115 protein-coding genes, 2 tRNA genes, 1 other RNA gene and 1 other annotated feature (2 of these 119 running past the window's edge) are annotated in these 111,427 nt (G+C 56.1%); of the genes, 54 read left to right on the top strand and 64 right to left on the bottom strand.

Features of this window, described 5'->3' with window-relative positions; translation table 11 throughout:
* The 4 genes from tyrS to anmK all read right to left on the bottom strand — a co-directional run.
* Nucleotides 1–687, bottom strand: partial view of a tyrosine--tRNA ligase gene (gene tyrS / locus LLF79_RS13870; protein WP_008500574.1) — the 5' portion only. The gene continues 588 nt to the left of window position 1, outside the view; 687 of the gene's 1,275 nt are visible here — the first part of the coding sequence; it begins with the start codon at nt 685–687; its stop codon lies beyond the left edge, outside the window.
* Between the two features lie 125 nt (nt 688–812).
* Nucleotides 813–1,469 carry a pyridoxamine 5'-phosphate oxidase gene (gene pdxH / locus LLF79_RS13865; protein ID WP_008500575.1) on the bottom strand — a complete coding sequence of 219 codons (657 nt, stop codon included), beginning with the start codon at nt 1,467–1,469 and terminating at the stop codon, nt 813–815.
* A 57-nt stretch (nt 1,470–1,526) separates the two neighbouring features.
* Nucleotides 1,527–1,856 (bottom strand): C-type lysozyme inhibitor, encoded by a 330-nt coding sequence (mliC, locus tag LLF79_RS13860; protein ID WP_085930290.1) that lies wholly within the window; start codon nt 1,854–1,856, stop codon nt 1,527–1,529.
* Nucleotides 1,857–1,943: 87 nt separating this feature from the next.
* Nucleotides 1,944–3,068 (bottom strand): anhydro-N-acetylmuramic acid kinase, encoded by a 1,125-nt coding sequence (anmK, locus tag LLF79_RS13855; protein ID WP_023343975.1) that lies wholly within the window; start codon nt 3,066–3,068, stop codon nt 1,944–1,946.
* Between the two features lie 255 nt (nt 3,069–3,323).
* Here anmK and slyB point away from each other — a divergent pair, with 255 nt between their 5' ends.
* Both slyB and LLF79_RS13845 read left to right on the top strand, forming a co-directional pair.
* Complete coding sequence (gene slyB, locus LLF79_RS13850; protein ID WP_008500578.1) at nt 3,324–3,791, top strand: outer membrane lipoprotein SlyB; 468 nt, start codon at nt 3,324–3,326, stop codon at nt 3,789–3,791.
* A gap of 199 nt (nt 3,792–3,990) precedes the next feature.
* Nucleotides 3,991–5,352, top strand: coding sequence for a GGDEF domain-containing protein (locus LLF79_RS13845; protein ID WP_227879661.1), 1,362 nt, complete (start codon nt 3,991–3,993; stop codon nt 5,350–5,352).
* 35 nt (nt 5,353–5,387) lie between these two features.
* Here the strand turns inward: LLF79_RS13845 and slyA are convergent, their stop codons facing one another.
* Nucleotides 5,388–5,828: a transcriptional regulator SlyA gene (gene slyA / locus LLF79_RS13840; protein WP_021241135.1), complete on the bottom strand. Its 441-nt coding sequence runs from the start codon at nt 5,826–5,828 to the stop codon at nt 5,388–5,390.
* Nucleotides 5,829–6,014: 186 nt separating this feature from the next.
* Between slyA and LLF79_RS13835 the strand changes: the two genes are divergently transcribed.
* Genes LLF79_RS13835 through LLF79_RS13825 form a run of 3 tightly spaced genes read left to right on the top strand, consistent with a single transcriptional unit; the run spans nt 6,015 to nt 9,147 of the window.
* Entirely contained in the window at nt 6,015–6,251 is a 237-nt protein-coding gene (locus LLF79_RS13835; RefSeq protein ID WP_008500581.1) for a DUF1656 domain-containing protein, read from the top strand.
* A gap of 2 nt (nt 6,252–6,253) precedes the next feature.
* A complete protein-coding gene (locus LLF79_RS13830; RefSeq protein ID WP_023292627.1) occupies nt 6,254–7,114 on the top strand; it encodes an HlyD family secretion protein in 861 nt (286 codons plus the stop codon).
* Nucleotides 7,114–9,147, top strand: a complete 2,034-nt coding sequence (locus LLF79_RS13825) for an FUSC family protein (RefSeq protein ID WP_070532616.1) — start codon at nt 7,114–7,116, stop codon at nt 9,145–9,147. The genes LLF79_RS13830 and LLF79_RS13825 overlap by 1 nt, the downstream gene beginning before the upstream one ends.
* Here the strand turns inward: LLF79_RS13825 and sodC are convergent.
* From sodC to LLF79_RS13810, 3 genes are all read right to left on the bottom strand, one after another.
* Nucleotides 9,126–9,644, bottom strand: a complete 519-nt coding sequence (sodC, locus tag LLF79_RS13820; protein ID WP_023343972.1) for a superoxide dismutase [Cu-Zn] SodC — start codon at nt 9,642–9,644, stop codon at nt 9,126–9,128. The genes LLF79_RS13825 and sodC overlap by 22 nt on opposite strands.
* An 80-nt stretch (nt 9,645–9,724) precedes the next feature.
* Complete coding sequence (locus tag LLF79_RS13815) at nt 9,725–10,621, bottom strand: aldo/keto reductase family oxidoreductase (RefSeq protein ID WP_021241132.1); 897 nt, start codon at nt 10,619–10,621, stop codon at nt 9,725–9,727.
* 48 nt (nt 10,622–10,669) lie between these two features.
* Entirely contained in the window at nt 10,670–10,909 is a 240-nt protein-coding gene (locus tag LLF79_RS13810) for a DUF1289 domain-containing protein (RefSeq protein ID WP_008500587.1), read from the bottom strand.
* 149 nt (nt 10,910–11,058) lie between these two features.
* On the opposite strand from LLF79_RS13810, the gene eptA reads away from it, so the two are divergent.
* The 5 genes from eptA to rnt all read left to right on the top strand — a co-directional run bounded on the left by eptA (nt 11,059) and on the right by rnt (nt 15,740).
* Nucleotides 11,059–12,684: a phosphoethanolamine transferase EptA gene (gene eptA / locus LLF79_RS13805; protein WP_227879657.1), complete on the top strand. Its 1,626-nt coding sequence runs from the start codon at nt 11,059–11,061 to the stop codon at nt 12,682–12,684.
* Nucleotides 12,685–12,725: 41 nt separating this feature from the next.
* A complete protein-coding gene (locus tag LLF79_RS13800; protein WP_227879654.1) occupies nt 12,726–13,325 on the top strand; it encodes a TetR/AcrR family transcriptional regulator in 600 nt (199 codons plus the stop codon).
* A 54-nt stretch (nt 13,326–13,379) separates the two neighbouring features.
* Nucleotides 13,380–14,477 (top strand): alkene reductase, encoded by a 1,098-nt coding sequence (locus LLF79_RS13795; RefSeq protein WP_063418023.1) that lies wholly within the window; start codon nt 13,380–13,382, stop codon nt 14,475–14,477.
* A 100-nt stretch (nt 14,478–14,577) separates the two neighbouring features.
* Nucleotides 14,578–14,985, top strand: coding sequence for a lactoylglutathione lyase (gene gloA / locus LLF79_RS13790; protein WP_008500591.1), 408 nt, complete (start codon nt 14,578–14,580; stop codon nt 14,983–14,985).
* A gap of 95 nt (nt 14,986–15,080) precedes the next feature.
* Nucleotides 15,081–15,740: a ribonuclease T gene (gene rnt, locus LLF79_RS13785; protein WP_008500592.1), complete on the top strand. Its 660-nt coding sequence runs from the start codon at nt 15,081–15,083 to the stop codon at nt 15,738–15,740.
* 74 nt (nt 15,741–15,814) lie between these two features.
* Here rnt and grxD read toward each other — a convergent pair whose 3' ends face one another.
* On the bottom strand, nt 15,815–16,162 hold the full coding sequence (gene grxD / locus LLF79_RS13780; protein WP_003832760.1) for a monothiol glutaredoxin 4: 348 nt from the start codon (nt 16,160–16,162) through the stop codon (nt 15,815–15,817).
* 338 nt (nt 16,163–16,500) lie between these two features.
* On the opposite strand from grxD, the gene LLF79_RS13775 reads away from it, so the two are divergent.
* Nucleotides 16,501–17,274 carry a C40 family peptidase gene (locus LLF79_RS13775; RefSeq protein WP_021241128.1) on the top strand — a complete coding sequence of 258 codons (774 nt, stop codon included), beginning with the start codon at nt 16,501–16,503 and terminating at the stop codon, nt 17,272–17,274.
* A 122-nt stretch (nt 17,275–17,396) separates the two neighbouring features.
* The gene (gene sodB, locus LLF79_RS13770) at nt 17,397–17,978 is read left to right on the top strand and encodes a superoxide dismutase [Fe] (RefSeq protein WP_023292633.1); all 582 of its coding nucleotides are present in this window, start codon (nt 17,397–17,399) and stop codon (nt 17,976–17,978) included.
* A gap of 38 nt (nt 17,979–18,016) precedes the next feature.
* On the opposite strand, the gene LLF79_RS13765 is transcribed toward sodB, so the two are convergent.
* Both LLF79_RS13765 and LLF79_RS13760 read right to left on the bottom strand, forming a co-directional pair.
* A complete protein-coding gene (locus LLF79_RS13765; protein ID WP_227879652.1) occupies nt 18,017–19,183 on the bottom strand; it encodes an MFS transporter in 1,167 nt (388 codons plus the stop codon).
* A gap of 163 nt (nt 19,184–19,346) precedes the next feature.
* Nucleotides 19,347–19,436 carry a YnhF family membrane protein gene (locus tag LLF79_RS13760; protein WP_008500596.1) on the bottom strand — a complete coding sequence of 30 codons (90 nt, stop codon included), beginning with the start codon at nt 19,434–19,436 and terminating at the stop codon, nt 19,347–19,349.
* Between the two features lie 297 nt (nt 19,437–19,733).
* On the opposite strand from LLF79_RS13760, the gene purR reads away from it, so the two are divergent.
* The gene (gene purR / locus LLF79_RS13755) at nt 19,734–20,759 is read left to right on the top strand and encodes an HTH-type transcriptional repressor PurR (protein WP_014883552.1); all 1,026 of its coding nucleotides are present in this window, start codon (nt 19,734–19,736) and stop codon (nt 20,757–20,759) included.
* 17 nt (nt 20,760–20,776) lie between these two features.
* Here purR and punR read toward each other — a convergent pair whose 3' ends face one another.
* Nucleotides 20,777–21,688 (bottom strand): DNA-binding transcriptional activator PunR, encoded by a 912-nt coding sequence (gene punR, locus LLF79_RS13750; RefSeq protein ID WP_008500598.1) that lies wholly within the window; start codon nt 21,686–21,688, stop codon nt 20,777–20,779.
* Between the two features lie 114 nt (nt 21,689–21,802).
* Between punR and punC the strand changes: the two genes are divergently transcribed.
* Both punC and cfa read left to right on the top strand, forming a co-directional pair.
* Complete coding sequence (gene punC, locus LLF79_RS13745; RefSeq protein WP_047745173.1) at nt 21,803–23,002, top strand: purine nucleoside transporter PunC; 1,200 nt, start codon at nt 21,803–21,805, stop codon at nt 23,000–23,002.
* Between the two features lie 298 nt (nt 23,003–23,300).
* The gene (gene cfa / locus LLF79_RS13740) at nt 23,301–24,449 is read left to right on the top strand and encodes a cyclopropane fatty acyl phospholipid synthase (RefSeq protein WP_008500601.1); all 1,149 of its coding nucleotides are present in this window, start codon (nt 23,301–23,303) and stop codon (nt 24,447–24,449) included.
* A 31-nt stretch (nt 24,450–24,480) separates the two neighbouring features.
* Here cfa and LLF79_RS13735 read toward each other — a convergent pair whose 3' ends face one another.
* Nucleotides 24,481–25,122, bottom strand: a complete 642-nt coding sequence (locus tag LLF79_RS13735; RefSeq protein ID WP_008500602.1) for a riboflavin synthase — start codon at nt 25,120–25,122, stop codon at nt 24,481–24,483.
* Nucleotides 25,123–25,347: 225 nt separating this feature from the next.
* Here LLF79_RS13735 and mdtK point away from each other — a divergent pair, with 225 nt between their 5' ends.
* From mdtK to LLF79_RS13715, 4 genes are all read left to right on the top strand, one after another.
* Nucleotides 25,348–26,721 (top strand): MdtK family multidrug efflux MATE transporter, encoded by a 1,374-nt coding sequence (gene mdtK, locus LLF79_RS13730; protein ID WP_021241123.1) that lies wholly within the window; start codon nt 25,348–25,350, stop codon nt 26,719–26,721.
* Nucleotides 26,722–26,874: 153 nt separating this feature from the next.
* Nucleotides 26,875–26,951: transfer RNA gene (locus tag LLF79_RS13725), tRNA-Val, on the top strand.
* Nucleotides 26,952–26,955: 4 nt separating this feature from the next.
* Nucleotides 26,956–27,032, top strand: a tRNA-Val gene (locus LLF79_RS13720).
* 119 nt (nt 27,033–27,151) lie between these two features.
* Nucleotides 27,152–28,747 carry an FAD-NAD(P)-binding protein gene (locus LLF79_RS13715; RefSeq protein ID WP_227879649.1) on the top strand — a complete coding sequence of 532 codons (1,596 nt, stop codon included), beginning with the start codon at nt 27,152–27,154 and terminating at the stop codon, nt 28,745–28,747.
* A 28-nt stretch (nt 28,748–28,775) separates the two neighbouring features.
* Here LLF79_RS13715 and LLF79_RS13710 read toward each other — a convergent pair whose 3' ends face one another.
* A complete protein-coding gene (locus tag LLF79_RS13710; protein ID WP_008500605.1) occupies nt 28,776–29,411 on the bottom strand; it encodes a carbonic anhydrase in 636 nt (211 codons plus the stop codon).
* Between the two features lie 72 nt (nt 29,412–29,483).
* Nucleotides 29,484–30,266, bottom strand: a complete 783-nt coding sequence (locus tag LLF79_RS13705) for an MBL fold metallo-hydrolase (protein WP_227879648.1) — start codon at nt 30,264–30,266, stop codon at nt 29,484–29,486.
* A 125-nt stretch (nt 30,267–30,391) separates the two neighbouring features.
* Between LLF79_RS13705 and LLF79_RS13700 the strand changes: the two genes are divergently transcribed.
* Entirely contained in the window at nt 30,392–30,532 is a 141-nt protein-coding gene (locus LLF79_RS13700; protein ID WP_008500607.1) for a hypothetical protein, read from the top strand.
* A 45-nt stretch (nt 30,533–30,577) separates the two neighbouring features.
* On the opposite strand, the gene LLF79_RS13695 is transcribed toward LLF79_RS13700, so the two are convergent.
* Both LLF79_RS13695 and LLF79_RS13690 read right to left on the bottom strand, forming a co-directional pair.
* Nucleotides 30,578–31,984: a DUF1996 domain-containing protein gene (locus tag LLF79_RS13695; RefSeq protein WP_227879727.1), complete on the bottom strand. Its 1,407-nt coding sequence runs from the start codon at nt 31,982–31,984 to the stop codon at nt 30,578–30,580.
* Nucleotides 31,985–32,128: 144 nt separating this feature from the next.
* Nucleotides 32,129–32,296 carry a hypothetical protein gene (locus LLF79_RS13690; protein WP_008500610.1) on the bottom strand — a complete coding sequence of 56 codons (168 nt, stop codon included), beginning with the start codon at nt 32,294–32,296 and terminating at the stop codon, nt 32,129–32,131.
* A gap of 245 nt (nt 32,297–32,541) precedes the next feature.
* Here LLF79_RS13690 and LLF79_RS13685 point away from each other — a divergent pair, with 245 nt between their 5' ends.
* From LLF79_RS13685 to LLF79_RS13670, 4 genes are read left to right on the top strand one after another with little or no spacing between them, the layout of a single operon-like run.
* Nucleotides 32,542–33,372: an ABC transporter substrate-binding protein gene (locus LLF79_RS13685; protein WP_072253605.1), complete on the top strand. Its 831-nt coding sequence runs from the start codon at nt 32,542–32,544 to the stop codon at nt 33,370–33,372.
* 2 nt (nt 33,373–33,374) lie between these two features.
* Nucleotides 33,375–34,190: an amino acid ABC transporter ATP-binding protein gene (locus tag LLF79_RS13680; RefSeq protein ID WP_023327195.1), complete on the top strand. Its 816-nt coding sequence runs from the start codon at nt 33,375–33,377 to the stop codon at nt 34,188–34,190.
* Nucleotides 34,190–34,966 carry an amino acid ABC transporter permease gene (locus LLF79_RS13675; protein WP_181367611.1) on the top strand — a complete coding sequence of 259 codons (777 nt, stop codon included), beginning with the start codon at nt 34,190–34,192 and terminating at the stop codon, nt 34,964–34,966. Before LLF79_RS13680 ends, LLF79_RS13675 begins: the two co-directional genes overlap by 1 nt.
* A complete protein-coding gene (locus tag LLF79_RS13670; protein ID WP_181367612.1) occupies nt 34,950–35,636 on the top strand; it encodes an amino acid ABC transporter permease in 687 nt (228 codons plus the stop codon). The genes LLF79_RS13675 and LLF79_RS13670 overlap by 17 nt, the downstream gene beginning before the upstream one ends.
* Here the strand turns inward: LLF79_RS13670 and fumD are convergent.
* The 4 genes from fumD to LLF79_RS13650 form a co-directional block, all read right to left on the bottom strand.
* Complete coding sequence (gene fumD / locus LLF79_RS13665; RefSeq protein ID WP_008500615.1) at nt 35,617–35,826, bottom strand: fumarate hydratase FumD; 210 nt, start codon at nt 35,824–35,826, stop codon at nt 35,617–35,619. The genes LLF79_RS13670 and fumD overlap by 20 nt on opposite strands.
* A gap of 110 nt (nt 35,827–35,936) precedes the next feature.
* On the bottom strand, nt 35,937–36,749 hold the full coding sequence (locus tag LLF79_RS13660) for a MetQ/NlpA family ABC transporter substrate-binding protein (protein ID WP_008500616.1): 813 nt from the start codon (nt 36,747–36,749) through the stop codon (nt 35,937–35,939).
* A 148-nt stretch (nt 36,750–36,897) separates the two neighbouring features.
* A complete protein-coding gene (locus tag LLF79_RS13655) occupies nt 36,898–37,566 on the bottom strand; it encodes a methionine ABC transporter permease (RefSeq protein WP_008500617.1) in 669 nt (222 codons plus the stop codon).
* Nucleotides 37,559–38,581 carry a methionine ABC transporter ATP-binding protein gene (locus LLF79_RS13650; protein WP_227879645.1) on the bottom strand — a complete coding sequence of 341 codons (1,023 nt, stop codon included), beginning with the start codon at nt 38,579–38,581 and terminating at the stop codon, nt 37,559–37,561. Before LLF79_RS13650 ends, LLF79_RS13655 begins: the two co-directional genes overlap by 8 nt.
* 400 nt (nt 38,582–38,981) lie before the next feature.
* Here LLF79_RS13650 and LLF79_RS13645 point away from each other — a divergent pair, with 400 nt between their 5' ends.
* The 4 genes from LLF79_RS13645 to lpp all read left to right on the top strand — a co-directional run bounded on the left by LLF79_RS13645 (nt 38,982) and on the right by lpp (nt 43,845).
* The gene (locus tag LLF79_RS13645) at nt 38,982–40,352 is read left to right on the top strand and encodes a cystathionine beta-synthase (RefSeq protein ID WP_039266185.1); all 1,371 of its coding nucleotides are present in this window, start codon (nt 38,982–38,984) and stop codon (nt 40,350–40,352) included.
* An 11-nt stretch (nt 40,353–40,363) separates the two neighbouring features.
* Entirely contained in the window at nt 40,364–41,509 is a 1,146-nt protein-coding gene (locus tag LLF79_RS13640) for a PLP-dependent aspartate aminotransferase family protein (RefSeq protein WP_021241113.1), read from the top strand.
* Nucleotides 41,510–41,886: 377 nt separating this feature from the next.
* Nucleotides 41,887–43,299: a pyruvate kinase PykF gene (gene pykF / locus LLF79_RS13635; protein WP_008500621.1), complete on the top strand. Its 1,413-nt coding sequence runs from the start codon at nt 41,887–41,889 to the stop codon at nt 43,297–43,299.
* Between the two features lie 309 nt (nt 43,300–43,608).
* The gene (lpp, locus tag LLF79_RS13630; protein WP_001082307.1) at nt 43,609–43,845 is read left to right on the top strand and encodes a murein lipoprotein Lpp; all 237 of its coding nucleotides are present in this window, start codon (nt 43,609–43,611) and stop codon (nt 43,843–43,845) included.
* A 60-nt stretch (nt 43,846–43,905) separates the two neighbouring features.
* Here the strand turns inward: lpp and LLF79_RS13625 are convergent, their stop codons facing one another.
* From LLF79_RS13625 to LLF79_RS13585, 9 genes are all read right to left on the bottom strand, one after another.
* Complete coding sequence (locus tag LLF79_RS13625) at nt 43,906–44,919, bottom strand: L,D-transpeptidase family protein (RefSeq protein WP_045336088.1); 1,014 nt, start codon at nt 44,917–44,919, stop codon at nt 43,906–43,908.
* A gap of 97 nt (nt 44,920–45,016) precedes the next feature.
* Nucleotides 45,017–45,433 (bottom strand): cysteine desulfuration protein SufE, encoded by a 417-nt coding sequence (sufE, locus tag LLF79_RS13620; protein WP_129344137.1) that lies wholly within the window; start codon nt 45,431–45,433, stop codon nt 45,017–45,019.
* 14 nt (nt 45,434–45,447) lie between these two features.
* A complete protein-coding gene (sufS, locus tag LLF79_RS13615; protein WP_219983553.1) occupies nt 45,448–46,668 on the bottom strand; it encodes a cysteine desulfurase SufS in 1,221 nt (406 codons plus the stop codon).
* Nucleotides 46,665–47,936: a Fe-S cluster assembly protein SufD gene (gene sufD / locus LLF79_RS13610; protein ID WP_069598164.1), complete on the bottom strand. Its 1,272-nt coding sequence runs from the start codon at nt 47,934–47,936 to the stop codon at nt 46,665–46,667. Before sufD ends, sufS begins: the two co-directional genes overlap by 4 nt.
* Entirely contained in the window at nt 47,911–48,657 is a 747-nt protein-coding gene (gene sufC, locus LLF79_RS13605; RefSeq protein WP_227879644.1) for a Fe-S cluster assembly ATPase SufC, read from the bottom strand. Before sufC ends, sufD begins: the two co-directional genes overlap by 26 nt.
* A gap of 9 nt (nt 48,658–48,666) precedes the next feature.
* Nucleotides 48,667–50,157: a Fe-S cluster assembly protein SufB gene (gene sufB / locus LLF79_RS13600; protein WP_227879640.1), complete on the bottom strand. Its 1,491-nt coding sequence runs from the start codon at nt 50,155–50,157 to the stop codon at nt 48,667–48,669.
* Nucleotides 50,158–50,165: 8 nt separating this feature from the next.
* On the bottom strand, nt 50,166–50,534 hold the full coding sequence (gene sufA, locus LLF79_RS13595) for a Fe-S cluster assembly scaffold SufA (RefSeq protein WP_008500631.1): 369 nt from the start codon (nt 50,532–50,534) through the stop codon (nt 50,166–50,168).
* A 313-nt stretch (nt 50,535–50,847) separates the two neighbouring features.
* Nucleotides 50,848–51,576: a MerR family transcriptional regulator gene (locus tag LLF79_RS13590; RefSeq protein ID WP_008500632.1), complete on the bottom strand. Its 729-nt coding sequence runs from the start codon at nt 51,574–51,576 to the stop codon at nt 50,848–50,850.
* A 188-nt stretch (nt 51,577–51,764) separates the two neighbouring features.
* The gene (locus LLF79_RS13585) at nt 51,765–52,985 is read right to left on the bottom strand and encodes a diguanylate phosphodiesterase (protein ID WP_025911631.1); all 1,221 of its coding nucleotides are present in this window, start codon (nt 52,983–52,985) and stop codon (nt 51,765–51,767) included.
* Between the two features lie 339 nt (nt 52,986–53,324).
* Between LLF79_RS13585 and ycgZ the strand changes: the two genes are divergently transcribed.
* From ycgZ to LLF79_RS13560, 5 genes are all read left to right on the top strand, one after another.
* Nucleotides 53,325–53,564 carry a regulatory protein YcgZ gene (gene ycgZ, locus LLF79_RS13580; protein ID WP_008500634.1) on the top strand — a complete coding sequence of 80 codons (240 nt, stop codon included), beginning with the start codon at nt 53,325–53,327 and terminating at the stop codon, nt 53,562–53,564.
* A gap of 4 nt (nt 53,565–53,568) precedes the next feature.
* Entirely contained in the window at nt 53,569–53,889 is a 321-nt protein-coding gene (locus LLF79_RS13575; protein ID WP_021241105.1) for a hypothetical protein, read from the top strand.
* A gap of 29 nt (nt 53,890–53,918) precedes the next feature.
* A complete protein-coding gene (locus LLF79_RS13570) occupies nt 53,919–54,197 on the top strand; it encodes a biofilm/acid-resistance regulator YmgB/AriR (RefSeq protein WP_008500635.1) in 279 nt (92 codons plus the stop codon).
* Between the two features lie 190 nt (nt 54,198–54,387).
* Nucleotides 54,388–56,538, top strand: coding sequence for a formate dehydrogenase subunit alpha (gene fdhF / locus LLF79_RS13565; protein ID WP_227879638.1), 2,151 nt, complete (start codon nt 54,388–54,390; stop codon nt 56,536–56,538).
* 131 nt (nt 56,539–56,669) lie between these two features.
* Nucleotides 56,670–57,299: a helix-turn-helix domain-containing protein gene (locus LLF79_RS13560; RefSeq protein WP_023327183.1), complete on the top strand. Its 630-nt coding sequence runs from the start codon at nt 56,670–56,672 to the stop codon at nt 57,297–57,299.
* 50 nt (nt 57,300–57,349) lie between these two features.
* On the opposite strand, the gene LLF79_RS13555 is transcribed toward LLF79_RS13560, so the two are convergent.
* The 3 genes from LLF79_RS13555 to LLF79_RS13545 form a co-directional block, all read right to left on the bottom strand.
* Nucleotides 57,350–57,544, bottom strand: coding sequence for a YdiH family protein (locus LLF79_RS13555; protein WP_003857766.1), 195 nt, complete (start codon nt 57,542–57,544; stop codon nt 57,350–57,352).
* Nucleotides 57,545–57,629: 85 nt separating this feature from the next.
* Nucleotides 57,630–58,040, bottom strand: a complete 411-nt coding sequence (gene menI / locus LLF79_RS13550; protein WP_008500638.1) for a 1,4-dihydroxy-2-naphthoyl-CoA hydrolase — start codon at nt 58,038–58,040, stop codon at nt 57,630–57,632.
* Complete coding sequence (locus LLF79_RS13545; protein ID WP_227879636.1) at nt 58,037–61,093, bottom strand: FAD-binding and (Fe-S)-binding domain-containing protein; 3,057 nt, start codon at nt 61,091–61,093, stop codon at nt 58,037–58,039. The genes menI and LLF79_RS13545 overlap by 4 nt, the downstream gene beginning before the upstream one ends.
* Before the next feature lie 200 nt (nt 61,094–61,293).
* Here LLF79_RS13545 and ydiK point away from each other — a divergent pair, with 200 nt between their 5' ends.
* A complete protein-coding gene (gene ydiK / locus LLF79_RS13540; RefSeq protein ID WP_021241100.1) occupies nt 61,294–62,409 on the top strand; it encodes an AI-2E family transporter YdiK in 1,116 nt (371 codons plus the stop codon).
* Nucleotides 62,410–62,616: 207 nt separating this feature from the next.
* An RNA gene (gene rprA, locus LLF79_RS13535) (antisense sRNA RprA) lies at nt 62,617–62,724 on the top strand.
* Nucleotides 62,725–62,729: 5 nt separating this feature from the next.
* On the opposite strand, the gene LLF79_RS13530 is transcribed toward rprA, so the two are convergent.
* The 3 genes from LLF79_RS13530 to ppsA form a co-directional block, all read right to left on the bottom strand.
* On the bottom strand, nt 62,730–65,105 hold the full coding sequence (locus tag LLF79_RS13530; protein ID WP_227879635.1) for a glycoside hydrolase family 3 N-terminal domain-containing protein: 2,376 nt from the start codon (nt 65,103–65,105) through the stop codon (nt 62,730–62,732).
* A gap of 3 nt (nt 65,106–65,108) precedes the next feature.
* Nucleotides 65,109–66,509, bottom strand: a complete 1,401-nt coding sequence (locus LLF79_RS13525; RefSeq protein WP_021241098.1) for an MFS transporter — start codon at nt 66,507–66,509, stop codon at nt 65,109–65,111.
* A gap of 234 nt (nt 66,510–66,743) precedes the next feature.
* Nucleotides 66,744–69,122 (bottom strand): phosphoenolpyruvate synthase, encoded by a 2,379-nt coding sequence (gene ppsA / locus LLF79_RS13520; RefSeq protein WP_045415087.1) that lies wholly within the window; start codon nt 69,120–69,122, stop codon nt 66,744–66,746.
* A gap of 335 nt (nt 69,123–69,457) precedes the next feature.
* Between ppsA and ppsR the strand changes: the two genes are divergently transcribed.
* From ppsR to LLF79_RS13480, 8 genes are all read left to right on the top strand, one after another.
* Nucleotides 69,458–70,291: a posphoenolpyruvate synthetase regulatory kinase/phosphorylase PpsR gene (ppsR, locus tag LLF79_RS13515; RefSeq protein WP_008500644.1), complete on the top strand. Its 834-nt coding sequence runs from the start codon at nt 69,458–69,460 to the stop codon at nt 70,289–70,291.
* Between the two features lie 152 nt (nt 70,292–70,443).
* Nucleotides 70,444–71,490, top strand: a complete 1,047-nt coding sequence (gene aroH, locus LLF79_RS13510; protein ID WP_227879634.1) for a 3-deoxy-7-phosphoheptulonate synthase AroH — start codon at nt 70,444–70,446, stop codon at nt 71,488–71,490.
* Between the two features lie 198 nt (nt 71,491–71,688).
* Nucleotides 71,689–71,871 carry a hemin uptake protein HemP gene (hemP, locus tag LLF79_RS13505; protein ID WP_021241095.1) on the top strand — a complete coding sequence of 61 codons (183 nt, stop codon included), beginning with the start codon at nt 71,689–71,691 and terminating at the stop codon, nt 71,869–71,871.
* A gap of 72 nt (nt 71,872–71,943) precedes the next feature.
* Nucleotides 71,944–73,926, top strand: a complete 1,983-nt coding sequence (locus LLF79_RS13500; protein ID WP_227879633.1) for a TonB-dependent hemoglobin/transferrin/lactoferrin family receptor — start codon at nt 71,944–71,946, stop codon at nt 73,924–73,926.
* Between the two features lie 35 nt (nt 73,927–73,961).
* Nucleotides 73,962–74,990 (top strand): hemin-degrading factor, encoded by a 1,029-nt coding sequence (locus LLF79_RS13495; RefSeq protein ID WP_227879632.1) that lies wholly within the window; start codon nt 73,962–73,964, stop codon nt 74,988–74,990.
* The gene (locus LLF79_RS13490; RefSeq protein WP_227879630.1) at nt 74,987–75,808 is read left to right on the top strand and encodes a hemin ABC transporter substrate-binding protein; all 822 of its coding nucleotides are present in this window, start codon (nt 74,987–74,989) and stop codon (nt 75,806–75,808) included. The genes LLF79_RS13495 and LLF79_RS13490 overlap by 4 nt, the downstream gene beginning before the upstream one ends.
* Complete coding sequence (locus LLF79_RS13485) at nt 75,808–76,800, top strand: iron ABC transporter permease (protein WP_227879629.1); 993 nt, start codon at nt 75,808–75,810, stop codon at nt 76,798–76,800. The genes LLF79_RS13490 and LLF79_RS13485 overlap by 1 nt, the downstream gene beginning before the upstream one ends.
* Entirely contained in the window at nt 76,793–77,572 is a 780-nt protein-coding gene (locus LLF79_RS13480) for a heme ABC transporter ATP-binding protein (protein WP_023343942.1), read from the top strand. The genes LLF79_RS13485 and LLF79_RS13480 overlap by 8 nt, the downstream gene beginning before the upstream one ends.
* A gap of 38 nt (nt 77,573–77,610) precedes the next feature.
* On the opposite strand, the gene selO is transcribed toward LLF79_RS13480, so the two are convergent.
* From selO to thrS, 14 genes are all read right to left on the bottom strand, one after another.
* Nucleotides 77,611–79,053: a protein adenylyltransferase SelO gene (gene selO, locus LLF79_RS13475; protein WP_070532553.1), complete on the bottom strand. Its 1,443-nt coding sequence runs from the start codon at nt 79,051–79,053 to the stop codon at nt 77,611–77,613.
* A 61-nt stretch (nt 79,054–79,114) separates the two neighbouring features.
* Nucleotides 79,115–79,831 carry an EAL domain-containing protein gene (locus LLF79_RS13470; protein ID WP_008500649.1) on the bottom strand — a complete coding sequence of 239 codons (717 nt, stop codon included), beginning with the start codon at nt 79,829–79,831 and terminating at the stop codon, nt 79,115–79,117.
* A 292-nt stretch (nt 79,832–80,123) separates the two neighbouring features.
* Nucleotides 80,124–80,588: an NlpC/P60 family protein gene (locus tag LLF79_RS13465; RefSeq protein ID WP_008500650.1), complete on the bottom strand. Its 465-nt coding sequence runs from the start codon at nt 80,586–80,588 to the stop codon at nt 80,124–80,126.
* A 74-nt stretch (nt 80,589–80,662) separates the two neighbouring features.
* Nucleotides 80,663–81,418 (bottom strand): vitamin B12 ABC transporter ATP-binding protein BtuD, encoded by a 756-nt coding sequence (btuD, locus tag LLF79_RS13460; RefSeq protein ID WP_008500651.1) that lies wholly within the window; start codon nt 81,416–81,418, stop codon nt 80,663–80,665.
* Nucleotides 81,418–81,969 carry a glutathione peroxidase gene (locus LLF79_RS13455; protein WP_021241087.1) on the bottom strand — a complete coding sequence of 184 codons (552 nt, stop codon included), beginning with the start codon at nt 81,967–81,969 and terminating at the stop codon, nt 81,418–81,420. The genes btuD and LLF79_RS13455 overlap by 1 nt, the downstream gene beginning before the upstream one ends.
* 22 nt (nt 81,970–81,991) lie before the next feature.
* Nucleotides 81,992–82,972, bottom strand: coding sequence for a vitamin B12 ABC transporter permease BtuC (gene btuC, locus LLF79_RS13450; protein ID WP_227879628.1), 981 nt, complete (start codon nt 82,970–82,972; stop codon nt 81,992–81,994).
* A 103-nt stretch (nt 82,973–83,075) separates the two neighbouring features.
* Nucleotides 83,076–83,375 (bottom strand): integration host factor subunit alpha, encoded by a 300-nt coding sequence (ihfA, locus tag LLF79_RS13445; RefSeq protein WP_003857805.1) that lies wholly within the window; start codon nt 83,373–83,375, stop codon nt 83,076–83,078.
* Between the two features lie 4 nt (nt 83,376–83,379).
* Entirely contained in the window at nt 83,380–85,767 is a 2,388-nt protein-coding gene (pheT, locus tag LLF79_RS13440; protein WP_227879627.1) for a phenylalanine--tRNA ligase subunit beta, read from the bottom strand.
* A gap of 15 nt (nt 85,768–85,782) precedes the next feature.
* On the bottom strand, nt 85,783–86,766 hold the full coding sequence (gene pheS, locus LLF79_RS13435; RefSeq protein ID WP_021241084.1) for a phenylalanine--tRNA ligase subunit alpha: 984 nt from the start codon (nt 86,764–86,766) through the stop codon (nt 85,783–85,785).
* A 62-nt stretch (nt 86,767–86,828) separates the two neighbouring features.
* Nucleotides 86,829–86,953, bottom strand: a sequence feature (Phe leader region).
* On the bottom strand, nt 86,904–86,948 hold the full coding sequence (gene pheM, locus LLF79_RS13430; protein ID WP_001386830.1) for a pheST operon leader peptide PheM: 45 nt from the start codon (nt 86,946–86,948) through the stop codon (nt 86,904–86,906). Its footprint overlaps the feature before it by 45 nt.
* A 117-nt stretch (nt 86,954–87,070) precedes the next feature.
* Nucleotides 87,071–87,427, bottom strand: coding sequence for a 50S ribosomal protein L20 (gene rplT, locus LLF79_RS13425; protein WP_000124850.1), 357 nt, complete (start codon nt 87,425–87,427; stop codon nt 87,071–87,073).
* Between the two features lie 49 nt (nt 87,428–87,476).
* Complete coding sequence (gene rpmI, locus LLF79_RS13420; protein ID WP_001124225.1) at nt 87,477–87,674, bottom strand: 50S ribosomal protein L35; 198 nt, start codon at nt 87,672–87,674, stop codon at nt 87,477–87,479.
* Between the two features lie 97 nt (nt 87,675–87,771).
* A complete protein-coding gene (gene infC / locus LLF79_RS13415) occupies nt 87,772–88,314 on the bottom strand; it encodes a translation initiation factor IF-3 (protein ID WP_023616141.1) in 543 nt (180 codons plus the stop codon).
* A 3-nt stretch (nt 88,315–88,317) separates the two neighbouring features.
* The gene (gene thrS / locus LLF79_RS13410; protein ID WP_227879626.1) at nt 88,318–90,246 is read right to left on the bottom strand and encodes a threonine--tRNA ligase; all 1,929 of its coding nucleotides are present in this window, start codon (nt 90,244–90,246) and stop codon (nt 88,318–88,320) included.
* Nucleotides 90,247–90,462: 216 nt separating this feature from the next.
* Here thrS and yncL point away from each other — a divergent pair, with 216 nt between their 5' ends.
* Entirely contained in the window at nt 90,463–90,663 is a 201-nt protein-coding gene (gene yncL / locus LLF79_RS26975; RefSeq protein ID WP_309240697.1) for a stress response membrane protein YncL, read from the top strand.
* Between the two features lie 98 nt (nt 90,664–90,761).
* Nucleotides 90,762–90,869 (top strand): small membrane protein YniD, encoded by a 108-nt coding sequence (yniD, locus tag LLF79_RS13400; protein ID WP_008500658.1) that lies wholly within the window; start codon nt 90,762–90,764, stop codon nt 90,867–90,869.
* 80 nt (nt 90,870–90,949) lie between these two features.
* Here the strand turns inward: yniD and LLF79_RS13395 are convergent, their stop codons facing one another.
* Nucleotides 90,950–91,708: a YdiY family protein gene (locus LLF79_RS13395; RefSeq protein WP_021241081.1), complete on the bottom strand. Its 759-nt coding sequence runs from the start codon at nt 91,706–91,708 to the stop codon at nt 90,950–90,952.
* 295 nt (nt 91,709–92,003) lie between these two features.
* Here LLF79_RS13395 and pfkB point away from each other — a divergent pair, with 295 nt between their 5' ends.
* The 3 genes from pfkB to LLF79_RS13380 all read left to right on the top strand — a co-directional run bounded on the left by pfkB (nt 92,004) and on the right by LLF79_RS13380 (nt 94,299).
* Nucleotides 92,004–92,936, top strand: coding sequence for a 6-phosphofructokinase II (gene pfkB, locus LLF79_RS13390; protein ID WP_045336121.1), 933 nt, complete (start codon nt 92,004–92,006; stop codon nt 92,934–92,936).
* Nucleotides 92,937–93,042: 106 nt separating this feature from the next.
* The gene (gene ghoS / locus LLF79_RS13385) at nt 93,043–93,333 is read left to right on the top strand and encodes a type V toxin-antitoxin system endoribonuclease antitoxin GhoS (RefSeq protein WP_008500661.1); all 291 of its coding nucleotides are present in this window, start codon (nt 93,043–93,045) and stop codon (nt 93,331–93,333) included.
* 105 nt (nt 93,334–93,438) lie between these two features.
* A complete protein-coding gene (locus LLF79_RS13380; protein WP_008500662.1) occupies nt 93,439–94,299 on the top strand; it encodes a fructosamine kinase family protein in 861 nt (286 codons plus the stop codon).
* 36 nt (nt 94,300–94,335) lie between these two features.
* On the opposite strand, the gene LLF79_RS13375 is transcribed toward LLF79_RS13380, so the two are convergent.
* Nucleotides 94,336–94,872, bottom strand: coding sequence for a YniB family protein (locus LLF79_RS13375; RefSeq protein ID WP_227879625.1), 537 nt, complete (start codon nt 94,870–94,872; stop codon nt 94,336–94,338).
* A gap of 148 nt (nt 94,873–95,020) precedes the next feature.
* On the opposite strand from LLF79_RS13375, the gene hxpB reads away from it, so the two are divergent.
* The 3 genes from hxpB (at nt 95,021) to tcyP (ending at nt 97,903) form a co-directional block, all read left to right on the top strand.
* Nucleotides 95,021–95,692, top strand: a complete 672-nt coding sequence (gene hxpB / locus LLF79_RS13370; RefSeq protein ID WP_227879624.1) for a hexitol phosphatase HxpB — start codon at nt 95,021–95,023, stop codon at nt 95,690–95,692.
* 101 nt (nt 95,693–95,793) lie between these two features.
* Nucleotides 95,794–96,384 carry a metal-dependent hydrolase gene (locus LLF79_RS13365; protein WP_014883483.1) on the top strand — a complete coding sequence of 197 codons (591 nt, stop codon included), beginning with the start codon at nt 95,794–95,796 and terminating at the stop codon, nt 96,382–96,384.
* 127 nt (nt 96,385–96,511) lie between these two features.
* Nucleotides 96,512–97,903 (top strand): cystine/sulfocysteine:cation symporter, encoded by a 1,392-nt coding sequence (gene tcyP / locus LLF79_RS13360; protein WP_227879623.1) that lies wholly within the window; start codon nt 96,512–96,514, stop codon nt 97,901–97,903.
* A gap of 48 nt (nt 97,904–97,951) precedes the next feature.
* Here the strand turns inward: tcyP and cedA are convergent, their stop codons facing one another.
* Nucleotides 97,952–98,227, bottom strand: a complete 276-nt coding sequence (cedA, locus tag LLF79_RS13355) for a cell division activator CedA (protein ID WP_191091794.1) — start codon at nt 98,225–98,227, stop codon at nt 97,952–97,954.
* Nucleotides 98,228–98,394: 167 nt separating this feature from the next.
* Here cedA and katE point away from each other — a divergent pair, with 167 nt between their 5' ends.
* Nucleotides 98,395–100,644: a catalase HPII gene (gene katE, locus LLF79_RS13350; RefSeq protein WP_227879622.1), complete on the top strand. Its 2,250-nt coding sequence runs from the start codon at nt 98,395–98,397 to the stop codon at nt 100,642–100,644.
* 94 nt (nt 100,645–100,738) lie between these two features.
* Here the strand turns inward: katE and chbG are convergent, their stop codons facing one another.
* The 7 genes from chbG to osmE all read right to left on the bottom strand — a co-directional run bounded on the left by chbG (nt 100,739) and on the right by osmE (nt 106,588).
* A complete protein-coding gene (gene chbG / locus LLF79_RS13345) occupies nt 100,739–101,488 on the bottom strand; it encodes a chitin disaccharide deacetylase (protein WP_021241074.1) in 750 nt (249 codons plus the stop codon).
* An 11-nt stretch (nt 101,489–101,499) separates the two neighbouring features.
* Entirely contained in the window at nt 101,500–102,855 is a 1,356-nt protein-coding gene (locus tag LLF79_RS13340; protein WP_227879621.1) for a 6-phospho-beta-glucosidase, read from the bottom strand.
* Nucleotides 102,856–102,964: 109 nt separating this feature from the next.
* Nucleotides 102,965–103,783 (bottom strand): transcriptional regulator ChbR, encoded by an 819-nt coding sequence (gene chbR, locus LLF79_RS13335; protein WP_008500673.1) that lies wholly within the window; start codon nt 103,781–103,783, stop codon nt 102,965–102,967.
* Between the two features lie 29 nt (nt 103,784–103,812).
* Nucleotides 103,813–104,160: a PTS N,N'-diacetylchitobiose transporter subunit IIA gene (gene chbA / locus LLF79_RS13330; protein ID WP_021241072.1), complete on the bottom strand. Its 348-nt coding sequence runs from the start codon at nt 104,158–104,160 to the stop codon at nt 103,813–103,815.
* Nucleotides 104,161–104,206: 46 nt separating this feature from the next.
* The gene (gene chbC / locus LLF79_RS13325; protein ID WP_008500675.1) at nt 104,207–105,565 is read right to left on the bottom strand and encodes a PTS N,N'-diacetylchitobiose transporter subunit IIC; all 1,359 of its coding nucleotides are present in this window, start codon (nt 105,563–105,565) and stop codon (nt 104,207–104,209) included.
* A gap of 79 nt (nt 105,566–105,644) precedes the next feature.
* The gene (chbB, locus tag LLF79_RS13320) at nt 105,645–105,962 is read right to left on the bottom strand and encodes a PTS N,N'-diacetylchitobiose transporter subunit IIB (RefSeq protein WP_227879620.1); all 318 of its coding nucleotides are present in this window, start codon (nt 105,960–105,962) and stop codon (nt 105,645–105,647) included.
* Between the two features lie 284 nt (nt 105,963–106,246).
* Nucleotides 106,247–106,588 carry an osmotically-inducible lipoprotein OsmE gene (gene osmE / locus LLF79_RS13315; RefSeq protein WP_008500677.1) on the bottom strand — a complete coding sequence of 114 codons (342 nt, stop codon included), beginning with the start codon at nt 106,586–106,588 and terminating at the stop codon, nt 106,247–106,249.
* Between the two features lie 221 nt (nt 106,589–106,809).
* On the opposite strand from osmE, the gene nadE reads away from it, so the two are divergent.
* Together nadE and cho are read left to right on the top strand one after the other, a co-directional pair.
* The gene (gene nadE / locus LLF79_RS13310; protein WP_106106095.1) at nt 106,810–107,634 is read left to right on the top strand and encodes an ammonia-dependent NAD(+) synthetase; all 825 of its coding nucleotides are present in this window, start codon (nt 106,810–106,812) and stop codon (nt 107,632–107,634) included.
* 115 nt (nt 107,635–107,749) lie between these two features.
* A complete protein-coding gene (gene cho / locus LLF79_RS13305; protein ID WP_025911692.1) occupies nt 107,750–108,628 on the top strand; it encodes an excinuclease Cho in 879 nt (292 codons plus the stop codon).
* Here cho and ves read toward each other — a convergent pair.
* From ves to astB, 4 genes are all read right to left on the bottom strand, one after another.
* The gene (gene ves, locus LLF79_RS13300; protein ID WP_021241069.1) at nt 108,606–109,163 is read right to left on the bottom strand and encodes an environmental stress-induced protein Ves; all 558 of its coding nucleotides are present in this window, start codon (nt 109,161–109,163) and stop codon (nt 108,606–108,608) included. The two genes, cho and ves, sit on opposite strands and share 23 nt — an antisense overlap.
* Before the next feature lie 296 nt (nt 109,164–109,459).
* Entirely contained in the window at nt 109,460–109,954 is a 495-nt protein-coding gene (spy, locus tag LLF79_RS13295) for an ATP-independent periplasmic protein-refolding chaperone Spy (protein WP_106106097.1), read from the bottom strand.
* 338 nt (nt 109,955–110,292) lie between these two features.
* Complete coding sequence (gene astE / locus LLF79_RS13290; RefSeq protein WP_227879619.1) at nt 110,293–111,258, bottom strand: succinylglutamate desuccinylase; 966 nt, start codon at nt 111,256–111,258, stop codon at nt 110,293–110,295.
* Between the two features lie 10 nt (nt 111,259–111,268).
* Nucleotides 111,269–111,427 carry the final stretch of an N-succinylarginine dihydrolase gene (astB, locus tag LLF79_RS13285; protein ID WP_021241067.1) on the bottom strand. The gene runs 1,167 nt beyond the window's last position, so only the last 159 of its 1,326 coding nucleotides appear in the window; its start codon lies off the right edge, out of view — the gene reads right to left on this strand; it ends in the stop codon at nt 111,269–111,271.

The following is a 111,427-nucleotide window of genomic DNA, read 5'->3' as shown; positions in this document are numbered from 1 at the left end:
GGTAATCAGCGGAACGGTCAGACCAAAGACCTGATTCTGGTGCAGGCGACGGGTCAGGTCGATACCGGAGGTGATATTACCCCACTGGTCAGAACCGCCAATCTGCAGGGAAACACCGTGCAGCTTGTTCAGGCAGGCAAAGTCATACCCCTGCAGCAGGTTGTAGGAGAACTCGGTAAAGGAGATACCCTGGTCGTCACGGTTCAGACGCTGCTTCACGGCCTCTTTGTTAATCATCTGGTTAACAGAGAAGTGCTTGCCGATGTCGCGCAGGAAGGTCAGCACGTTCATGCTGCCAAACCAGTCGTAGTTGTTCGCGGCAATCGCGGCGTTATCGCCACAGTTGAAGTCGAGGAACGGTGCAACCTGTTTGCGGATCTTATCGACCCACTCCTGCACGGTATCTTCGGTGTTCAGTTTACGCTCAGCGGCTTTAAAGCTTGGGTCACCAATCAGACCGGTCGCGCCGCCCACCAGGGCAACAGGCTTATGGCCCGCCATCTGGAAGCGTTTCAGGCATAACAATGGAACAAGATGCCCCAAATGCAAGCTGTCAGCGGTGGGATCGAAGCCGCAATAGAGCGCGATCGGGCCTTGCGCCAGTCGCTCTGCTAACGCTTCCTCGTCCGTCACCTGGGCCACGAGGCCCCGCTCTTGCAATTGTTTAATCAAGTTACTGCTTGCCATCAAATTCTCCATGTATAAACGACTGCACCTTTGCCGGTACACGACTTTTCGCCTGATGCGAAAGGACCATAGAATAAAGCGCAAGCGCGGTGTGCGCTAGCGCTTAAATCAACAAATTTCGGGGATTACGGCGCCAGTCTGTCGATTTTCCAGCCGCCATTCTCGCGCTGGTATAAAAAGCGGTCGTGCAGGCGATGTTCGCCCCCCTGCCAGAATTCGATTTGCTCAATCGGGATGCGGAAACCACCCCAGAAGCTCGGCAGCGGGATTTCACCCTGCTGGAACTTCTGCTTCAGCTCGAGGAATTTACTTTCCAGCACGCCGCGGGCGGAAATGCGGCTGGACTGTTTTGATACCCAGGCGCCAATCTGGCTGTCACGCGGACGACTGTGGAAATACTTCACCACTTCCAGCGTCGAGAGACGTTCCGCTTTGCCGGTCACCATGACCTGACGTTCCAGCATGTGCCACGGGAACAGCAGGCTGATACGCGGATTGTTTTCCAGATGGTGCGCTTTGCGGCTGCCAAGGTTGGTATAGAACACCAGCCCTTTCTCGTCATAATGCTTGAGCAATACGATACGCTGATACGGTTGACCGTTTTCATCTACCGTTGCGACAACCATCGCCGTTGGGTCGGCAAGTTTCGCTTCGCAGGCCTGTTTCAGCCAGCGTTCAAAAAGCACGAGGGGTTCAGCAGGAAGATCCTGGCGACGCAGGCCGCCTTTGGTGTATTCACGGCGCAGATGCGCAATTTGCTGCAGTTCGTCGTTATCTGACATGGCGTTAGCTGACATTGAGAGTGGGTGGCGCTATTGTGCGCCGCCCCTGTAAAAATCTCAACGCTTCGGATTTTCGAGCTGGCAATTGTTCAGCACAATACGGTCGCGTTTGTAGACCGTGGCGCTGTCGCCTTTCGACCAGAAGACATAGATACCGTCGGTGTAGCGTGCGCCCGAGGCCGAAATGCCCTGCTTCAGCGTCAGCAATTTATTGTCGTAAACAAAACTGGCTTCCTGGCGCGGATTGTTCAGCTTCACGGTCAACGGTTTTTCGTCGCAGCGATACTCCAGGGTATCGGTCTGCATGCGCTCAACGAGCTGGTTGTAGACGCTGCATCCTGACAGCAGCAAAGGGGCGGCAATAAGAAGAAGTTTTTTCATGGGCATATTCCGAAGACTATCCTGGTCCTGGAGGGCATGGCTGCCCCCCTGTTTCGTTCCATTCTAACGGCGACGCACCGCTCTGAATTTCAGTTAACTCTGATTATGACGCGGATTTGCCGGGAAAATCGCCCCTAGCACGCTCGCCTCGCGCGCGCCGGTGACCGAGGGTAAATTGCCCGGCAGCCCGGCAACGGTGCGCCAGGCAAGCCAGGCGAAGGCCAGCGCCTCCATATCATCCCCGCTGATGCCGGCCTCATCGGTCGTCGACACCTCGGTACCCGGCAGCAGCCCGGCAAGACGCGCCATCACCAGCGGGTTACGGCTTCCCCCGCCGCACACCAGCAGGCGTTCACATCCGCCGCTAAGCAGCACCTGTTCAGAAATCGACACGGCCGTAAGCTCGGCAAGCGTCGCCTGAACATCCTGCGGCGCGAGCGCCGGGAAAGACGCCAGCTGGCGCTCAAGCCAGCCAAAGTTGAAATATTCACGCCCCGTGCTTTTCGGTGCCGGTAAGGCAAAATAAGGATCGCTCAGCATGGACTGCAGCAGCGGGAGAATTACCTTACCCTCACTCGCCCACTCCGCGTTTTTATCATACGGTTGACCGCACTGACGCCAGATCCAGGCATCCATTAACATATTGCCCGGGCCGGTATCGTAGCCCCGGACCGGCTGCCCCGGAATAAGCATCGACAGATTGGCGATCCCACCAATGTTGAGCACCATACGCCGTTCTGAAGGGTGTGCCAGCAGCGCCTGATGAAACGCGGGCACCAGCGGTGCGCCCTGTCCGCCAAGGGCAATATCGCGACGACGGAAATCGCCGACCACCGTGACGCCCGTTTTCGCCACAATCTGGTTGTTATCGCCGATTTGCAGGGTGTGCGGGGCATCGCCGATGGGTTCATGCCAGACCGTTTGTCCGTGACACCCGATGGCCACCACATCCTGCGGACGAAGATGTTCTTTTTGCATCAAAGCCTGCACCGCATCCGCAAACAGCGCCCCCAGGCGAACATCCAGCTGTCCAAGCTGCGAAAGGGTCAGCTGCTGCCCCTGACAGATACTGAGAATATCCTCTTTCAATGAAATGGGGATTGGCCAGGTCAGGCTCGCCTGCTGTGCCACCATGTTTTCATCAATGGCGGCCAGAACGACATCTACCCCATCCAGACTGGTGCCTGACATCACACCAATGTAGCGACCCGATTTCATGCGCTTTCCTTACGTTGCGTGGGCTAAGGATATCCACTCAACCATAAACAGCGTCGCTTTGCCATCCGGCAATAATATTTTTTAACAATGTCAGACGGGTAGCGTGGGCGGATCCTGTTTATGTCTCGTTAAGTCAAATTCAAGTACAATTTTCCTATTGTTAGTGCAAAGATATGAACGATGGCCCCTTATGCCATATAATTTAGCCATAACGGATGCCCCCCATCGGGCGTTTTTGGTGAACAGGAGATTCAAATGATTTTACGTGTACTGGGCGTTTCGCTGATTGGTTTAACTCTGGCTGGCTGTGTGAATGACAGTTCACTTTCTGGCGACGTTTATAGCGCTTCTGAAGCGAAACAGGTTCAGAACGTGACTTACGGTACCGTTGTTAACGCACGCCCTGTACAGATTCAGGGTGGTGATGAAAACAACGTGATGGGCGCCATCGGCGGTGCCGTTCTGGGTGGTTTCCTGGGTAATACCGTCGGCGGCGGTACGGGCCGTTCTCTGGCAACAGCCGCAGGCGCAGTAGCCGGTGGTGTAGCAGGCCAGGGTGTTCAGGGTGCGATGAACAAAACCCAGGGCGTCGAGCTGGAAATTCGTAAAGACGACGGCAGCACCATTATGGTTGTTCAGAAACAAGGCAGCACCCGCTTCTCCGCAGGTCAGCGCGTTGTGCTGGCAAGCAACGGAAGCCAGGTGACCGTTTCTCCACGTTAATTAAAAATGGATGTGGCCATTGGGCCACATCCATTTACAATATACATCACTTATACGAATATTTTTACAAAATATATTCGCCCCACAAATATTTAATCTCATCGTATATTGTCTCCGCGCAAAGTATTTATTGCATTACTTGCTTAGACTCTTCGCAATTACCTCTTCATAATTTATTTCTCATTTTGTAAAAACTTATATGCTTGCGAATAGTCGTTGTCTAAAAGGTCGTTATATCTCGTTCTGTTTCGGTTGCCTTGTCGTCATCGGAATATTACAAGCTCTCTTTTCAAAAGTGGTTGAATGGGTTCCCTCCTTCTCGCCTCTTTTGTTCCCTACGCTCACCATTTTTTTACTCGTGTTTCACCTGTTTATTGCCTGCTTTATGGCAATGAAATACTGGTGTGATAAGCGGCGGCTCTATCTGGTTGCGATCGCCTTTGCCTTTGCCGGTTCGGCATTGTTGATGGTCGGAACGCTGTCCAGCTTTCCAGCATGGCTGAACCTCTATCAGTTCAACGTCGTGAACTACAACGATGCGATGATCTACTTTATGTTCCGCCACTTTTTAATGGCGGTGTTGTTCATCGTTGCGGCAATACTCTATCCTACGCGCGATTACCCTTTTTCACGGTTGGCGCATATCTCAATTGTGAGCGGGGCGTTTCTCTTTACCGCCTGCGTTGTGGGACTGGCCTGGATATATTCCAGTCACTCGCCCTTGTTATCCATTGACCTGGTTGATAACGAAACCCGTCAGTTTATGGTGCTCTGGAGCCAATGCATAAATATTTCTTTAATTGTCTTCTGGGTGGTTTCATTAGTAACGCTGATGTTTGTCACGCGCGTGCGCAATTTATTCTGGGTAGGCGGAAATTTCCTGTGCGTTTGCTATATCGTCACGCTCGCCATGCTGTTAGTAGGCGGACATGCTGAAGATATATCGTGGTATCGCGCCCGGCTATTTGAAACCGTCGCTACGCTGATGATTATTTTTGTACTGCTCTACGACGTCTTCATGCTGTACCGTGATTCCCATTTAAAATATCAGCAGTCATATCAAAATTCGATTCGCGATCCGCTTACGCGATTGTATAACCGCAGCTATTTTTATGAATCGTTAAACCAGGCGCTGGACATGGCGAAACCCAGCCGCCCAGTTTCGGTTATCGTCAGCGATCTCGACCGCTTCAAGCGTATCAACGATAACTATGGCCACCTTCAGGGAGACAAAGTCTTACAGTTTGTCGCCAATCTGCTGATGGATTCCGTACGCCCGCAGGACATCGCGGCTCGAATCGGCGGTGAGGAGTTTGTGCTGATGCTGGCCAACACCTCTTCAGATGCAGCCCACCAGGTGGCGGAACGTATTCGGTTGAAGCTAAGCAGCTTTGATAAAACCAGCAGCGGAGGGCAGCTACCTGAGCCGATTACCATCAGCATGGGAGTATTTACGGCGACGTCATCGTCCGTGACCGCAGAAGCGTGCGTGGAGAGTGCCGACAAGGCGATGTATAAAGCGAAGGAGACAGGCCGTAATCGAGTGGTGGTCTTTAAGTAAAAAAAGGCCTTGCTGCTGCAAGGCCTTAGTGTTTATCAGTCGCGAGACTGTAGCTCATGGATGTTTTGCTCAAGGCGAGCAATGAGGCTAATGAGCATTTCCAGCTCCGCCGGTGAAACGCCTGAAAGGATTTCACCGCGCGTTTTGGTAATCACAGCTTCCATTTCAGTAATGATAGGCGCCGCTTTCTCAGTGAGTTTTATCCGCTTGGCGCGACGATCGCTGGCGCAGGTTTGTCGGGAGATCAGCCCCTTCTCTTCCAGCTGGTCAAGCGTGCGCACCAGTGACGGTTGCTCAATGCCTATCGCTTTTGCCAGTTGAATTTGCGACTGGTCGGGCGGCAGCTGATGAATGTTGTGCAGCGTGACCCAATGCGTCTGCGTCAATTCCAGAGGTTTCAGGCGATGGTCAATCAGAGCACGCCAGACGCGTACCAACCTTGCCAGATCAGAACCTAATGGCGATTCCAATTTCATCTCCTTATAATTAGCTTGCTAAGTTATTATACTGATTTTAGAATAGTGTGCAGCATTTGTAATGGCAAAACAAATGCAATACTGCATTCATCTAACTCAAAAGTATGACTTACACTGAATTGTGATGCTTCTTCATACTCAGACAAGCCAACACGGCATTCTGTTCACTGCAAAGGATCTCTGCTCGTGACCTTTTTTCATCGCTCAGAGGGTTTACCCCTCCAGGACCTGATCTTCGGTGCGTCAGTCTACTTTCCCCCTCTGTTTAAGGCCGTGCTGGTGGGCTTTATTCTCTGGCTCATCGCGCATCGCCTGCTTCGCGACTGGATGTATTCCGGCGAAATCTGGCATCCCATGCTGATGGATCTTTCCCTGTTTGCCCTCTGTGTATGCCTGGGCCTTGCTGTTCTGATCGTGTGGTGACTATGCCCCTGAAAACGCTGAAGTACTTTTCCACCCTGTTTGTTCTGGTCCTTGCGCTGGTCGCCGGATGGTGGCTCTGGAACTATTACATGCAGTCACCCTGGACGCGTGACGGTAAGATTCGCGCTGAGCAGGTCAGCATTACCCCGCAGGTATCGGGAAGCATTACGTCGCTGCTGGTTAAGGATAACCAGTACGTTAAAAAGGGAGAGGTTTTATTCCGAATCGACGACACGCCGTACCATATCGCGATTCTGAATGCCCAGGCGCAGCTGGCAAAAGCCCAGTCTGATCTGGCAAAGGCCAACAACGAGGCCAACCGCCGCCGTCACCTGTCGCAAAACTACATCTCCGCGGAGGATTTAGACACCGCCAACCTCAACGTTAAGGCGATGCAGGCGAGCGTCAACGTGGCTGAGGCGACGCTGAAGCAGGCGCAGTGGGAGCTGACCCAAACCGTGATTACCGCCCCTGTCGATGGATGGGTGACCAACCTTTCCGCCCGCGTGGGTAACTATGCCACCACGGGACAGCCCGTTTTCGCCCTGGTCGACAGCCACTCCTTCTACGTAGTGGGCTACTTCGAAGAGACCAAGCTTCGACATATTCGCGAGGGATCGCCAGCAGCGATTACGCTGTACAGCGGCTCGCAAAGGTTACAGGGTCACGTCTCCAGCATTGGTCGCGCCATTTACGATCAAAGCGTTGAAACAGATTCCGGCCTGGTGCCGGATATCAAGCCGAACGTCCCCTGGGTGCGTCTCGCTCAACGCGTGCCTGTTCGCGTGGAGTTTGACCATTTACCGCAGGGCATCACGCTGGTATCCGGCACCACCTGCACTGTCTCCATCGGAACCCCTTAATGAAGCTGCAGGCGCTCTCCTGGCAAAACTCGCCGTGGATGAAAGCGACGCGTCCTCAGTGGCGCTACGCGCTGCGTAACGGCATTGCCATGTGTCTGGCGCTGACCGTCGCCTATTACCTGAACCTGGATGAGCCGTACTGGGCGATGACCTCTGCCGCAGTGGTGAGTTTTCCCACCGTTGGTGGGGTGATCAGTAAAAGCCTTGGGCGTATCGCCGGCAGCCTGCTGGGTGCCACGGCGGCGTTAATTATCGCCGGCCACACTCTGAACGACCCATGGCTGTTCCTGCTGAGCATGGCGGCATGGCTGGGATGCTGTACCTGGGCCTGCGCCCATTTCACCAACAACGTCGCCTACGCTTTCCAGCTGGCGGGCTATACCGCCGCCATTATTGCCTTCCCGGTGGTGAATGTGCTCGATACCACCGAGCTGTGGGATATTGCACAGGCGCGCGTCTGCGAAGTGATTGTCGGGATCCTCTGCGGCGGATTTATGATGATGATCCTCCCCAGCACTTCCGACGGCACCGCACTCATCACCGCCCTTAAAACCATGCACACCCGGTTGCTTGAACACGCGAGCCTGCTGTGGCAACCGGATACCAGCGATGAGATCCGTCTCGCCCATGAAAAGGTGATAGGACAGATCCTGACAATGAATCTGCTGCGTATTCAGGCGTTCTGGAGCCACTACCGCTTTCGCCGTCAGAACACCCTGCTTAACTATTTGCTGCACCAGCAGCTGCGCATGACCAGCGCCATCTCCAGCCTGCGCCGGATGCTGCTCAACTGGCCGACGCCGCCGGAAAACACGCGCGCGGTGATAGAAACGCTGCTCGTGGCCCTTGCGCGCCCGGATGCAGACATCTACACGGTCGCGCGAATAATCGCCCCGCTCGCCCCGGTGGATGAATATGATTATCGCCATCGCGCCTTCTGGCAGCGGTTGAATTACTTTTGCCGCCTCTACCTGCGCAGCAGCCGCTGGATTAACGCGGTAGAGAACGCCACCCCGGTTACGGAGTTCAACGTTCCCGGGAGCCCGGCTCTCGCCCGCCATACTGACTACCTGGAGGCGCTGTGGAGCGGTTTTCGCACCTTTTGCGCGCTGATGCTGGTGGGCGCGTGGAGTATCACCACGCAGTGGGAGTCCGGTACGGCGGCCCTGACGCTCGCCGCCATCAGCTGCGTGCTTTACTCCGTCGCGGCCTCGCCGTTTAACTCGCTGACGCTCCTGCTGCGCACCCTGGTGCTGCTGTCGCTGTTCAGTTTCGTGGTGAAGTTTGGCCTGATGGTGCAGATAAGCGATCTCTGGCAGTTCCTGCTGTTCCTCTTTCCGCTGTTGACCACCATGCAGCTACTCAAGCTGCAGATGCCGAAGCTGGCGGGCCTTTGGGGACAGCTGATTGTCTTTATGGGCTCGTTTATCTCCGTGACGAATCCACCGGTGTACGATTACGCCGATTTTCTCAATGACAACCTCGCAAAGATCCTCGGCGTGGGGCTGGCGTGGCTGGCCTTCGCGGTGCTGCGTCCCGGCTCCGATGCCCGCAAAAGCCGCAGGCATATCCGGGAGTTACGCCGGGGGTTTGTCGACCAGCTCAGCCGCAAGCCGCATCTTCGTGAGAGTGAGTATGAATCGCTGGTTTATCATCACGTCAGCCAGCTCAATAACAGCCAGGACGCGCTTTCCCGGCGCTGGCTGCTGCGCTGGGGCGTGGTGCTGCTGAACTGCTCGCACGTGGTCTGGCAGCTTCGCGGGTGGGAAACGCGTTCCGACCCGCTGTCGCAGGTGCGTGACGTTTGCATCTCCCTGCTGCGCGATGTCATGAGCGAACGCGGGGTCCAGCAGCGGCCGCTGGAAGCCACGCTGAATGAACTGCAGCGGATCTGCGATACGCTTGCACGACATCATCTCCCCGCCGCCCGCGATTTGGCCTCGATAATCTGGCGGCTGCACTGCTCGCTGTCGCAGCTGGAACAGGCACCACCGCCGGGTACGATTGGGGATCAGATCACGCCGCAGGCATAACGCGCCCCGCCGCCGCCAAGCGGTTTAGGCTGATCGGACATATTGTCGCCGCCGACGTGGATCATCAGCGCTTTGCCTTTCACCTCATCCAGCTTTTTCAGCCGCGGCGCGACAACGGGATCGGTGGCTTTACCGTCGTTATTGACCACCAGCACGGGCAGATCGCCCAGATGTCCCATGCCTTCGGGGCCCTCATGCTTGCCGGAGTGCTGCGGGTCAAGGTGACCGCCTGCCGCTTCCGCAGCCGACGCTTTCCCCTCTTTTAACGCGGGCTGACAGCTTCCTTTGGCGTGAACATGAAAACCATGCTCACCGGGAGGGAGTGCTTTGAGGTTGGGAGCGAACTCCAGTCCTTTATCGGTTTCCGTGATTTTCACCGTACCGATGGACTGACCCACACCCTGAGAGGTGACGAGATTCATTTCCACTTCGTCGCTGGCTGCCTGCGCCCCTGCGCAAACAACCAGCGCGACCATTGCCAGAGCAAAACGCTTCATATGACCTCCGCTGGTTATTTTTTGCCCCTTAAGTGTATACCAGGGGCAAAGATTTCACCGGAAAGTCATCTTCTGGCGGTTTATGGCACGTCGTAACCCAGCGCAGCCTTGCGGATGCGGAACCACTGCTGGCGGGTCATCTGCAGCTCTTCAGCGGCCAGTGCAGAACGCACGCGTTCAATTTTGCCAGAACCAATAATCGGCAGCGGTTTTGACGGCAGGCGCAGGATCCAGGCGTAAACCACCTGTTCGATGCTCTCCGCGTTCAGCTCGCGGGCGATGGTGTCCAGCTCGTTGCGCAGCGGCTGGAATTCATCATCATTGAACAGGCGTCCGCCTCCCAGGCACGACCAGGCCATCGGGCGAATACGCAGCTGTTGCAGCTGGTCGAGGGTACCGTCCAGCAGCAGCGGCTGGTGTACCGGGGAGATCTCCACCTGGTTGGTGGCGAGGGTAAACGGCAGACGAGACTGAAGCAGCGCAAACTGCGCCGGGGTAAAGTTGGAAACGCCAAAGTGACGCACTTTGCCGCTCTGATGCAGGTTCAGGAAGGCTTCTGCCACCTCATCGGCATCCATGAGCGGGTCCGGACGATGGATTAACAGCAGGTCGATACGGTCGGTCGCCAGATTGACCAGCGACTGCTCAGCGCTCTTGATGATATGCGCGCTGTCGGTGATGTAATGCCCAAGGGCGTGTTCCGGTTTTGCCGTGGTGGCAATCCCGCACTTCGTGACGATCTCCATGCGGTCGCGGAGTGCCGGAACCAGCTTGAGCGCCTCGCCGAATGCGGCTTCACACTGATAGCCACCGTAAATATCCGCATGGTCGACCGTGGTAACGCCCAGATCGATATGCTCTTCAATAAAGCTCGCCAGCTGGAGGGGGGACATATTCCAGTCCATCAGGCGCCAGTAGCCCATCACAAAACGGGAGAATTCTGGCCCCTGGGGGGCAAGGGTAATTCGCTGAACCATAACATTTTCCTCAAGGACGTGATGTCATGAGTATACGCAATTACCGTGTTAAAAAAGTGAAGGTTGCTGGGGTTCTTCGGTCTCACCGGCTTTGTTTGCGCGTATTTTGCGCAGAAGACGCTGACGGCAGAGGCGTAACACCTCCTGCTTTTGCGTGTCGCTAAAGTTTTGCCAGTTAAAACGCTCGTCGCGGGTACGCATGCACCCGCGGCAATATCCGCGTTCATCCACCTGACAAATCCCACGGCACGGGCTCTGGATGGGGAAAAACTCCAGCTGCTCTGCCACACTCACCTCCGGATAACCACTCTCACCTACAGTGAAGACGCTAAACGCGCCACGTGCAAGGCCTATACCACAGATTTGTGGCATTAAGGTTTCACTAATCTTCCTTCTTTATACTCGGCCCATCATGACAATGACAGGTTTACCGATCGATGTGGTTAATCAAAAAGTTACAATGTAACGACATTAAATTTACTCTGGGCTGTGCACTCTTTTTTACGTTGATTAATGGGCTGTTTATCCAGCGCAGTTGGGCCATTATTGCCCCTGCGCACCTGCACGACATCTTCTTTGCCGCGTCCGTACCGCTGGTGCTGTTTTGCGGCTGGGTGATTGTCTTTAGCCTGCTGAATATCCCCTATATCCGTAAGCCGCTGCTGATCGTCTTAACGGTCGGATGCGCCGCGGCCACCTACTTTATGTACACCTACGGCGCGGTGATCGATCAGAACATGATTGTGAACGTGTTCGAAACCAACTCTCAGGAAGCGACAGCCCTGGTGACCCCGCAGATGATTCTGTGGATTGTTATCGCAGGCCTCGTTCCCTCCGTGGTGCTGGCGTTGACCCGTATTCGTACCGGGAAATGGTGGTATGCCCTGCTGACGCGCGTCGCCGCGATGCTCGGTGCCCTGCTGGTGATTATCCTGATTGCGGCGCTGTTTTATAAAGATTACGCGTCGCTGTTTCGCAACAACAAAAGCATCGTCAAAATGGTGACCCCGGCCAACTATGTCAGCGCGGTGGTGAAGTACAGCAAAATGCGCTGGTTTGCCGGCGATCAAACGCTGGTGCGGATTGGCGAAGATGCCCATAAAGGACCGTTGATTACCGGCCAGCAAAAGAAAACCGTTCTGGTGCTGGTCGTTGGGGAAGCCTCTCGCGCGGCGAACTACTCCCTGAATGGTTACGATCGTGAAACGAACCCGGAGCTGAAAAAGCAGGATGTGATTAACTTCCCGCAGGCCTCCTCATGCGGCACCGAAACCGCCGTTTCCGTTCCGTGCATGTTCTCGGGCATGACGCGTAGCAAATACGATGCCGACCTGGCTCACCATCAGGAAGGTCTGCTCGATGTGCTCAAGCATGCGGGGATCAACCTGCTGTGGCGCGACAACGACGGCGGCTGTAAAGGTGCCTGCGATCGCGTGCCGCATACCGATATGACGCAGTGGAATCTGGATCAGTTCTGCAAAGACAAATCCTGTATTGATGATGTGAATTTCTACCGTCTGGACAACGTGCTGGATGGTCTGAAGCAGGACACGGTGCTGGTTATCCACCTGATGGGGAGCCACGGTCCGGCGTACTATCGCCGTTACCCGGACAATTTCCGAAAATTCACCCCAACCTGCGACACCAATGAAATTCAGGATTGCGATCATCAGGCGCTGATGAATACCTATGACAACACCATCCTGTATACCGACAGCATGGTCAGCAAAACCATTGATGCGCTGAAAGCGCGCCAGGCAAGCATGAACACCGCCCTGATTTATCTCTCGGATCACGGTGAGTCACTGGGTGAAAGCGGCATTTATCTGCACGGTACGCCGTACATGCTGGCACCGGAGCAGCAAACGCACATTCCGTTTATGTTCTGGCTGTCACCGGACTACGCGAAAAACTTTGGCATCAATGAACAGTGTTTACGCGACCACGCTGCAAAAAATGCGGTTTCCCAGGACAATTTGTTCTCGACCGTACTGGGTATGATGGACGTGAAATCAACGGTTTATCAACAGCAGCTGGATATTCTGAACGCATGTCGGCAATAAACTCGCTTGCATTAGACCGAACGGTCTATTAGAGTTCGGCCATGAGCAGAAATACTGAACACGATACCCGCGAACATCTCCTGGCAACCGGCGAGCGTCTTTGCATGCATCGCGGGTTTACCGGTATGGGGTTGAGCGAGTTATTAAAAACCGCTGAGGTACCGAAGGGGTCGTTTTATCACTACTTCCGGTCCAAAGAGGCCTTTGGCGTGGCAATGCTGGAGCGTCATTACGCGGGCTACCACCAGCGTCTGGCGACCCACTTTGCGTCGGGTGAAGGAAACTATCGGGATCGTGTTCTGAACTACTATCAGGAAACGCTGAACCAGTTCTGTCAGCAGGGCATTATCAGCGGATGCCTGACGGTCAAGCTGTCTGCCGAGGTGTGCGATCTTTCCGAAGATATGCGCTCGGCGATGGATAAGGGTGCCCGCGGCGTGATCGCCCTGCTGGCCCAGGCGCTGGAAAAAGGCCGCGACGAAAAAACGCTGGCCTTTACCGGCGACCCCTTAATGCAGTCTCAGGTGCTCTATTCCCTGTGGTTAGGGGCCAATCTGCAGGCAAAAATTTCGCGCAGTGCCGTGCCGCTGGAAAGCGCGCTGGCACATGTGAAAAACAGCGTTACTGCGCCTGACGTATAACGGGCGCTTTTTATTTACCTTATTACTAGTCGACTGGTCTACTCAGGAGTCTTTATGTCAGCTGAAAAACTGTTTACCCCATTGAAAGTGGGTGCCGTCACGGCGCCAAACCGCGTGTTCATGGCTCCGCTGACCCGTCTGCGCAGCATTGAGCCGGGTGACATCCCCACCCCGCTGATGGGCGAATACTACCGTCAACGCGCAAGCTCTGGCCTGATCATTACGGAAGCCACGCAGATCTCTGCTCAGGCGAAGGGTTACGCCGGTGCGCCGGGCCTCCATAGCCCGGAGCAGATCGCGGCATGGCAGAAAATCACCGCGGGCGTTCACGCTGAAGAGGGCCGCATTGCGGTTCAGCTGTGGCACACCGGTCGTATCTCTCACAGCAGCATCCAGCCTGGCGGTCAGGCACCGGTCTCCGCGTCGGCCCTGAGCGCCAATACCCGTACGTCCCTGCGCGATGAAAACGGCAATGCGATCCGCGTGGATACCTCTATGCCGCGCGCGCTGGAGCTTGACGAAATCCCGGGGATTGTTAACGACTTCCGTCAGGCCGTGGCCAACGCCCGTGAAGCCGGCTTTGACCTGATTGAGCTGCACTCCGCGCATGGCTATCTGCTGCACCAGTTCCTGTCACCGTCGTCAAACCACCGCACCGACCAGTACGGCGGCAGCGTCGAAAACCGCGCCCGTCTGGTGCTGGAAGTGGTGGATGCGGTATGCAAGGAGTGGAGCCCGGACCGTATCGGCATTCGCGTTTCCCCAATCGGGTCTTTCCAGAACGTCGACAACGGCCCGAACGAGGAAGCGGACGCGCTCTATCTGATTGACGAGCTGGCCAAACGCGGTATTGCCTATCTGCACATGTCCGAGCCTGACTGGGCCGGCGGTAAGCCTTACACTGAAGCCTTCCGCCAGAAAGTGCGCGAGCGCTTCCACGGCGTGATCATCGGTGCAGGCGCCTATACCCCAGAGAAAGCCGAAGACCTGATCGGCAAAGGGCTGATTGATGCCGTCGCGTTTGGCCGCGACTACATCGCCAACCCGGATCTGGTTGCCCGTCTGCAGAAAAAAGCGGCGCTGAACCCGCAGCGTCCGGAAAGCTTCTACGGCGGCGGCGCGGAAGGCTACACCGACTACCCTTCTCTGTAATCTCGCCATTGTTCATTGATAGCGGCGACACTTCGCCGCTATACTAAAACATCGTTTCTGTTCAAAAAGCTTTTTTATTCCATTGGTTAATGAGGAAATTATGCGCCTACTTCACACCATGCTGCGCGTTGGCGACCTGCAACGTTCAATCGATTTCTACACTAACGTCCTGGGCATGAAGCTGCTGCGCACCAGCGAAAACCCGGAATACAAATACTCGCTGGCGTTCGTGGGTTACGGCCCGGAAACGGATGAAGCGGTGATCGAGCTGACCTACAACTGGGGCGTTGACAGCTATGAGCTGGGCACGGCCTACGGCCATATCGCGCTGGAAGTGGACAACGCGGCCGACGCGTGCGAACGCATTCGCAAAAATGGCGGTAACGTTACGCGCGAAGCGGGACCGGTAAAAGGCGGCACCACCGTGATTGCGTTTGTGGAAGATCCGGACGGTTACAAAATCGAGCTGATTGAAGCCAAAGACGCCGGTCGCGGTCTGGGCAACTGATCCCTCAGGGCGCAACGTGCGCCCGTAGTTTTACTGCATCACCCCGCAAAATTTGCCATAATGCGCTCTGCTTTTTCCCCATGTAAGAGACCCTGATGTCCGATAACGCTCAATTTAGCGGTCTGTGCGACCGTTTTCGTGGTTTTTATCCCGTTGTCATTGATGTAGAAACAGCCGGATTTAACGCTAAAACCGATGCGCTGCTCGAAATTGCCGCCATCACGCTGAAGATGGATGAACAGGGCTGGCTTACACCGGACACCACGCTGCATTTCCACGTTGAACCTTTCGAAGGGGCAAACTTACAGCCGGAAGCGCTGGCGTTTAACGGTATCGATCCGCATAACCCGCTGCGCGGTGCCGTCAGTGAATATGATGCGCTGCACGCCATTTTTAAAATGGTGCGCAAAGGCATGAAGGAGAGCAACTGCAGCCGCGCCATTATGGTGGCTCATAACGCCACCTTCGATCACAGCTTTACCATGGCCGCCGCCGAGCGGGCCGCGCTCAAGCGCAACCCCTTCCACCCGTTTGTGACCTTCGATACCGCCGCGCTGAGCGGCCTGGCGCTGGGACAAACGGTGTTATCAAAGGCCTGTATTACGGCTGGCATTCCGTTCGATGGCACGCAGGCGCACTCCGCGCTGTATGACACGGAGCGTACCGCAGAGCTGTTCTGTGAGATCGTCAACCGCTGGAAGCGTCTGGGCGGCTGGCCGCTGCCGATGGATGATGAGGCCGAGCGCCAATCGTAGGTCGGGTAAGCACAGCGCCACCCGACAAAAAAAAGCGACCACATAGCAGGTCGCTTTTTTATTTCCGCAGAAAGTTACTCTGCGTCCGGCTCTTCCGTTTTGTACTTCGCCGCGGTTTCTTTGATCAGCTGCTGCAGTTCGCCGCGCTGATACATTTCAATCAGGATATCGCAGCCGCCAACCAGTTCACCGTCTACCCACAGCTGTGGGAAGGTCGGCCAGTTCGCGTACTTAGGCAGCTCAGCGCGGATGTCCGGGTTCTGCAGGATATCAACGTAAGCAAAACGCTCACCACAGGCAGACAGCGCCTGAACCGCTTGCGCGGAGAAGCCGCAGCTTGGCAGCTTTGGAGAACCTTTCATATACAGCAGAATCGGGTTTTCAGCGATCTGGCGCTGGATTTTTTCAATAGTGGTGCTCATGTCTTGCTTCCTTTAACTTCTGTTACGGCATTCGTCTGACATTGTAGCGGTTCAGACTGGCATCGGAAAATAACATTTTTGTCACGTATAGACATTCTACTCCGAGTGATGAAAAGTTGCATTGCAAATGGTGTTTACCCCTGCGTCAGCCAGGGTTTTGCTTAGGGAATGGGCAAATGTACGACAGAACGATGAATTTTTTTGCACTTGCTAACGAAACAGGATCGTAGATTGAAAAATGCTATTAACTTTCTGGCTTTTTATGGATTAGAATCGACGGGCTTTGTAAATCACACGCGGGTATTATTGATGACCTGCATTTATCAGGGGACTGCCCAGTGGCGCGGATAAATAAAATCTCGATCACGCTCTGTGCTTTACTGTTTACTTCACTCACCTTCACGCCAGTGGCAAACGCCTCTCAGCAGGCGCGGCATTCTGCTGTACAAAAAAACCATCTGGTGAAAGCCACAGAACGTAAGAAAAAAACCACCGCTAAGAACGACAAGAAAAAGACAACCACACAGACTAAAAAAACCGCTTCCAGCAAGACGAAAACCACCTCTTCCCGCACTGCCCACACCGCCAAAAGTAAAGCTTCGCAAACCGCCGCTAACCTCGTGACTGAAAAATGCATCGCGCGTAAAGGCCATAAGGCGAAATGCACCAAGGTCACCAAAATAGCGGAAGTGCATAAAGTGCGCGTCCAGAAAGCGCAAAAAACCGCAATGAACAAGCTGATGGGACAGATTGGCAAACCGTATCACTGGGGCGGGACTTCGCCACGTACCGGTTTTGACTGCAGCGGCCTCGTCTATTACGCCTATAAAGATCTGGTCAAGTTCCGCATTCCGCGCACCGCCAACGAGATGTACCACCTGCGCGATGCTTCCCCGGTCAACCGAGGAGAGCTGGAGAACGGCGATCTGGTCTTCTTCCGCACGCAGGGTCGCGGGACGGCTGACCACGTTGGCGTCTATGTCGGCAACGGAAAATTCATCCAGTCACCGCGTAGCGGCCAGGATATTCAGATCACATCGCTCAGTGAAGACTACTGGGTGCGCCATTACGTCGGCGCGCGTCGCGTGATGACGCCGAAAACCATTCGCTAACCCTTACCCTGCCACACCCGTGGCAGGGTAAGTTCCTCTTTTGCATACCCTTTCAATTTGCTATCCTGCCCTTGTTGTCTGTGTGGTTATTGGCAACACAAAATACAATAAGGAGAGAAGCAATGTCGTTCGAATTACCTGCACTACCGTATGCAAAAGACGCCCTGGCCCCGCACATTTCTGCGGAAACCCTGGAATATCACTACGGCAAGCATCACCAGACGTACGTCACCAACCTGAATAACCTGATCAAGGGCACCGATTTTGAAGGCAAAACGCTGGAAGAGATCGTGCGCAGTTCTGAGGGTGGCGTATTCAACAACGCCGCTCAGGTGTGGAACCACACCTTCTACTGGCACTGCCTGGCGCCAAACGCCGGTGGCGAACCTGTCGGTGAACTGGCTACCGCCATCAACGCCGCCTTTGGCAGCTTCGCGGAATTCAAAGCGAAGTTCACCGATGCCGCCATCAAGAACTTCGGTTCAGGCTGGACGTGGCTGGTCAAAGAGGCGGATGGCAAACTGGCTATCGTGTCTACCTCTAACGCAGGCACCCCGCTGACCACCAGCGCGAAGCCGCTGATGACCGTGGACGTATGGGAACACGCTTACTACATCGATTACCGCAACGCGCGCCCTAACTACCTGGAGCACTTCTGGGCACTGGTTAACTGGGACTTTGTGGCGAAGAACTTCGCCGCGTAAGAGACACGCAGAAGGGTTCGCCCTTCTGCGTTTTTGGTTTATTCCGCAGCGCAGGCTGCTTCTGGCTGTTTACGACCCGACATCATCACCAGCAGCAGACCGAGCGCGGCAATAATCGCCCCCATCACCGGCACAAAACTGTACCCCAGCCCACCGGAAATCACGGCCCCACCGGCCGCCGCACCGAGCGCATTGCCCAGGTTGAAAGCACCAATATTGACCGAGGATGAGAGGCCCGGCGCTTCATGCGCGACGCGCATCACGCGCATCTGCAGCGGTGGCACCACCGCGAACGTTGCAGCCCCCCAGACGACCATTGCGATCGCGGCACCAAACTCGTTACGCGCCAGCCACGGAATGGCGATCATGATAACAATCAGCAGGGTTAAGAAGCCCTTCAGCGTTCCGCTCACGGAACGGTCGGCAAATTTCCCGCCGAGATAGTTACCAATCGAGAAGCCCACGCCAATCAGCACCAGCATCGCGGTAACGAAGAGAGGCGTTGCATGGGTGATATCGTGCAACACCGGTGAAATATAGGTGTAGAGGGTAAACATCGCCCCTGCCCCCAGCACGGTGGTCAGCAGCGCGGAGAGCACCTGCGGGCGCATCAGCACCGCCAGCTCCTTACGCACTTCCGGACGTTCTCCGGCGCTGCCCTTTGGCAGGGAGAAGAACAAGGCCACCATCGCGACCACGCCCAGTCCGGCCGTCGCCAGGAAGGACATCCGCCAGCCAATGACCTCGCCCAGCCAGGTTGTCGCAGGAACGCCGCCGATGTTAGCGATGGTCAGGCCCATAAACATGGTGGCTACGGCGCTGGCCTGCTTGTGTTTCGGCACAACGCTTGCCGCCACAACCGACCCCAGCCCAAAGAACGCGCCGTGGTTAAGGCTGGTCAGAATACGCGACAGCATCAACGTGGTGTAGTCCGGCGAAATGGCCGAAAGCACGTTGCCGAGGGTGAAAATCGCCATCAGGAAAATCAGCGCATTGCGGCGCGCGCGGTGTGAAAGAAGAAGCGTCATCAGCGGCGCCCCCACCATCACGCCAATGGCGTAGGCGCTGATTAACATGCCGGCCGCAGGGATCGAGACGTCCACGCCGCGGGCGATAACGGGCAGTAACCCCATCGGGGAAAATTCAGTGGTGCCAATCCCAAAAGCGCCAATCGCCAGGGCCAGCAGGGGAAAATTGATTTTCATGCGTCAACTCCGGATGCCGTGTCATGTGGTGACACAGAACAAAGAAGCGGAAAGCATGACATCAATCACAAAAAATGAGAAGTTAACAAAATGGCAAAAGATTTTTGCCTTAGGAGTAACAATCGGGGATAGCGGGAGGGAGAAGGCTCTCCCTCCGCGTAAATCAGTGCAGCGCGGCCGTCAGACCCGCCGCGACAATCAGAGCCAGCACAACCACGGTGGTGAACAGCGAAAACTTCAGATCGGAACTCATCAATTTTTCTCCTTTTAATCCCCCCACGAAAAGTGAGCCTGCTCATTTTTGCATAATTTACGTCAAAAATCTTCCTGGATTTAGGCTGATAAACACTTTACCTCTTCCCCTTTTCATCAAGATAGGACAAAATTCCACGCTAAATTTATTAGCGTACCGGCCATTGACCCCCTCCTGACGTCCCGTGTCGTTTTCCCGGCGTGCCGCAATTCAAGATTGCGTGATAAGGGTGAGAGAAGGCAAACGTTTACCTTCAAGTTTTTCAGGAGTTTAGGATATGGTCTGGAGTGACATTTAATGGCAACAATTAAAGACGTAGCAAAACGCGCAAACGTTTCCACTACAACCGTATCACATGTAATTAACAAAACCCGCTTCGTGGCGGAAGAGACGCGCAACGCCGTCTGGGCTGCGATCAAAGAGCTGCACTATTCGCCAAGTGCGGTTGCGCGCAGCCTCAAGGTTAATCACACCAAATCCATTGGATTGCTGGCGACCAGCAGTGAAGCGGCCTATTTTGCCGAGATCATTGAAGCGGTAGAGAAGAACTGCTTTCAGAAAGGCTATACCCTGATTCTGGGCAACGCGTGGAACAGCATAGAAAAACAGCGCGCCTACCTGTCGATGATGGCGCAAAAGCGCGTCGATGGCCTGCTGGTCATGTGTTCCGAGTACCCGGAATCCGTGCTGTCGATGCTGGAAGAGTATCGCCATATCCCCATGGTGGTCATGGACTGGGGTGAAGCGCGCGCGGACTTCACCGACTCCGTTATCGACAACGCCTTCGAAGGCGGTTACATGGCGGGTCGTTACCTGATCGAACGCGGTCACCGCGAGATTGGCGTGATCCCCGGTCCGCTGGAGCGTAACACCGGCGCGGGCCGTCTGGCCGGTTTTATGAAAGCAATGGAAGAAGCGCTGATCACCGTGCCGGAAAACTGGATCGTGCAGGGCGACTTTGAGCCGGAATCAGGCTACCGCGCGATGCAGCAGATCGTTTCCCAGCAGCACCGCCCGACCGCCGTTTTCTGCGGCGGTGACATCATGGCCATGGGCGCACTCTGCGCCGCCGATGAGCTGGGTCTGCGCGTACCGCAGGATATTTCCGTGATCGGGTATGACAACGTGCGTAACGCGCGCTTCTTCACCCCGGCGCTGACAACCATTCACCAGCCAAAAGATTCGCTGGGCGAAACGGCCTTCAATATGCTGTTGGACAGGATCGTCAACAAACGCGAAGAGTCGCAGTCCATTGAAGTTCACCCGCGCCTGATTGAACGCCGTTCCGTTGCGGACGGTCCGTTCCGCGACTACCGTCGTTAATCCCTTGACGGGGCCAGCTACGCTGGCTCCCGTAACCATTCCCGGTTTAGGGTTTCGCTGTCTCCCAGATAATCCAGCAGCCAGGCCATGGCGGGCGAGACATCATTTTGTTGCCAGGTCAGGCAGCAGGCTGCGTCCGGGAACGGATTCTCCAGCGTCAGTTCAACCCATTCTCCGGTATCGATGCGTGGACGCGCAAAATGAGCGGGCACCATCGCGACGCACAGCCCGGCGCTGAGGCACGTCGCCGATGATTCCCAGTCAGGAGCCACCACCCGCCGCTGGTTATCCAGAAGCCAGGTGATACGCTTGGGCAATGAACGGGACGTATCCTCCAGCACCAGCGACGGCCAGTTGCGCAGCGTATCGTCGCTCAGCGGACCTTCCATCGCTGCCAGAGGATGATCGCTGGCCACCACGCATTTCCAGCTCAGCATACCCATGTCGCGAAAGGCGTAACGTCCCCCGACCGGGATCGCCTGCGTCGCGCCAATCGCCATCTCCGCCCTGCCGTCCGCCAGCGCATCCCAGACGCCGTTGAACACCTCCTGCGAGACCCGTAGCTCGACGTCAGAGAAATGACGATAGAAATCCACGATCATTTGTCGCGTGCGTTCCGGCTTCACGATGTTATCTACCGCGATGGCGAGATGCCCCCGCCAGCCGTTGGCGATCTGCTGACACTGTTCGCGGGTGATCTGCATTTTTTTGATAACAGAACGCCCTTCTTTCAAAAACCATGCTCCGGCGGGCGTTAATTCCACGTCGCGATGCCGCCGTTCAAACAGCGGAACCGCCAGCCACTCCTCAAGCTGACGCACCGTGTAGCTGATGGCCGAAGGGACGCGGTGCAGCTCCTGCGCTGCACCGCTAAAGCTGCCGTTACGCGCAACAGCATCGACCACTTCAAGAGAATAATCTGACCACATTTTCTGCCTGCAAAAAATTTGAATGCACCCGCCAAATATTAGCGTTTCACAAGCCGCTTTGCACTCCCTACACTCTGCGCCAACGTACACCTGCCTCCTCAGGAGAATAAAAGAATGCAACCCAGGAAAGGATTTTTAGTCTGGCTCGGCGGCTTAAGCGTGCTGGGCTTTTTGGCCACCGACATGTACCTGCCCGCGTTTGCCGCGATGCAGGAAGACCTGCAAACCCCTGCCGCGGCCATCAGCGCCAGCCTGAGCCTGTTCCTTGCCGGTTTTGCTTTCGCCCAGCTGCTCTGGGGACCGCTCTCGGATCGCTTCGGCCGTAAACCGGTACTGCTGCTGGGTCTGGCCATTTTTGCCGTGGGCTGCCTGGGGATGCTGTGGGTGCGCGATGCCACCTGGCTGCTGGTGCTGCGCTTCGTTCAGGCCGTGGGCGTCTGTGCCGCGGCGGTGACCTGGCAGGCGCTGGTGACCGACTACTACCCGGCTAACCGCACAAACCGTATTTTCGCCACCATTATGCCGCTGGTGGGCCTCTCCCCTGCCCTGGCTCCGCTGCTGGGCAGCTGGATCCTCGCGCACTTTGACTGGCAGGCCATTTTTGCCACGCTGTTTGCCATCACGCTGGTGCTGATGCTGCCGGCGTTTGTCCTTAAGCCCGCGCATAAAAAAGAGGCGCATGCCGACGCGACGCCGATTACCTTCACCTCCCTGCTGAGCGCCAAAGCGTATCGCGGGAATGTCCTGATTTATGCCGCCTGTTCGGCCAGCTTCTTCGCGTGGCTCACCGGCTCGCCGTTTATTCTGCACGATATGGGCTACAGCCCGGCGGCCATCGGTCTGAGCTATGTTCCGCAGACCATCGCGTTCCTGGTGGGCGGGTACGGCTGCCGCGCGGCGCTGCAAAAATGGGAAGGTCAGCAGATGCTGCCATGGCTGCTGGTGCTCTATGCGCTGAGCGTCATCGGTACCTGGGCCGTCGGGTTTATTCCGGGCGCGGGTCTGGCTGAAATTTTGGTCCCCTTCTGCGTGATGGCCGTGGCAAACGGAGCGATCTACCCGATCGTGGTGGCACAGGCATTACGTCCATTCCCGCAGGCGACAGGCCGCGCCGCCGCGCTGCAAAATACCCTGCAGCTGGGTCTGTGCTTCCTCGCAAGTCTGGTGGTCTCAGCACTGATTGCCACGCCGCTGTTGACCACCACCAGCGTGATGCTGTTCACCGTAGCGCTGGCGGTATTGGGTTACCGCATGCAGGCGTCCGCGCAGCGCGAGCAGGATAACGGCGCGCAGGTGGAAACTTCGCATGCCTGATTGCGCCAGAAATCATGTTACATTTCAGTGATTAGGTTGCTAACAATTTTCTATTGAATCACCAAATTTTGAGGCCTATACTAAATTTGGTTCGATTAAATACGATAAATATTAAGTGTTAACGGGAGCCGGAGTGCTCCCGTTTTACCATGGAAGGCATTTCGGCAAGGGTTATCTCCCTTCCTCTGTTCTACGTCGGATACTAGCCTCGCGGTATTTACCGTGAGATTTCTCACAAACCAAAAAAAGCGTCTACGCTGTTTGAAGGTTCTGATCACATCAGGGTGATGGAGAAGCTATGAGTTCATCGTGTATAGAAGAAGTCAGCGTTCCGGACGACAACTGGTCCCGGATCGTCAGTGAACTGTTAGGTCGAGCAGGCATCACTATCAACGGATCTTCGCCATCCGATCCCCAGGTAAAACATCCCGACTTTTTTAAACGCGTGTTGCGGGAAGGATCGTTAGGCCTGGGAGAAAGTTATATGGACGGCTGGTGGGAGTGCGAACGTCTGGATATCTTTTTTGCCAGCGTGTTGCGTGCCGGTCTGGAAAATCAACTCCCCCGCAATCTGAAAGACACCCTGCGTGTCGCCTCTGCCCGACTGTTTAACTTGCAAAGTAAAAAACGCGCATGGATCGTCGGCAAAGAACATTACGATCTCGGCAACGACCTGTTCAGCCGCATGCTGGACCCTTTCATGCAATACTCCTGCGCCTACTGGAAAGACGCGTCGACGCTTGAGGAAGCACAGCAGGCCAAGCTGCGCCTGATCAGCGAGAAGCTGCAGCTACAGCCCGGCATGCGCGTGCTGGATATCGGCTGCGGCTGGGGCGGGCTGGCGTATTTTATGGCGAAGCACTACGGCGTCAGCGTGGTCGGCGTGACGATCTCAGCGGAACAGCAAAAAATGGCGCGGGAGCGCTGTCAGGGTCTTGACGTGGATATCCGGCTGCAGGACTACCGTGACCTGAACGAGCAGTTCGACCGGATCGTTTCCGTCGGCATGTTCGAGCACGTGGGGCCAAAAAACTACGACACCTACTTTGAGGTGGTGGATCGTAATTTGAAACCGGACGGCCTCTTCCTGCTGCACACCATCGGCTCTAAGCGGACCGATAACAACGTTGACCCGTGGATCAATAAATACATCTTTCCGAATGGCTGTTTACCGTCCGTTCGCCAGATTGCCAACGCCAGTGAATCCCATTTCGTGATGGAAGACTGGCATAACTTTGGCGCGGACTACGACACCACCTTAATGGCATGGCATGAACGTTTCCAGAAAGCCTGGCCCGAGATTGCGGACAACTATTCAGAACGATTTAAACGGATGTTTAGCTATTATCTGAATGCCTGCGCGGGGGCGTTTCGCGCACGGGATATTCAGCTCTGGCAGGTGGTATTCAGCCGGGGGATTGAACACGGACTGCGTGTCGCACGCTAAAAATATAACCCCGGATAGCCGGGGTTATTTTTTATTCTTCTTCTGCGGTCTTTATTATTGCGGCTTCTTTTGCTGCCAGCACGCGCTCCACCGTATCAACCACAGCCTGGGTTTGCGGATCGATTTCGATATTCACGCGATGCCCCAATTTTTTCGCGCCCAGCGTGGTGCGCTGCAGCGTTTCAGGAATTAAATGCACGCAAAAACGCGTTGGCGTCACTTCTCCCACCGTCAGGCTAATCCCGTCAATGCCAATAAATCCTTTATAGAGGATGTATTTCATTAATGACGGGTCCTGCATTTTAAACCAGATTTGACGGTTATTTTCCGAGGTCACGATTTTCGCCACTTCGGCAGTGGTCATGATGTGCCCGGACATCAAATGGCCGCCAATCTCATCGCTGAACTTCGCCGCGCGCTCAACGTTGACGGTATCGCCTACCACCAGCTCGCCCAGGTTAGTGATCCGCAGCGTCTCTTTCATTAAATCAAAGCTAATCTGGTTGCCGTTAATTTCGGTCACGGTCAGGCAGCAGCCGTTATGGGCAATCGAGGCGCCGGTTTCGATGCCCTCAAGCATATATTCCGGCAGCTCAACAACATGAGTACGGAAATTAGGTTTTTCATCAATGGACACCACTTTGGCAGTGCCCTGCACAATACCAGTAAACATGCTTACAACTCCTGTTTTTTCCGAACGGTGATGACACCGTTTAATCCCTCCACAATAACAGTTGGAAAAACAGGTTGCCAGCGGAGCGCATTTTCTGGCGATTTTTTCACTAGATAAATAGCTAAAGCCCGCTACAATAGCTGGCACCCCCCTGCATTTTCTTCTTGCTGCCCGTTTCGGCGGCTTTTTTAGTCTCTCATATAACTACAAAATAAAGGTGTTCACGTGCAGAAGTACATGAATGAAGCGCGCCAGCTATTGGCACTGGCTATACCCGTGATCGTCGCGCAGGTGGCCCAGACCGCAATGGGATTTGTGGATACGGTAATGGCAGGTGGCTACAGCGCCACCGACATGGCGGCCGTTGCTATCGGCACGTCAATCTGGCTTCCGGCCATCCTGTTCGGCCACGGTCTGCTGCTCGCGCTCACGCCTGTTATCGCTCAGCTCAATGGCTCGGGGCGCCGCGAGCGCATTGCCCATCAGGTCCGCCAGGGTTTCTGGCTGGCCGGGTTTGTCTCTGTGCTGATCATGGTCGTGCTCTGGAACGCGGGCCATATCATTCGCGCTATGCATAACATTGACCCGGCCCTGGCGGACAAAGCCGTGGGCTATCTGCGCGCCCTGCTCTGGGGGGCGCCTGGATATCTCTTCTTCCAGGTGGCGCGTAACCAGTGTGAAGGTCTGGCGAAAACCAAGCCCGGGATGGTGATGGGCTTTATCGGGTTGCTGGTCAACATTCCCGTTAACTATGTTTTTATTTACGGTCATTTCGGGATGCCGGAGCTGGGCGGTGTCGGCTGCGGCGTGGCGACGGCCGCCGTTTACTGGGTCATGTTCTTCTCAATGCTTACCTTCGTGAAGCGCGCCCGCTCCATGCGTGATATTCGTAACGAGAACAGATTCAGCACGCCGGACTGGAACATCATGACGCGCCTGGTGCAGCTAGGGTTGCCGATTGCCCTTGCGCTGTTCTTTGAGGTGACCCTGTTTGCCGTGGTCGCCCTGCTGGTCTCCCCGCTGGGCATTGTGAACGTCGCCGGGCATCAGATTGCGCTCAACTTCAGCTCCCTGATGTTTGTCCTGCCGATGTCGCTGGCCGCAGCAGTGACGATTCGCGTGGGCTTCCGCCTGGGGCAAGGCTCGACGCTCGATGCGCAAACCGCCGCGCGCACCGGACTGGGCGTCGGCGTCTGCATGGCCATTTGCACGGCGCTTTTTACCGTGGCGCTGCGCGAGCAGATTGCCCTGCTCTACAACGACAATCCGGAAGTCGTCGCGCTGGCCTCGCACCTGATGCTGCTGGCCGCGATTTACCAGATTTCGGACTCCATCCAGGTGATTGGCAGCGGGGTGCTGCGCGGCTATAAAGACACGCGTTCCATTTTCTTTATCACCTTCATCGCCTACTGGGTGCTGGGTCTGCCGTGTGGGTATATTCTGGCCCTGACCGACCTGGTGGTTGACCGCATGGGACCGGCGGGGTTCTGGATGGGCTTTATCATCGGCCTGACGTCGGCGGCAATTATGATGATGTTGCGCATGCGCTTCCTGCAGCGCCAGCCATCAACGATCATTTTGCAACGCGCTGCACGTTAAATACGCAGTAGCCGCCGCCCGGCGGCTACTTTCTCTTCACTTTGCGCGGTAATACAGCAATCGCGTGAAATCAGAGAGAAAATTGCATTTTCCCTCTTGCCACCTCGGTGCTGTGCCGCTAATATTCGTCCCCGTTGTCACCGACAACACGTTGCGTTCATAGCTCAGTTGGTTAGAGCACCACCTTGACATGGTGGGGGTCGTTGGTTCGAGTCCAATTGAACGCACCATTCTGCGTCCGTAGCTCAGTTGGTTAGAGCACCACCTTGACATGGTGGGGGTCGGTGGTTCGAGTCCACTCGGACGCACCATTTCAGTCCTGAAATGGTGCAAATTCTCCTCAGTTACCCTGAATTTTCTTAATCCCTTATTTTCATCATTATTCTCCTGCTACGCTTTTCCTATGGAAAAAAACACAGGAAACGTGTTGATGAAGAAGATCGCGATTATCGGCTCCGGCCCCACGGGAATTTACACCTTTTATCATCTGCTTAATAACAATACCCCACTCTCCGTTTCCGTCTTTGAACAGGCCGATGAAGCTGGCGTGGGCATGCCCTATAACGATGACGAGAATTCCCGGCTGATGCTGGCGAACATTGCGAGCATTGAAATCCCGCCCATTTTTATGACCTACCTCGACTGGCTTAAGGAGCAAAGCGACGACCATCTGGCGCGCTTTAAAGTTGATAAAGCCAGCCTGCACGATCGGCAGTTCCTGCCCAGGCTCCTGTTGGGAGAGTATTTTCGCGACAGCTTTCGTTCAATCGTAAAAGAGGCGAAAAAGCTGGGGTTCCAGGTTGAGGTTCATGAATCTGCGAAGGTCACCGACATCAACCCTTCGACAACCGGCGTGACGATTTCGGTCAATGACCGCACATTAGCGGATAAATTCGACCTAGCGGTTATTGCCACCGGCCACGTCTGGCCAGAGGAGGATGAAGCCACGCGCACGTTCTTCCCAAGCCCGTGGTCCGGCCTGATGGACGCCCGCATTCCCCCTTGCCGCGTGGGCATTATGGGCACCTCGTTGAGTGGCCTGGACGCGGCTATGGCGGTGGTGATGCAGCACGGCGAGTTTCGTGACGGTAAATTCATCCTCGACAGCGGCAGCGAAGGGTTAAACATTACGCTGATGTCACGGACGGGCATTCTCCCGGAAGCCGATTTTTACTGCCCCATCCCTTATGAACCGCTGTCGGTATTGACCGAATTCGTAGTGGAAAGCGAGATAGCCAAAGGACCGGATGGCCTGCTTGAGCGAGTCTTTGCCCTGATGGTGAAAGAGCTTGAACTCGCCGACCCGGCGTGGTGCGAGAAAATGTCTCTGCGTACGCTTAATGCGGACACCATTCGTGAGGCCTGGTTTGAGGATCGTAAGCGCCACGGGCCCTTTACCTGGGCGGAAGAGAATCTCAACGAGGTTGAACGCAATAAACGCGAGCGCCGTACCGTGGCGTGGCGCTACACCGTGCTTCGGCTGCATGAGGTCGTTCAGGAGATCGTTCCCCATCTTAGCGAGCAGGACAGAAAACGCTTTAAGCAGGGCCTGGCTCGCGTGTTTATCGACAATTATGCTGCCATCCCGCCGCAGTCTATTCGCAGGCTGCTTGCGCTTCGCGAGGCCGGCATCATTAGCGTGGCGGCGCTCGGCGATGATTACACGCTTGATGCCGGCAGCGATCGGACAGTCATCACCACACAAGAGACCGTTTATCGTTTCGACGTCTTTATTGATGCGCGCGGGCAAAAGCCGCTTAAAACAAACGATCTGCCTTTCCCATCGCTGCGCAGACAGCTTGAGGAGACGGGCGATGAGATCCCCGACATCGGCGAGGATTACACGTTAAAAGCGCCAGAAACGGTTCGTGGGCGCATCGCCTTCGGCGCAATACCGTGGCTGATGCACGATCGTCCCTTCGTTCAGGGGCTGGCAGAGTGTGCGGAGATTGCAGAAGCGATGGCGAAGGCGGCTGAAAAACCGGCCTCAGGTATACGGCGTCGGTTACCGTACGTGGAGAACTGACAGGGCTTCCATGCCCTGCAACGCGAGATTATTCGAAGAACACTTCCGGGTTTTCAGACAGCGAGACGAAGCTTTTCGTCGCTTTATCCAGGGCGAGAATTTTGCCGCTTTCAATGTCGTATACCCAGCCGTGCAGGCGAAGCGAGTTATTACGCAGGCCCACCGCGACGGACGGGTGGGTCTTGATGTTGCTGAGCTGCGCAAAGACGTTTTCCTGCACCATCGCATTCACTTTATCGATCGGCTTATCCCAGCTTTTTTTCTCTACCACGGCTTTTGCCGCGTCGGAATAGCGCAGCCAGTGCGATACAGCAGGCATCGGCTCCAGGTTCGCGTTATCGGCAATCGCCTTCATCGCGCCGCAGTTGGAGTGGCCGCAGATCACGATGTCGGTCACGCCCAGCGCCACTACCGCGTACTCGATAGTTGCAGAGACGCCGCCTGGCTCCGGCCCGAACGGTGGAACAATGTTGCCAGCATTACGAATAACAAAGAGTTGTCCCGGCTCTTGCTGGGTGACCAGTTCAGGGACCAGACGGCTGTCGGAGCAGGAGATAAACAGCGCTTTGGGATTCTGGCTGGACGCTAAACTGCGAAAGAGCTCTTTACGTTGCGGGAAAATCTCTTTTTGAAAGCTGAGAAAACCTTCAATGATATGTTGCATAGCAATTTCTCTTTTATCTGTTTTCGTTTAGGCATGATCGAGATCACACTCGCAAAGTTTACCCACCGTGCTTCACTTGAGACAAGCAATATATTTCTGGCCCGACCGCTGCACGATGTCATCGGCGTTTGCCGGAATGTTCTGCCCTTCGAACGCGCCGTAAAGACGGGCGAACGATTTTCCCGACAGGCGCCAGGTAACGTCCTCAACCGTACGGGCAGGCAGCGGAAGCATATTCGGGTAGCTCCACATGAACGACACGGCCTCTTTCCCTGGGGTCACCTGCAAAATGTCTCCCGCCAGTAAAACGCCCTCGCCCTCCTGCCAGTGCAGTACCGTTCCGCCCGCAAAATGCCCGCCGAGACGCAGCAGCGTAACCGACGGGACTATCTCCAGCGCATCGCCATCCCAGAAATGAATCGCCGGGCTGTCGCGCATCACCCATTCGCTATCGCTCACGTGCAGATAGACCGGCGCGTCGAAAGCCGCGGCCCACTCCTGCATCGTGGTGTAATAGTGCGGATGCGAAATCGCAATGGCGCGAAGGCCGCCGAGTGCGGCGATGAGCGTTTGGGTTGCAGGATCAAGGTTGGCGATGCAGTCCCAGAGAATGTTACCGTGGGGAGTACGCAGGAGGAGTGCCCGCTGGTTAATGGCAAAAGCGGGTACCGTCTTGATACTGAATAACTGCGGCTCCAGCTGCTGCCATTTGTTGGCGTGTGTCGCCGTTACCGTCGCGTAATCGATCCACGCCTGGCCGCTGGCCGGAACATACTGACGTTCATCCTCGCAAATGGCACATCTCTCCGGCGTTCCCTCATAAGAAGTACCGCAGGTTCTACAGAGTGTAATCATGAGCGCTCCTCAGTGATAAAGCACTGAGTATGGCAGGGATTATCCTTATGTGCTGCGAGGTACATTGCTGGCGTTTTTTACCCTATACTGTGCCAGTATCAAAAACCGAACAGAGCAGGTGCAAGATGGAAATTGATCTCGATAACTTAGTTTTTAACGGTCTGGATGAAGCGGAAGAGCGTAACGCAGAACGTCTGGACGATGCGGATAAAAAAGCGCAGGCGATTATTGCCGACGACGACTGCGGCGACGCCTGCAAGATCTGATAAAAAAGCACCGGAAAACCGGTGCTTTTTTCATTGCGGGGAAGATTACAGCTCAGGCGTCTTTTTAAACCCCGTTAGCATCAGAACCAGGCTTTCTGATGAAGACGCCGGTTCGAACTGGTAATGATTCCCCTGGCGGTCACCGCCGATATACCACGAGATTTCGGTTTTTCCTTCCGCCAGCGCCTTGCGCACGGCTTTGTCCACGTTCACCATCCGGTATTCACGAGAATGGTTCAGATAGAGCACTGCGTCGGAGCGATAGTTACAGGCCGGACGCGAGGCCCATCTTACGGTAGCAGGATCCCAGTCATTGCTGGCCGGATAGAAGAAGATCTGATCGGCACCGTTAGTTTCCACTTTGCCGCCATAAATCCGCACGCGGTATGTAAACTGCGAAGGATCTTGCCCGGCAGGCAGAGGGGGAATGTGGAACTTCACCAGCGACAGCGTTTCGCTGTTTTTCGTGCGCCCCCCGTTCTGCCAGTTATCCTGCACCAGTAAAACCTGCGGTTCGGGCTGGGAGAGGTCTGGCTCCAGGCTGCTGAGCCAGACGTTGGCCTTCGCTCTGGAATAACCATACGGGACGGTGGTGCCACAATCTAACCCGCGGTTCATGCACAGGTCCGTCATAAAGCGCGCGGCGTCTTCCGTCCAGCCGTTCATAAAATCTGCATGCGCCGTATACAGGCTACCCCACCGCTCTTCTCGCTCATCGCCGTGCATGATGGGGTCCATGGAGAGCTGCACTTTGCTGGTATCAAGCGAGCTAATCGTCGGGAGTACGTAAGCAATGTTCATGTTCACGGTGGGAATTTTCACCGGGAAGGTGGACGGGCACTGCCCCTTGACGTCGTAGGTGGCGTTAATCAGACCATGGGCAGGCTTCAGGTTCACTCCATCCCAGCAGTTAGGAAACTGAATGCCGATATTAAACTGCACGGCATCGTTCGCCTTGCGCAAGCCGCAGACCTCACCGGTTTTGGTGGTGTAACCCTTGCCGTTGGCACATAAAAAGGTGATATGTGGATTCGGCGCACTACCGTGATGGTCGCCCGCCAGCAGCGACAGCCCCGCCGGGAAAGGGTGTAGCGGCCAGGCGTCCACGTTCGATGCCTGATAATAGGTTTTTTGATACGCCGGTTTGACGACCGTGCCGTCAGGCAGGCGAAGCGAAGGTGCCCAGTAGGCAGAGCTGTCGGCTTTGTTATCGCAGGTGGTCTTTTCATCCCGGCGCAGGGATTCACGGCTGGAGTCAGCATCCGTTTGCACGTTGCCGAAGAAGTCGTGCTGCATGGCCTCGTTGGGCATGCCGTACATCATAATGGCGTCATCGCCAAGGGTATGGGAATAGCCGCAAACAACATGCGCCTGCGGTGCGGCGTGTGCCGCATGAATTGTGAAAAGTAGCGCAGGGACAGAAAGCGCGCGTGTTAACGTGGTCCGTTTCATCATTTTCTCCATGACTGAAAGGACACATTGGTAACAAAAGCGGGCTAATTAACCGAATGATTCAGAGCGTACTTTTCCGTCTTTTGAGGCTTTACAGACGTCACGCACACCTCATTCCAGTACGTTTCGCGCGTGCGGCGCAGTTCAGCGTGGCGTTTTATCATGGAACCACTCCGGGTCAATGTTGGCAACGTCTACGCCATACAGGCTGGCGACAGGCAGTATCGACTCAAGAACACGTTGCGCGCTGTTCTCCGCATTCGCTGGTCGGGTCGCAAAAAACCGCCGTAACGTGCTGATCCATTTTTTCATCGTCTTACCCTCTCTCGCCGTATCTGCCTTCAGTTAAGCACCCCAATCCCGTGCAGGGGAAATACCAAAATCCACTGTCGATGTGCAGGATCTGCAAATAGCGCCCCGTCCTTTTCACGCTTCATTAACACCTTGTTCACTAATGCTTTTTTGCTCATAGCAAAGAACGATTTCTTATTTGGCGATAGCTTTCCCTTATGGGAGCGTAACGGGGTAAAACAAAAACAACGGGATGGCGTATGACTATGGCAGCAAAAATGAAAGGGTTTAAAAAACGGACGCTGGTTCTGGGCGTAGTGGCAGCCTGGGGCCTGTTTTCAGCGCAGGCGCAGGCCGATCAGCTGGCGGATATCAAGGCAGCAGGGGTGGTGAAAGTCGCCACGTTTGATGCCAACCCGCCGTTTGGCTCGATTGATGCCAAAACGCATGAGATCGTGGGTTACGACGTAGACTTCGCCAAAGCGCTGGCAACATCGCTCGGCGTGAAGCTTGAACTGGTTGCCACCAATCCGGCCAACCGCATTCCGCTGCTGCAGTCCGGCAAAGCGGACCTGATCGTGGCGGATATCACCATCACGCCGGAACGCGCGCAGGTGATTGACTTCTCGACGCCTTACTTTGTCACCGGCCAGCAGTTCCTGGTTCCGGCGAAATCTCCGGACAAGCTCGATGACTACAGCCGGGCGCGCATTGGCGCGGTCAAAGGCACGACGGGCGAGCAGGCGCTGCACCAGCGCTTCCCGCAGTCCCGCGTCCTCTCTTATGACGACATTCCCCTGGCGCTGACCGCACTGCGCAACGGCAACGTGCAGGCCATTACCCAGGACAGCACCATTCTGGCCGGTCTGCTGGCGCAGGCGCCGGACAAAGCCAACTTCAAAATTCTGCCCGACCTGCTGAGCAAAGAAGAGATTGGCGTGGGGGTGAAAAAAGGTGAAACGGCGCTGCTGAAAGCCGTCAACGACGAGCTGGTCAATCTCGAGAAGACCGGTCAGGCGGCTAAAATCTACGACGTCTGGTTTGGTCCTGGCACCCCTGCTCCACAGCCCCGCGCCTTTAAAATAGAAGCCAGATAATGATGCTCTCAGGTTTATTTTCCCACTCCGCGGCCGGTGCCGCGGATTTTTCACATCTGGAACAGGCCAGCGTCGAGTTTCGCCACGTGGACAAACGCTACGGTGACCATCAGGTTTTGAACGACATTAACCTCACTATCACGCCCGGTGAAGTGGTTGCCATCCTCGGCCCGTCGGGTTCCGGTAAATCCACCCTGATTCGTCTTATCAACCAGCTTGAACCCCTGAGCGGCGGGGAGATCCTGGTCGACAACAAGCCTACCGGCAGGCTCTCCGGTAGCGGGCTGCGCCAGCTGCGAAGCCGCGTGGGGTTTGTGTTTCAGCAGTTCAATCTTTATGCCCACCTCACCGCCAGCCAGAACATCACCCTGGCGCTTGAGCACGTCCACGGCTGGAAGCCGCTCCCCGCTCAGGCGCGCGCGCTGGCCCTGCTGGAGAAAGTCGGGATGCTGGAAAAAGCCCACCATTACCCGGCTGAGCTTTCCGGTGGACAGCAGCAGCGGGTCGCGATTGCCCGCGCCCTGGCCTCGTCACCGCAAATCATTCTCTTTGACGAGCCGACGTCGGCACTCGATCCCGAGATGATTGGTGAAGTGCTGTTTGTGATGAAAGCCCTCGCCCACAGCGGGATCACGATGATCGTGGTGACCCATGAGATGCAGTTTGCCCGGGAAATTGCCGACCGGATTGTCTTTATCGACGGCGGGCAAATTCTGGAAACCGCGCCGCCGGCACAGTTTTTCAGCCAGCCAGCGCATCCGCGCGCGCAGCGGTTCCTGCAAAAGGTGCTGGACCCGCTGCATCAGGAGCATCTGTAATGCCCGCGCTCGACTGGCAGGGAGTACTGACCGGACAGCCTCTGCAGTGGATACTTTCCGGATTTCTCACCACCCTGTGGGTGACGCTGGCGGGGATCGCGCTGGCCAGCCTGCTCGCACTGCTCTTTATGCTCCTGCGCCTGTCCGGTGGACGCGTCGGGAAAGCGATCGTCAGCGGCTGGGTATCGATGTTTCGCAATACCCCGCTGCTGGTGCAGCTGCTGTTCTGGTATTTTGCCGCCTGGAACGGGCTGCCGCAGGCGTTTCGCGACGCGGTCAACGCCGATCACAGCTGGTCCATTCTGCCCGGCGACGTCTGGTGGTTTACGCCCGAATTTTTATGTTCTGCCTGGGGGCTGGGCGTATTTACCTCGGCGTTTTTAATCGAAGAAGTGGAATCAGGCTTGCGGTCTGTGCCAGCCGGGCAACGGGAGGCGGCGCTCGCCCAGGGTTTCTCCACGTGGCGCGTGTTTCGCTACATCCTGCTGCCGCAGGGGCTGGCTAACGCCTGGCAGCCCGTTGTGGGCCAGTATCTCAACCTGATGAAGCTCTCCTCGCTCGCCAGCGGGATTGGCTTCGCCGAGCTCACCTACCAGGTCAGGCAGATCGAAAGCTATAACGCGCACGCGCTGGAGGCATTTACCCTCGGTACCGCACTCTATCTCCTGACCGGTCTGGTCATGGGAATGGTGCTGGTTCGCCTTGGGCCGCAGGCGAAACGTAAACGTCCGATCGTCGCTACCGCAGGGAGTGAAAAACATGATTGCCGGACTTAATGTCATCACCGATAACCTCGATTATCTGCTGTGGGGACGCGCGGCAGCCGGTGAACCGGGGGGCGTGTTGCTCTCGCTGATGATGGCGACTGGAGCAGCCGTTATCGCCCTGCCCGCTGGGATTGCGCTCGCGTGCCTGGCCTGGCGCTTTACCGGGCTCGTGCGCAAAGCCCTCTTTTTATGGGCAGAGCTGATTCGCGGGATCCCGCTCATCTTCGTGATTTTCTGGATGTGGTATCTCCTGCCGCTCATGACCGGGGGCGATCTGCCCGGGGCGCTGACCGTCACGCTGGCGCTGGCCTGGTTTACGGCGGCCACCGTGATGCACTCGGTCCTGGCCGGGCTGAGCGCGCTGCCGACCGGGCAGTACGAAGCCGCGCTGTCACAGGGATTCAGCACGCAGCAAACCCTGTGGCGCGTGCTGCTGCCGCAGGCGCTGGGGAATATTCTGCCGTCGCTGGTGGGGATTTTTATCAGCCTGCTGAAGGATACGTCGCTGGCGTTTATCGTGAACGTCCCGGAGCTGACCACGGTGGCGGGACAGGTCAACAACCGGGTGCAAATCTACCCGGCGGCCATTTTTATTTTTACGGGCGTGGTCTACTACCTGCTCTGCTGCTCGCTTGAGCAGCTTGCGAAGCGCTGGCGCCTTACCCGGCCAGCGCTTTAACCACCGTTTCCATCGCTTCGGTTGTCAATTCACTGCGTTTCACGCGCTGGTTCGCCAGCGCGGTACGCAGAACACCGGCAATGACAATATGCTTTGGCTCCTGCCCTAAATCACGCATCTCAAGCACCACCTTTCCGACCACCCGGCACATCTCCTGGTACAGCGCTTCATCTTTGGTCACGTTACCCATCGTCATCACTCCATTGCCTGTTAAACGTTGAGCTTAAATGATTCTCCTGCCGGATACAAAAAAGAAGCCCGGCGAGAGACTCGCCGGGCTTCATCTGTAAAATCAGTCAATTAGTTGTTTACTGGAATGACCGCGCCTTTGTACTTGGTGCGGATCCAGTCCTGAATCTCTTTCGAGTGCAGCACGTTCACCAGCGCGACGATGTCTTTCTTCTTCTCGTCACCGCGATGCACGGTGATAATGTTGGCATACGGGTTGTTTTCACCGCTCTCAACCGCAATCGGGTCGTGAACCGGATCCAGACCGGCGTCAATCGCGTAGTTGGCGTTAATCACCACCGCGTCGCCTTCGTTGTTGTTGTACATCTGCGGCAGCAGAGACGCTTCCACGTTAGGCGTGAACTTCAGCTTTTTCGGGTTCTCGACGATGTCGCTGATGCGCGCGGTCACTTTATCGATGCCCGGCTTCAGCTTGATCACGCCCTCTTTCTCGAAGATGGAAAGAATACGCCCCTCTTCAGAAACCGCGTCACGCATGATGATCTTGCCACCTTCCGGCAGGTCTTTCAGCGACTTGTATTTTTTGGAGTAGATGCCGATTGGCTCAATGTGGATCGCGCCCGCACTGACAAAATCGTAGTCCTTATCGCCCGCATGATCTTTCAGCACGCTGTTCAGGTAAGGAATGTGCTGGAAATAGTTCGCATCGATGTCATGACCCGCCAGCGCGGTGTTCGGCAGAATGTAGTCCTGGAACGGTTTAATCTCCAGGTCGATCCCCTGCTTCGCCAGAATCGGCTTTGCCTGCTCCAGAATTTCCGCATGCGGCGTGTTGGACGCGCCCACGGTCAGGGTGTCGGCCCAGGAGGCAAAGCTCAGGGCGCTCAGGGTTGCAGCGGCGATCAGCGTCAGTGTCTTTTTCATGATGTGGTTCCTGTGTGTTGTTGTTACCCTAAATAGTTCGAGTCACAGGAAGGCGGCAAGTGAGTGAATCCCCAGGAGCTTACATACAGTAAGTGACTGGGGTGAACGAATGCAGCCAACGCGCCTGAGGCTCGAAATATGACGGGTATTAGCGTTTATCTAACAGTGAAGTAATGACATCGCCGCAGAACTGGATAATGAAAACGATGATCAGAATGGTCACCGTTGCCACCAGCGTGACGTCACCATGGTTGCGCTGGAATCCTTCCAGATAAGCCAGATTTCCCAAACCACCGGCGCCAATCACCCCCGCCATGGCGCTGTAGCTCACCAGCGCAATCAGCGTCACCGTAATACCCGATACCAGTGCAGGTGATGATTCCGGCAGTAAAACCCGAAATACGAGCGTGCTCAGTCGTGCGCCCATCGAGCGCGTCGCTTCAATCACGCCTTTATCCACTTCACGCAGGGCGATCTCCACCAGGCGTGCGTAGAACGGTGCGGCCCCCACAATCAGGGCCGGCAGCGCCGCGTTGGCGCCAAGAATGGTGCCGACAACGGTCTTGGTGAACGGGATCAGCAGCACAATCAAAATGATGAACGGAATCGAGCGGAACACGTTCACCACAATCGAAATGACGCTATATACCGTGCGGTTGTGGAACAATCCGCCGCGCGCGGTTAAAAACAGCGCCAGACCCAGCACGATGCCTAATACAAAGGTCGCCACACCGGAAAGCGCGGTCATGTACAGCGTCTCCAGCGTCGCCGCCCAAAGCTGATCCCACTTGAGATGCGGAAAGAGATTCTCAGCCATGTTTAATCACCTCGCCTTCAATATCGCTGTGCTGCAGGTCGGCGAGGATATTGTTCAGTTGTTCATCAGATGCCACGACGTGCACCCAGAGCTGACCAAACACGCCGTGAGCGGTTTGGGTCATTTTTCCGTGCAGAATGTTAAACGGCAGGCCGTAGCGCAGCGTGAGCTCACCCACAATCGGTTTATGCGTGCTGTGCCCGGTAAAGGTCAGCCTGATGACCGTCCCTTCCAGATCGTTTGCCAGTTCGGTATTGAAGGTTTCTTCTTCAGCGTACTGGCTCACCTGACGGACAAACTGCTGCGTAATCGGCTGCTGCGGATGGGTAAAGACGCTCAGCACGTCTCCCTCTTCCACCACTTTACCGTTCTCCATCACCGCCACGCGGTCGCAGATTTTGCGCACCACGTGCATCTCGTGCGTGATCAGCACGATGGTCAGCCTGAAACGACGGTTAATATCCAGCAGCAGATCGAGGATCTGATCGGTGGTCTGCGGGTCAAGCGCGGAGGTGGCTTCATCGCAGAGCAGCACATCCGGGCGATTAGCCAGCGCACGCACAATGCCCACGCGCTGCTTTTGCCCACCGCTCAGCTGTGATGGATAGGCATGCTCGCGACCTTTCAGGCCAACGAGTTCAATAAGCTCGGCCACGCGGGCCTTAATGTCGGCTTTTGGTACGCCGGCAATTTGCATCGAGAACGCAATATTCTCGCTGACCGTGCGCGACCACAGCAGGTTGAAGTGCTGAAACACCATGCTGATCTTCAGACGCGCCTGGCGCAGGGCTTCACCTTTTGCGGCAGAAATGTTCTGCCCGTTGATGGTTACGCTGCCGCTGCTCGGTTTTTCCAGACCATTCAGCAAGCGAATAAGCGTACTTTTACCTGCGCCGCTGTAACCGATGATCCCGTATATCTGTCCCTGTGCTATCGTCAAATTGACATTATCAACGGCCGTGAGCGCCACCTTTCCGTTGTCAAAAACCTTCGAAATATTGCTGAGAACTATCATTCTTATTCGTTATCCGTGCCGCCCTCGGCGGTTTAGCAGTATGGATGTCCAAACGATAGTAAACAGGCGTTATCAGCTTTTAAATGAACAAAAAAGAATGTGTTATAACTTTCGGAAATAAACAGCGGATTTACCGGGTGGGAAGCATTTAGATAAATTTCAGCAATGATTATCTGCCTGATGTATATCTGCTGGCTGACACCCTGCAAAAACGCTCATTTTTGCAGCATTTTATGCGTATATAGCCATCCTCACATCCAGACAACTTTACGTCTTGCTGTCCTGACATCCAAAAACATCATTTATATTCCTTTCTGTTCTAAAAAGCAGTGAATGGTTCTTTATTGAGAAAATTTCACCGCCCTATCATCCCGTCATGACATCCAGAAAGGAAAACATCATGACGATTTATCACTCCGTCACCGAACTGATTGGTCGTACCCCGCTGATCCAGCTGCATAAGCTTGATACCGGTCCCTGCTCGCTCTTTCTGAAGCTGGAAAACCAGAATCCCGGCGGCTCCATTAAGGATCGCGTTGCGCTGTCGATGATTAACGAAGCGGAACGTACCGGCCAGCTGCAGCCAGGCGGCACGATAATTGAAGCCACTGCGGGCAATACCGGTCTCGGCCTGGCCCTGATCGCCGCCCAGAAAGGCTACTCGCTGATCCTGGTAGTGCCGGACAAAATGAGCCGCGAGAAGATTTTCCACCTGCGCGCGCTGGGTGCCCAGGTGGTGCTGACCCGCTCCGACGTCAACAAAGGCCATCCTGCCTATTACCAGGATTACGCCCAGCGTCTGGCGAACGAACTGCCGGGCGCGTTTTACATCGACCAGTTCAACAACGAAGCCAACCCGCTGGCGCACCGCACCACCACGGCGCCTGAGCTGTATGAACAGCTTGACGGCAAAATCGACGCCATCGTGGTGGGCGTCGGCTCAGGCGGCACGCTGGGCGGCCTGCAGGCGTGGTTCGCCGAGCACTCTCCGCACACGGAATTTGTCCTGGCTGACCCGGCCGGATCCGTTCTCGCCGACCAGGTGGAAACCGGACGCTACCACGACGCGGGCTCCTGGCTGGTTGAGGGAATTGGCGAAGACTTTATTCCTCCGCTGGCCCACATTGAAGGGGTGAATCGCGCCTGGCGCATCACCGACCGCGAGGCCTTCACCACCGCGCGCGAGCTGCTGAAAACGGAGGGCATTCTGGCGGGCTCCTCCAGCGGTACGCTGCTGGCGGCCGCGCTGAAGTATTGCCAGGCGCAAACCACGCCGAAGCGGGTGGTGACCTTCGCCTGCGACAGCGGCAATAAATATCTCTCGAAGATGTTCAACGACGACTGGATGCGACAGCAGGGGCTCATCACGCGTCCTCAGGCCGGCGATCTCTCTGATTACATCGCCCTGCGCCACGATGAAGGTGCCACCGTCACCGCGGCCCCGGACGACACGCTCTCCACCGTCCTGGCGCGCATGCGTCTGTATGACATCTCCCAGCTGCCGGTGCTGGAGAACGGCAAGGTGGTGGGCATTATCGACGAGTGGGATCTCCTGCGACATATCGGCGGCGACGGCGATCGCTTCGCGCTGCCGGTGACGGCAGCCATGACGCGTCAGGTCGAGTTCCTTGACAAGCACGCGCCGGAAAGCGCCCTGCACGCCATCTTCGACCGCGGCCTTGTGGCCGTCATTAATGACAACGACCGTTTTCTCGGTCTGATTACGCGCAGCGACGTTCTGACCGCCTGGCGCAACCGTCTACAGCAATAAAGGAATCAATGATGAAAAATCTGGCCACCCTCAGCGTTCACAGCGGCGAATTTAACGACCAGCACGGCGCCGTTATGCCGCCAATTTACGCCACCTCGACGTTTGCGCAACCCGCGCCCGGGGAGCATACCGGCTACGAGTACTCCCGCAGCGGCAACCCCACCCGCCATGCGCTGGAAACCGCCATCGCCGAACTGGAAGGCGGCACGCGCGGCTACGCCTTCGCTTCCGGTCTGGCGGCCATCTCCACGGTGCTCGAACTGCTGGATAAAGACAGCCATATTGTCGCCATTGATGACGTATACGGCGGGACGTACCGCCTGATTGAAAACGTGCGCAAGCGCAGCACCGGGCTGCAGGTCAGCTGGGTCAAACCGGACGACCTGGCCGGGCTCGAGGCCGCCATTCGCCCGGAAACGCGTATGGTCTGGGTCGAAACGCCAACCAACCCGCTGCTGAAGCTGGCCGATCTGGCGGCCATCGCGGCGATCGCCCGTCGTCATAACGTCATCAGCGTGGCGGATAACACCTTCGCGTCGCCGGTGATCCACCGTCCGCTGGAGTCCGGGTTCGATATCGTGGTGCACTCGGCCACTAAATACCTTAACGGCCACTCTGACGTCGTCGCCGGGCTGGCGGTGGTGGGCGATAACAAGGCGCTGGCGGACAAGCTCGGCTATCTGCAGAACGCGGTGGGCGGCGTTCTGGATCCTTTCAGCAGCTTCCTGACGCTGCGCGGTATTCGCACGCTCGCGCTGAGGGTCGAAAAGCACAGCACCAACGCGCTGGCCATTGCGCAATGGCTGGAGCAGCATCCGCTGGTCGAAAACGTGTACTATCCAGGACTGGAATCGCATCCGCAGTACCAGCTTGCCCGCACGCAGATGGCGCTGCCCGGTGGCATGATTTCCGTCGTGGTAAAAGGCGATGCGCAACGCGCCACCGAGGTGATTCGCAACCTGAAGTTGTTCACCCTTGCGGAAAGCCTGGGCGGCGTGGAAAGTCTGGTGAGCCAGCCTTACAGCATGACCCACGCCTCAATTCCGCTTGAGCAACGCCTCGCAAACGGCATTGTGCCGCAGCTGATCCGCCTGTCGGTGGGGATTGAAGATCCTAAAGACCTGATTGCCGACCTCAGCCAGGCGCTGCAAAAATAAGCAAAGTGCGGCAGGTCCCTCACCTGCCGCGATAAGTTGTCATCATGGCTTAACGCCTTGATAACAATATTATGTGAAACAGCACAGATTATTTCTGAAACACCGTTTCCATTTTCCTTTTATCTTAGAATCAGCGTATAATGCGCACCTAATCCCTGGTGAATGGTTTCAGCGCTTGGAATACAAAAAACAACGTACAACTTCTCCTCTCCTTCGTTGGGCTGTCACTCAGGCACACTTTCTTCTGCACGCTCATTTGATGTCTCCTATCCTTAGTGCGTGTCATATACTCTTTTGCAACACAGGTTTGACTCCGCGGCGGTGCGCCCCCGGAGCGAGATTTCCATATCCTTCCCAACTTAAAGACTAAGACTGTCATGAAAAAGACGAAAATTGTTTGTACTATCGGCCCGAAAACCGAATCTGAAGAGATGCTGAGCAAAATGCTGGATGCCGGCATGAACGTGATGCGTCTGAACTTCTCCCACGGCGACTACGCAGAACACGGCCAGCGCATCCAGAACTTGCGCAACGTGATGAGCAAGACCGGTAAAAAAGCGGCCATCCTGCTGGATACCAAAGGTCCAGAAATCCGTACCATCAAGCTGGAAGGCGGTAACGACGTCTCTCTGAAAGCGGGCCAGACCTTCACCTTCACCACCGACAAATCCGTTATCGGCAACAGCGAAATCGTTGCAGTGACCTACGAAGGCTTCACCAGCGATCTGTCCGTTGGTAACACCGTGCTGGTCGACGATGGCCTGATCGGTATGGAAGTCACCGCTATCGAAGGCAACAAAGTTATCTGTAAAGTGCTGAACAACGGCGACCTGGGCGAAAACAAAGGCGTTAACCTGCCGGGCGTCTCCATCGCGCTGCCAGCCCTGGCTGAAAAAGACAAACAGGACCTGATCTTCGGCTGCGAGCAAGGCGTTGACTTCGTCGCGGCCTCCTTCATCCGTAAGCGTTCCGACGTGGTTGAAATCCGTGAGCACCTGAAAGCGCACGGCGGCGAGAAGATCCAGATCATCTCCAAAATCGAAAACCAGGAAGGCCTGAACAACTTCGACGAAATCCTCGAAGCGTCTGACGGCATCATGGTTGCACGTGGCGACCTGGGCGTTGAAATCCCTGTTGAAGAAGTGATCTTCGCGCAGAAGATGATGATCGAGAAGTGTGTGCGCGCGCGTAAAGTGGTTATCACCGCCACGCAGATGCTGGACTCCATGATCAAAAACCCACGCCCAACCCGCGCTGAAGCAGGCGACGTGGCAAACGCCATTCTCGACGGTACTGACGCAGTAATGCTGTCCGGTGAATCCGCGAAAGGTAAATACCCGCTGGAAGCGGTCGGCATCATGGCGACCATCTGTGAACGTACTGACCGCGTGATGACCAGCCGTCTGGACTTCAACAACGACAGCCGCAAGCTGCGTATCACCGAAGCAGTATGCCGCGGTGCGGTAGAAACTGCTGAGAAACTGGAAGCACCACTGATTGTGGTTGCTACTCAGGGCGGTAAATCTGCGCGCGCCGTGCGTAAATACTTCCCGGATGCGACCATCCTGGCCCTGACCACCAACGAAACCACTGCTCGTCAGCTGGTGCTGAGCAAAGGCGTCGTTGCGCACCTGGTTAAAGAGATCGCCTCTACTGACGATTTCTACATTCAGGGTAAAGCACTGGCTCTGGAAAGCGGTCTGGCACAGAAAGGCGACGTTGTGGTAATGGTTTCTGGCGCCCTGGTACCAAGCGGCACCACCAATACCGCATCTGTTCACGTGCTGTAATAATTCCCGAACGAATTAATTTGGATAAAAAGCGCCCATTGGGCGCTTTTTTTATTCCCGGCATTAGCCAAACGCATTCAAAATGCAAATCGGGTTTTTCTATTTAATTGCGAATTATCTAAGATGAATCCGATGATAAATGCCTTTTTTTCCTTAGATTTTTGCCTGAAAAGGGCTGATTCGGTGCTTCTTTGAGCGAACGATCAAAAATAGGTGTATTCCCATCAAAAAAATATTCTCAACCCAAAAAACTTTGTGTAATACTTGTAACGCTACATGGAGATTAACTCAATCTAGAGGGTATTAATAATGAATCGTACTAAACTGGTACTGGGCGCGGTAATCCTGGGTTCTACTCTGCTGGCTGGTTGCTCCAGCAACGCTAAAATCGATCAGCTGTCTTCTGACGTTCAGACTCTGAACGCTAAAGTTGACCAGCTGAGCAACGACGTGAACGCAATGCGTTCCGACGTTCAGGCTGCTAAAGACGACGCAGCTCGCGCTAACCAGCGTCTGGACAACCAGGCTACTAAATACCGTAAGTAATAGTACCTGTTAATAAAATGGCGCACATTGTGCGCCATTTTTTTTGCCTGCGTCAAACGCCTACTGCGTCACCCTCTCCCCTTCATCTTCCGCCACCGCAGCAGACACCCGGCTGTTCTGCACCGACAACACGCTATTGCTGGCTGACGGGCCGCTACCGGACGACACGATAACCGGGATCCCGGCACGACGTGACAGCGCTTTATCAATCAGCGCCTTATCGCTTCCTGCCTGAGAAACAAAGGCCGCAAAGTCGGCGGAATGGGTAATGGGCGAGACCTGCGGATTTTCCCCTTCTACCTGCGCCAGCGGACGGTGGACCTCAATATAGCGTTTACCATCCGGCTCCACGGAAAACTTCACGGGTTCATTAATAATCTGCACCCGCGTGCCCACCCGCACCTGTTCGAACAGCGCCTTAATGTCCGGGGCGTTCATCCGCATACAGCCAGAGCTGACACGCAGGCCAACGCTGTCCGGCGCGCTGGTGCCATGAATGAGATATTCCCCATTCCCCACGCCTAAACGCAGTGCGAAGCGTCCTAGCGGGTTATTTGGCCCGGCAGGGACCACCGGAGGCAGTTTAATGCCCTGCTCCAGAGAACGTGCTCGTATGCCCGGCGTGGGTGTCCAGGTGGGATTAGGGATCTTCTGGCTCACCCGCGTGGTCGTCACCGGCGTTTCCAGCCCCAGTTGCCCAATACCCAGAGGATAAACCTGAACAATATTTTGCCCCGGCGGGAAGTAGTAGAGCCGAAGCTCAGCAAGATTCACCACAATCCCCTCGCGGGGCGTATCCGGCAACAGCATTTGCGACGGAATGGTTATCACGGTGCCCGGCGCAGGGTTTACCGGCGCAATGGTATTGTTGGTTTCCAGGAGCACCTGCGCCGCCGTATTAAACCGGCGGGCGATGGTCTGCAGCTTATTATCTCCTTCCTGTATCGTGTAGGTTTGATTTTGCCCAATCAGACGACTGCCTGCGGGCGGCAACGGATAGTCCATCGCGCGGGCCGAATGAAGGGCTCCGAGCGAACTGAGGAGTAATAGAGTAATGAGAGACGCGCGCTTCATGCTGAGATTCCTTATTCACTGACAGAACGCCAGAAAGCTGAAAAACCAGCGAGGCGGGAACCACCTCGCGAAACAGAATGAATGCTGTTCTGTAAGTCTAGCTAAGGATTGCAGCTTTGGCGCGAATGGCGCGAATCATCGCTTCCAGTCCCTGAGAGCGGGACGGGGTGAGGTGTTGGGTTAAGGCCATTTTTTCAAACCACGGACGAACATCGAACGCGACGATATCCTGCGCCGACATCTGCTGGTAAAGGCTAAAGACGACCGCAATAAGCCCTTTTACAATGGCGGCATCGCTGTCGCCGCGCAATGCGATCGTGCCGTCATCCGACTGCGCCATCACAATCCACACCTGGCTCTGGCAGCCCTGAATACTGTTCTCCGGGCTGTGCGCCTCTTCACCGAGCGGCGGCAAACGCTGTCCCAGCTCGATGATATAGAGATACTTCTCTTCCCAGTTTGCGCAACGCGAGAAGTTGCGCAGTAATTTATCTTTGTCCGGCAGCTCTGCCATCTTTCGTCTCTCCGTTAGCCCAGCAGCTGATGAATGCGCTTCAGCCCCGCCACCAGCCTGTCGACCTCTTCCGTCGTGTTGTACATCACCAGCGATGCGCGGCACATTGCCGGTACCTGGTAAAACGCCATCAGCGGCATGGCGCAGTGGTGCCCGGTGCGGACCGCCACGCCGTAGTTATCGAGGAAACTGCCCACGTCATAGGCGTGGTGTTTCCCAAGATTAAACGCGATTACCCCTTGCCGATCGGCAGGCCCGTAGAGGGTTAAATCCGGCACGCTGGCAAGCTCTGCAAGCGCGTAGTGCATCAGCAGCTGTTCATACTCCTGAATGGCATCAAGACCGATGGCAGAGACGTAAGAGACCGCCGCCCCCAGCCCGATAATGCCCCCGGTGTTGGGCGTGCCCGCCTCAAAACGCCACGGGGCGCGCGCGTAGGTTGTGCCTTCCGTCAGGCTGACGGTGGCGATCATCGACCCGCCCCCTTCCCACGGCGGCATCGCCTGCAGGATCTCTTCTTTCACATACAGCACGCCAATCCCGGTCGGCCCGTAGAGCTTGTGGCCTGAAAAGACGTAGAAATCACAGTCCAGCGCCTGGACGTCAACCGCGTGGTGCATCACCGCCTGCGCGCCGTCAATCAGGACCTTTGCGCCCGCCTGATGGGCCTTGTCGACGATCTCCGCCACCGGGTTTTCGGTCCCCAGCACGTTGGAGACCTGGGTAACCGCCACCAGCCGCGTGCGGTCGTCCAGCAAGAGGTCAAGCTGCTCAAGCTGAAGCGTCCCGTCAGCGTTTAGCGAGATCACCCGCAGCTGCGCCCCTACGCGCTCGCAGAGCATCTGCCACGGCACGATATTGGCGTGGTGCTCCATCTGGGTGATGATGATGTTATCCCCCGCGTGGACCTGCGCGTTGCCCCAGCTGTTAGCAACAAGGTTGATCCCTTCGGTGGTCCCGCGAACAAAGACCAGTTCTTCCGGCGAGCGGGCGTTAAGAAAAGCGGCAAGCTGCGTGCGCACGTTTTCCATCCGCTGGGTCGCCTCGGCGCTCAGGGTGTGAATACCGCGATGCACGGCGGCATAGCCGTGGCGATAGAACTCAGCTTCCGCATCCACCACCTGATTCGGCTTCTGCGCGCTGGCCGCGCTGTCCAGATAGGCCAGCGGCAGACCGTTTACTTCACGGGTCAGAACCGGGAAATCTGCCCGTACTTTTTCGACGGGAAAACTCATGCTTCGCCTCCAGGCAGGCGCTGACCGATCCGATCCAGCACCTGCAGTTTTAACTGACCATCGTGCAGCGCTTCCGTCAGTTCGGCGGCAAACGCGTAGATAATCATTTTCTGCGCCGCCTGCTGGTCGATGCCGCGCGAGCGCAGGTAGAACATCTGCTCGTCGTCGATTCGCCCGACCGTCGCACCGTGGCTGCATTTCACGTCGTCGGCGTAGATCTCCAGCTGCGGCTTGGTGTCCACCTCCGCCAGGCGACCTAACAGCAGATTGTTGTTGGTCATCTGCCCGTCGGTTTTAATGGCGTGCTGCGCCACGTTAATCAGGCCGTTAAACACCGCGCGCCCTTTATCACTGACGATGGTTTTGTGCAGCTGGCGGCTGTTGCAGTAGCCTTTGTTGTGCTCCAGCCAGGTGCGCGTGTCACACACTTCTGATTTAACCGGCATCGCCAGGCTGTTGATGCGCAGCGTGGTGTTTTCACCGTTAAGCTGCGTGCTGGTGTTATGGCGCAGCACCGCCCCGCCGAGCAGGAAGCTGTGGCTGTACGCGGCGGCATCCTGTCCCAGGACAATGTCGTTATGGGCAAAGTGGTGGCTCTGCGCATTCTCAAACGCCAGCTTGATGTGGTGTAGCTGGGCATTCGCCGCCACGTTCATCGTCAGTCGCGACCCGGTAAAGTGACGCGTCTCATTGAGGCTGACGTAATGTTCGATGACCGTGGCCTCCGCCCCCTCCGCCAGCTCAAGATGGTGGCGATAGTGCGCGGTGTTGATTTCGTCGCCGTCCAGCCCCTGAGTGATGTGCATCAGCAGCAGCGGTTTGGCCGGACGCTGGTTACGCTTCACGCGGATATGCGTCACGCTGCGGGCCAGGCTTTCGGTCAGGTGCAGAAAGACCTCAGGCTGAACCGGGGCGCTCAGGCGCTGGCGATCGTCGTTTATCTCAATCTCAAATCCGCTCTCCTGGAGCGTGTCGCTCAGCTCAGGGCGGAACTGACCGTCGACAAACACCAGGCGCACGGCATCCACGCCCACTGCCAGCGCGTCACGCTGCGCAGGCGTGAGATCCGCCAGACGGGTCACAAACTCGGCGTTCAGCAAGCCATCAAGCGGGGTGTACTTCCAGTTCTCATGCTTACGCGTCGGCAGGCCAAGACGCAGCATCTGCTGCAGATGCTGTTGCGCCTGCTCAGAGCGCGTGCCGCCCTGGGCTTCAAACAGCCGGTGCCACTGCTGGAGCGCATTACTGCTGTTCGGTAAGCCAGCCATAGCCCTGCTCCTCCAGTTGTTTAACCAGCGTGAAATCACCGGATTTCACAATGCGCCCCTGGTAAAGCACGTGGACGTAATCCGGCTTGATGTAGTCCAGAATGCGCTGGTAGTGGGTGACGATAATGAACGAACGCCTGCCGTCGCGCAGGGAGTTCACCCCGTCAGCGACAATCTTCAGGGCGTCAATATCCAGACCGGAGTCGGTCTCATCCAGAATGCACAGCTCGGGCTCCAGCACCGCCATCTGCAGAATGTCGTTACGCTTTTTCTCACCGCCGGAAAAACCGACGTTCACCGAGCGGGTCAGCAGATCTTCCGGCATTTTCAGCAGCTTGATTTTCTCTTCCATTAAATCCTGGAAGTCGAAGCGGTCGAGCGCCTCCAGCCCCCGGTATTTCCGCACCGCGTTGAGCGCGGTTTGCAGGAAGAACTGGTTGCTGACGCCGGGGATTTCTACCGGATACTGGAAGGCCATAAAGATGCCCTCGCCCGCGCGGTCTTCCGGCGACATCTCCAGCAGATCTTTGCCGTTAAATTCGACCGAGCCGTGGGTCACCTCATAATCTTCGCGTCCCGCCAGCGTCGCAGAAAGCGTACTTTTCCCGGAACCGTTCGGCCCCATGATGGCGTGGACTTCGCCCGGCTTGACGTCAAAATTGAGGCCACGCAGGATGGCTTTATCTTCTACGCTGACCTGTAAATCTTTAATGCTTAACATGTGCTTTCCTTAACCGACGCTGTGTTCAAGACTAATGGCGAGGAGTTTCTGGGCTTCAACGGCAAATTCCAGCGGCAGTTCAGAGAACACGTCCTTACAGAAGCCGTTTACGATCATCGAGATGGCATCCTCTTCGCTGATCCCGCGCTGCAGGCAGTAGAAGAGCTGATCTTCCCCAATCCGTGACGTGGTCGCCTCGTGCTCCAGCTGGGCCGTGTTATTACGGCATTCGACGTATGGGAAGGTATGCGCCCCGCAGTCAGCGCCAATCAGCATCGAGTCACACTGGGTGAAGTTTCGCGCATTGGTCGCCGTCGGCATGATTTTCACCAGCCCGCGATAGCTGTTCTGGCTGTGTCCGGCGGAGATACCTTTCGAGATAATGGTCGATTTGGTGTTTTTACCAATGTGGATCATCTTGGTGCCGGTATCCGCCTGCTGATGACCGCTGGTGAGCGCCACCGAGTAAAACTCGCCGATGGAGTTATCCCCGCGCAGGATGCAGCTCGGGTATTTCCAGGTGATGGCCGAGCCGGTTTCGGACTGGGTCCACGACATCTTGCTGTTTTCGCCTTCGCACAGCGCACGCTTGGTCACGAAGTTCAGGATGCCGCCGGTATTGCCGTCGCCCGGGAACCAGTTTTGCACCGTCGAGTATTTCACCTCGGCGTCTTTATGGATGATGACCTCCACCACCGCCGCGTGCAGCTGATAGCTGTCGCGGACCGGGGCGGAGCACCCTTCGATGTAGCTGACGTAACTCCCCTCATCGGCCACCAGAATGGTACGTTCGAACTGGCCGGTTTTTTCGGCATTAATGCGGAAATAGGTGGAAAGCTCCATCGGACAGCGCACGCCTTTCGGCACGTAAATAAAGGTGCCGTCCGAGGCCACCGCCGCGTTAAGCGCCGCAAAGAAGTTGTCGTTAGAGGGCACCACGGTTCCGATGTACTTTTTCACCAGTTCAGGATGATCGTGAATCGCTTCGCCGAAGGAGCAGAAAATGATCCCCTGCTCTGCCAGCTTCTCGCGGTAGGTGGTGGCCACCGAGACCGAGTCAAAGATAGCGTCCACCGCCACCTCTTTCCCTTCGCGCACCGGTACGCCCAGCTGGTTAAACGCCTCTTCTACCTCTTTGCTCAGGAAACTGTTCTCCGCACCGGTTTGCTGCACCGCGCCGGGCTGCGAGGCGCAGGTGTCATCGCAGCTGCCGCAGGAGGGCGCAGAGTAGTAGCTGTAGTCCTGATAGTTCAGCTTGTCATAATGCGCTTTCAGCCAGTGCGGCTCTTCCATCTCCAGCCAGGCGCGGTAGGCGCTCAGGCGAAACTCCAGCATCCACTCGGGCTCGTTACGTTTCGCCGAGATCGCCCGCACGACATCTTCATTGATGCCTTTTGCCAGCTCATCGGTCTGCAGCTGGGTGAAGAACCCCTCTTTATAGTTGAGGTGCCCGCCGCTCCAGGTACTTACTTCACTCGTTGCTTCAGTATTACGAGACATAGTTCCGCCTATACCCCAAAGCTTTCGCCGCAGCCGCATTCGTTCTGGGCTTTCGGGTTATGAAATTTGAATAATTGATTTAAGCCTTCGCGGACGTAGTCCACTTCGGTGCCATCGATAAAGGGCATGGCCTGCAGCGCGACGTACAATTTTGCGCCGTCGGTCTCGAACACCAGGTCATCTTTCTCGGGTTCGGTGACGGTATCAAGCACGTAACCGAAACCTGCGCAGCCGGTCTGTTTGACACCTAAACGCACGCCAAGGATCTCGGGCTTTTTCGCCACCAGCTCGTGAATATGTGCCGCCGCCGCTGGCGTGAGCGTTAACCCGCGCCAGGCGAAATCGGCAGGATTAAAGGTTTCTGAATGCAGTTCCATAGGTCCACCTCATCTGATAAGCCATCAGGGCATAACACCATGTTAGTGATAACGATTATCACTTCAACCCTCTGTCAGCAGGGGCATTCGGCTAAACCGCCCTTTTTGCCTACTTTTATTAAGCATAGACCCTGTGACAAGATGCAGGCAGGATGGATTTAATTGTTCAATGCATTGATTAATAATGCATTTCGTTGTGGCATTCGGGCAGGAGAGCAGAAACGTAAAATATGCATTGGAAATGCCTATTTTTGAGATAGCTTTTGCATGGAAAGTGACAAAAATAAAAAAAGGCCCTCAAGGCCTCTTACACTTAATGATGAAATGAGACAGCAAACCCCTGTTCACGCCAGTGGTCGAGCTGTTCCTGCTGTCGAGGCGTTGGGGATTTCCCCGTCCAGACGAAGATTTTTTGTCCCGGGAACAGTTCAGGACGCGGCGAATCAATCGGTTCTGCCAGGACGTCGATGTGCCAGCCCTTCTGCGCTAAGCGCGCGGCTTCGAGCCACAGATGGGTGCGGTCATCGCACTCCCAGCCGATCAGGAGAGCGTCTTTACCGGCTTTCTTACGGGACTCCGCCAGGCTTGCAATCGCGAATTCAATCAGGACTCCGTCTAACAGGCTCGCCATGTGTCGCACGGTATTTTGGTCCTGGTTCATCCGCTGACGGACGGGAGAAATGATATTGTCAATCAGGGAATCTATCGGGTGATCGCGGCGGAACTCGCCAATTTTGGCGCGCAGCTTTGCCGGGCTGGCGTAGCGCAGAACGGTCATCATCTCTTCCTGGAACGAGACCCAGTTGCCCTGAGTCAACACTTCCTTGTTTTCCAGCAAGGCTTTTACTTTCCCGACCGAAACGCCGCTCTTCATCAGGCGTTTGATCTCTTCTATACGCAGGATATCTTCATCGTCAAACTGACGATGGCCCCCTTCGCTGCGCTGCGGCTTCAACAATCCATAACGGCGCTGCCAGGCACGCAGCGTAACGGGGTTGATACCGCATCGTTCGGCCACTTCGCCGATACTGTAATAGGCCATTAACTCCCTCACGCTCAGAACTTCCATACCTAACTGCACCAACCTTATCAGATTGTACAAACCATTTGTATAACTAAGACCGCATTTTGAACGGGTGAATGGCTTACCACCCCATCCACCTGTTAATACATTGTTGAATAAAATTTACCGTTCGTACAGTAACGTCTGCCAGATTGTGTACAGCTTTATCACAATTCGAACTTTTTCTCCGGCCAGGCAATGGCTGGAATCCCGCCGTGCCGGGGGCTGGCAAAAAGATGCCCCTGGAACTGGGAAATTCCCGCAGATTCCAGCCACATCCACTCTTCTGCCTTCTCTACCCCCACCGCGCAGAACTGGATTTCAAGCGAGGAACAGCATTTGATGATCGCCTGAATGATGGCCTGTCGGGGGCCACTTTTATGCACGTTCGCGACCAGATCGCGATTAATCTTAATTCTGTCAGGCTGGAAGTGGGCCAGCAGCTGCAGCCCGGCAAAACCGGCACCAAAGTGATCGATCGTCACGCTGATACCCGCGCTTTTTAACTGCCTGACCGAATCCGTGAATTCATCAAAACGGGAAATGGCTTCGCTCTCGGTGAACTCCACCACGATTTGCTCAGGTACAAACCCGTTTGCTTCAATCGCGGTGAGCAGAAAATCCACGGCGTTGGGAATGTTAACCAGCGTCATAGGCAGCAGGTTCAGGGATAACGTCTGGTCCTGTAACCCCAGCGCGCTGGCCATAGACAGAGCCACCTGCTTGCTCTGCAAATCAGAGGTGTACACTTCCTCCTGCGGAAGGCTGGCGAAATAGGCCCCCGGCGAGTCGCCGGACGGGGTGCGGAGAAGCGCCTCCCAGGAGACAACCTGCTGCATAAACGGATCGACTATCGGCTGGAACGCGAAGCTGCAATCCGCCCCTTTCGCGACCACCTCAGGCTGTGCGGACAAACGCGTCTCTTCGCGAACGAAATCCCATGTATCCGCAGGCGGCAGTTCAAAATAGTTCGCTTTTTCCGTGGCCTCGACAAAGGTGCGGAAAAACTGCAGAGGGCGATCGTTATAGGCCAGCTGGTAGCGTGTCGTCCCCTTATTAAGTATCTGCTGCAGCACCTCGTCCCGGTCGAAGTGGCGCAAATCAAAAAGCTCCATACCCACGTTGCCAAAACGCCGGACAGGGCCGTGATCGCGCATCAACTCGACCACGTTATGGTGGCGCGGGTCGTTGCAGATCTGCTCATAGATAGCCGAAACGTGCTCCACCGGCCCTTCAAGCAGTTGAAAAAAATGTGTGCCGTTAAACAGCAGGATCCCCGTGACATTGGATTGCCGATTTTTACGATTTGCAGCAGCGACCATTGCTTCCAGCGCTTTCACTGGAACGTCCTCGCAGATATGACTGCGGTAAATGATGGTTGTGAGCATGCTATTCCTGGGGGTTAGGGTTTTGGCCACGAAAGACGTGGGGAATGTTCATTTATAGCACATTAATTGCCTGACAAATAATTTACATCTCAACCATTTACGGCAGTTAATGGGACCGTTTGACTCGGCTGTACAACTTACCAGCACATGCGCTTTTTGTACAATATATCCTGCACTCAACCCCCATCACAACGCCAACCCAACGCAATGAAAAATAAATGATTTATAAGATATATCGTAAAAAATCTAAAAATTTGTACATTTTAGATGTACAGATTTGGAAATTGTGTATACCTTAAATGTAACGTTACTGATTACAAAATTTTACAGGAGCGAAACATGCAGCAGAAAGGTTACGTCGCAGATTCCGCAGCAGCAATCGCACAGTACTTCGAAAAAGCCGCGCTTCCGACCCAACAGGAAACGCTGGGCCAGGTGGTTGTTGAAATTCTCAGCGACGGGCGAAACCTTAATCGCAAATCGCTTTGTACAAAATTGCTCAGCCGCCTCGAAAAGGCCGATGGGCCGGAAGAGGAAGAGCATTACCACATGCTGCTTGGTCTGCTCTTCGAACGGTAAGGATATGAATCGCAGTAACGCAGACCGACTGATAGACCAGCTTATCGGTGAAGCCGTTCTCTCTCTTCTGAAAGAGCGGGGGCCGGTGACAACAGAAGGCTTGCTACAGCGTCTGCGGGTCATGAAAGAACATGAAAAGGATCCCCAGCGGCGGGAGACACTTGCGATGGTGATTGCCGAGATCGGCTCAAACAGCATCGCCTTTACACGTCGCAGAACCGCGCAAGGACGAACAAAAAGAGAGGGATCTCTCAACGATAACCGAGACAATGTAGTGCCGTTATTTGGAAGTGGAAAACCGTCCGATCCCAAAAAAATACATTGACTGCAATTTAACAGCTACGGTGAGAACAAATGAGACAAAATATTCAGCTTCAACCCGAATATCACTCTGCTTTTTTAGACAGTGCTCTGGCGGAGTATTTCCGCCATGCAGGCGATCGTTTTGCTGAAGAGTCCGCTATTTTTTCTACTGCAGTACGCTGTGTTCTGGCCTCTGAAGGCCATCTTTCCAATAAAGCGATCATCCTCTGGCTCATTCAGACGCTGGAATCCACCAACGACGTGGTTCAGGCGGATGTGATTCGTAAGACGCTGGAAATCGTGGTGGGTTACACCATGGACGATCTCTGAGTTCCTGCCCGCCGCACCCCCTAACGTGTCATCGTCAAAACTGACGATCGGCCTGACGATGACACGCGCCCTCCCCCATAACACCCTGTAATTCACGCAAAGCCAACCTGGCACGCTTTCTGCTTATCTCCGCATACGGGACTGGTTTTTCCAGTCAACTTTGCTTCATTTCTTAACAGGTCTGTTATTGATGAAAAAGATCGCCAGCGTCTGCCCGTACTGCGGTGCAGGCTGTAAATTGAACCTTGTCGTTGAAAATAACCGTATCATCCGTGCCGAAGCGGCAGAGGGGGTCACAAACCAGGGCACCTTATGTCTGAAAGGGTTTTACGGCTGGGACTTCCTCAACGACACCCGTCTTCTCACCCCCCGCCTTACCCAGCCCATGATCCGCTACCGCAAAGGCGAAGCCTTCACCCCCGTTACCTGGGAAGAGGCGATCCGCTACACCGCCCACAGGCTCAGCAGCATTAAAGCGCAGCACGGGCCGCGGTCGATCATGACCACCGGCTCCTCTCGCGGCACCGGCAATGAAACCAACTACGTGATGCAAAAGTTTGCCCGCGCGGTGCTGAACACCAACAACGTGGACTGCTGCGCGCGCGTCTGTCATGGCCCGTCCGTGGCGGGTTTACAGGAAACGCTCGGCAACGGCGCGATGAGCAACTCCATTAACGATATTGAAAACTCAAAATGCCTGCTGGTGTTTGGCTATAACTGCGCGGACTCCCACCCTATCGTTGCCCGCCGCGTGCTGAAAGCGCGTGAAAACGGCGCAAAAATTATTGTCTGCGATCCGCGCCGTATTGAAACGGCGCGTATTGCCGACCAACATCTTCAGCTGAAAAACGGCAGCAACATGGCGCTGGTGAACGCCTTTGGCTATGTGCTGCTGGAAGAGGAGCTGTACGACAAAAGCTACGTGGCGCGCTTTACGGAAGGGCTTGAGGCCTACCGGCAAACGGTAAAAGACTATGCGCCTGAGAAGGTCGAATATCTTACCGGCATCCCCGCCCGTGATGTCCGCCAGGCGATGCGCACGTTCGCGGCGGCTCCTTCCGCTACCGTGATGTGGGGAATGGGCGTGACCCAGTTTGGTCAGGCCGTTGACGTGGTCAAAGGGCTTTCCAGCCTGGCGCTGCTGACCGGGAATCTCGGTCGCCCCGCCGTCGGCGTCGGGCCGGTGCGCGGTCAGAACAACGTCCAGGGTGCCTGCGATATGGGCGTCCTGCCGAATATGTTCCCCGGCTATCAGGATGTGACCGACCCGGCGGTCCGGCAGAAGTTCGCCGATGCCTGGGGAATTGATGTCAATAAAATGGACGATCGCGTCGGGACGCGCATTACCGAAGTGCCGCATCTTGCGCTGGAAGGCAAGGTCAAAGCCTATTACATCATGGGAGAAGATCCGCTTCAGACCGAAGCCGATCTCGGCCTGGTGCGCAGCGGTTTTGAGGCGCTCGATTTTGTCGTGGTTCAGGACATCTTTATGACCAAAACGGCAGAGGTGGCGGACGTTCTGCTTCCGGCTACCTCATGGGGTGAACACGGCGGCGTCTTTACCTGTGCCGATCGCGGCTTCCAGCGTTTTGGCAAAGCCATTGAAGCCAGCGGCAACGTGAAGCGCGACTGGGAGATCATCAGCCTGCTCGCCACCGAGATGGGCTACCCGATGCATTATGACTCCAACCAGCAAATCTGGGACGAGATGCGCGAGCTGTGCCCGCTCTTCTACGGCGTGACGTATGAAAAAATGGGCGAGATGGGTCACGTTCAATGGCCGTGCCCGACGCTGGATCATCCCGGTACGCCGTACCTGTACAAAGATAATCAGTTCGATACCCCGAGCGGTAAAGGGCAGCTCTTTGCCGCACCGTGGCGCGCGCCGGCGGAAACTCCGGATGCGGATTTCCCGCTGGTGCTCTGTACGGTCCGCGAGGTCGGCCACTACTCCTGCCGCTCCATGACCGGGAACTGCGCCGCGCTGCAAAGCCTGGCCGACGAGCCGGGCCGGGTGCAAATGAACCCTGCCGATGCGGACAAGCTGGGCATTACCGACGGACAGCTGGTCTGGGTACGTTCACGTCGCGGGAAAGTGATTACCCGCGCCAGCATCAGCGAGCGCATCAACGCCGGAGCCGTTTATATGACCTATCAGTGGTGGATTGGCGCCTGCAACGAGCTAACCCAGGATAACCTCGATCCCATCTCCAAAACCCCGGAAACGAAGTACTGCGCGGTGCAGCTGGAGGCCATTGAGGACCAGCGCTGGGCAGAGGACTATGCCGCATCGGCGTATCAGTCCATGAAGTCGCGGCTGATAAGTGCGGCGAACGTCTGAGGAAAATGCCGGGTGCCGTAACCGCCACCCGGCAATCGCGTACGGTATCATGCAATAACAAGCAACTCGCTTACCCGTCCCAAAGAGAAGCGCTATAATTAGCCAGGTTTTTTTAAAGGCTGTCGGCAACCATGTCCCTTCCAGAAAAGTCTCAGCGGGGTTCTCCCCACGCGCAAGCGCTTATTTCACACCTGTTACCTGATTGCACAACGCGACATACCGCCCGCGGCGAGCGGCTGGACCTGCAGGTCAATGGTCAGGGTATGTGCTATTTAATTCTTGAAGGAACCATCGCCGTCTACAGAAGAAGCGATAACATGATGCTGTCTACGGCCCGAAGCCCTGCTGTTTTCGGCCTCGCTAACCTCACTGATATCTATTTTAGTGATTATCTTAAGACCGTCAGCCCGTGCCTGATCGGGACGATCACCACAGAAAGGGTGAATGCCATTATTCAAGAGAAGGCGCTTTGGGGACTGCTCTCTCAACAGCTCATGTATGTGTATAGCCGTCTCTATAACAACGTGATGCCGCAGGGCGCGCCGACGGCGTATGAGATGATTCGCCAGCAGTTAATGAAGCTGACGGAAGAAGAGGAGGGTTATCGGCTCAGCGTGACGGCGGAAAAGTATATCAGGGAGAAAACCCACCTCTCCCGCAGCGGCGTGATGCGCATTCTGGCGGATTTGAAAACCGGCGGATTTATCGAAATGGAAGAAGGCAGGCTTATCAAAATCAACAAGCTCCCCGCTAAATACTGAATCTCAGGCACAAAAAAGGCCGCAGTTGCGGCCTTTTCAACATTACTCTCTCAATGGACGTGAACGCCCAACCGCCAGGCAAAGTAGATCTCTTCTTTCAGCTCATTCGAAGAGAGCGCCAGCAAATCTGTAAATTCCAGCTCAAGCTGTTTCAGCTTTTTCAGGTACTGCGCCGGGGACAGATTGCTCTTATCGCGACGTAAATATTCAATTGCCAGCTGTGTTGGGGTTATTTCAGTATCCATGATGTCCTCGCTTATGTACAAAACCTGACCAGTATATCACAACCCGCTGGCTAGTTTTTGACCAAAGGCAAAACATCTGAAAACTTTACACGACCGCTGTCGTCAACCTTGAAGAGCAGCACAGGCGATCCTGCTCGTCGAGAATGTCAATCTGCCACACCTGGTGGCGACTACCGGCGTGCAGCGCGCGGCACACGCCGCGCACGCGCCCGCTGCGTACCGAGCGGATATGATTAGCATTCACCTCGAGTCCGACCACCTTCTGCTCCCCTTCGGTACAGAGATACCCCGCCACCGAGCCCAGGGTTTCGGCCAGCACGACGGACGCCCCGCCGTGCAATAAACCAAACGGCTGATGGGTGCGATGATCGACAGGCATGGTGGCCTCAATGTCATCGTCGCCAATGCGGGTGAACTGGATATCCAGCAGCCCCACCATATTCCCCTCGCCCATGGCGTTCAGCGCCTGCAGCGTCACGGCACGTTTCCAGATCATCCAATTATCTCCAGTAAAGCCTGCAATGGGTGGCGTACGCCGTTACCCTCTACCCGTTTCACCTGGCTGCGGCAGGAGTATCCCGTCGCCAGACAGCGGTTTCGCGGCAAGCGCTGCATCGCCTGATGCCAGGACAGCTCATAAATGCCGAGCGAGTTGGCGTGGTTTTTCACTTCGTGTCCGTACGTGCCGGCCATACCGCAGCAGCCCACGCTAACGCTCTCCAGCTTCGCGCCGAAGCGGGCAAAGACGGACGCCCACTGCGCGGGGGCGCCAGGCAGCGCGGTGACTTCCGTGCAGTGTCCGAACAGATACCACGGCTCACCGCTGACGTCCTGAACCGCTTTGTCTTCCAGGGCCGTCGGCAGCCACTCGTGCACCAGCATGACGTGGAAATCACCGCGCTTATCGCCCAGCGTCTGCCTGTATTCATCGCGGTAGCACAGCACCAGCGCCGGGTCGACGCCGACCATCGGTATCCCGAGTTGCGCCACGCGGTTTAAGAAGTCAGATGTTTTCTGCGCGGTCTTCGCAAAGCGCGTCAGGAAGCCTTTAATGTGCTGCGCCTTGCCGTTGGGCGAGAACGGCAGCACAACCGGCTGATAGCCCAGCTTTTCCGACAGGCGGATGAAGTCCGCAACCACCTGGGCATCGTAGTAGCTGGTAAACGGATCCTGCACCACCAGCACCACCTTCGCTTTTTGCTCAGGCGTGAGCGCCTCCAGCTGCTCCAGGGTCATGTTCGCCGAACGATGCCCGACGAGCTGGCGCTGCAGAGACGGCACCGACAGCAGCGGCAGATCGACCATGCCGATATGCTTTTCGGAAAGCTTGCGCACCAGCGGCTGGTTGATAAAGAAGTTGAAGGTCTTCGGCGCGCGCGCCATCAGCGGCGCATAGCTCTCTACCGTCGCCACCAGATGGTCGCGCACCGGACGCAGATAGCGCGTGTGGTAAAGCTGCAGGAAGCGCGAGCGGAATTCCGGGACGTCGATTTTAATCGGGCACTGGGTAGAGCAGGCTTTACAGGCCAGACAGCCGGACATCGCCTCTTTCACCTCATGGGAGAAATCATACTCGCCCTTGTTGGCATGCCAGCTGTTGCGGGTGCGCTCAATCAGCGAGCGCAGGCTGGCCCGTTTATCCGGCAGCTCCTGCTCCAGCTTCAGGGGATCGACGCCGCGGTCGGCCAGCAGACGCAGCCACTCGCGCACCAGCGTCGCCCTCCCTTTCGGCGAATGAATACGGTTGCTGGTGATTTTCATCGACGGGCACATCGGGCTTTTCACGTCAAAGTTAAAGCACAGGCCGTTGCCGTTGCACTCCATCGCGCCGCGCCAGGAGGAGCGCACCGCAATCGGGATCTGTCTGTCGTAGGTGCCGCGCTTGACGGCATCCACCTGCAGCATGGGGGCGTCCACGCCTTCTGGCGGGCAGATTTTACCCGGGTTGAGGCGGTTATGCGGGTCGAAAGCCGCTTTCACCTTGCGCAGCTCCGCATAGAGCTGTTCGCCGAAGAACGCCGGACTGTATTCTGCGCGGAACCCTTTCCCGTGCTCGCCCCAAAGCAGACCGCCGTATTTAGCGGTTAAGGCCACCACGTCGTCGGAGATCTGCTTCATCAGGATCTCCTGCTGCGGGTCGCACATATCCAGCGCCGGACGCACGTGCAGCACCCCGGCATCGACGTGGCCAAACATGCCGTAGCTCAGGCCGTGGCTGTCCAGCAGGGCGCGAAACTCGACGATATAATCCGCCAGATGCTCAGGCGGCACGCAGGTATCTTCGGCAAAAGGAATGGGCTTCGCGGCCCCTTTCGCATTGCCGAGCAGACCCACGGCTTTTTTACGCATCGCATAGATACGCTCAATCCCGGCCAGATCGTTACAGAGCTGCCAGCCGATCACGCCGCCTTCGCCCTGCGAAATCAGCTCATCCAGTCGCTGGCAGAGCGTGGTGACCTGACGCTCAATCAGCTCCGCGTCGTCGCCAGCAAATTCCACGATGTTAAGACCGAGCATCTCTTTGTCCGGCACGTCGGTAATGAGATCGCTGACGGAGTGCCAGACAATATCTTCCCGGGCCAGGTTGAGCACTTTGGAGTCGACCGTCTCAACCGACAGCGCTTTCGCCTCCACCATAAACGGCGCATTGCGCAGCGCGGAGTCGAAAGAGTCATATTTGACGTTCACCAGACGACGCACCTTCGGCAGGCGGGTGATATCCAGCCGCGCCTCGGTGATAAACGCCAGCGTCCCTTCGGAACCGGTGAGCACGCGGGTTAAATCGAACTGGGTCAGGTCGTCGTTAAAGACGTGGCGCAGGTCGTAGCCCGTTAAGAAGCGGTTCAGTTTGGGGAATTTGTCGAGAATAAGCTGGCGGTTGTCGCGGCAGCGCTCCAGCACGGTACGGTAGATGCGTCCGCTGGCGGTGTTATCTTTACCCAGCGTTTCCGCCAGTTCGACCGGCATCGGCTGCGTATCGAGAATATCGCCGCCCAGCAGAACGGCCCGCACGCCCAGCACATGATCGGAGGTTTTGCCGTAGACCAGCGAGCCCTGACCGGAGGCATCCGTGTTGATCATCCCGCCGAGGGTCGCGCGGTTACTGGTGGAAAGTTCCGGGGCAAAAAAGTAGCCGTAAGGCTTGAGGTACTGGTTAAGCTGATCTTTGATAACGCCCGCTTCGACCCGCACCCACCCCTCTTCCGGGTTGATCTCAATGATGCGGTTCATATAGCGCGACATATCAACAATAATGCCCTGGTTCAGCGCCTGACCGTTGGTCCCGGTGCCGCCGCCGCGCGGCGTAAAGACCAGCGAGGCAAAGCGCTCCTGCGTGGCGAGCCGGGCAATCAGCGCCACGTCGGCCGTAGAACGAGGGAAAACGACGGCATCGGGAAGAAGCTGGTAAATACTGTTATCGGTTGCCATCGTCAGCCTGTCGGCATAGTTCGTGGCGGTATCACCTGTAAAACCCTGTTGCTCCAGTGCCTGCAAAAAATTAAGCACCAGCTGAACGACGCCGGGTGCCTGGGAAATCTGTGGGATCATGACTGTCGACCCTAATTAGAGTAATGTGAAATCGTTTGCGTTGTGTCCGGAAAGTTTTATCACATTTTTTTCTTATGTGCTTCGTAGAATTACGGGCAAAATCCGCCTGTTAAAAACCGCTGAGATCATTAATGATTAAAGAGATGCGGTTTTCCGTTCCCGCCAGCCGCGCTGGCGTTCTTTTAAGGAAAGTTTCATTTATGGTCAATCTTCGCCAGCCCAGGGATGTTGCGCAAATTTTGCTGTCGGTGCTGTTCCTGGCCCTCATGATCATTGCGTGTCTGTGGATTGTTCAACCCTTTATTCTTGGCTTCGCCTGGGCCGCGACCGTTGTCGTTGCCACGTGGCCTCTGCTGCTGCGCTTGCAGAAGCTGCTGTTCGGCCGCCGCGGGTTAGCGGTGCTGGTCATGACGCTGCTGCTGTTCCTGCTGTTTATTATTCCCATTGCGCTGCTGGTAAACAGTCTCGTCGACTCCAGCGGCCCGGTGATCCGCGCCGTGACCAGCGGCGATCTCACGCTGCCGGATCTCGCCTGGCTGAACAGCATTCCGGTCGTGGGCGCCAAGCTCTACAGCGGCTGGCACAGCCTGCTGGAGATGGGCGGCAGCGCGCTGATGGCAAAAGTGCGCCCATATATTGGCACCACCACCACCTGGTTTGTGGGTCAGGCGGCGCATATTGGCCGCTTTATGATGCACTGTACCCTGATGCTGCTCTTCAGCGCCCTGCTTTACTGGCGCGGTGAGCAGGTGGCTTTGGGCGTTCGTCACTTTGCCACCCGCCTGGCGGGCAAACGCGGTGACGCTGCGGTACTGCTGGCGGCGCAGGCCGTACGCGCGGTGGCGCTGGGCGTGGTGGTCACCGCGCTGGTGCAGGCGGTGCTGGGCGGTATTGGTCTGGCGATTTCCGGCGTACCGTATGCCACGATATTCACCGTTGTCATGCTGATGACCTGTCTTGCACAACTGGGGCCGCTGCTGGTGCTGGTGCCCTGCATTATCTGGCTCTACTGGACGGGAGATACCACGTGGGGAACGGTGCTGCTGGTCTGGAGCTGCGTGGTCGGTACCATGGATAACGTCATTCGCCCGATTCTCATCCGTATGGGCGCCGACCTGCCGCTGATCCTGATCCTCTCCGGGGTGATTGGCGGCTTGATTGCCTTCGGCATGATTGGCCTGTTTATCGGCCCGGTGCTGCTCGCCGTTACCTGGCGTCTGTTCTCCGCCTGGGTGCATGAAATTCCGCCGCCGGGAACCGACCCGGACGTGATTTTGAGCGAACTGGAAGAGCTGGAAGAGAAGAACACGCATTAAGTTTTTGCCGGGTGGCGCTAACGCTTACCCGGCCTACATTCCCCCACCCAATACTTTAACGCTGCTAAAGTATTTATTCGTTGCACACTGGTCAGACCCGCAATTTCTGCACTCAATCTGCTCATAACCTCAAGAATTCTTTATATCTCTTTAACTATTGAGACGAATCCGATCGACGCTAAAAGCGGACATGCCTACTATTAGCACACGGTTATAAATCAACACCTTGATTTATAAGCATGGAAATCCCCTGAGTGAAACAACGAATTGCTGTGTGTAGTCTTTGCCCATCTCCCACGATGGGCTTTTTTTTATCCTGACTACGCGCGCGTAACCTCACAGGTACTGAGCATCCGCCACTCGGCAGGCAGCACCCGCGTTTCCCCGGTCACATTGACCGTCACCACCTGGCGGATATCCGCCGACGATGCGCCAACCTGCAGTTCAAACTCGCCCGGCTCAACGATGCGTTTCCCGTCGCGACGGGTGAAGTTGAACATCTCCACCGGCAGCGTAAAGCTGAGCGTGGCGGTTTCGCCCGGCGAGAGCGTGACGCGCTGGAAGGCCTTCAGCTCCTGAAGCGGACGTACCTGGGTGGCGACCTTATCCCTGACGTAAACCTGCACCACCTCGCTGCCGCTGCGCTCTCCGGTATTGGTAATATCCACGCTCAGCGTCACCTCGCCGTCGACCGGCACGCTGCTTGCAGCGACGCGGGCAGCATTCCAGCGAAACGTCGTCCAGCCGAGGCCGAAGCCAAACGGATAACGTGAACCGAAGTGGAACGCAAACGGCGTGCCCCCGCTTTTGAGCTTGTGATTGTAGTAATACGGCATGGCCCCGGCGCTTTTCGGCACGCTCACCACCAGACGCCCCTGCGGCTCTGCACGTCCCGTTAACACGTCCGCAATGGCCCAGCCCCCTTCCTGCCCCGGTGCCCAGGCCACGATCAGCGCGGCCACCTTGTCCTCCAGGCCCTGAAGAGTGTAAGGACGCCCGCCGGTCATCACGACAATCACCGGTTTGCCCGTCGCCACCAGCGCCTCCAGCAGCTGTTGCTGCACGCCCGGCAGATTCAGTGAGTCGGTGTCGGAACCTTCCCCCACGGTACCGCTCTGGAACAGCCCGGCGAGATCGCCCACGCAGGCCACCACCACGTCACTCTCCTGCGCGGCGTTGACAGCCTCGGGGATAAGGGCGGTGCTTTGCGATACCGGCGACTGCTGCATCGGCTTGCCGCCGCTGTCGCCCGGGAAGACCGGCGCACCCGCCATCCGTTTCTCGATGATGTGACACCCTTTGGCGTAACGGACCTGAGACGCGCCGAGGTAGTGTTCCAGCGCCGCGCGCGGGGTCGTCACCTGCGAGGTCTCCTCAACCATATCGCTGATGATCAGATGCACCGGGAAGCTGTAGCCGCTGAGCAACGCCAGCGGATCGTCTGCCGTCGGTCCCACAAGCGCCACGCGGGGCTTACCATTTAGCGGCAGAATGCCGTTGTTTTCCAGCAGCGTGATCGATTTTGTCGCCACCTCCCGCGCCACCTGGCGGGTCATCTCATTTTGCAGATCGATGCCGTTTTCATCGGCATACGGGTTCTCAAACAGGCCGAGACGGAATTTTTCGGTCAGCACACGGCCCACAATCTCATCCACTTTCGCCATAGAGATCAGCCCGCGCTCAACGGCGTCTGCCAGATGCCGCGCGCAGTCATCTTTCGGCAGCTCGACGTCCAGCCCGGCGTTGAAGGCCAGCGCGGCGGATTCGGCCGCATCGTGGGAAATGCCGTGATGCTGGTGCAGCAGGCTGACGCCGCCGTAGTCCGCCACAATAATGCCGTCGAAGCCCCACTGTTCGCGCAGGACGGTGGTCAGCAGGAAGCTGTCGCTGTGCCCCGGCTGGTTATCGATGTCGTGGTAGGCGGGCATGACCGAACCGGCGTTTGCCAGCTTGACCGCCATTTCAAACGGCAGCAGGAAGGTGTCGTTCAGCTCGCTAAAGCCCAGATGCACCGGGGCGTGGTTGCGCGCTCCTTCGCTGAACGAGTGGCCCACGTAGTGCTTGAGCGTCGCCAGCAGGTCGCGCTTACCGCCCTGTAAGCCCTTCACGTAGGCGGTCGCCATCACGCCCACCAGCCAGGGATCTTCCCCGAAGGTCTCTTCGGTTCGCCCCCAGCGCACGTCGCGGGAAACGTCCAGCACCGGCGCCAGCCCCTGCTGGCAGCCGACGGATCGCGCCTCTTTGCCAATCTGCTCTGCCGCGCGCTGCACCAGTTCCGGATCCCAGGTCGAACCGTAGTTCAGCGACGACGGGAACAGCGTGGCGTCTTTGCACAGCAGCCCCACCAGGCACTCTTCATGGAACAGGGCCGGAATGCCGAGGCGCGTCTCCTCCATCATCATGCGCTGCAGGCGGTTAGCGGCGCGCACGCCAGTTTTCGCGTCAACGATATGGGTACCCAGCGGACGGGTGATCTGCCCGACGCCCAGCTTCAGCCGTTCGCTCAGTGCAGCCTGCTCGCTCACGCCGGCGAATTCGTCGCTCAGATCGCTGCGCTCGCGGTGGTTGCCGTTTTCATCGAGGATCAGCCAGTACGCATGCATCTGGGCGAACTTCTCTTCCGGGGTCATACGCGCCAGTAAATCGGCGACGCGCTCGTGCACGGGACGTCCCGCGTCCTTATAGATAGCTGTCATGTTTTACTCCTGTAGTGCGGAAGGGGTTGCCGGGCTGAGCGGCCCTGCTTCGGGTCTCACCTCACGCTTGCTGGCCAGCTCCCGGGCGATGGAATCCACCAGCCGGCTGTTAAGCTTGTAGATTGAAAGCAGCGCGACCATGCAGAGGAACAGCGCGCAAGGGATAAGGGTGAACAGGGCGTTGATCGTAGAGAGCACGTGCGGCGCCTGGGCTGCCTGTCCCGGGGCGTAATCCACCATGCCAAGCACCCAGCCGACGACCGCCCCACCCAGCGCCAGCCCAAATTTGATGGCAAACAGCGCGGTAGAGAAAACCAGCCCGTCCAGGCGGCGGCCGCTGCGATGCTCTTCGTAATCGACCACATCGGAGAACATGGTCCACTGCAGCGGCGTGGTGAGGTTTTGCACAAAGCTAAAGACAATGTTGAGGCCAAAAATCAGCCACACCTGCGAAGGCGGCAGGAAGAAAATCAGCGCCCCGAAAATGACGAAGGAAATAATGGTCCACTGGTAGGCGCGCACGCGGTCAAATTTCCCCAGCAGCCGTTCAGATAATAGTGCGCCGCTTAAGGAGGCGACCATTCCGGAAACAATAAAGGCAAAAACCAGCTCCGGGCGCAACAGCACATAGTTCACGTAATACATCGTGGCGGAACCGCGCGTTACCACCGCCGTTAACAGCAAAATATTAAACAGGAACACAATGCGCCACTGGCTGTTTCCGGCCAGCAGTTTTAAATCGGTGAGCATCGAGCCGGAAGTATCACTGCGCGGAGAATAACGCTCGCGGGTCATCAGGAAGCAGCAGAAAAACAGCACAATGCCCAGCAGCCCCATCAGACTCATGGCGTAGAAATAGCCTTTCTGCACGTTGCCCTGGCCTAACAATGAGACCAGCGGCAGGGCAATCACCGTCACAATCAACCCGCCGATAAACGACAGGCCAAAGCGCCACGACTGCAGGGAGTGACGCTCGCGCGGATCCAGCGTCAGCGCACCGGGCATGGCGCAGTAAGGCACGTTAATGGCGGAGTAAATCAGGCTTAAGATCGCGTAGGTCAGGCAGGCATAAATAATTTTCGCCGTCGGCCCCACGTCCGGTACATAGAAAGTAATGAGGCAGCTTACGCCAAACGGAATGGCAAACCACAGCAGCCAGGGACGGAAACGGCCGTGGCGCGTTTGAGTGCGATCCACCAGCGCGCCAATGCACGGGTCGACAAACGCATCGACCACGCGCACCACTAAAAACATGGTGCCCATGATTGCGGCGGGCAGCCCAAAAACGTCCGTATAGAAATAGGCGAGAAATAACGTTGCCGTTTGCCAGACCAGCGCGCTGGCCATATCACCTAAGCCATAACCTATTTTATCTTTGGTACGCAATACAGAGGAGAGTGTCATTGTTATTTGCCTTTTTATCAGGTTAAAACGTATTTCAACCAGTTGCGCATCATCTGAAGGGAAATGCGCATGTAAGGCTCAAGTATTAGCAACGGTTTGCGCGCTAACAATTGTCTAAATTGACAGGCAAATTATGATATTTAGTTTTTTACTTTATTTGTGATGGGGAGCATATTCGGGCGGAAATAAAAAAGGCGAGGAATAATATCCTCGCCTTTTCGGGTCAGCGTGGCGTTACTTGTTCAGTTCCGCCAGGCTCAGCCAGGTTTGCACCACGGTGTCCGGGTTCAGGGACAGGCTATCGATCCCCTCCTCCATCAGCCAGGCGGCAAAGTCTTCATGGTCGGATGGCCCCTGACCACAAATCCCGACGTATTTGCCCTGCTTCTTCGCCGCGCGGATGGACAGGGAGAGCAATGCTTTCACCGCCTCGTTGCGCTCGTCGAACAGCTCGGAAACCACGCCGGAGTCACGGTCCAGACCCAGCGTCAGCTGCGTCATGTCGTTCGAGCCGATAGAGAAGCCGTCGAAGTGCTCCAGGAACTGCTCGGCCAGCAGGGCGTTGGACGGGATTTCGCACATCATGATGATCTTCAGCCCGTTCTCGCCGCGCTTCAGACCCTGACGCGCCAGTTCGTCCACCACCGCTTTCGCCTGATCCACGGTACGCACAAACGGGATCATGATTTCGACGTTGGTCAGCCCCATGTCGTTGCGCACGCGCTTCACCGCATCACATTCCAGCGCGAAGCAGTCGCGGAAGCTGTCGGACACGTAGCGTCCGGCCCCGCGGAAGCCCAGCATTGGGTTCTCTTCTTCCGGCTCGTAGCGCTCGCCGCCCACCAGGTTGGCGTATTCGTTAGACTTAAAGTCAGACAGGCGCACAATCACGCGTTTCGGATAGAAGGCGGCACCCAGCGTCGCGATCCCTTCGGTCAGACGGCCGACGTAGAACTCTTTCGGCGAGTCGTAGCCTTTCATCATCTCGCGGATTTCGTTCTGCAGCTTCGGCTCCTGGTCGTCAAACTCCAGCAGCGCACGCGGGTGAACGCCGATCATACGGTTGATGATAAATTCCAGACGCGCCAGGCCTACGCCTTCGTTCGGCAGGCAGGCGAAGTCGAACGCGCGGTCCGGGTTGCCGACGTTCATCATGATCTTCAGCGGCAGGTCCGGCATGGTATCCACGCTGGAGCTCTTCACGCTGAAGTCGAGAATATCGGCGTACACGTAGCCGGTATCGCCTTCGGCACAGGAGACGGTCACGTTCTGCCCGTCCTTCATGCGCTCGGTGGCGTCACCGCAGCCGACAACCGCAGGAATCCCCAGCTCGCGGGCGATGATCGCCGCGTGACAGGTACGGCCGCCGCGGTTGGTGACGATAGCCGCCGCTTTCTTCATGATCGGTTCCCAGTCCGGGTCGGTCATGTCGGTCACCAGCACGTCGCCCGGCTCAATACGGTTCATCTCGCTGATGTCGTGGATCACCTTCACCGGACCGGCACCGATGCGGTGACCGATGGCACGGCCTTCCGCCACGATTTTGCCCTGGGCGTGCAGCGTGTAACGCTCCATCACCTGGCCGCGTGAGCGGACGGTTTCCGGGCGCGCCTGCACGATAAACAGCTTGCCGGTATTCCCGTCTTTCGCCCATTCGATATCCATCGGACGGCCGTAGTGTTTTTCGATCTGCACCGCCTGCTTCGCCAGCTCCTGCACTTCGGCGTCGGTCAGGGAGAAGCGGTCGCGCAGCTCCTGCGGTACATCTTCAATTTTGACCTGCTTGCCATGCTCCTGGGTCGGGGCATAGATCATGCGGATTTTTTTCGAGCCCATGGTGCGGCGCACCACCGCCGGGCGGCCAGCGGCCAGCGTAGGCTTGTGAACGTAGAATTCGTCAGGGTTTACCGCACCCTGCACGACCATCTCACCCAGCCCCCACGCGGAGGTGATGAACACCACCTGGTCGAAGCCGGATTCGGTATCAATGGAGAACATCACGCCGGATGAGCCCACGTCCGAGCGCACCATGCGCTGCACGCCAGCGGAGAGCGCCACGCCGCGATGGTCATAGCCCTGATGCACGCGATAGGAGATGGCGCGGTCGTTGAACAGGGAAGCAAACACGTGCTTCACCGCCACCAGCACCGCATCGTAACCCTGGACGTTCAGGAAGGTTTCCTGCTGCCCGGCAAACGAGGCGTCCGGCATGTCTTCTGCGGTGGCAGAGGAGCGCACGGCAAAGGAGGCCTGCGCATCGTCAGCGGAGAGCTGGTTGTACGCGTCGTGAATGGCTTTTTCCAGTTCCGGCTGGAAAGGTGTGTCGATGATCCACTGGCGGATCTGCGCCCCGGCTTTCGCAAGCTCGGTCACGTCATCAATATCCGTTTTATCCAGCAGGTCGTAAATGCGCTGGTTAACACCGCTCTGGTCTAAAAACAGGTTAAAGGCATCGGCGGTGGTGGCAAACCCGTTCGGTACGGAGACACCCATACCCGACAGGTTTGTAATCATTTCACCCAGGGAGGCATTTTTGCCCCCAACTCTGTCTACATCATTCATGCCGAGTTGGTTATACCAAAGCACCAGCGGTGACGAGCCATTGTTGGACATCGAAACAATCCTTTTGTGATATTTGATCGGAGTAAGAAACACCTGACTACGTATTTATACTGGCATAATTATTTCCGCTAAAAAAACGGTGAATCGTGTAAGCAATTTAAATTTTCAACTTTTCGGATACTTTCCCATCAACGATTAACCCGATGATTCCTCTATATTCAGCCAGAAACCCCAAAAATAAAGTCGCTATTTGAAAAATGAAATCCACTTTTCAGGAAAATCAAAAACAGCGTTTCATTCATAATTAGGATAAGTTCTTTGCTGTGTAAATTACTTTTTTAATTTATGCTTTCAGACAATTACGTCTGATATTCAGGGTGGGTAAAATGGATAGTGCTGTCGATCGTCACGTTTTTTATATTTCTGATGGTACGGCGATCACCGCCGAGGTGCTGGGCCACGCGGTGATGTCGCAGTTTCCCGTATCGATCAACAGCATTACGCTGCCTTTTGTCGAAAATGAGAGCCGCGCCAAAGCGGTGAAGGACCAGATCGACGCCATTTACCAGCAGACCGGCGTCCGCCCGCTGGTGTTCTACTCCATTGTGATCCCCGAGATTCGCGCCATCATTCTGCAGAGTGAAGGCTTCTGCCAGGATATCGTGCAGGCGCTGGTGGCTCCGCTGCAAAGCGAGCTGAAGCTCGACCCAACGCCTATCGCCCACCGTACCCACGGGCTGAACCCCGGCAACCTGACCAAGTATGATGCCCGTATCGCCGCCATTGACTATACCCTCGCGCACGACGACGGCATCTCGCTGCGTAATCTCGACCAGGCGCAGGTGATCCTGCTTGGCGTGTCGCGCTGCGGCAAAACGCCGACCAGCCTCTACCTGGCGATGCAGTTCGGCATTCGCGCCGCCAACTACCCGTTCATTGCTGACGATATGGATAACCTGGTGCTGCCCGCCGCCCTGAAGCCACTGCAGCACAAGCTGTTCGGGCTGACCATTAATCCGGAGCGCCTTGCCGCCATCCGCGAAGAGCGCCGCGAGAACAGCCGCTACGCCTCCATGCGCCAGTGCCGGATGGAGGTCTCCGAAGTGGAAGCCCTGTACCGCAAAAATCAGATCCCGTGGCTGAACAGCACCAACTACTCTGTGGAAGAAATTGCCACCAAAATTCTCGACATCATGGGGCTTAATCGCCGCATGTACTAATATGCTAGTACATTAGCTCAGAATCAGGTATCATCATCGGCAACCACGGGGCTACGTCGCCCCGAACTTGAAATCAGCAGGGATTGGTTTAAGGTGATGCCCATCACTTCCCGGTAGTCTGCCGATGAAGCAAAAATTTTCTGAGACATTCCATGAATAAAACCGATGAACTCCGCACTGCGCGCATTGACAGCCTGGTCACGCCGGCTGAACTGGCCCAGCGGCATCCTGTTTCCGCGGCCGTTGCGGAACACGTGACGGCCTCCCGCCGCCGCATTGAAAAAATCCTCAATGGTGAAGACAAGCGTCTTCTGGTACTGATTGGTCCCTGCTCCATCCACGATCTGGATGCCGCGATGGATTATGCAAAACGGCTTCAGGGCCTGCGGGATAAGTACCAGCATCGCCTTGAGATTGTGATGCGAACCTACTTTGAAAAACCGCGTACCGTGGTGGGCTGGAAAGGACTGATTTCCGACCCTGACCTCAACGGCAGCTATCGCGTGAACCACGGCATCGAGCTGGCGCGGAAGCTGCTTTTGCAGGTCAACGAGCTGGGCGTGCCGACCGCCACCGAGTTCCTTGATATGGTGACCGGGCAGTTTATCGCCGATCTGATCAGCTGGGGCGCGATTGGCGCACGCACCACCGAGAGCCAAATCCACCGCGAGATGGCCTCCGCCCTCTCCTGTCCGGTCGGCTTTAAAAACGGGACCGATGGCAATACCCGTATTGCGGTTGATGCCATCCGCGCGGCCCGTGCCAGCCACATGTTCCTGTCGCCGGACAAGAGCGGTCACATGACCATCTACCAGACCAGCGGTAACCCGTACGGGCATATCATTATGCGCGGCGGGAAGAAGCCCAATTATCATGCACAAGATATTGCTGCGGCCTGTGAAACGCTGGCGGAATTCGACCTGCCGGAACATCTGGTGGTGGACTTCAGCCACGGCAACTGCCAGAAGCAGCATCGCCGCCAGCTGGACGTCTGCGATGAGATCTGCCAGCAGATCCGCAGCGGTTCAACCGCCGTTGCAGGGATTATGGCGGAGAGCTTTATCAAAGAAGGCACGCAGAAAATCGTTGCTGGCCAGCAGATGGTGTACGGCCAGTCGATCACCGACCCGTGCCTGAGCTGGGAAGACAGCGAGCTGCTGCTGGAGAAGCTGGCTGCAGCCGTGGACACGCGCTTTTAACATCCTGCCGGGGGGCGGCTTCGCCTTACCCGGCCTACGATTCGTGCCGTTGTAGGCCCGGTAAGGCGAAGCCGCCACCGGGCTTTTAATTGCACAATATTGATCCTCTCACCCTTTTTTCACAAAAACGCTTGCCGTAAATTTGCAGTTTATTGATAATGATTATCATTGTTACATTGATTGTTATTTATAAACATTATGTCACGTACGGATAACAGCGCGGCAACGCCAGCAAAAACAGACACAGCACCAGCCCCTACCGAGCGTCGGATTGACAGCAAAACCCTGCTCGGCGATGCGGGGCGGGTCATTATCGAGCATGACGGCCAGCGCTATCTGCTGCGCCAGACCCATGCCGGAAAACTGATCCTCACAAAATAAACCAAAAACTTCGCCAGCCACCCAGGTGATCCCCAGGCAGCCAGCGCTTTCGATTCTTTATGGAGAGTTGCTATGCCACACCTGCCTTCCGCGTCTTTACGCCCGTCACTTCTGGCGCTGGCGATTGTCAGCACCCTGCCGGGCGTCGCGTTTGCTGCCGCAGATGAAATGACCGTCACCGCCACGGGCAACGCCCGCAGCGCCTTTGAAGCCCCCATGATGGTGAGCGTGATTGACGCCAGCGCGCCGGAGAAACAAACCGCCAGCTCGGCGGCCGACCTGCTGCGTAACGTTCCCGGCCTGACGCTGGACGGCACCGGGCGCACCAACGGGCAGGACGTGAACCTGCGCGGCTACGATCGTCGCGGCGTGCTGGTGCTGGTTGACGGCGTGCGTCAGGGCACCGACACCGGCCACCTGAACAGCACGTTCCTCGATCCGGCGCTGATTAAACGTATTGAAGTGATTCGCGGCCCGTCGGCCCTGCTGTACGGCAGCGGCGCGCTGGGCGGCGTGATTTCCTATGACACCGTCGATGCAAAAGACCTGCTGGAAACGGGTAAAAACAGCGGTTATCGTGTGTTTGGTACGGGGGCGACAGGCGATCACAGTCTTGGGATGGGGGCCAGCGCCTATGGCCGCACCGACACGCTGGACGGTCTGGTGGCCTGGTCCAGCCGGGATCGCGGTGATATCCGCCAGAGCGACGGAGCAACCGCCCCTAACGACGAGTCCATCAATAACATGCTGGCGAAAGGCAGCTGGAAAATCGACCCGGCCCAGACCCTGAGCGGCGCCCTGCGCTACTACAACAATGATGCTCAGGAACCAAAAAACCCGCAAACCACCGGGGCGGACAGCAGTAACCCGATGACCGATCGCTCCACCATCCAGCGTGACGCGCAGGTGGGCTACCGCATCGCCCCGGAAGGTAACGACTGGCTGAACGCCGACGCGAAGGTCTACTGGTCCGAAGCGCGCATTAATGCCCAGAATATCGACAACAGCGGTGAGTTCCGCAAGCAGACCACCAAAGGCGGCAAGGTGGAAAACCGCACCCGCCTGTTCAGCGACACGTTTGCAGCACATCTGCTGACCTACGGTGGGGAATACTACCGTCAGGAGCAGCATCCGGGCGGCGCGACCACCGGCTTCCCGGAGGCGAAAATCGACTTCAGCTCCGGCTGGCTGCAGGATGAGATCACCCTGCGCGATCTGCCGGTCACCCTGCTGGGCGGTACGCGCTATGACAACTACCGCGGCAGCAGCAATGGCTACGACGACGTGGATGCCGATAAATGGTCCTCCCGCGCCGGGTTGACCGTCAGCCCGACCGACTGGCTGATGCTGTTTGGCTCATACGCGCAGGCGTTCCGCGCGCCCACTATGGGCGAGATGTACAACGACGCCAAACACTTCTCTATTGGCCGCTTCTATACCAACTACTGGGTGCCAAACCCGAACCTGCGCCCGGAAACCAACGAAACGCAGGAGTTTGGGTTCGGTCTGCGCTTTGACGATCTGCTGCTTGCCAACGATGCGCTGGAGTTTAAAGCCAGCTATTTCGATACCAAAGCTAAAGACTATATCTCCACCACCGTCAATTTTGCCGCCGCGACCACCATGTCTTATAACGTTCCGAACGCCAAAATCTGGGGCTGGGACATGATGGCAAAATACTCTGCCGACCTCTTCAACCTCGACCTGGCCTATAACCGCACGCGCGGGAAAGACACCGATACGGGCGAGTACATCTCCAGCATCAACCCGGATACCGTCACCAGCAAGCTGGACATTCCGGTGGCGCAGAGCGGTTTTTCCGTCGGCTGGATTGGCACCTTTGTCGATCGCTCAACGCATATCAGCAGCAGCTACAGCAAGCAGCCGGGCTACGCGGTCAATGACTTCTACGTCAGCTATAAGGGCCAGGAGCAGCTCAAAGGCGTGACCACGACGCTGGTGCTCGGCAACGCCTTTGACAAAGAATACTGGTCACCTCAGGGCATTCCGCAGGACGGCCGTAACGGCAAGATTTTCGTAAGCTATCAGTGGTAATTCCCGTCGGGGCAACTCTTCAGAAGGATAAGAAAATGAATCACTACACGCGCTGGCTTGAGCTGAAAGAAGACAATCCGGGTAAGTACGCGCGCGACATCGCAGGGTTAATGAATATCAGCGAAGCAGAGCTGACCTTTGCCCGCGTGGGTCACGACGCCTGGCGACTGCGCGGTGAGATCCGCGAGATCCTGGGCGCGCTGGAGGCGGTGGGTGAAACCAGGTGCATCTGCCGCAACGACTACGCCGTTCACGAGCAGGTCGGAAGCTTCACCAACCAGCACCTGAACGGCCATGCCGGGCTGGTGCTGAACCCGCGCGCGCTGGATCTGCGCCTGTTCCTCAACCAGTGGGCAAGCGCGTTTCACATCAGTGAAGCCACCGCCCGCGGCGAGCGGCAGAGCATTCAGTTCTTCGACCACCAGGGCGATGCCCTGCTGAAGGTCTACGCCACGGATAACACCGACATTTCCGCCTGGGGCGACGTGCTGACTCGCTTTATCATTGCCGATAATCCATCGCTGGCGTTGAAGAAGCCCGATATGCCTGCTCACGCGGAAAATGCGCAAGCTGCGCTCGTGGACAACGAGTGGCGCGCCATGACCGACGTGCACCAGTTCTTCAGCCTCCTCAAACGCCATAACCTAAGTCGCCAGCAGGCGTTTCGCCTGGTCGGGGACGATCTGGCCTGCCGGGTAGAGAACAGCGCGCTGGCGCAGCTGCTGGAGACGGCGCGCCGGGATGGCAATGAAATCATGGTCTTCGTCGGCAACCGCGGCTGCGTACAGATTTTCACCGGCGTGGTGGAAAAGCTGGCGCCGATGAAAGGCTGGCTGAACATCTTCAACTCAACCTTTACCCTGCACCTGCTTGAAGACGCCATTGCGGAGACGTGGGTCACGCGCAAACCAACCGCTGACGGGCACGTCACCAGCCTGGAGCTGTTTGCCGCCGACGGGACGCAAATCGCCCAGCTGTACGGCCAGCGCACCGAAGGCGAGCCGGAGCAGAGCCAGTGGCGCAGCCAGATAGACGCCCTGACGGCGAAAGGGCTGGCCGCATGAAACGGTGGCTTGTCCTGTTCAGCGCCCTGCCCCTGCTGGCGTTTGCTGCGCCGCAGGAGAAAATCGTCACGCTCGGCGGCGACGTCACCGAGATTGTCTACGCCCTCGGCGCGTCGTCTTCCCTGGTGGCCCGCGACGGCACCAGCCAGTGGCCGCAGGCGGCGAACGTGCTGCCGGACGTGGGCTATCTGCGCCAGCTCAACGCGGAAGGGATCTTGTCCATGCGCCCCACGCTGGTGCTGGCCAGCGCCCAGGCGCAGCCCTCTCTGGCGCTAAAGCAGGTTGAGCAAAGCCACGTCAGGGTGATCGAAATACCTGCTGGTAACGACCTGAGCATCATTGACGAAAAGGTGCGGATCGTGGCGGAAGCGACGCACCGGGAGGCCGAGGGGGAAGCCCTGCGCGGCAAGCTGCGTCAGGCGCTGTCAACCCTGCCCACATCGCCGCTCAACAAACGGGTGCTGTTTATTCTCAACCACGGCGGGATGACCGCGATGGCTGCCGGACAACAGACCGGCGCGGACGCGGCCATTCGCGCGGCGGGGCTGCAGAATGCGATGCAGGGGTTCACCCGCTATCAGCCGCTGTCTCAGGAAGGGGTGATTGCCAGCCGGCCCGATCTGGTGGTGATTTCGCAGGACGGCATCAACGCCCTGGGTGGGGAAGCGAATCTGTGGACGCTGCCCGGGCTGGCGCAAACCCCGGCAGGACGCAATAAGCAGGTGCTAGCGATTGATGATATGGCGCTGCTGGGCTTTAGCGTGCGAACGCCGGAAGCCATCCGGCAGCTGCGTACCAAAGCGGAGCAACTGCCCTGATGTCCCGGCGAGTCGCCCTGTCATTGTGGATGCTGGCCGCGCTGCTGGTCGTCACGACGCTGACGGCCAGCGGTATTGGCGCGCTGCGCCTGCCGATCAACCTGCTGTGGAACGGCACCGACGAGGCCCTGCGTCAGATCTGGCTGACGATCCGCCTGCCACGCGTGCTGCTGGCGCTGGCGATCGGCGGTTCGCTGGCGCTCGCGGGCTGCGTGATGCAGGGGCTGTTCCGCAACCCGCTGGCGGACCCGGGCCTGCTCGGCATCAGCAGCGGCGCGGCACTTGCCGTCGCGCTGTGGGTGGTGCTTCCGCTCTCGCTGCCTGCACTGGTGATGCTGTATGCCCCGATGCTGGCGGCGTTTCTCGGCGCGCTGGCCGCCACCTCCGTGATTTTCCTGCTCAGCCGTCAGCGTGACGCTTCCCTGTCGCGCCTGCTGCTGGTGGGCATTGCCATCAACGCCCTGTGCGGTGCGGCCGTCGGCGTGCTGTCATGGCTCAGCAATGATGCCCAGCTTCGCCAGCTTTCACTCTGGGGAATGGGCAGCCTCGGCCAGGCGCAGTGGTCGACGCTGCTGGCCGTCGCGTCGCTGATGATCCCCACCGTACTGATTATCTGGCGCCTGGCAGGGCCCCTCAACCTGCTGCAGCTGGGCGACGAAGAGGCGCACTATCTCGGCGTGGAGGTGGCCGCCGTGCAGCGGATCCTGCTGCTGTGCAGCGCCCTGCTGGTGGCTGCCGCCGTTGCGGTCAGCGGCGTGATCGGTTTTGTCGGCCTGGTGGTGCCGCACCTGGTGCGGATGTGGCTGGGAGCCGACCATCGGGCCACGCTCCCCGGCTCGGTGCTGGCCGGTGCGCTGCTCCTGCTGATAGCCGACACGCTGGCGCGCAGCGTGGTCGCTCCGGCGGAAATGCCGGTTGGCTTATTGACCAGCCTTCTCGGCGCGCCGTGGTTCCTGTGGCTGATCTTTCGTCGTGGAGGTACGCATGGCTGAACGCTATTGTGCAGAAAACCTTGTTTTTCGCGCCGGGCAACGCACGCTGATTAACGACGTGTCGCTGACCTTATCTCAGGGCGAGCTGGTGGCGTTGATTGGCCCCAACGGTGCCGGGAAATCGACGCTGTTGCGACTGCTTACCGGCTATCTTAAACCTGCAGGGGGACGGTGCAGCCTGGCGGGCACACCGCTTGCGGCCTGGCAGCCGGAAAGGCTCTCCCGCTACCGGGCGGTGATGCGCCAGAGCACGCAGCTCGGATTTGACTGGCCGGTTGAGGCGGTGGTCGGTATGGGGCGTGCGCCCTGGACCCGCACGCCAGAAGCGTCGGTGATCGAGGAGGTGATGGCCATCACCGGCTGTTTACCGCTGGCGGGCAGGCAGTTTGCTGCGCTCTCCGGCGGCGAGCAGCAGCGCGTTCAGCTCGCCCGCGCGCTGGCTCAGCTCTGGTGCGACGGGGCGCCGCGCGGCTGGCTGTTTCTTGATGAACCGACGTCCGCGCTGGATCTCTATCACCAGCAGCATCTGCTGCGCCTGCTGAAATCCCTGACCAGCCGGGGACATCTGCACGTGTGCGCGGTGCTGCACGACCTCAACCTGGCAGCGCTGTGGGCGGATCGCATCCTGCTCCTGCACAGCGGCAGGATCGTGTCCCAGGGAGAACCGGAAACCGTTTTGCAGGCCGATGCGCTGGCGCGCTGGTACGGCGCACAGGTTCACGTCGGCAGGCATCCGGCTCACGCCGTGCCGCAGGTGTTTCTCGCCCCCTGACTGGTCCGGATTCTGATGACGCCGACTCCGGCCAGATACTAGCTTGAGCAACTGACCTCCAGCCGCTTGCCCCACTCAGGCGGGCGGCTGACGTAATCATCATCCCGGTCGGCAAACGGCGTGCGCAACGCCACGTGCAGACGGTGTAACTCGTCGTACTCGCCCTGCTCGGCCTGCTCAATCGCCCGCTGCGCCAGCCAGTTGCGCAACACCATCGCAGGGTTCGTAGCGTTCATCTGCGCCTGGCGGGTCGCATCATCCACCTGCTCCTGCTGCAGCCGCGCGCGGTACGATGCAAACCAGTCGTCAAACGCCTGTCTGTCAATAAACTCATCGCGCAGCGGCGAGGCGGCACTGTGCTGCTCCGTCTGGCCCAGCATCCGGAAGGTGCGCGTGTAATCGCTGCCCTCGCGCGCCATCAGAGCAAACAGGCCATTGAGGATGTCGTTATCGCCCTTCTCCTGCGTGACTAGCCCCAGCTTGTTGCGCATCAGCGAGCCATACTCTCGCAGTAAGATCGCCTGATAGCTGTCGAGCGCATCATTCAGGGCATCAACGTCGATGAACGGCGACAGGGTTTGCGCAAGCCGCTGCAGGTTCCACAGGCCCACCGCGGGCTGATTGTCAAAACTGTAGCGCCCCTGATAGTCGGAGTGGTTACAGATGTACCCTGGCTGATAATCATCCAGGAAACCAAACGGACCGTAGTCAAAGGTCAACCCGAGAAGCGACATGTTGTCCGTATTCATCACGCCATGGGCAAAACCTACCGTTTGCCAGCGGGCAATCAGGGCTGCGGTACGGGCCACCACGTCCCTGAACCAGAGAACGTATTTATCCGCGTCGTCCTGCAAATGCGCCCAGTGGTGACGAATGGCAAAGTCAGCCAGCTGGCGCACCTTGTCCGGCTCGCGGCGATAGTAAAAGTGCTCAAAATGACCGAAGCGCAGATGGCTTTGCGCAATGCGCATCAGCATTGCGCCCTTTTCCACGGTTTCGCGCGCAACCGGCGTGTCGCTGGTCACGATCGACAGCGCACGGGTGGTGGGGATACCGAGGGCATGCATCGCTTCGGAGCCCAGGCATTCGCGAATCGTTGAACGCAGAACCGCACGCCCGTCGCCCATCCGCGAATAGGGCGTCAGGCCCGCACCTTTCAGGTGCCAGTCAACCGTCTCCCCGTTGGGAAGCTGTTGTTCACCGAGCAGGATCCCCCTGCCGTCGCCCAGTTGCCCAGCCCAGACGCCAAACTGATGCCCGCTATAGACCTGAGCAAGGGGTTGCATACCGGCGAGCAGCGTTTCGCCTCCCCAGACGCCAGCGCTCCCTGAACGCTGAAACAGCTCAGGCGGAATGGCCAGCTCTTCTGCCAGCCGATCGTTATGCCAGATAAGGCGTGAATTTTGTAACGGTGTGGGTTTGAGTGCAGTATAAAATCCCGGCAACTCGTCATGCCAGTGAGCAGTAAAAGACAGGGTCATAAGTCCTCCTGCTTTTAGTGTAGAGGGTTTACCCGGACTTAAACACGGGCGAAAGCAAGGGTTATCGCTGCTGAACCAGCGTAGTGACGTGTTCCGCCGAGACGGCAGGCCAGAGTGTTCCCTGCATGGCGCCAAAATTAAAGGACAACACGCGCTGCAACAGACCGTGGTCGTCAATGCCCGAGACAATCACAGACTGGCAGTGCGGCGTGATTTGCCAGAGGATGGCGCGCATAAATGGCTCAAAAGAGAGCTCTGAAGCACGCTGCTGAATGAAGCCTTTATCGAGAATAACCCGTTTAAATAATCCATCATACACCGCTTTGAGCGATGCAGCGCCTGCACCAAAGTTTGCCAGCACCAATGGGAAATGGATTGCCATTCTCGCCAGCTGAAGATCGTCCTTTCCGTTATTTAAACCTGGATAATTCTCATTAACAGTAAACTCAAGAAACGGATAACGCTCAAGAATTGAAACAGCGTTTCCATTACTTAATAAAAATTCAACTATTGCAGGTGTAATATTGATCCATGCAATTAACTGATGCTGAATAAAAAACAGTTTGCAGGTATCAAGCAATTGCAGTTTTTCGTTAAACAGCGCTAACTCTTCAGCCGCTGAAAGTCGTGGGATAACAAGCTCAGTGGGGATCCGCACATCGCTGTCGACGCCAGTAAAGTTAACCAGAATTTCTAAACCTTTAAGCTCCCCTGCGCTATTACGGGCAGGCAAAAGCAGCAGTTCAGACTGGTAAGCATTATCTAGCGTAATTATCATTGCACTCGCCCCGCATTAAAGATGAGAGAGGACATCCTGGAGCAATTGCCGACACAATTCCACTGTCTTGATTTTAATAAGATTAATTTCATTAGTTCCGTATTAATTTTCAGATTTTTCCCTGAATCTAAAATAATCTTATCCTGGTTGCAAAATAATAGCCAGTTTTAGATAAAACAGATACATGAGGGATTCGCTAATTTTAGGTAAATTTAACTTTAATCATCTTATTTGAGAAAAAACGGCATGTTATTCGCTACCATGCCGTCATAAGAGAGGTATACGACGAAGATTATATACGTCGTGCCTGCCAGAAATTTTTACGCCAGTAAACATTATCAAGAGAAGAGCGCATCACGCCGCGGCTCGTCGAGGCGTGAATGAACTGGTTGTCAGTATCATAAATGCCCACATGAAGTCCGCTTTCCCCCGATCCGGTTTTGAAGAAAACCAGGTCCCCGGGCAGGAGGTCGTCTTTATCAATTTCCGTGCCGATTTCTGCCTGTTTACGCGTTTCACGCGGCAGCTGTAAATCAAACTTGTCGCGAAACGTCATCAGAACGAAGCCGGAGCAATCTACACCGCCACGGCTCATGCCGCCGTAGCGATAAGGCGTGCCGCGCCAGTTGCTCAGCTGATCGTTGAGGCTGGCAATGACGGTGATCGAATCTGAAAGCCGTGGGTTAGGCGGCGGTGCACGATGGCTACTGCATCCCGCAAGAAAAAGTGCGGCCATCAGGAGAAACCAGAATCGCATTTTCAGACGAATCCTCTGCTTTTTTTGTTCTTTTCGTAATTTAGCGTGCAATTGTGCTCACAGGCAAGAAACGCTTACTCCTGCCCGGTCGAAATCAGCATCTTATGGCCCTCAATATCCAGCCTGCGGAACGACATGTTGTACGCGCGGGCAAGATTGGGCGGCGTAAGAACCTGATCCCGCGTACCGCTGGCGATCATCTTCCCCTGCGACAGCAGCCACACCCGGTGGGCATGACGCAAGGTGTGGTTGAGGTCATGACTGCTCATCACCACGGCGATGCCTTTTCGGCTGAGCGCACTTAGCAGGGTATCCAGGGCCGCCTGCTGCGCCACATCCAGACCGCTCATCGGTTCATCGAGAAGCAGCATCCGCCCATGAGGATTACCGGCCGGGTGGATCTGAACAATGACAGCCGCCAGACGCACCCGCTGCCATTCGCCGCCGGATAGCTGGCTGACATGCCGGGAGAGTTTATCCTCCAGCCCCAGCGCCGCGGCCACGTCCGTCAGCAGTGCCGTAGAATGTTTGTCGTGCAAATGCAGCATCAGATAGTGCCAGACCGGCATCGCAAAGGGGGGGACCTGCTGCTGCACGAGATAGCTGCGCCGATGCGCCAGCGAGACCGGCGACCACTCGGCCAGCGTATGCTCCAGCAACATTATCTGCCCTTCTCCGGCAGTCATGCCTGCCATCCGTGCCAGCAGCGTGCTCTTTCCTGCGCCGTTTGGCCCGACAAGATGCAGGATTTCTCCCGCATTGACGGCGCCGGTTATCGGCTCCAGACGTCCCTTCTCGGCAACGTCCGTGAGCTGCATCAGCAGCGACATTATTTCGCCAGCGCCAGCTTGATCGATTCCATGACGATCGGATCTTCAGGGGTCATATCCGGTGAAAAACGCTGTACGACCTGGCCGTCGCGACCTATCAGGAATTTTTCAAAGTTCCACAGAATATCGTCCGGATAAAGCGGCGCGCGGCCTTTGCTGGCCATGCGTTCATAAAAACCGCTGCCTTCCGGCGCGACGGCTTTGGGTGCGGCAGCGATCAGCTTCGCATACAGCGGGTGGCGGTCTTCACCGTTGACATCGATTTTGCTGAACAGCGGGAACGTTACGCCGTAGGTAGTGCTGCAGAAGGTTTTAATCTCCTCTTCGCTGCCCGGCTCCTGCCCCAGGAACTGGTTGCAGGGGAAGCCCAGCACGGTAAAACCGTCTTTCTCCCAGGCCTTCTGAATGTTTTCCAGCTGCTCGTACTGCGGCGTCAGGCCGCATTTGGATGCCACGTTGACGATCAGCAACACATTGCCTTTGTAGCCTTCCAGCGTGGTTTTATCGCCATCAATGGTGGTCACTTCAGTATTCAGGATATCTGACTGCATAGCATTTCCTCAGGTTGTCGATTTAACGTCCAGCTTTTAATAGTAGCCAGATAAAGACCGGCGCGCCCAGCGTGGCGGTCACCACGCCAATGGGCAGCTCTGCGGCCGTCAGGGCAAGCCTGGCGATGATGTCGGCCACCAGCAGCGTGACGGCCCCGGCAACCGCCGAGGCCGGAAGCAAGGTTCGATGGTCCGTGATTCCGCACAGTCGGAGCATATGCGGAATCACCAGACCGATAAAGCCAATCGCGCCCGCCAGAGCCACGCTGACGCCGACCAGCCAGCCAATGGCGATGACCAGCACATTACGCCAGAACCCAATCGGCATGCCCAGCTGGCGGGCTGAGGTTTCACCCAGCGCGAGCATATTCAACGGCTGCGCCTGCAGGGCAGCCCACACGATGACCGGCACCAGCAGCGCCATCAGCCAGCCCTGCTGCCAGTCGACGCCGCCAAAGCCGCCCATCATCCAGTACATGAGCTGCCGAAGGTCAAAAGAGGTCGAGAAGTAGACCGCCCAGGTCATCAGCGCGCTACAGATGATCCCCAGCGCCACGCCGGCAAGCAGCAGACGGCTGGTCGATAAGTGCCGTCTGGCAAAACGAAGAAGGATGAGCGTTATCAGTAATGCGCCAAGGATCGCGCTCAGGCTAATGCTCCAGCCGGAGAGTTCTCCTCCGCCCAGCATCACCGCTGCAATCAGCCCCACGCCCGCACCGTTAGACACGCCGAGCAGCCCGGGCTCCGCCAGAGGATTCTCAAACAACGCCTGCATAATGGTGCCGCACAGCGCCAGCGCGGCCCCCACCAGCATCACCGCGACGGTACGCGGCAGACGAATTTGCCAGACGAAGAGCTGTCCGTCAGGCCCCCACCAGCTTGCGGGCCCTATCCACCGGTCACCGGTGCAGAGGCTAACGCCTGCGGCGACAATGAGCAGCAGCACCAGAATAAGCAGGTGACGCCGATCGGAACGGTGCTGGAGATGGACATAATCAAGCATGTTTACGGTTTTCGTAGCGAGAGATGTAATTGATTTTACGGCGGGTTTGCCTGAGAGCGCAAAGAAAAAAGGCCGCGTGGGCGGCCTTTTTAGTTAGTTCATATTACTCTGCTTTGGGCGTTGCGTTTTCGACACGGCTTTTTAACTTCTGGCCGGGTCTGAAGGTCACCACGCGGCGGGCTGTAATGGGAATATCTTCCCCCGTCTTCGGGTTGCGGCCCGGACGTTGGTTTTTATCTCGCAAATCAAAATTGCCAAAGCCGGAGAGTTTTACCTGCTCACCATTTTCCAGAGCACGACGGATCTCTTCGAAAAACAGCTCTACCAGCTCTTTGGCATCCCGTTTGCTAAGCCCAAGCTTATCAAACAGATATTCTGACATTTCAGCTTTTGTAAGCGCCATAGGTTCAATCCCTCAATGATGCCTGGAATCGCTCTTTTAATGCCTCTACACATTTGGCGACGGTAGCGGCAATCTCCTCTTCTTCGAGTGTACGGCTGGTATCCTGAAGGATCAGGCTGATAGCCAGGCTCTTAAAGCCCTCTGCTACGCCCTTGCCGCGGTACACGTCAAATAAGTTTACGCCAACTACCTGATTTACGCCAACTTTCTTACATTCGGCCAAAATATCTGCTGCGGGCACATTTTCCGCGACCACAACCGCGATATCACGGCGGTTTGCCGGGAAGCGGGAGACGTCCTGAGCCTGAGGAATCACGCGGTCTGCCACCGGGTTCCATTCCAGCTCAAACACGATGGTACGGCCATTCAGGTCCAGTTTACGCTCCAGCTCAGGGTGAACAACCCCAATAAAACCAATGCGTTTGCCGTCTAAATAGAGGGCAGCGCTCTGGCCTGGATGCAGGGCCGGGATGGCTTCTGCGCGGAATTCAATTTCAGATAATTTACCGGTCAGATCCAGAATCGCTTCCAGATCGCCCTTCATATCGTAGAAATCAACCGTGCCTTTTGCCAGGTCCCAGTGTTCTTCATAACGGTTACCGCTGATGGCGCCAGCCAGCATGAGATCCTGACGGATGCCTAAATTTGCCTGATTATCCGGTACAAAGCGCAAACCGCTTTCGAAAATTCGCACGCGGTTTTGCTGGCGATTCTGGTTATAAACGATAGTGCCCAGCAGGCCCGTCCACAGGGACAGACGCATCGCGGACATTTCGCTGGAGATTGGGCTTGGCAGGATCAGCGCTTCCTGACCCGGGTGGATCAGCTGCTGCAGCTTTGGATCAACAAAGCTGTAGGTGATCACTTCCTGATAGCCTTTGTCGTTCAGCATGGTTTTTACACGCTTCAGGGACAGGTCGGCTTCACGGTGGGTGCCCATCACCAGACCTGCCTGTACCGGCTCGTCAGGGATGTTGTTGTAGCCATAAACACGGGCCACTTCTTCCACCAGATCTTCTTCAATTTCCATGTCGAAACGCCATGACGGCGCAACGGCTTTCCACTCGTCCTGGCCTTCGGTTACGTCGCAACCCAGACGCTTCAGAATATCGGTCACCTGCGCGTCGGCAACGCGGTGCCCAATCAGGCGATCCAGCTTGCTGCGACGCAGGGTGATGGTCGCACGCTTCGGCAGCGTGGCTTCGTTGGTGACGTCGATAACCGGGCCCGCTTCGCCGCCGCAGATGTCGATCAGCAGGCGAGTCGCACGCTCCATCGCTTTGTATTGCAGCGCAGGATCCACGCCGCGCTCGTAGCGGTGGGACGCATCGGTGTGCAGGCCGTGACGGCGTGCGCGACCGGTGATGGAAAGCGGGCTGAAGAACGCGCACTCCAGCAGGACGTTTTGCGTTTCGTCGTTGACGCCCGAATGCTCGCCTCCGAAGATACCGCCCATTGCCAGCGCTTTGCTGTGGTCAGCAATCACCAGGGTGTCGGCGTTCAGTTTCGCTTCGGTGCCGTCCAGCAGAACCAGGGTTTCGCCCTCTTTCGCCATGCGCACCACAATACCGCCTTCAATACGATCTTTATCGAAGGCGTGCATTGGCTGGCCCAGTTCCAGCAGAACGTAGTTAGTCACGTCAACCACGGCGTCGATAGAGCGGATACCGCAGCGGCGCAGCTTCTCTTTCATCCACAGCGGGGTTGGCGCTTTCACATTGATGCCTTTCACCACGCGACCGAGATAGCGCGGGCAGGCATCCGCAGCGTCAACCTGGATAGGCAGCACGTCACTGATGGTCGCTTCAACCGGGACGATCTCCGGCGCGTTCAGCTCGGTCTGGTTCAGCACGGCAACGTCGCGCGCCACGCCGATGATCCCTAAGCAGTCAGCACGGTTTGGCGTGACGCTGATTTCGATGGTGTTGTCATCAAGCTTCAGGTATTCGCGGATGTCGGTGCCGATTGGCGCATCCAGCGGCAGCTCAATGATGCCGTTGTGATCGTCGGAAATACCCAGCTCGGAGAAGGAACACAGCATGCCTTCAGACGGCTCGCCGCGCAGCTTAGCCGCTTTGATTTTGAAATCGCCCGGCAGTACCGCACCGACGGTCGCCACGGCCACTTTCAGCCCCTGGCGGCAGTTTGGCGCACCGCAGACGATATCCAGTAGACGGTCGCCGCCTACGTTTACTTTTGTTACGCGCAGTTTGTCCGCGTTAGGGTGCTGGCCGCACTCTACCACTTCGCCGACGACCACGCCGTTGAAGGCACCGGAAACCGGCTCAACGCCGTCCACTTCCAGACCCGCCATGGTAATCTGATTAGAAAGCGCGTCGCTGTCCAGCGTGGTGTTCACCCACTCGCGTAACCACAGTTCACTGAATTTCATTGTTCTGTCCTGCCCTTATTTAAACTGTTTGAGGAAACGCAGATCGTTTTCGAAGAATGCACGTAAGTCGGTGACGCCATAGCGCAGCATGGTCAGACGCTCCATGCCCATACCGAAGGCGAAGCCGGAGTAAACTTCCGGATCGATACCCACGTTGCGAAGGACGTTTGGATGCACCATGCCGCAGCCCAGCACTTCCAGCCATTTGCCGTTTTTGCCCATCACGTCAACTTCCGCAGACGGTTCGGTGAACGGGAAGTAGGACGGACGGAAACGAACCTGCAGATCTTCCTCAAAGAAGTTGTTCAGGAAATCGTGCAACGTGCCTTTCAGGTTGGTGAAGCTGATGTTTTTATCAACAATCAGACCTTCCATCTGGTGGAACATTGGGGTGTGGGTCTGATCGTAGTCGTTACGATAGACGCGGCCCGGCGCGATAATACGGATTGGCGGTGCCTGATCCTTCATGGTACGGATCTGAACGCCGGAGGTCTGGGTACGCAGCAGACGCGTCGCGTCGAACCAGAAAGTGTCGTGGTCAGCGCGTGCCGGATGATGGCCAGGAATGTTCAGAGCATCGAAGTTGTGGTAATCATCTTCAATTTCCGGGCCAGTCGCCACGGTAAAGCCGAGCTCACCGAAGAAACTTTCAATGCGATCGATGGTGCGGGTAACCGGGTGCAGACCGCCGTTCTCGATGCGGCGACCCGGCAGAGAAACGTCGATCGTCTCTGCGGCCAGACGCGCATTCAGCACCGCGCTTTCCAGCTCGGCTTTGCGTGCGTTCAGCGCCTGCTGTACCTGCTCTTTGGCTTCGTTAATCACCGCCCCCGCTGCCGGGCGCTCTTCTGGCGGCAGCTCACGCAGGGTTGTCATTTGAAGGGTCAGGTGCCCTTTCTTCCCAAGATATTCGACGCGGACATTGTCTAACGCGGCAACATCTGAGGCCTGATTAATGGCGGCTGTTGCACTGGCAACCAGCTCTGCGAGATGTGACATGATTTTCCTCATTATGTCGGTGCAGACACCGATTTGGTGGAGTTATTCTCTCAAATTCAGGCACAAAAAAAGCCTCCATCGGGAGGCTTATCTGGCGCTGTTTTTCGTTTCATCTTTCACGCGCTAGCCTCCTGAAGTCAGGTGCTAAAGTAAAAGAAGAAGCGGAAAATAGCAGCATTCATGCTTGCGTTACCTTGTTGGGTAAAAACCGTTGAGACCTTATTGAAAAGCCTGCACGGGTAAATGTCAATCTTCTTACAGGGTTATATGAAAAGAGGGAGCCAGGCCCCCTCTCTCAACTGGCTTATGCCAGTGCTGCTTTCGCTTTTTCGACCAGAGCGGTGAACGCTACTTTGTCGAATACTGCGATGTCAGCCAGGATCTTACGGTCGATTTCAACAGAGGCTTTTTTCAGGCCGTTGATGAATTTGCTGTAAGAAATACCGTTCTGACGTGCTGCTGCGTTGATACGCGCAATCCACAGTTGACGGAACTGACGCTTACGCTGACGACGGTCACGGTAAGCGTACTGACCTGCTTTGATAACAGCCTGGAAGGCAACGCGGTATACGCGTGAACGCGCACCGTAGTAGCCTTTAGCTTGTTTCAAAATTTTCTTGTGACGTGCACGTGCAATTACACCACGTTTTACGCGAGCCATGTGTGCTCTCCTGTATCTATTCTAAGTTAAAAAAGTTAAACGAAACGACTTATGCGTACGGCAGGCACGCGATGACCAGGCCCAGATCGCCTTTAGAAACCATGGCTTTTGGACGCAGGTGACGTTTACGCTTGGTAGCTTTCTTAGTCAGAATGTGACGCAGGTTAGCGTGCTTGTGCTTAAAACCACCTTTACCGGTTTTTTTGAAGCGCTTAGCAGCACCGCGTACGGTCTTAATTTTTGGCATTTTAATAACTTCCACTTCGCATTGTTAAATAAACGAAACATAGGCGAACAAAACCTATGAAACCCGAAGGCTCCACAGATTTTGCTGCTTGAAGGCCTTACTGTTTCTTCTTAGGAGCGAGCACCATGATCATCTGGCGGCCTTCGATCTTCGTAGGGAAGGATTCGACTACTGCCAGTTCACTCAGATCGTCACGGACGCGGTTAAGCACTTCCATACCAATCTGTTGGTGGGCCATCTCACGACCGCGGAAACGCAGTGTGATCTTGGCCTTATCGCCATCTTCCAGAAAGCGAATCAGGCTGCGGAGTTTTACCTGATAATCGCCATCGTCGGTACCAGGACGGAATTTGATTTCCTTAACCTGGATAACTTTTTGCTTCTTCTTCTGTTCCTTAGAAGACTTACTCTTTTCATAAAGGAACTTGCCGTAGTCCATGATACGACAAACTGGCGGTTCGGCGTTAGGGCTGATTTCAACTAAATCTACTCCAGCTTCTTCAGCCTTTTCGATTGCTTCTCTCAGACTCACAATCCCCAGCTGCTCGCCTTCCAGACCTGTTAAGCGAACTTCCTGGGCGCGAATCTCGCCATTGATACGATTCGGACGTGCCGTTTGAACTCGTTTTCCGCCTTTAATACCTTATTCCTCCAGTTGTTGAAGACTGCGGCTGCGAATCTCTTGTTGCAGCTTCTCAATCACTTCACTTACGTCCAGGCTGCCCAGGTCTTTACCACGGCGGGTGCGAACGGCAACTTTGCCTGCTTCCACCTCTTTATCACCACAGACCAACATATACGGGACACGACGTAAAGTGTGCTCGCGGATTTTAAAGCCAATCTTCTCATTTCTCAAGTCTGCTTTTACGCGAATGCCCGCATTTTGTAGTTTCTGCGTCAATTCTTTAACGTAATCTGCCTGAGAATCGGTAATGTTCATCACCACCACCTGCACCGGCGCAAGCCAGGTTGGGAAGAAGCCGGCGAACTCTTCGGTCAGGATGCCGATGAAGCGCTCCAGAGAACCGAGAATGGCGCGGTGAATCATTACCGGCACCTGACGCTCGTTGTCTTCGCCAACATAAGAGGCGCTTAAACGCTGCGGCAGGGAGAAGTCCAGCTGTACAGTACCGCACTGCCATGCGCGATCGAGGCAGTCATACAGGGTAAATTCAATTTTCGGACCGTAGAATGCGCCCTCGCCCAGCTGGTATTCGAACGGAATGCCGTTCTCTTCCAGCGCCACGGCGAGATCCGCTTCTGCGCGATCCCAGGTCTCATCGCTACCGATACGTTTTTCCGGACGCGTTGAGAGTTTGACCACGATCTTCTCGAAGCCAAAGGTGCTGTACATATCGTAGACCATACGAATACAGGCGTTAACTTCATCACGGACCTGATCTTCGGTACAGAAGATATGCGCATCATCCTGCGTAAAGCCACGCACGCGCATCAGACCGTGCAGCGCACCTGATGGCTCGTTACGGTGGCAGCTACCGAACTCCGCCATACGCAGCGGCAGGTCACGGTAGGATTTCAGACCCTGATTGAAGATCTGAACGTGGCCCGGGCAGTTCATTGGCTTGATGCAGTATTCACGGTTCTCAGAGGAGGTGGTGAACATCGCATCCTTGTAGTTGTCCCAGTGGCCGGTTTTTTCCCACAGCACACGGTCCATCATGAACGGGCCTTTCACTTCCTGATACTGGTACTCTTTCAGCTTGGAGCGTACGAAGGTTTCCAGTTCACGGAAGATGGTCCAGCCGTCGTTATGCCAGAACACCATACCCGGCGCTTCTTCCTGCATGTGGTACAGGTCAAGCTGCTTGCCGATTTTACGGTGGTCACGCTTCGCCGCCTCTTCCAGGCGCAGCAGGTACGCGTTCAGGGCTTTTTTATCGGCCCATGCGGTACCATAGATACGCTGCAACATCTTGTTGTTGCTGTCGCCACGCCAGTAGGCGCCTGCGATCTTCATCAGCTTAAAGTGATGACAGAAGCGCATGTTCGGCACGTGCGGTCCACGGCACATGTCGACGTATTCTTCGTGATGGTACAAACCAGGCTTGTCATCATGCGAAATGTTTTCGTCAAGAATCGAGACCTTATAGCTCTCGCCGCGCTTCACGAAGGTTTCACGCGCTTCGTGCCAGCTGACTTTCTTCTTGATGACGTCATAGTTCGTTTCGGCGAGCTCGTGCATACGTTTTTCGAGCGCGTCGATATCTTCCTGAGTCAGGGTATGGTCAAGGTCAACGTCGTAGTAGAAACCATTATCGATAACCGGACCGACCGCCATTTTGGTGTTTGGCCACAACTGTTTGATGGCATGGCCCAACAGGTGCGCGCAGGAGTGACGAATGATCTCCAGACCTTCTTCATCTTTTGCGGTGATGATGGCCAGCGTCGCATCGTTTTCGATCAGATCGGAGGCATCCACCAGCTCACCGTTGACACGGCCGGCGATGGTCGCTTTCGCGAGACCAGGACCGATGTCCAGGGCAACATCCATTGGGCTAACAGCGCGGTCGAAATGGCGTTGGCTGCCATCAGGAAGAGTAATTACAGGCATTTTATATCCTTATTTGCAGTGATGCCCCACACATAAGAGCATATACAAAGAAAATAATCGTGATTTGACAATAGATTACGACACCATCTGACCAACAATCGTCAAATTGGTTCGTCATCATTCACCTGCCGGAAAATCAGACAACGCCGGATATACGGCAAGCCTTGCAATGTTAACACTAACAAAAGGGAGATTGCACCCTCTGCTGGCAGATTGATGTGCTGGCACTTTCACATGAATTTGCAGGTTGCATATTCCCGGCGCTCGCAATTTAGAAATGCAGAGCTACTCTTGAACAGGTCTTTAAACCCAAAGGTGCATACCATGAACGTATCCAGTAGAACGGTTGTGATATTGAACATCCTTTCCGCCACAGGTTTATTGTTGATTCTCGCCGAACGATTCCACTGGTTCTGAACCGCCCCCTACGCTGGCATAACCCAATCGTTCCTGCGAAGGGGCATATTCAGGCCCTGTTTGGTAGACTGTGGATATCAACGAACAAGGATTAGGTTATGCCAACAAAACGATTTGCCGTAAAACACTGGAAAATGGTGCTGGTGCTGATTGCCATCTGCGGCGCAATGCTGTTACTCCGTTGGGCGGCGATGATTTGGGGTTAGGGGCGAGTACAGCTCATCAGAAGGGACGTCACAAGATCAGAGAGAATAAACGGGCCGACATTATCATCGGCCCGTCTTTATTACATTCTATAACCCAGTGAAACCGTGGTTCTGCGGTCGGTATGATCCGGTGCAGACTCTGGTGGTGAAGAGTTCCAGGTCACGTTGTAGGCGACTTTCAGACCAAAGTGTTCGTTGATGGCCACGTTGAGCGCCGTCTCAGAGTTCAGCGTCGTGTCGTCGGCACCAAATACAGAAACACCCTGTGTAAATTTGGTGTTATCAGTCATCTGCCAGGCATAGGTACCAGAAGCGTAACCGAGCGGTTGGGTTTTGGTATCGCCATTGGTGTACTCGTCATAACGCACACCTGGACCGAATTCAAAACGGAGGCTGTGTACCGGACCGTTCAGGAACTGACGACCATAACCCGCGGTGAACACGTCACGCTGGCGATAACCGTTGTAACGGTCGGTTAACCAGCTTGCCTGACCAAACAGGTAGTCATAGTCGGTCATGTTGTAACGGCTACGTCCGCCTACCGCATATTTCTCGGAAGAGCGTTCGTCATTAGCGGACGTATTGCTGGCATTACCCCACAGAGACCAGGCGGTGGTATTACCGTACCAGGTAAGCGTACTGTCCGCCGTCAGAGAAGAGCTTTTGGTGTTACCGGATTGTGCCAGGTACCCCGCGTTCAGGTTACCTTCAAACGGTTTTTTCGCGGTGGAGGGATCGTCCATGACAGTAAAAACGGAATCATCGGCGGTCGCGTTCATAGCCGCAAACACGCCACCCGCCAGCATCAGTGCAGCGGGCACTGTCTTTAAAAGCTTCATTTTATTAAGGAGTCCGTACAACAAAAAAAGAGACCACACGGTCCCGGAATCTTTCTTGAGGATCAATGACAAGGCGTCCAGAGAAAGGTAACAAATTATAAAAAGCCGCAAATAACATAGCAATGTTTTCTTATTTCATTTTTTGAATAAGAACGATCCCAAAAAGCGTTTTATTTTATATGTCTCCGGCCTCACTTTTATTCACTATTCATATTTAAAATCATACTGTTATTTACATTGCCTTCCTGACAAATGGTGCCAGACTAAAAGGAACCCATGCTAAAAGGAGGTAATGATGGTTTCTATCTACACCCTGACGCTCTCCCCTTCCCTTGATTCCGCCACCCTGACGCCGCAGATTTATCCGGAAGGTAAATTGCGCTGTAGCGCCCCGGTCTTTGAGCCCGGCGGTGGCGGTATCAACGTGGCGCGCGCCATTACCCACCTCGGCGGCAAAGCCACGGCCATTTTCCCCGCAGGCGGTGCTACCGGTGAACACCTGGTCTCCCTGCTTGCAGATGAACAGGTGGCCGTAGAGACCGTCGAGGCGAAAGACTGGACGCGGCAAAACCTGCATGTTCACGTGGAATCCAGCGGCGAGCAGTACCGGTTTGTCATGCCGGGCGCGAAACTCACTGATGACGAGTTTCGTCAGCTTGAAGAGAAAGTGCTGACGATAGAAAGCGGCGCGCTGCTGGTGGTCAGCGGCAGCCTGCCGCCCGGCGTCAGCACGGAAAAATTAACCGCGCTGATTCAGGCGGCGCAGCAACGCGGTATCCGCTGCATCGTCGACAGCAGCGGCGAGGCCCTGCAAGCGGCCTTAGTGCCGGGCAATCTTGAACTGGTCAAACCCAACCAGAAAGAGTTAAGCGCGCTGGTCAACCGAGACTTGACGCAGCCTGACGATGTGCGCACCGCCGCGCAGGAGCTGGTACGCAGCGGCAAAGCGCGACGCGTGGTGGTTTCCCTCGGTCCGCAGGGGGCACTGGCCGTCGATGAAACGTCGTCCGTTCAGGTTGTTCCACCGCCGATGAAGAGCCAGAGCACGGTTGGCGCGGGTGACAGCATGGTGGGTGCGATGACGCTTAAACTGGCGCAGGGTGCGTCACTGCTGGAGATGACGCGCTACGGCGTGGCGGCGGGTAGCGCCGCCACCATCAACCAGGGCACGCGCCTCTGTTCGCTGGCCGATACGCAAAAAATCGTCGATTACCTGTCCCGAAATTAACGTCTGTTCCCCTTCATCTGCATGGAGGGGAACGTCATCCCCGAGTCGCCAAACGCAAACTATCGACTATGCTAAGAAAACTTCCATGATAACAATGAGGTGAATTATGAGCAGTGGTGACATCACTCGTTATGTCGTAACCGTCAACCTTCATGAGGCATCGCTTACCGAGCTAAATGAGCTCAACAATGCCTTTACCCGGGCTAATTTTCTCCTCACCCTGACGGATGACGAAGGCAATATTCATGATTTAGGCACCCTGGCATTTGGTCTGATCGGTGCCCTGAATAAAGAAGAGGTCCATGCGCTGGCCGCCAGCCTGGTGGAAAGTGTGACCGACAAGCCAGCCGAAATTGACGTCGACACCTGGGAAAGCTGGCAGAAAAAAGAACAATAAGTGCCCTGTATGAAATTAAACCGCTCAGGTGTGCGTTAGTTCGTATTTTTTTACCGCAATAATGCGCTAACTTTATGATCTGGCAGACAACATGGGAGAGTCAACATGTGGCAGGCTATCAGTCATCTTTTAAGTGAGCAGCTGGGTGAAGGTGAAATTGAACTGCGTAACGAACTGCCAGGCGGAGAGATCCACGCCGCGTGGCATTTACGCTACGCAGGGCGCGATCTCTTCGTAAAATGCGATGAACGCGAGCTGCTTCCGATATTTACCGCCGAAGCCGATCAGCTGGAGCTGTTGTCGCGCAGTAAAACGGTGACGGTCCCGCAGGTTCTGGCCGTCGGTAGCGACCGCGATTACAGTTTTCTGGTCATGGAATATCTCCCCGCCCGTCCGCTGGATGCCCATAACGCTTTCATTCTTGGCCAGCAGCTAGCGCGCCTCCATCAGTGGAGCGACCAGCCGCAGTTTGGCCTTGATTTTGACAACGATCTCTCCACCACGCCACAGCCCAATGCCTGGCAGCGTCGCTGGTCGACGTTTTTTGCCGAGCAGCGCATTGGCTGGCAGCTTGAGCTTGCCGCCGAGAAAGGGCTGGAGTTTGGCAATATTGATGCCATCGTCGAGCACGTGCAGCAGCGCCTGGCCTCCCACCAGCCTCAGGCGTCTCTGCTCCACGGTGATTTGTGGTCCGATAACTGCGCGCTGGGCCCCAACGGCCCCTATATCTTCGACCCGGCCTGCTACTGGGGCGACCGTGAGTGCGATCTTGCCATGCTGCCGCTGCATCCTGAACAACCGCCGCAAATATACGACGGATATCAGTCGGTTTCTCCCCTGCCGCCCGGCTTCCTCGATCGTCAACCGGTGTATCAGCTTTATACGCTGATGAACCGCGCCATACTTTTTGGTGGGGAACACCTGGTTAACGCCCAGCGGGCGCTTGAGCGCATGCTTGCCGCCTGAGACGCGAACGGGTGGCTTTGCCGCCACCCGTATCGGTTACAGAAAACCGAGCAGTGAGAAGAAGAAGTATCCTGCCACAATGATGATCACGGGAAGGATATAGAGCGGGAAAATTTGCAGGAAAATGGTGTGACGCGGCACAACAATGCGGGATTCAATCTGCTCCCGGCTCATGCCTTCCGGGCCTTTGGCCTGCTCCAGAATGAGCTGGTCCTCGACGCCCTCGCGTAAGAAGCGCGTTTGACGGCTCATTCGCGCGCCAGAGGCCTGCAGCGCCAGCGCAACAAAGATCAGGGCGTAGATCACCCAAAAGCCGATATTCAGCTGATGCTGAAAATCCGGGGTCGGTGAGTTAAACCAGAAGACATTCAAGAATGGCGTATTAAAACGCATCATCTCAATCATCACATGCGCAAAATCAAGCATAACCGCATTGATACCCGGCTGTTTTTCGCTGTGATCGTACATAAATTTGAGTATAGAAATCAGCGTAGAAATGACGGCAGGAATAAAAATCACCCAGCCAGCAATACGTTTTAAGACCGCAATGCGTCCAGCTTGTTGATACGTCATCAGTTCCTCTTCATAAAGACGCGTTATTTGTGCCTAAGTCTACCTGCTGGTCATCAATTTCGCCCGCTCTTTAAAAGCAATATGCTAAATTGCAGAGTGTGCTTAGCACTTATCGTCTGTCGAACACCCTGGATAAGGAGACGTTGTGATGTCGACACCGCGCCAAATTCTTGCCGCAATTTTTGACATGGATGGATTACTGATCGATTCTGAACCGTTGTGGGATCGCGCCGAACTGGAGGTCATGGCCAGCCTGGGCGTGGACATCAGCCGCCGTAATGAACTTCCCGATACGCTGGGCCTGCGCATCGATATGGTGGTTGACCTGTGGTTTGCCCAACAGCCGTGGGCTGGACCGGATCGTGATGAAGTAACCGCGCGCATTATCAGCCGCGCCATTTCGCTGGTAGAAGAGAACAAGCCGCTGCTGCCCGGCGTACGTGAGGCCGTCGCGCTGTGTAAAGCCCAGGGGCTCAAGGTCGGCCTGGCCTCGGCGTCACCGCTGCATATGCTGGAAAAAGTGCTCATCATGTTTGAACTGCGCGACAGTTTCGACGCGCTGGCGTCCGCTGAGAAATTGCCTTACAGCAAGCCGCACCCGCAGGTCTATCTGGACTGTGCCGCTAAGCTCGGCGTGGATCCCCTCAACTGCGTTGCGCTGGAAGATTCCGTTAACGGCATGATAGCGTCTAAAGCCGCGCGGATGCGCTCCATTGTGGTGCCTGCGGAAGAAGGCCGCCACGATCCCCGGTTTGCCCTTGCCGATGTGAAGCTGACTTCACTGGCAGAACTCACGGCGCATCACCTGCGGGGCGGTTAAGACCCTCCTGCAGTTTGTGACAAACAGTTACACCGTCACCTCTTCCGCCTACTGTATAAAAACCCTATACTGTATGAATTGACAGTTTTATGGGTTTTATCATGACGGCGGAAGGCCACCTGCTTTTTTCTATCGCGTGCGCAGTATTTGCCAAAAACGCTGAACTCACCCCCGTGCTGGCACAGGGGGACTGGTGGCATATCGTCCCTTCCGCCGTATTGACCTGTCTGCTGCCCGACATCGACCACCCCAAGTCCTTCCTCGGACAGCGCCTGAAGTGGGTATCGAAACCCATCGCCCGCGCGTTCGGCCACCGGGGGTTTACGCACAGCCTGCTGGCCGTGTTTGGCCTGCTGACGCTTTTCTATTTAAAAGTGCCCGAAAGCTGGATCGTCCCCGCCGATGCCATCCAGGGGATGGTGCTGGGCTATCTGAGCCATATTCTGGCCGATATGCTGACGCCCGCGGGCGTACCGCTGCTGTGGCCCTGCCGCTGGCGCTTCCGTTTTCCTATCCTGGCACCGCAGAAAGGGAACCAGCTTGAGCGCGTCTTGTGCATGGCGCTGTTTGCTTACGCCGTCTGGATGCCGCAAACGTTGCCCGAAAACAGTGCAGTCCGCTGGTCTTCCCAGATGATTAATTCGCTGCAATTTCAGTTCAATCGCTTTATTCACCACCAGATTGAACAGTAAACCAACAAAACTATCCCATTTGTCATAACCCATTCCATTTGGATATAAGCGCGACATCACACTTCTGCTAACCTTCCGCCAACAGGATCGGTAAAAACCGACCCGATAATAAATCAGGAGAACGGGGATGAATTTTCCACTCATCGCGAACGTCGTTGTGTTCGTTGTATTGCTATTGCTTCTCGCGCAGGCGCGCCATAAACAGTGGAGCCTCGCGAAAAAGGTGCTGGTTGGTCTGGCCATGGGTGTCGTATTTGGTCTGGCATTACAGGCTATTTATGGCTCCGATAATCCAGTACTGAAAGATTCCATTCAGTGGTTCAACATTGTCGGTAACGGCTATGTTCAGCTGCTGCAGATGATCGTTATGCCGCTGGTATTCGCCTCTATTCTGAGCGCCGTTGCCCGCCTGCATAACGCGACCCAGTTGGGAAAAATCAGTTTCCTGACCATTGGTACGCTACTGTTCACCACGCTGATTGCCGCGCTGGTGGGTGTGCTGGTCACTAACCTGTTTGGCCTGACCGCAGAAGGTCTGGTTCAGGGGACCGCTGAAACGGCGCGTCTGACCGCAATTCAGACCAACTATGTGGGTAAAGTGGCTGACCTGACCGTGCCGCAGATGGTGCTCTCCTTCATTCCGAAGAACCCGTTTGCTGACCTGACCGGTGCGAGCCCAACCTCCATCATCAGCGTGGTTATTTTCGCCGCGTTCCTGGGCGTGGCGGCGCTGAAGCTGCTGAAAGACGATGCGCCAAAAGGCGAACGCGTGCTGACCGCGATTGATACCCTGCAAAGCTGGGTGATGAAGCTGGTTCGTCTGGTTATGCAGCTCACCCCTTACGGCGTGCTGGCGCTGATGACCAAAGTGGTTGCCGGCTCTAACCTGCAGGACATCATTAAGCTGGGCAGCTTCGTTGTCGCCTCTTACCTGGGCCTTGGCATTATGTTCGTGGTGCACGGCATCCTGCTGGGCGTGAACGGCGTCAGCCCGCTGAAATACTTCCGTAAGGTCTGGCCGGTACTGACCTTTGCCTTCACCAGCCGTTCCAGCGCCGCGTCTATTCCGCTGAACGTTGAAGCACAGACTCGTCGTCTGGGCGTGCCTGAATCCATCGCCAGCTTCTCTGCCTCCTTTGGTGCCACCATTGGTCAGAACGGCTGTGCGGGTCTGTACCCGGCGATGCTGGCGGTAATGGTTGCTCCTACAGTCGGCATTAACCCGCTGGATCCGATCTGGATCGCCACGCTGGTCGGGATTGTCACCGTAAGCTCCGCAGGCGTTGCGGGCGTTGGCGGTGGCGCAACCTTCGCCGCGCTGATTGTGCTGCCTGCGCTGGGTCTGCCCGTGACGCTTGTCGCGCTGCTGATCTCCGTTGAGCCGCTGATCGACATGGGCCGTACCGCGCTGAACGTCAGCGGCTCCATGACCGCCGGTACGCTGACCAGCCAGTGGCTGAAGCAGACCGACAAAGCGATTCTGGAAAGTGAAGACGACGCCGAACTGGCGCATCGTTAATCGCTGTAGATATAAAAAAACCGCCAACAGGCGGTTTTTTTATATCTGTTATTCTTCAACCTCTTCATCCTGGCGGATCTGCATCGCCCACCGCTGTGCGGACTCCGGCACCGTAAAGGTGGGAGAGCGACGGAAATGCTCGCCGATTAGCACAAAGGCCACGTATTTCCCCCGTAACTGCCACACATCGCGAAAACCCTCCACTTTCAAGGCATGGTCTGGCGGCGCGGGCTCAACGCGGGGCACATAGCTAATAACCTGGCGGTTTTGTTGACGAAGAGGTTTCATAAGCGACGGATTCACTAAAGCAAATTCTTGAAGCAGGAAAATTCTATCATAGCCGATCCTGCTGCCTTCCGTCGCGCTCCGAGTGGGTGAGATGGCTCCTTTCGTTAATGATGGCCTGTGAAAACTCTTAGTTCGCGAGCCATCTCACGACATTGTTCTATCCTTAATAGGGTTTTTAGCAATGGATAAAGGAGAAGCGTGCAATGTCGAACAAAGATAAAACACATCAATCACCGATTCATGGCACTGAAGAATCTCAACCGGGCATGGACTCTCTCGCCCCTTCTGACGGCTCTCACCGCCCCTCGCCGGGCCCATCAGCCCCTGGCGAACAACCAACCGCGCCGGGAAGCATGAAATCGCCGGACACCGGAAACGAGAAGCTGAAATCGCTTGAGCCACACCGTAAAGGCGGCGAAGGTTTTGCGCTCACCACCAATCAGGGCGTGCGCATTGCTGACGATCAAAACTCCCTTCGCGCAGGCGCGCGCGGGCCAACCCTGCTGGAAGACTTCATTCTGCGGGAAAAAATTACCCATTTTGACCACGAGCGAATTCCGGAACGCATCGTTCACGCGCGCGGTTCTGCGGCGCACGGCTACTTCCAGCCCTATAAAAGCCTGAAAGCGATCACCAAAGCGGATTTCCTCTCCGACCCGGATAAAATCACGCCGGTCTTTGTGCGTTTCTCCACCGTGCAGGGTGGCGCAGGTTCGGCAGACACGGTGCGTGATATCCGCGGCTTTGCCACCAAGTTTTATACCGAAGAGGGCATTTTCGATCTGGTGGGCAATAACACCCCGGTGTTTTTCATTCAGGATGCGCATAAATTTCCTGACTTTGTCCATGCGGTAAAACCGGAGCCCCACTGGGCCATACCGCAGGGACAAAGTGCGCACGACACCTTCTGGGACTATGTCTCTCTGCAGCCTGAAACCTTGCACAACGTAATGTGGGCGATGTCAGACCGCGGGATCCCCCGCAGCTACCGCACCATGGAGGGGTTTGGCATCCATACCTTCCGAATGATCAACGCCGAGGGGAAAGCCACGTTTGTCCGTTTCCACTGGAAGCCGGTGGCGGGTAAAGCCTCACTGGTGTGGGACGAGGCGCAGAAGCTGACCGGGCGCGATCCGGACTTCCATCGCCGCGAGCTGTGGGAATCCATTGAAGCGGGCGACTTCCCGGAATACGAGCTGGGCCTGCAGCTCATCCCGGAAGAGGACGAATTTAAGTTCGATTTCGACCTTCTGGACCCGACGAAGCTGATCCCGGAAGAGCTGGTGCCGGTGCAGCTGGTGGGTAAAATGGTGCTCAACCGCAACCCGGATAACTTCTTTGCCGAAAACGAGCAGGCCGCGTTCCACCCGGGGCATATCGTGCCGGGGCTGGACTTCACCAACGATCCGCTCCTGCAGGGACGCCTGTTCTCCTATACCGATACGCAGATCAGCCGTCTTGGCGGGCCGAACTTCCACGAAATTCCGATTAACCGCCCAACCTGCCCGTACCACAACTTCCAGCGCGACGGGATGCACCGTCAGGATATTGATACCAACCCGGCGAACTATGAGCCGAACTCCATCAACGATAACTGGCCGCGTGAAACGCCTCCCGGACCGAAACGCGGTGGATTTGAATCCTATCAGGAGCGTATCGATGGCAATAAAATTCGCGAGCGCAGCCCCTCGTTCGGCGAGTATTACGCCCACCCTCGCCTGTTCTGGAACAGCCAGACGCCGATTGAGCAACAGCACATCATCGGCGGCTTCAGCTTTGAGCTGAGTAAAGTGGTGCGCACCTACATCCGCGAGCGCGTGGTCGATCAGCTGGCGCATATTGATGTTCAGCTTGCCCAGAGCGTCGCGGACAACCTGGGCATTACGCTGACCGACGAGCAGCGTAACCTTGCTCCGCCGAAAGAGGTTAACGACGTGAAGAAAGATCCGTCGCTGAGCCTGTATGCGGTGCCGGGCGGCTCGATTAAAGGCCGCGTGGTTGCCATTCTGCTGAACGACAAAACCCGCGCCAGCGACGTGCTGGGGATCATGCAGGCGCTAAAAACCCAGGGCGTGCATGCCAAACTGCTCTATTCCCGCATGGGTGAAGTGACGGCCGACGATGGTTCTGTGCTGCCGGTCGCGGCGACCTTTGCCGGTGCGCCATCGCTCACCGTCGATGCGGTGATTGTGCCGGGCGGAGATCTTGCCAGTCTGCTGACCAACGGCGACGCCGTCTATTATCTGCTGGAAGCCTATAAGCACCTGAAACCGATCGCGCTGTCCGGCGATGCGCGACAGTTTAAAGCGCAGCTGAAGGTGGCCGATCAGGGTGAGGACGGCATTGTCGAGGGCGATAACGTTGACGATGCCTTCATGACGAAGCTGTTTGATTTGCTCGCCGCGCACCGCGTCTGGTCACGCAGCTGTAAGATCGATCAGATTCCGGCGTAAAAAAAAGCCCGGTGGCGGCTTCGCCTTACCGGGCCTACAAGAGTTAGCAGGTCGTTCGTAGGCCGGGTAAGGCGAAGCCGCCACCCGGCAACTCTTACAGCTCCCTGAACGTCCCCAACCGATACCCGCGCTCGGCAATCGCATATTTCAGCGAGGCCGACGTCAGCACGTCCAGCTCCGCCAGCCGCGGCCAGCAGTAGGCGCTTTTACGCACGGTGTTATCGACAAAGGCAGGATGCGCCATCACTTCCACCGAGGTTTCTCCACGGGCAGCGGAATCATCCAGCACCTTCAGGAACAGCGCTTCGCTGATCTCTTCTCCGTAAAACGCGCTGCTGAACCCCTCAGTGGATGTAACAGCGCAGTCCGGCAATCCGTGCACCTCGCGATCCACGCGCATCGCCACGCCTTTGCGCTGCGCAAACCCGGCGACAACAGGGAAAATTGCCGGGATCATATGCACGTGGTGATGGCTGTCGATATGCGTCGGCGCCTGACCAAACACATCAACGAAGCGGTTGAACTGGCACTCCAGCTCGCGGGCAATCTCCTCGAGCGGTAGAGCACCCTGCTCCGCCCGTTCCCAAATCCATTTACCCAGCTGGCCGTCGCGCGTCAGGCCCGGCATTGGCGAAAGCGGCATCCCGAGCGTCAGCACAAAATGCATGCCGACGCCCAGCTCTGGCACCTCGCGGCTCAGCTGCGCCGCGTGTTCAACCGCCTCAGCGTTAACCAGGGCCGTTGTAGAGGTCACAACCCCCCGGCGACAGGCTTCAATAATGCCGTAGTTCTGACCTTTCGAGAGACCAAAATCATCAGCATTAACGATCAGCAGGTTTTCCATTGTGCGTCCTCTTATTGCTGTTTGAACTTCAGCTTCTCGATCGTGGCGGCAAAGTTCGGAAGCCATTTTTCATGCGCCAGGATCATCTCGCTGGCCAGCTGCTCCGCGTCACGGTCAGAATGCACCAGCGGGCTGAGGTTCAGGGCCAGCAGCACGTCATTGAGCTCCCCGCTAAGCGCCGCGTTGCTTGCTGCCACTTCAAAGCCTTTGATGGTATGAATCAGCCCCATGACCTTGTCATCGAAGTGGGTGATACGGGGATGCGGTTTAGCCCCCTCGCGCCCCAGGATGCAGGTCATTTCGACGGCCCAGTCAGCCGGAATATTGTCGACATGGCCGTGATGCGGGACGTTAACATAGTGCTCAGCCTGCTTGTCGTTGTAGATGGCGTTGATCACTTCGCACGCCGCATCGGAGTAGTAGGCCCCGCCGCGCTGCTCCAGCTCTTTCGGTTTGACGTTCAGGTTCGGGTCTTTATACAAATCGAACAGCTGCTTTTCGACCTTCTGAACGATCTGCGCACGCGCGCCGCCCTTATAATACTCGCCCATTTCAATGGCCAGCATCTCTTTCTGCTTGAAGTAATAAAGCAGGTACGAGCAAGGCAGCAGATTCAGCGAGCGGATCAGCCCTTCGCTGAACGGCAGGTCAAAGATGTTTTTCACCGATGCCGCCGTCAGACGACCGGAGGCCACGCCGTCGAGAAGCTCGGCAAAGCGCGATTCTCCGTTCACGATGACATCTTTAATAAACACCATGTGGTTCAGGCCGAACAGATCGATGGAGAGATCGTCGTTGTCGGTCAGCGCCAGCACGTCGCGGATGAACATCTTCATGCCGATCGGAATATTACAGACGCCGATAAAGCGCTTGAAGTTCGTATGACGATAGACCGCCTCGGTCACCATACCGGCCGGGTTGGTGAAGTTAATGACCCACGCGTTCGGGCAGATCTCCTGCACGTCTTTGACGATGTCGAAAATCACCGGGATGGTGCGCAGGCCTTTAAACAGGCCGCCCGCGCCGTTGGTCTCCTGCCCCAGATACCCGTGGCTCAGGGGAATACGCTCGTCCAGCTCACGCGCTTTCAGCTGGCCGACGCGCAGCTGGGTGGTGACGAAATCCGCATCTTTCAGCGCCAGACGACGATCGAGGGTTTTATGCACGGCCAGAGGCACGCCCGCTTTTTCCACCATGCGCTTGCACAGGTCGAAAATAATATTCAGCTTCTCCTGACCTTCCTCAACGTCCACCAGCCATAATTCGCTGACCGGTAATTCATGATAACGTTTCAGGAAACCTTCGAGTAATTCCGGGGTATAGCTGCTGCCGCCACCAATGGTTACGACTTTTAATTTCTTCTGCATAATATCTCCCTTAGCGTATCAGGTTAATCGCCTGCAAGGTATAGCGTGCTCTTCCCGCTATTTGGGCAAGCCATTAAAGCAATATTCGTGGCGGGTAATCCGCCGACAGTTAATTAATTACCGTCAAATTTTTCCGGTAACTGTTCGGTGTGAATGACGTCAATTTCTTAAAGGTTTTAATAAACAGGCTGGGGCTGCTGTATCCTGACTCGTATGCAATATCGGTGACAGAATAGTTGGTAATTTCCAGCTGTTTTTTAGCAAAATTAATGCGGATTTCATTAATAATTTGCACGGGCGTTTTACGGTAATAACGCTGCGTCGCGCGGGTCAGATATTCCTGGGATTTGCCCGACAGGGAGACCATATTTTCCAGCGCATTTTCGCTGAACTGGCTTTTATCGTGCATCAGCTCAACGGTGCTGCGCAGCCATTGCGGAATATCATCCGTCACCTGCTGCTCTTCACGATGATGGCGCAGCCGGTTCATCACGTAGAAGGTCACCGTTTCAATAAACTCATCAAATTCATTGTCGCGGAAGTTAAGCGAGGCGATAACCGTTTCAATCCAGGTCATGAACTCGTTTTTGACGCGATAAACCTGGGAGGCCACAAAGCAGAACGGCACCAGCGGCAGATAATGCTTCTCGAAGAAACGTCTGCTGACGCCCACATTCAGAATACGGGTGGCACCAAATTCGTAAAAGCTCTGGTGATAAGATCCCATCGGCAGGAAGACAAAATCCCCTCGTTCAAGCAGAACGCGCTTACCGTTGATCTCCTGGTAGTAGCGGCCGGTCAGAACAATCGTGAACTCGTAGTAGTCATGCTGATGCAGACCACTGGCGCTCTCCGTTTTGTTGTAGATAACCACGTGAAAATTTTTGCCATTAAACAGCTGCTGTTCAAGTGCGGTTTTAATTTCCATCGTGCTGACCTCCTGCTACTCAGTCTGACTTACTGCATCTTCTCGTGAAGCTCAATGAGCTCCGCCACCAGCTCGCGTGCCAGCATCGAGGTCATCAGGTGATCCTGCGCGTGGACCAGCACCAGGCTGACCTTCATCTTCCCTTCGCCCTGATCGCTTTCAATCAGCTTTGTCTGCACCAGGTGCGCTTCGTTCAGCGCCGTGCGGGACTGTTCCATCATGGTTTTCGCCGCGGCGAAATCCCCCTGCTTGGCCTGCTTCAGCGCGGCGTAGGCCAGGCTGCGGGCCTGCCCGGAGTTAATGATAAGCCCCATCACCACTTCTTCGAGATCGTTCTCGACGGCTTCGTCTGCGACAATATTATCCAAATCTAACATTTTTAAGCTCCTTGTGGCTGGCGCGGGTTTCCCCGCGCCGTCAATCTTAGAATTTCAGTGAGAGGGCGATATCCTCTTCGCTCTCTTCTTCATCAATGATGGTGGCGGCTTTGTTCGCAATCGCCACGAACGGCATGTACAGCAGGGTGGCAATCCCGAGGTTAAATATCGCCAGCAGGAAGGCTGCGACGCTGCCGTTGGTGTTGAAGAAGGCGCCCAGACCCGCTGGCATGGTCCACGGTGCAATGTTGGTGACCGGAGGAATAATGCCCATGTAATACGCCGTCAGGGTGATAGCGGCCAGCAGCGGCTGAACCAGGATGAACGGAATGAACATGACCGGGTTCATGATGATTGGCAGACCGAACAGAATCGGTTCGTTAATCTGGAAGATGCCTGATGGCAGCGCCAGCTTCGCGACCTGACGGTAGTCTGCACGACGAGACACAATAAAGACCGCGATGATCAGACCCAAGGTTGCCCCGGTACCGCCCAGGAAGATATAGGAGTCAAGCATCGGCTTCGCCCACACATGGAAGGTTTTACCCGCTGCCAGCGCCGCGTCAACGGAGCCGTACTGCTGATAAAGTGCAACGTTTTCCAGTGCCCACGGGGTCATAATTCCGCTGTCCAGCGCGGCCAGTGCCAGTGAACCATGCACGCCAAAGAACCACAGCAGAGAGGTGAAAATCACGTACGCCCAACCGACCACGCCACCCATTGACGCCAGCGGCGTAGAAATAGAGTCCATGATGATCTGGTGGAAGTTTGTGCCCCAGTGGGAGAGCGCCCAGGCGATAATCCCCATGATAGAGAGAATAATGAAGCCTGGAATCAACGCGGAAAATGAACGGGAAACGGAGGCCGGTACGCTATCCGGCAGGCGGATCACCCAGTTGCGACGGATAATAAAGGTGAACATCTCCGCCACCACCAGGCCGATAACAATACCGGAGATGATGTTAGCCCCACCCAGCCAGTTGGCGCCCACAGCATAGGCTTCACCGACGCTGTACGGGGTCACTGTCATAAAGGCGGCGACGGATAATAACCCGGCGGCCAGTGGGTCCACCTTACGCTCTTCTGCCAGCGCCATCCCAATAAAGAAAGGCGCCATCAGCGACATAATCCCCAACGTACCGTTATAGACGTTGCCGCCGATGGCTTTAAAACCATTAAGGGTTTCAATTGTGGAAGCGTCTAACCGAATTCCTAATGAATAAAAGAAGGAACCTTCACCAAAGCTCAGAAAAACGTTGTTAATTAAAACGAACATGGCCCCGGCCAGCGTCAACGGCATTAATTTAATAAAGCCGTTTTTGATGGCATTAACGTGAGGCTGCTTTCCTATTTTAACAGCAAAAGGAAGGAGTACCTTTTCAAGTGAAGCGATGACTTTACTCATAGGAAAATACCCTTAAATGCCGTAACGCATGTTACGGCGTATTGTGTGTGAAATAACTCTTTGACGGGAAAAATAAAAATTAATTAGCAGATTTTTTAATCGCTGCCACAGCAGCTTTAAGAACACCTAAACCATCAATCTTGCCGTACAGCCCCGAGTCGATCACTTCGACCGGTTTATTAGGTAACAGTCGTTGAATTTCGGGCAACATATAGGCAATTTGCGGTCCCAGTAAAACAACATCGGCTGTCTGACCTTTTTCGCCCGCCAGCGTTTCCGGGAACGCTTCGATCACCACAGGGACTTCATACTTTTCAGCCTGCGCACGCATCTTTGACACCAGAAGCGAGGTTGACATGCCCGCTGAGCAGAACAGGTAGATATGTTTCTTTTCCATCGTAATTTCCCTCTTGTATGACTACCTGCCGTCGCGTTCTCACTCGACTCGCTGTCCCGGCAGACAGGTAGTTTGCGTACTGTTGTTTATCGTTGGAGTGAGTATACGCAATGGTACAGACAGGGGATAATTCTGAACAGACTCAAATTGTCTCTCATTGACCTGGCTTGTTGACTACCCTCACATTTCGGGCAAATAATTCGCGAAAAGAAATAAGATTTTCCGATGCATAAAAAAACCGGCCTCAGGGCCGGTTTGTTAACATCCTCAGGCAAGCGGGGTGACTACGCCTTAGGTGCCTGCGGGTCAGTGTCGTATTCAGCACAGGTCTGATAGCCGGAGTTGATCACATGACCGGTATCATCCAGGGCGACAAAGTAGGTTTCTGCCTTACCATCACGTTGACCCAGGATGTAGGTCTGGCAGGTCCCTTTCGCATGAATCATGGTGACTTCGGAAGAAGGTTTACCGGCAATCGCAGCGACCTGCGAACGGGTCATACCCTTTTTAACGTCTTTTACTACGGGCTGCGTAAACTGATCCTTGGTGCGATCGTAAGCCGTACACCCTGCCAGCATAGTCAGTACCGCCGCTGCGCTAAGAATTCCTGCTACGTTCTTGTTCATATTCCGTCCTCTTGTTTATCAGCGTGTTATCTAAGCATGGGATAAAAAGTACTATTGTTCAACTTTGTGCGTTACGCCAGACGAATTTCGGAAAATTCTAATAAAACAACGATAACCTGCTAAAACGGCGCAAATTAGCGCACTCGAAACTGTGATCCTTGTCGTTTTACGTCCAAAGGGTTAGTTTTAACAGTTAACACATTCTGTTTATGGAGAGCGTGATGACTCTGCAACAAGAGATTATCCAGGCGCTGGGCGCGAAGCCTGCGGTAGATGCAAATGAAGAGATCCGCCGCAGCGTGGATTTTTTAAAAGCGTATTTAAAGAAGAACTCTTTCCTGAAATCTCTGGTGCTGGGCATCAGCGGCGGCCAGGATTCAACGCTGACCGGTAAGCTCTGCCAGATGGCAATTTCAGAGCTGCGCGAGGAGACGGGAGATGAAACCCTGCAATTTATCGCCGTGCGTCTTCCATATGGCGTACAGGCGGACGAGCAGGATTGCCAGGATGCAATCGCCTTTATTCAGCCTGACCGCGTGCTGACCGTCAATATTAAAGGCTCCGTGCTGGCAAGCGAGCAGGCGCTTCGCGAAGCGGGCATTGAGTTAAGCGATTTTGTTCGCGGCAACGAGAAAGCCCGCGAGCGCATGAAAGCGCAGTACAGCATCGCCGGGATGACCAAAGGCGTCGTGGTCGGCACCGACCATGCGGCCGAAGCGATCACCGGCTTCTTCACCAAGTACGGCGACGGCGGCACCGACATTAACCCGATCTTCCGCCTGAACAAGCGTCAGGGCAAGCAGCTGCTTGCCGCGCTGGGCTGTCCTGAGCATCTGTATAAGAAAGCGCCGACAGCGGACCTTGAAGACGATCGCCCTTCCCTGCCGGATGAAGCGGCCCTTGGCGTCACCTACGACGACATTGATGATTATCTGGAAGGCAAAAAGCTGGATGAGGGCACTGCAAAGATCATCGAAGGCTGGTATCTGAAAACCGAGCACAAGCGTCGCCCACCGATAACGGTGTTTGACGACTTCTGGAAATAAACGCAAAACGGTAACCCCGTTTTGTAGGCCGGGTAAGGCGTCGCCGCCACCCGGCTCTTTTTTAACCACCACACTCCTGCTACACTGTATACCTGAACAGTATATGGAGCAGTATGTGAGCAGGCGTCAATCCGCCCCGCGTCTTGAGTTTGAAGCGGCGGCTATCTACGAATATCCCGAGCACCTTCGTCCCTGGCTTGAGGCATTGCCTAAACAGCCGGGCGTGTACATCTTTCACGGCGAAAGCGACACCCTGCCGCTCTACATCGGCAAGAGCGTTAACATTCGCAGTCGGGTGTTATCCCATCTGCGTACTCCGGATGAGGCCGCCATGCTGCGCCAGTCGCGACGCATTACCTGGTTCCAGACGGCGGGAGAAATGGGCGCGCTGTTGCTGGAGGCGCGGTTGATAAAAGAACAACAGCCGCTTTTCAACAAGCGCCTGCGCCGCAACCGTCAGCTCTGCTCCCTGCAGATCAACGAAGGCAAGCCACAGGTCGTCTACGCGCGCGACGTCGATTTTTCTCATGCCCCGAATCTCTACGGACTGTTCGCCAATAAACGTGCCGCACTTCAGGCGCTGCAGACGCTGGCGGACGAGCTCCAGCTTTGCTACAGCCTTTTGGGCCTTGAGGCGACCACGCGCGGACGCGCCTGTTTCCGATCCGCGCTGAAGCGCTGTGCCGGTGCCTGCTGTGGGAAAGAGAGCGTTGAGGCGCACCACGCCCGGCTCCTCGCCGGTCTGGCGGCCATCAGCGTGAAGTGCTGGCCCTGGGAAAGCGCCGTTGCGCTCAAAGAAGTGGGTGACGCGATGACCCAATATCACATCGTCAATAACTGGCTCTGGCTGGGCGCTGTCGACGATATCAACGACGCGGCAACCCTGCTGCGCACGCCCGCCGGATTTGACCACGATGGCTACAAAATTCTCTGTAAACCTGTCCTGGCCGGTAAGTTTGAGATCATTGAGCTCAATGGCCTGGCAGCCACGTGATTTCGCTGAACAATAAGGTACCCTGAGCCTCCAGCAGACGCAGCGTATGGGTACCCTCCTCCCAGCTGGCGCCCTGATCGGCCGTCAGCAATTTATCACCCAGCTGCCACGCCCCGCTTAACACAAACACCACGCCCCCGCGTGTGCCAAAGGTGGTAAAGGTACGGTCAGCCACGCGCACCTTCGCCCGGCAGCAGTCGCGACGGGTCATGATGTTGAAGTCCATCGCCATCCGCCCATCGGACAGCAGCGCTTTCACCGGCAGGTCGCCGGCAAAGCTGTAGGGCTGATGGTGCTTCAGGGTATGGAAGAACGCCTGACCGGCATCCAGCGTCACCTCCCCGCCTTCCAGCAAGGTAATTACCCGATCGACGCCGGGAAAAGAGGAAAATTCGCCGTTGCTGGCGATAGTTGCGATACTGGCGCGCCAGTGAAAATCGCGCGTTGCGGGAGGGAAACAACAAATCTCACGCGTTTCACCCGCACCATTGCGCCAGAGGCTGACCGGCATCTTACGGATATCAAAGAACTCCATCACCACTCCTGAATGGCACAACCCGTGCCAGGGCAAGGATATTGCTATCGTTGCTGTCTTGTTTGTTATCGTTAGGTATTCACAACACAGTATCGGCAGCAGAGCGGGCAGGCCTTAGCGGAACGTTAATAAAAATTCTAACGCCATGACTCTACAAACATTCTCTGATGCGACTACAGGAGCATACCGCGCTGGCGGCGGCAGACAAGAGGGCAGGAAAGAAAAACCGCCGGTCCTGTCCACAGCGATTGCGCTTTTGTGGACAGGATCCCGGCGGTCTTAAGAGAGTGAACCGATTATTCGGTTGGTGCTGGCATTTTACCTTCCATCGCCGGACGTTCTGTCAGACGCTTCTCAAAATTCGCATTAAATTGTTTTTTCTGTTCCGGGGTCAGAATGTTGTAGATCTTGTTCTGGGTTTCCAGGTGAGCCAGCATACGGGCTTTGTGCTGCTCGGCCATTTTGTCGATCTGCGCTTCGGCTTTCGCCTTGTCGAAGCTGTCGCTGGCGATGATGTCATGCATGGCACGACGCTCTTCCAGCGGCGGACGTTTCATCTGCTCACGTTCGCTCTTCCGGATATCGCGGATCTGCTGTTTCTGCGCATCCGTCAGGTTGAGATCCTTAAACATCATCATCTCGTTGTGCATACCCGGGCCTTTATGGTGCATCATCATTTTGCCTTCAGCAGGCGCGGCAGCGGTAGTGGTCGCAGTATCTGCGGCGAACGCCATGCTGGTAGCGCCCAGAGTCAGGGTAGAAGCAACAAACAGTGCAGTAAACTTACGCATAATTTATTTCCTTTCTTTCAGTTATTCTTCGGCGCTATGCCGTGTTGACGAGATTAACTTTACGGGGTTTATCGTCAATTAGTCAGAGCAACGGTAAAACAATGAAAGTGTAAAAAACAAATTTTCGCCAAATGTGGAGGAAATAAGGATAAAGCGTGGAGAGTTGCAACCAAAAATATTCAATACGATGATTTTAAAGCGATTTAGCAAAAGTATAACGAAGTGAAGGTGAATAATAAAGCAATTCACCAGGAATATTCTGCAAAACACGTTCACGCGCTTTAATTGCTAAGAAAAGGTATTTAACTTCCCCTCCCGGATGATGAGAGGGGAAAGGTTCAGGATATTTTTTCCAGCATCAGCCCGGCACGCAGGCCAAACGCGACGGTTGGGTTAGGGAATAAAACATATTCGGTGGTTTTCTGCACCTCGTAACGTTCCTCGCCGTCCTCGGCCAGCAGCGCCCCTTTGCGGAACGGGGTGAAGTTGAGGGTATGTGCGGCCATGTGGAGCAGGAAGGCATCGCTGCGGCGCGTGATCTGCTGTACGACCCGGTAACGCTCAACGGTCTGATGCGTAGGCTCGGGAGCCGACCCGCCCAGCAGCGCCCGCAGGGCGAGATGCGTTGGCGCAAAGCGGGTGAGATCGTTTTCCCCAAACGGCAGCGCTTTCCCCAGCTCCAGCGTACAGGACAATGCACCAAAGTGCTCACAGGTGAAGTGCGTAAAGGTTCCGCCCGGCGACTGGTGAAACACCAGCGCCTCCAGCCCGGCATCTCCCAGCCAGCTCAGGAAATATTCCTCCCACGGCTGATTGCGCTGCGGCAGCACGCCGAAGCGGACATGGTAGGACGCGCGGATGGCCGTATGCAGATCCAGATGCCAGCGCACGGGACCCGCAGCGGCAAAGAACGCGGTCACCACATTCTCCAGCCACGCCGCCCGCGCCGTTTCGTCACTCTGCGGAAACTGCGACCAGCGCCCGCCGAACATGCGGTTAATGTCGCTCACCAGATACCGTTTGTTTTGCGCCAGCGCAGGGGGATTGCCGAGCACCACCAGCACGCGGCACTTCAGGGCAATTTCATTGCGATACAGCGCGTGCAGCAGCAGATCGACAATCTCAACGGGCGCCGTTTCATTCCCGTGAATGCCTGTTGAAAGCAGCAGCGAGAGATCGCTCTTTGCGGTCGGCGTCAGCTCAAGCACCCCGCGCCCCAGCCACCGCCAGCGAAATGAGGGGCCATCCCCCTCTTTCTGTTCCGGCGTTTCATCGGCCAGGGTCAGCGCCAGTAAATTTTCCATACCCACTCCTTTAGCGCTGGAACGGATAAACCGATCCCAGCTGCAGGATTGTCGACAACGCGTCCAGCGCCTCGCGACCTTCGCGCAGAAGCTGCGGGTCAACCAGATCGGCCTGCGTTAGACGGTCGCGATAGTAGCGATCGACCCAGTCATTCAGGCGCGTAAAGAG

The sequence above is a fragment of the Enterobacter cloacae complex sp. 2021EL-01169 genome (assembly GCF_020733125.1).
Classification (GTDB): Bacteria; Pseudomonadota; Gammaproteobacteria; order Enterobacterales; family Enterobacteriaceae; genus Enterobacter; species Enterobacter roggenkampii.
This window is presented reverse-complemented; position numbering and strand designations above follow the sequence as displayed.

Bases quoted from the DNA above. Each gene is read 5' to 3' on its own strand.
- pdxH (WP_008500575.1), bottom strand. From the start codon at position 1,469: ATGTCAGATAACGACGAACTGCAGCAAATTGCGCATCTGCGCCGTGAA.
- mliC (WP_085930290.1), bottom strand. From the start codon at position 1,856: ATGCCCATGAAAAAACTTCTTCTTATTGCCGCCCCTTTGCTGCTGTCA.
- anmK (WP_023343975.1), bottom strand. From the start codon at position 3,068: ATGAAATCGGGTCGCTACATTGGTGTGATGTCAGGCACCAGTCTGGAT.
- slyB (WP_008500578.1), top strand. From the start codon at position 3,324: ATGATTTTACGTGTACTGGGCGTTTCGCTGATTGGTTTAACTCTGGCT.
- LLF79_RS13845 (WP_227879661.1), top strand. From the start codon at position 3,991: ATGCTTGCGAATAGTCGTTGTCTAAAAGGTCGTTATATCTCGTTCTGT.
- slyA (WP_021241135.1), bottom strand. From the start codon at position 5,828: ATGAAATTGGAATCGCCATTAGGTTCTGATCTGGCAAGGTTGGTACGC.
- LLF79_RS13830 (WP_023292627.1), top strand. From the start codon at position 6,254: ATGCCCCTGAAAACGCTGAAGTACTTTTCCACCCTGTTTGTTCTGGTC.
- LLF79_RS13825 (WP_070532616.1), top strand. From the start codon at position 7,114: ATGAAGCTGCAGGCGCTCTCCTGGCAAAACTCGCCGTGGATGAAAGCG.
- sodC (WP_023343972.1), bottom strand. From the start codon at position 9,644: ATGAAGCGTTTTGCTCTGGCAATGGTCGCGCTGGTTGTTTGCGCAGGG.
- LLF79_RS13815 (WP_021241132.1), bottom strand. From the start codon at position 10,621: ATGGTTCAGCGAATTACCCTTGCCCCCCAGGGGCCAGAATTCTCCCGT.
- eptA (WP_227879657.1), top strand. From the start codon at position 11,059: ATGTGGTTAATCAAAAAGTTACAATGTAACGACATTAAATTTACTCTG.
- LLF79_RS13800 (WP_227879654.1), top strand. From the start codon at position 12,726: ATGAGCAGAAATACTGAACACGATACCCGCGAACATCTCCTGGCAACC.
- LLF79_RS13795 (WP_063418023.1), top strand. From the start codon at position 13,380: ATGTCAGCTGAAAAACTGTTTACCCCATTGAAAGTGGGTGCCGTCACG.
- gloA (WP_008500591.1), top strand. From the start codon at position 14,578: ATGCGCCTACTTCACACCATGCTGCGCGTTGGCGACCTGCAACGTTCA.
- rnt (WP_008500592.1), top strand. From the start codon at position 15,081: ATGTCCGATAACGCTCAATTTAGCGGTCTGTGCGACCGTTTTCGTGGT.
- grxD (WP_003832760.1), bottom strand. From the start codon at position 16,162: ATGAGCACCACTATTGAAAAAATCCAGCGCCAGATCGCTGAAAACCCG.
- sodB (WP_023292633.1), top strand. From the start codon at position 17,397: ATGTCGTTCGAATTACCTGCACTACCGTATGCAAAAGACGCCCTGGCC.
- LLF79_RS13765 (WP_227879652.1), bottom strand. From the start codon at position 19,183: ATGAAAATCAATTTTCCCCTGCTGGCCCTGGCGATTGGCGCTTTTGGG.
- LLF79_RS13760 (WP_008500596.1), bottom strand. From the start codon at position 19,436: ATGAGTTCCGATCTGAAGTTTTCGCTGTTCACCACCGTGGTTGTGCTG.
- purR (WP_014883552.1), top strand. From the start codon at position 19,734: ATGGCAACAATTAAAGACGTAGCAAAACGCGCAAACGTTTCCACTACA.
- punR (WP_008500598.1), bottom strand. From the start codon at position 21,688: ATGTGGTCAGATTATTCTCTTGAAGTGGTCGATGCTGTTGCGCGTAAC.
- punC (WP_047745173.1), top strand. From the start codon at position 21,803: ATGCAACCCAGGAAAGGATTTTTAGTCTGGCTCGGCGGCTTAAGCGTG.
- cfa (WP_008500601.1), top strand. From the start codon at position 23,301: ATGAGTTCATCGTGTATAGAAGAAGTCAGCGTTCCGGACGACAACTGG.
- LLF79_RS13735 (WP_008500602.1), bottom strand. From the start codon at position 25,122: ATGTTTACTGGTATTGTGCAGGGCACTGCCAAAGTGGTGTCCATTGAT.
- LLF79_RS13715 (WP_227879649.1), top strand. From the start codon at position 27,152: ATGAAGAAGATCGCGATTATCGGCTCCGGCCCCACGGGAATTTACACC.
- LLF79_RS13710 (WP_008500605.1), bottom strand. From the start codon at position 29,411: ATGCAACATATCATTGAAGGTTTTCTCAGCTTTCAAAAAGAGATTTTC.
- LLF79_RS13705 (WP_227879648.1), bottom strand. From the start codon at position 30,266: ATGATTACACTCTGTAGAACCTGCGGTACTTCTTATGAGGGAACGCCG.
- LLF79_RS13700 (WP_008500607.1), top strand. From the start codon at position 30,392: ATGGAAATTGATCTCGATAACTTAGTTTTTAACGGTCTGGATGAAGCG.
- LLF79_RS13695 (WP_227879727.1), bottom strand. From the start codon at position 31,984: ATGAAACGGACCACGTTAACACGCGCGCTTTCTGTCCCTGCGCTACTT.
- LLF79_RS13690 (WP_008500610.1), bottom strand. From the start codon at position 32,296: ATGAAAAAATGGATCAGCACGTTACGGCGGTTTTTTGCGACCCGACCA.
- LLF79_RS13685 (WP_072253605.1), top strand. From the start codon at position 32,542: ATGGCAGCAAAAATGAAAGGGTTTAAAAAACGGACGCTGGTTCTGGGC.
- LLF79_RS13680 (WP_023327195.1), top strand. From the start codon at position 33,375: ATGCTCTCAGGTTTATTTTCCCACTCCGCGGCCGGTGCCGCGGATTTT.
- LLF79_RS13675 (WP_181367611.1), top strand. From the start codon at position 34,190: ATGCCCGCGCTCGACTGGCAGGGAGTACTGACCGGACAGCCTCTGCAG.
- LLF79_RS13670 (WP_181367612.1), top strand. From the start codon at position 34,950: ATGATTGCCGGACTTAATGTCATCACCGATAACCTCGATTATCTGCTG.
- fumD (WP_008500615.1), bottom strand. From the start codon at position 35,826: ATGGGTAACGTGACCAAAGATGAAGCGCTGTACCAGGAGATGTGCCGG.
- LLF79_RS13660 (WP_008500616.1), bottom strand. From the start codon at position 36,749: ATGAAAAAGACACTGACGCTGATCGCCGCTGCAACCCTGAGCGCCCTG.
- LLF79_RS13655 (WP_008500617.1), bottom strand. From the start codon at position 37,566: ATGGCTGAGAATCTCTTTCCGCATCTCAAGTGGGATCAGCTTTGGGCG.
- LLF79_RS13650 (WP_227879645.1), bottom strand. From the start codon at position 38,581: ATGATAGTTCTCAGCAATATTTCGAAGGTTTTTGACAACGGAAAGGTG.
- LLF79_RS13645 (WP_039266185.1), top strand. From the start codon at position 38,982: ATGACGATTTATCACTCCGTCACCGAACTGATTGGTCGTACCCCGCTG.
- LLF79_RS13640 (WP_021241113.1), top strand. From the start codon at position 40,364: ATGAAAAATCTGGCCACCCTCAGCGTTCACAGCGGCGAATTTAACGAC.
- pykF (WP_008500621.1), top strand. From the start codon at position 41,887: ATGAAAAAGACGAAAATTGTTTGTACTATCGGCCCGAAAACCGAATCT.
- lpp (WP_001082307.1), top strand. From the start codon at position 43,609: ATGAATCGTACTAAACTGGTACTGGGCGCGGTAATCCTGGGTTCTACT.
- LLF79_RS13625 (WP_045336088.1), bottom strand. From the start codon at position 44,919: ATGAAGCGCGCGTCTCTCATTACTCTATTACTCCTCAGTTCGCTCGGA.
- sufE (WP_129344137.1), bottom strand. From the start codon at position 45,433: ATGGCAGAGCTGCCGGACAAAGATAAATTACTGCGCAACTTCTCGCGT.
- sufS (WP_219983553.1), bottom strand. From the start codon at position 46,668: ATGAGTTTTCCCGTCGAAAAAGTACGGGCAGATTTCCCGGTTCTGACC.
- sufD (WP_069598164.1), bottom strand. From the start codon at position 47,936: ATGGCTGGCTTACCGAACAGCAGTAATGCGCTCCAGCAGTGGCACCGG.
- sufC (WP_227879644.1), bottom strand. From the start codon at position 48,657: ATGTTAAGCATTAAAGATTTACAGGTCAGCGTAGAAGATAAAGCCATC.
- sufB (WP_227879640.1), bottom strand. From the start codon at position 50,157: ATGTCTCGTAATACTGAAGCAACGAGTGAAGTAAGTACCTGGAGCGGC.
- sufA (WP_008500631.1), bottom strand. From the start codon at position 50,534: ATGGAACTGCATTCAGAAACCTTTAATCCTGCCGATTTCGCCTGGCGC.
- LLF79_RS13590 (WP_008500632.1), bottom strand. From the start codon at position 51,576: ATGGCCTATTACAGTATCGGCGAAGTGGCCGAACGATGCGGTATCAAC.
- LLF79_RS13585 (WP_025911631.1), bottom strand. From the start codon at position 52,985: ATGCTCACAACCATCATTTACCGCAGTCATATCTGCGAGGACGTTCCA.
- ycgZ (WP_008500634.1), top strand. From the start codon at position 53,325: ATGCAGCAGAAAGGTTACGTCGCAGATTCCGCAGCAGCAATCGCACAG.
- LLF79_RS13575 (WP_021241105.1), top strand. From the start codon at position 53,569: ATGAATCGCAGTAACGCAGACCGACTGATAGACCAGCTTATCGGTGAA.
- LLF79_RS13570 (WP_008500635.1), top strand. From the start codon at position 53,919: ATGAGACAAAATATTCAGCTTCAACCCGAATATCACTCTGCTTTTTTA.
- fdhF (WP_227879638.1), top strand. From the start codon at position 54,388: ATGAAAAAGATCGCCAGCGTCTGCCCGTACTGCGGTGCAGGCTGTAAA.
- LLF79_RS13560 (WP_023327183.1), top strand. From the start codon at position 56,670: ATGTCCCTTCCAGAAAAGTCTCAGCGGGGTTCTCCCCACGCGCAAGCG.
- LLF79_RS13555 (WP_003857766.1), bottom strand. From the start codon at position 57,544: ATGGATACTGAAATAACCCCAACACAGCTGGCAATTGAATATTTACGT.
- menI (WP_008500638.1), bottom strand. From the start codon at position 58,040: ATGATCTGGAAACGTGCCGTGACGCTGCAGGCGCTGAACGCCATGGGC.
- LLF79_RS13545 (WP_227879636.1), bottom strand. From the start codon at position 61,093: ATGATCCCACAGATTTCCCAGGCACCCGGCGTCGTTCAGCTGGTGCTT.
- ydiK (WP_021241100.1), top strand. From the start codon at position 61,294: ATGGTCAATCTTCGCCAGCCCAGGGATGTTGCGCAAATTTTGCTGTCG.
- LLF79_RS13530 (WP_227879635.1), bottom strand. From the start codon at position 65,105: ATGACAGCTATCTATAAGGACGCGGGACGTCCCGTGCACGAGCGCGTC.
- LLF79_RS13525 (WP_021241098.1), bottom strand. From the start codon at position 66,509: ATGACACTCTCCTCTGTATTGCGTACCAAAGATAAAATAGGTTATGGC.
- ppsA (WP_045415087.1), bottom strand. From the start codon at position 69,122: ATGTCCAACAATGGCTCGTCACCGCTGGTGCTTTGGTATAACCAACTC.
- ppsR (WP_008500644.1), top strand. From the start codon at position 69,458: ATGGATAGTGCTGTCGATCGTCACGTTTTTTATATTTCTGATGGTACG.
- aroH (WP_227879634.1), top strand. From the start codon at position 70,444: ATGAATAAAACCGATGAACTCCGCACTGCGCGCATTGACAGCCTGGTC.
- hemP (WP_021241095.1), top strand. From the start codon at position 71,689: ATGTCACGTACGGATAACAGCGCGGCAACGCCAGCAAAAACAGACACA.
- LLF79_RS13500 (WP_227879633.1), top strand. From the start codon at position 71,944: ATGCCACACCTGCCTTCCGCGTCTTTACGCCCGTCACTTCTGGCGCTG.
- LLF79_RS13495 (WP_227879632.1), top strand. From the start codon at position 73,962: ATGAATCACTACACGCGCTGGCTTGAGCTGAAAGAAGACAATCCGGGT.
- LLF79_RS13490 (WP_227879630.1), top strand. From the start codon at position 74,987: ATGAAACGGTGGCTTGTCCTGTTCAGCGCCCTGCCCCTGCTGGCGTTT.
- LLF79_RS13485 (WP_227879629.1), top strand. From the start codon at position 75,808: ATGTCCCGGCGAGTCGCCCTGTCATTGTGGATGCTGGCCGCGCTGCTG.
- LLF79_RS13480 (WP_023343942.1), top strand. From the start codon at position 76,793: ATGGCTGAACGCTATTGTGCAGAAAACCTTGTTTTTCGCGCCGGGCAA.
- selO (WP_070532553.1), bottom strand. From the start codon at position 79,053: ATGACCCTGTCTTTTACTGCTCACTGGCATGACGAGTTGCCGGGATTT.
- LLF79_RS13470 (WP_008500649.1), bottom strand. From the start codon at position 79,831: ATGATAATTACGCTAGATAATGCTTACCAGTCTGAACTGCTGCTTTTG.
- LLF79_RS13465 (WP_008500650.1), bottom strand. From the start codon at position 80,588: ATGCGATTCTGGTTTCTCCTGATGGCCGCACTTTTTCTTGCGGGATGC.
- btuD (WP_008500651.1), bottom strand. From the start codon at position 81,418: ATGTCGCTGCTGATGCAGCTCACGGACGTTGCCGAGAAGGGACGTCTG.
- LLF79_RS13455 (WP_021241087.1), bottom strand. From the start codon at position 81,969: ATGCAGTCAGATATCCTGAATACTGAAGTGACCACCATTGATGGCGAT.
- btuC (WP_227879628.1), bottom strand. From the start codon at position 82,972: ATGCTTGATTATGTCCATCTCCAGCACCGTTCCGATCGGCGTCACCTG.
- ihfA (WP_003857805.1), bottom strand. From the start codon at position 83,375: ATGGCGCTTACAAAAGCTGAAATGTCAGAATATCTGTTTGATAAGCTT.
- pheT (WP_227879627.1), bottom strand. From the start codon at position 85,767: ATGAAATTCAGTGAACTGTGGTTACGCGAGTGGGTGAACACCACGCTG.
- pheS (WP_021241084.1), bottom strand. From the start codon at position 86,766: ATGTCACATCTCGCAGAGCTGGTTGCCAGTGCAACAGCCGCCATTAAT.
- rplT (WP_000124850.1), bottom strand. From the start codon at position 87,427: ATGGCTCGCGTAAAACGTGGTGTAATTGCACGTGCACGTCACAAGAAA.
- rpmI (WP_001124225.1), bottom strand. From the start codon at position 87,674: ATGCCAAAAATTAAGACCGTACGCGGTGCTGCTAAGCGCTTCAAAAAA.
- thrS (WP_227879626.1), bottom strand. From the start codon at position 90,246: ATGCCTGTAATTACTCTTCCTGATGGCAGCCAACGCCATTTCGACCGC.
- yncL (WP_309240697.1), top strand. From the start codon at position 90,463: ATGTGCTGGCACTTTCACATGAATTTGCAGGTTGCATATTCCCGGCGC.
- yniD (WP_008500658.1), top strand. From the start codon at position 90,762: ATGCCAACAAAACGATTTGCCGTAAAACACTGGAAAATGGTGCTGGTG.
- LLF79_RS13395 (WP_021241081.1), bottom strand. From the start codon at position 91,708: ATGAAGCTTTTAAAGACAGTGCCCGCTGCACTGATGCTGGCGGGTGGC.
- pfkB (WP_045336121.1), top strand. From the start codon at position 92,004: ATGGTTTCTATCTACACCCTGACGCTCTCCCCTTCCCTTGATTCCGCC.
- ghoS (WP_008500661.1), top strand. From the start codon at position 93,043: ATGAGCAGTGGTGACATCACTCGTTATGTCGTAACCGTCAACCTTCAT.
- LLF79_RS13380 (WP_008500662.1), top strand. From the start codon at position 93,439: ATGTGGCAGGCTATCAGTCATCTTTTAAGTGAGCAGCTGGGTGAAGGT.
- LLF79_RS13375 (WP_227879625.1), bottom strand. From the start codon at position 94,872: ATGACGTATCAACAAGCTGGACGCATTGCGGTCTTAAAACGTATTGCT.
- hxpB (WP_227879624.1), top strand. From the start codon at position 95,021: ATGTCGACACCGCGCCAAATTCTTGCCGCAATTTTTGACATGGATGGA.
- LLF79_RS13365 (WP_014883483.1), top strand. From the start codon at position 95,794: ATGACGGCGGAAGGCCACCTGCTTTTTTCTATCGCGTGCGCAGTATTT.
- tcyP (WP_227879623.1), top strand. From the start codon at position 96,512: ATGAATTTTCCACTCATCGCGAACGTCGTTGTGTTCGTTGTATTGCTA.
- katE (WP_227879622.1), top strand. From the start codon at position 98,395: ATGTCGAACAAAGATAAAACACATCAATCACCGATTCATGGCACTGAA.
- chbG (WP_021241074.1), bottom strand. From the start codon at position 101,488: ATGGAAAACCTGCTGATCGTTAATGCTGATGATTTTGGTCTCTCGAAA.
- LLF79_RS13340 (WP_227879621.1), bottom strand. From the start codon at position 102,855: ATGCAGAAGAAATTAAAAGTCGTAACCATTGGTGGCGGCAGCAGCTAT.
- chbR (WP_008500673.1), bottom strand. From the start codon at position 103,783: ATGGAAATTAAAACCGCACTTGAACAGCAGCTGTTTAATGGCAAAAAT.
- chbA (WP_021241072.1), bottom strand. From the start codon at position 104,160: ATGTTAGATTTGGATAATATTGTCGCAGACGAAGCCGTCGAGAACGAT.
- chbC (WP_008500675.1), bottom strand. From the start codon at position 105,565: ATGAGTAAAGTCATCGCTTCACTTGAAAAGGTACTCCTTCCTTTTGCT.
- chbB (WP_227879620.1), bottom strand. From the start codon at position 105,962: ATGGAAAAGAAACATATCTACCTGTTCTGCTCAGCGGGCATGTCAACC.
- osmE (WP_008500677.1), bottom strand. From the start codon at position 106,588: ATGAACAAGAACGTAGCAGGAATTCTTAGCGCAGCGGCGGTACTGACT.
- nadE (WP_106106095.1), top strand. From the start codon at position 106,810: ATGACTCTGCAACAAGAGATTATCCAGGCGCTGGGCGCGAAGCCTGCG.
- ves (WP_021241069.1), bottom strand. From the start codon at position 109,163: ATGGAGTTCTTTGATATCCGTAAGATGCCGGTCAGCCTCTGGCGCAAT.
- spy (WP_106106097.1), bottom strand. From the start codon at position 109,954: ATGCGTAAGTTTACTGCACTGTTTGTTGCTTCTACCCTGACTCTGGGC.
- astE (WP_227879619.1), bottom strand. From the start codon at position 111,258: ATGGAAAATTTACTGGCGCTGACCCTGGCCGATGAAACGCCGGAACAG.